Source organism: Enterococcus sp. AZ191 (genome assembly GCF_051713845.1).
GTDB classification, from domain to species: Bacteria; Bacillota; Bacilli; order Lactobacillales; family Enterococcaceae; genus Enterococcus_B; species Enterococcus_B durans.
The window spans coordinates 2,170,244-2,285,586 of record NZ_JBIOQS010000001.1; the positions used below are offsets into that span (position 1 = coordinate 2,170,244).

The 115,343-nt window shown below is 38.3% G+C and carries 109 protein-coding genes, 3 tRNA genes, 5 pseudogenes and 1 riboswitch (2 of these 118 running past the window's edge); of the genes and pseudogenes, 12 read left to right on the forward strand and 105 right to left on the reverse strand.

From position 1 onward, the window contains the following. On the reverse strand, positions 1 to 295 hold the start of the coding sequence (locus IGI47_RS10475) for a PhoH family protein (RefSeq protein WP_438784167.1). 677 nt of this gene lie to the left of the window's left edge; 295 of the gene's 972 nt are visible here — the first part of the coding sequence; its start codon is at positions 293 to 295; its stop codon lies off the left edge, out of view. A 713-nt stretch (positions 296 to 1,008) separates the two neighbouring features. Between IGI47_RS10475 and brnQ the strand changes: the two genes are divergently transcribed. Beyond that, complete coding sequence (brnQ, locus tag IGI47_RS10480) at positions 1,009 to 2,388, forward strand: branched-chain amino acid transport system II carrier protein (protein ID WP_438784168.1); 1,380 nt, start codon at positions 1,009 to 1,011, stop codon at positions 2,386 to 2,388. Between the two features lie 251 nt (positions 2,389 to 2,639). On the opposite strand, the gene IGI47_RS10485 is transcribed toward brnQ, so the two are convergent. From IGI47_RS10485 to IGI47_RS10495, 3 genes are all read right to left on the reverse strand, one after another. After that, a complete protein-coding gene (locus IGI47_RS10485; RefSeq protein ID WP_005880329.1) occupies positions 2,640 to 3,086 on the reverse strand; it encodes a GatB/YqeY domain-containing protein in 447 nt (148 codons plus the stop codon). A gap of 27 nt (positions 3,087 to 3,113) precedes the next feature. Then, entirely contained in the window at positions 3,114 to 3,290 is a 177-nt protein-coding gene (gene rpsU, locus IGI47_RS10490) for a 30S ribosomal protein S21 (protein ID WP_002356740.1), read from the reverse strand. 164 nt (positions 3,291 to 3,454) lie between these two features. After that, positions 3,455 to 3,883, reverse strand: coding sequence for a Fur family transcriptional regulator (locus IGI47_RS10495; RefSeq protein ID WP_311929395.1), 429 nt, complete (start codon positions 3,881 to 3,883; stop codon positions 3,455 to 3,457). Positions 3,884 to 3,975: 92 nt separating this feature from the next. Between IGI47_RS10495 and IGI47_RS10500 the strand changes: the two genes are divergently transcribed. Next, positions 3,976 to 4,833: a pyruvate, water dikinase regulatory protein gene (locus IGI47_RS10500; protein ID WP_311929396.1), complete on the forward strand. Its 858-nt coding sequence runs from the start codon at positions 3,976 to 3,978 to the stop codon at positions 4,831 to 4,833. A 72-nt stretch (positions 4,834 to 4,905) separates the two neighbouring features. On the opposite strand, the gene IGI47_RS10505 is transcribed toward IGI47_RS10500, so the two are convergent. The 16 genes and pseudogenes from IGI47_RS10505 to IGI47_RS10580 all read right to left on the reverse strand — a co-directional run bounded on the left by IGI47_RS10505 (position 4,906) and on the right by IGI47_RS10580 (position 19,234). After that, positions 4,906 to 5,574, reverse strand: a complete 669-nt coding sequence (locus IGI47_RS10505) for a hypothetical protein (RefSeq protein WP_311929398.1) — start codon at positions 5,572 to 5,574, stop codon at positions 4,906 to 4,908. 576 nt (positions 5,575 to 6,150) lie between these two features. Next, positions 6,151 to 7,089, reverse strand: a complete 939-nt coding sequence (locus IGI47_RS10510) for an NADP-dependent oxidoreductase (RefSeq protein WP_311929400.1) — start codon at positions 7,087 to 7,089, stop codon at positions 6,151 to 6,153. A 36-nt stretch (positions 7,090 to 7,125) separates the two neighbouring features. Next, positions 7,126 to 7,515: a YbgA family protein gene (locus IGI47_RS10515; protein WP_311929402.1), complete on the reverse strand. Its 390-nt coding sequence runs from the start codon at positions 7,513 to 7,515 to the stop codon at positions 7,126 to 7,128. A 618-nt stretch (positions 7,516 to 8,133) separates the two neighbouring features. Further along, entirely contained in the window at positions 8,134 to 8,808 is a 675-nt protein-coding gene (locus IGI47_RS10520) for a hypothetical protein (RefSeq protein WP_438784170.1), read from the reverse strand. A gap of 12 nt (positions 8,809 to 8,820) precedes the next feature. Beyond that, positions 8,821 to 9,180 carry a hypothetical protein gene (locus IGI47_RS10525; RefSeq protein WP_438784172.1) on the reverse strand — a complete coding sequence of 120 codons (360 nt, stop codon included), beginning with the start codon at positions 9,178 to 9,180 and terminating at the stop codon, positions 8,821 to 8,823. A gap of 33 nt (positions 9,181 to 9,213) precedes the next feature. After that, the gene (locus IGI47_RS10530; RefSeq protein WP_438784174.1) at positions 9,214 to 9,318 is read right to left on the reverse strand and encodes a helix-turn-helix transcriptional regulator; all 105 of its coding nucleotides are present in this window, start codon (positions 9,316 to 9,318) and stop codon (positions 9,214 to 9,216) included. Positions 9,319 to 9,500: 182 nt separating this feature from the next. After that, positions 9,501 to 9,776 carry a hypothetical protein gene (locus IGI47_RS10535; RefSeq protein ID WP_438784175.1) on the reverse strand — a complete coding sequence of 92 codons (276 nt, stop codon included), beginning with the start codon at positions 9,774 to 9,776 and terminating at the stop codon, positions 9,501 to 9,503. 18 nt (positions 9,777 to 9,794) lie between these two features. Next, positions 9,795 to 9,992: a hypothetical protein gene (locus tag IGI47_RS10540; protein WP_311929407.1), complete on the reverse strand. Its 198-nt coding sequence runs from the start codon at positions 9,990 to 9,992 to the stop codon at positions 9,795 to 9,797. Between the two features lie 225 nt (positions 9,993 to 10,217). Continuing rightward, a pseudogene (locus tag IGI47_RS10545) lies at positions 10,218 to 10,482 on the reverse strand (hypothetical protein). Positions 10,483 to 10,648: 166 nt separating this feature from the next. Continuing rightward, positions 10,649 to 11,499: pseudogene (locus IGI47_RS10550) on the reverse strand (NAD-dependent epimerase/dehydratase family protein). Positions 11,500 to 11,682: 183 nt separating this feature from the next. Then, a complete protein-coding gene (locus IGI47_RS10555) occupies positions 11,683 to 11,976 on the reverse strand; it encodes an ArsR/SmtB family transcription factor (RefSeq protein ID WP_005880349.1) in 294 nt (97 codons plus the stop codon). A 69-nt stretch (positions 11,977 to 12,045) separates the two neighbouring features. Beyond that, positions 12,046 to 13,773: a phospho-sugar mutase gene (locus tag IGI47_RS10560; RefSeq protein WP_438784176.1), complete on the reverse strand. Its 1,728-nt coding sequence runs from the start codon at positions 13,771 to 13,773 to the stop codon at positions 12,046 to 12,048. Positions 13,774 to 14,077: 304 nt separating this feature from the next. Next, the gene (gene nfsA, locus IGI47_RS10565; RefSeq protein WP_438784177.1) at positions 14,078 to 14,818 is read right to left on the reverse strand and encodes an oxygen-insensitive NADPH nitroreductase; all 741 of its coding nucleotides are present in this window, start codon (positions 14,816 to 14,818) and stop codon (positions 14,078 to 14,080) included. A gap of 519 nt (positions 14,819 to 15,337) precedes the next feature. Next, positions 15,338 to 16,291, reverse strand: coding sequence for a thioredoxin-disulfide reductase (gene trxB, locus IGI47_RS10570; RefSeq protein ID WP_311929661.1), 954 nt, complete (start codon positions 16,289 to 16,291; stop codon positions 15,338 to 15,340). A gap of 118 nt (positions 16,292 to 16,409) precedes the next feature. Next, positions 16,410 to 17,840, reverse strand: a complete 1,431-nt coding sequence (locus IGI47_RS10575) for a 6-phospho-beta-glucosidase (protein WP_005880359.1) — start codon at positions 17,838 to 17,840, stop codon at positions 16,410 to 16,412. After that, the gene (locus IGI47_RS10580) at positions 17,840 to 19,234 is read right to left on the reverse strand and encodes a 6-phospho-beta-glucosidase (protein ID WP_438784178.1); all 1,395 of its coding nucleotides are present in this window, start codon (positions 19,232 to 19,234) and stop codon (positions 17,840 to 17,842) included. Before IGI47_RS10580 ends, IGI47_RS10575 begins: the two co-directional genes overlap by 1 nt. Before the next feature lie 221 nt (positions 19,235 to 19,455). On the opposite strand from IGI47_RS10580, the gene IGI47_RS10585 reads away from it, so the two are divergent. After that, positions 19,456 to 20,352: a MurR/RpiR family transcriptional regulator gene (locus IGI47_RS10585; RefSeq protein WP_005880364.1), complete on the forward strand. Its 897-nt coding sequence runs from the start codon at positions 19,456 to 19,458 to the stop codon at positions 20,350 to 20,352. Between the two features lie 64 nt (positions 20,353 to 20,416). Here the strand turns inward: IGI47_RS10585 and IGI47_RS10590 are convergent, their stop codons facing one another. The 9 genes from IGI47_RS10590 to IGI47_RS10630 all read right to left on the reverse strand — a co-directional run bounded on the left by IGI47_RS10590 (position 20,417) and on the right by IGI47_RS10630 (position 31,066). Next, positions 20,417 to 22,309 carry a beta-glucoside-specific PTS transporter subunit IIABC gene (locus IGI47_RS10590; protein WP_438784179.1) on the reverse strand — a complete coding sequence of 631 codons (1,893 nt, stop codon included), beginning with the start codon at positions 22,307 to 22,309 and terminating at the stop codon, positions 20,417 to 20,419. Between the two features lie 79 nt (positions 22,310 to 22,388). Next, a complete protein-coding gene (gene licT, locus IGI47_RS10595) occupies positions 22,389 to 23,243 on the reverse strand; it encodes a BglG family transcription antiterminator LicT (RefSeq protein WP_438784181.1) in 855 nt (284 codons plus the stop codon). 318 nt (positions 23,244 to 23,561) lie between these two features. Next, entirely contained in the window at positions 23,562 to 23,978 is a 417-nt protein-coding gene (locus tag IGI47_RS10600; protein ID WP_311929420.1) for a hypothetical protein, read from the reverse strand. 26 nt (positions 23,979 to 24,004) lie between these two features. Continuing rightward, positions 24,005 to 24,643 carry an ATP-binding cassette domain-containing protein gene (locus tag IGI47_RS10605; RefSeq protein WP_142957807.1) on the reverse strand — a complete coding sequence of 213 codons (639 nt, stop codon included), beginning with the start codon at positions 24,641 to 24,643 and terminating at the stop codon, positions 24,005 to 24,007. A 4-nt stretch (positions 24,644 to 24,647) separates the two neighbouring features. Further along, positions 24,648 to 25,172 (reverse strand): DUF1430 domain-containing protein, encoded by a 525-nt coding sequence (locus tag IGI47_RS10610; protein ID WP_438784182.1) that lies wholly within the window; start codon positions 25,170 to 25,172, stop codon positions 24,648 to 24,650. A gap of 140 nt (positions 25,173 to 25,312) precedes the next feature. Then, positions 25,313 to 26,686 (reverse strand): hypothetical protein, encoded by a 1,374-nt coding sequence (locus IGI47_RS10615; RefSeq protein WP_438784184.1) that lies wholly within the window; start codon positions 26,684 to 26,686, stop codon positions 25,313 to 25,315. A gap of 450 nt (positions 26,687 to 27,136) precedes the next feature. Beyond that, positions 27,137 to 28,915, reverse strand: coding sequence for an ABC transporter ATP-binding protein (locus tag IGI47_RS10620; protein ID WP_438784185.1), 1,779 nt, complete (start codon positions 28,913 to 28,915; stop codon positions 27,137 to 27,139). Then, positions 28,905 to 30,665: an ABC transporter ATP-binding protein gene (locus IGI47_RS10625; RefSeq protein WP_438784186.1), complete on the reverse strand. Its 1,761-nt coding sequence runs from the start codon at positions 30,663 to 30,665 to the stop codon at positions 28,905 to 28,907. The genes IGI47_RS10620 and IGI47_RS10625 overlap by 11 nt, the downstream gene beginning before the upstream one ends. Positions 30,666 to 30,841: 176 nt before the next feature. Then, complete coding sequence (locus tag IGI47_RS10630; RefSeq protein WP_005880376.1) at positions 30,842 to 31,066, reverse strand: YneF family protein; 225 nt, start codon at positions 31,064 to 31,066, stop codon at positions 30,842 to 30,844. Positions 31,067 to 31,309: 243 nt separating this feature from the next. On the opposite strand from IGI47_RS10630, the gene IGI47_RS10635 reads away from it, so the two are divergent. Beyond that, on the forward strand, positions 31,310 to 32,884 hold the full coding sequence (locus IGI47_RS10635; RefSeq protein ID WP_438784187.1) for an Nramp family divalent metal transporter: 1,575 nt from the start codon (positions 31,310 to 31,312) through the stop codon (positions 32,882 to 32,884). A 225-nt stretch (positions 32,885 to 33,109) separates the two neighbouring features. Here IGI47_RS10635 and IGI47_RS10640 read toward each other — a convergent pair whose 3' ends face one another. Continuing rightward, complete coding sequence (locus IGI47_RS10640; protein WP_438784189.1) at positions 33,110 to 34,009, reverse strand: deoxyribonuclease IV; 900 nt, start codon at positions 34,007 to 34,009, stop codon at positions 33,110 to 33,112. A 306-nt stretch (positions 34,010 to 34,315) separates the two neighbouring features. On the opposite strand from IGI47_RS10640, the gene IGI47_RS10645 reads away from it, so the two are divergent. Beyond that, a complete protein-coding gene (locus IGI47_RS10645; protein ID WP_438784191.1) occupies positions 34,316 to 36,634 on the forward strand; it encodes a transglycosylase domain-containing protein in 2,319 nt (772 codons plus the stop codon). Positions 36,635 to 36,826: 192 nt separating this feature from the next. Here IGI47_RS10645 and IGI47_RS10650 read toward each other — a convergent pair whose 3' ends face one another. Then, positions 36,827 to 37,183 carry a hypothetical protein gene (locus IGI47_RS10650; RefSeq protein WP_438784192.1) on the reverse strand — a complete coding sequence of 119 codons (357 nt, stop codon included), beginning with the start codon at positions 37,181 to 37,183 and terminating at the stop codon, positions 36,827 to 36,829. A gap of 231 nt (positions 37,184 to 37,414) precedes the next feature. After that, positions 37,415 to 38,416, reverse strand: coding sequence for a catabolite control protein A (gene ccpA / locus IGI47_RS10655; protein WP_438784193.1), 1,002 nt, complete (start codon positions 38,414 to 38,416; stop codon positions 37,415 to 37,417). 209 nt (positions 38,417 to 38,625) lie between these two features. Between ccpA and IGI47_RS10660 the strand changes: the two genes are divergently transcribed. Further along, positions 38,626 to 39,729, forward strand: coding sequence for an aminopeptidase P family protein (locus IGI47_RS10660; protein ID WP_311929431.1), 1,104 nt, complete (start codon positions 38,626 to 38,628; stop codon positions 39,727 to 39,729). A gap of 105 nt (positions 39,730 to 39,834) precedes the next feature. Here the strand turns inward: IGI47_RS10660 and IGI47_RS10665 are convergent, their stop codons facing one another. The 26 genes from IGI47_RS10665 to IGI47_RS10790 all read right to left on the reverse strand — a co-directional run bounded on the left by IGI47_RS10665 (position 39,835) and on the right by IGI47_RS10790 (position 69,938). Then, entirely contained in the window at positions 39,835 to 45,066 is a 5,232-nt protein-coding gene (locus IGI47_RS10665) for a S8 family serine peptidase (protein WP_438784194.1), read from the reverse strand. Between the two features lie 417 nt (positions 45,067 to 45,483). Then, positions 45,484 to 46,077, reverse strand: coding sequence for a YtxH domain-containing protein (locus IGI47_RS10670; protein WP_142422795.1), 594 nt, complete (start codon positions 46,075 to 46,077; stop codon positions 45,484 to 45,486). Between the two features lie 2 nt (positions 46,078 to 46,079). Continuing rightward, a complete protein-coding gene (locus IGI47_RS10675) occupies positions 46,080 to 46,520 on the reverse strand; it encodes a DUF948 domain-containing protein (RefSeq protein ID WP_005880392.1) in 441 nt (146 codons plus the stop codon). Between the two features lie 381 nt (positions 46,521 to 46,901). Then, entirely contained in the window at positions 46,902 to 47,840 is a 939-nt protein-coding gene (galU, locus tag IGI47_RS10680; RefSeq protein ID WP_311929437.1) for a UTP--glucose-1-phosphate uridylyltransferase GalU, read from the reverse strand. Between the two features lie 14 nt (positions 47,841 to 47,854). Beyond that, positions 47,855 to 48,880 carry an NAD(P)H-dependent glycerol-3-phosphate dehydrogenase gene (locus IGI47_RS10685; protein ID WP_438784196.1) on the reverse strand — a complete coding sequence of 342 codons (1,026 nt, stop codon included), beginning with the start codon at positions 48,878 to 48,880 and terminating at the stop codon, positions 47,855 to 47,857. A gap of 42 nt (positions 48,881 to 48,922) precedes the next feature. Next, a complete protein-coding gene (gene lgt, locus IGI47_RS10690; protein ID WP_005880398.1) occupies positions 48,923 to 49,753 on the reverse strand; it encodes a prolipoprotein diacylglyceryl transferase in 831 nt (276 codons plus the stop codon). 14 nt (positions 49,754 to 49,767) lie between these two features. Next, positions 49,768 to 50,706, reverse strand: coding sequence for an HPr(Ser) kinase/phosphatase (gene hprK / locus IGI47_RS10695; RefSeq protein WP_311929439.1), 939 nt, complete (start codon positions 50,704 to 50,706; stop codon positions 49,768 to 49,770). A gap of 188 nt (positions 50,707 to 50,894) precedes the next feature. After that, positions 50,895 to 51,245: a phage holin family protein gene (locus IGI47_RS10700; RefSeq protein ID WP_438784199.1), complete on the reverse strand. Its 351-nt coding sequence runs from the start codon at positions 51,243 to 51,245 to the stop codon at positions 50,895 to 50,897. Further along, positions 51,245 to 51,550: a PspC domain-containing protein gene (locus tag IGI47_RS10705; protein WP_104661261.1), complete on the reverse strand. Its 306-nt coding sequence runs from the start codon at positions 51,548 to 51,550 to the stop codon at positions 51,245 to 51,247. The genes IGI47_RS10700 and IGI47_RS10705 overlap by 1 nt, the downstream gene beginning before the upstream one ends. A 127-nt stretch (positions 51,551 to 51,677) precedes the next feature. Continuing rightward, complete coding sequence (gene liaX / locus IGI47_RS10710) at positions 51,678 to 53,237, reverse strand: daptomycin-sensing surface protein LiaX (protein WP_438784200.1); 1,560 nt, start codon at positions 53,235 to 53,237, stop codon at positions 51,678 to 51,680. A 289-nt stretch (positions 53,238 to 53,526) separates the two neighbouring features. Further along, positions 53,527 to 54,204, reverse strand: a complete 678-nt coding sequence (gene phoU, locus IGI47_RS10715; RefSeq protein ID WP_005880407.1) for a phosphate signaling complex protein PhoU — start codon at positions 54,202 to 54,204, stop codon at positions 53,527 to 53,529. A gap of 12 nt (positions 54,205 to 54,216) precedes the next feature. Further along, positions 54,217 to 54,975 carry a phosphate ABC transporter ATP-binding protein PstB gene (gene pstB / locus IGI47_RS10720; RefSeq protein WP_016177417.1) on the reverse strand — a complete coding sequence of 253 codons (759 nt, stop codon included), beginning with the start codon at positions 54,973 to 54,975 and terminating at the stop codon, positions 54,217 to 54,219. Positions 54,976 to 54,990: 15 nt separating this feature from the next. Next, positions 54,991 to 55,797 (reverse strand): phosphate ABC transporter ATP-binding protein PstB, encoded by an 807-nt coding sequence (gene pstB / locus IGI47_RS10725; protein WP_016177416.1) that lies wholly within the window; start codon positions 55,795 to 55,797, stop codon positions 54,991 to 54,993. A gap of 14 nt (positions 55,798 to 55,811) precedes the next feature. Then, positions 55,812 to 56,696 (reverse strand): phosphate ABC transporter permease PstA, encoded by an 885-nt coding sequence (pstA, locus tag IGI47_RS10730; protein ID WP_438784202.1) that lies wholly within the window; start codon positions 56,694 to 56,696, stop codon positions 55,812 to 55,814. Continuing rightward, complete coding sequence (pstC, locus tag IGI47_RS10735) at positions 56,696 to 57,616, reverse strand: phosphate ABC transporter permease subunit PstC (protein WP_438784204.1); 921 nt, start codon at positions 57,614 to 57,616, stop codon at positions 56,696 to 56,698. The genes pstA and pstC overlap by 1 nt, the downstream gene beginning before the upstream one ends. Before the next feature lie 117 nt (positions 57,617 to 57,733). Beyond that, positions 57,734 to 58,588 (reverse strand): phosphate ABC transporter substrate-binding protein PstS, encoded by an 855-nt coding sequence (locus IGI47_RS10740; RefSeq protein ID WP_311929445.1) that lies wholly within the window; start codon positions 58,586 to 58,588, stop codon positions 57,734 to 57,736. Positions 58,589 to 58,931: 343 nt separating this feature from the next. After that, positions 58,932 to 60,380 carry a cardiolipin synthase gene (gene cls, locus IGI47_RS10745; protein ID WP_438784205.1) on the reverse strand — a complete coding sequence of 483 codons (1,449 nt, stop codon included), beginning with the start codon at positions 60,378 to 60,380 and terminating at the stop codon, positions 58,932 to 58,934. 345 nt (positions 60,381 to 60,725) lie between these two features. After that, complete coding sequence (gene ftsX / locus IGI47_RS10750) at positions 60,726 to 61,610, reverse strand: permease-like cell division protein FtsX (protein WP_311929663.1); 885 nt, start codon at positions 61,608 to 61,610, stop codon at positions 60,726 to 60,728. Further along, positions 61,603 to 62,289, reverse strand: coding sequence for a cell division ATP-binding protein FtsE (gene ftsE / locus IGI47_RS10755; protein WP_005880425.1), 687 nt, complete (start codon positions 62,287 to 62,289; stop codon positions 61,603 to 61,605). Before ftsE ends, ftsX begins: the two co-directional genes overlap by 8 nt. Before the next feature lie 110 nt (positions 62,290 to 62,399). Then, a protein-coding gene (gene prfB, locus IGI47_RS10760) for a peptide chain release factor 2 (RefSeq protein ID WP_311929449.1) occupies positions 62,400 to 63,498 on the reverse strand; the annotation gives its coding sequence in 2 pieces (ribosomal slippage) (positions 62,400 to 63,425 and positions 63,427 to 63,498; 1,098 coding nt in all). 132 nt (positions 63,499 to 63,630) lie between these two features. Continuing rightward, on the reverse strand, positions 63,631 to 66,165 hold the full coding sequence (gene secA, locus IGI47_RS10765; protein ID WP_005880429.1) for a preprotein translocase subunit SecA: 2,535 nt from the start codon (positions 66,163 to 66,165) through the stop codon (positions 63,631 to 63,633). A 220-nt stretch (positions 66,166 to 66,385) separates the two neighbouring features. Continuing rightward, positions 66,386 to 66,940, reverse strand: coding sequence for a ribosome hibernation-promoting factor, HPF/YfiA family (hpf, locus tag IGI47_RS10770; protein WP_005880431.1), 555 nt, complete (start codon positions 66,938 to 66,940; stop codon positions 66,386 to 66,388). A gap of 135 nt (positions 66,941 to 67,075) precedes the next feature. Continuing rightward, complete coding sequence (locus IGI47_RS10775) at positions 67,076 to 67,762, reverse strand: ComF family protein (protein WP_311929450.1); 687 nt, start codon at positions 67,760 to 67,762, stop codon at positions 67,076 to 67,078. Next, positions 67,759 to 69,033 carry a helicase-related protein gene (locus tag IGI47_RS10780; protein ID WP_438784207.1) on the reverse strand — a complete coding sequence of 425 codons (1,275 nt, stop codon included), beginning with the start codon at positions 69,031 to 69,033 and terminating at the stop codon, positions 67,759 to 67,761. Before IGI47_RS10780 ends, IGI47_RS10775 begins: the two co-directional genes overlap by 4 nt. 194 nt (positions 69,034 to 69,227) lie before the next feature. Continuing rightward, positions 69,228 to 69,551, reverse strand: a complete 324-nt coding sequence (locus IGI47_RS10785) for a PTS sugar transporter subunit IIB (protein WP_005880436.1) — start codon at positions 69,549 to 69,551, stop codon at positions 69,228 to 69,230. A gap of 99 nt (positions 69,552 to 69,650) precedes the next feature. Beyond that, positions 69,651 to 69,938 carry a DUF7662 domain-containing protein gene (locus IGI47_RS10790; protein WP_025479974.1) on the reverse strand — a complete coding sequence of 96 codons (288 nt, stop codon included), beginning with the start codon at positions 69,936 to 69,938 and terminating at the stop codon, positions 69,651 to 69,653. A gap of 128 nt (positions 69,939 to 70,066) precedes the next feature. Between IGI47_RS10790 and IGI47_RS10795 the strand changes: the two genes are divergently transcribed. Beyond that, the gene (locus IGI47_RS10795) at positions 70,067 to 70,705 is read left to right on the forward strand and encodes a YigZ family protein (RefSeq protein WP_311929665.1); all 639 of its coding nucleotides are present in this window, start codon (positions 70,067 to 70,069) and stop codon (positions 70,703 to 70,705) included. Between the two features lie 227 nt (positions 70,706 to 70,932). On the opposite strand, the gene IGI47_RS10800 is transcribed toward IGI47_RS10795, so the two are convergent. Then, positions 70,933 to 71,640, reverse strand: coding sequence for a GntR family transcriptional regulator (locus IGI47_RS10800; protein ID WP_005880442.1), 708 nt, complete (start codon positions 71,638 to 71,640; stop codon positions 70,933 to 70,935). Between the two features lie 502 nt (positions 71,641 to 72,142). Next, complete coding sequence (locus IGI47_RS10805; protein ID WP_438784208.1) at positions 72,143 to 76,381, reverse strand: acyl-CoA dehydratase activase-related protein; 4,239 nt, start codon at positions 76,379 to 76,381, stop codon at positions 72,143 to 72,145. Positions 76,382 to 76,557: 176 nt separating this feature from the next. On the opposite strand from IGI47_RS10805, the gene IGI47_RS10810 reads away from it, so the two are divergent. Further along, the gene (locus tag IGI47_RS10810) at positions 76,558 to 77,169 is read left to right on the forward strand and encodes a TetR/AcrR family transcriptional regulator (protein ID WP_438784210.1); all 612 of its coding nucleotides are present in this window, start codon (positions 76,558 to 76,560) and stop codon (positions 77,167 to 77,169) included. 53 nt (positions 77,170 to 77,222) lie between these two features. Here the strand turns inward: IGI47_RS10810 and IGI47_RS10815 are convergent, their stop codons facing one another. From IGI47_RS10815 to IGI47_RS10930, 24 genes are all read right to left on the reverse strand, one after another. After that, positions 77,223 to 77,393 (reverse strand): hypothetical protein, encoded by a 171-nt coding sequence (locus IGI47_RS10815; RefSeq protein WP_005880446.1) that lies wholly within the window; start codon positions 77,391 to 77,393, stop codon positions 77,223 to 77,225. 121 nt (positions 77,394 to 77,514) lie between these two features. After that, positions 77,515 to 77,586 (reverse strand) — tRNA-Gln (locus IGI47_RS10820). Between the two features lie 5 nt (positions 77,587 to 77,591). Beyond that, positions 77,592 to 77,672 (reverse strand) — tRNA-Tyr (locus IGI47_RS10825). 87 nt (positions 77,673 to 77,759) lie between these two features. Further along, the gene (locus IGI47_RS10830; RefSeq protein ID WP_104661008.1) at positions 77,760 to 77,993 is read right to left on the reverse strand and encodes a DUF2969 domain-containing protein; all 234 of its coding nucleotides are present in this window, start codon (positions 77,991 to 77,993) and stop codon (positions 77,760 to 77,762) included. An 87-nt stretch (positions 77,994 to 78,080) separates the two neighbouring features. Then, positions 78,081 to 78,965, reverse strand: coding sequence for an ROK family protein (locus IGI47_RS10835; RefSeq protein ID WP_438784212.1), 885 nt, complete (start codon positions 78,963 to 78,965; stop codon positions 78,081 to 78,083). A gap of 74 nt (positions 78,966 to 79,039) precedes the next feature. After that, positions 79,040 to 79,489, reverse strand: a complete 450-nt coding sequence (locus tag IGI47_RS10840; protein WP_438784214.1) for a GNAT family N-acetyltransferase — start codon at positions 79,487 to 79,489, stop codon at positions 79,040 to 79,042. Positions 79,490 to 79,503: 14 nt separating this feature from the next. Beyond that, complete coding sequence (gene yidD, locus IGI47_RS10845) at positions 79,504 to 79,770, reverse strand: membrane protein insertion efficiency factor YidD (RefSeq protein WP_005878480.1); 267 nt, start codon at positions 79,768 to 79,770, stop codon at positions 79,504 to 79,506. 314 nt (positions 79,771 to 80,084) lie between these two features. Then, the gene (locus IGI47_RS10850) at positions 80,085 to 80,261 is read right to left on the reverse strand and encodes a DNA-directed RNA polymerase subunit beta (protein WP_311929459.1); all 177 of its coding nucleotides are present in this window, start codon (positions 80,259 to 80,261) and stop codon (positions 80,085 to 80,087) included. A gap of 12 nt (positions 80,262 to 80,273) precedes the next feature. Then, positions 80,274 to 81,575: a UDP-N-acetylglucosamine 1-carboxyvinyltransferase gene (murA, locus tag IGI47_RS10855; RefSeq protein ID WP_311929460.1), complete on the reverse strand. Its 1,302-nt coding sequence runs from the start codon at positions 81,573 to 81,575 to the stop codon at positions 80,274 to 80,276. 88 nt (positions 81,576 to 81,663) lie between these two features. Beyond that, positions 81,664 to 81,900, reverse strand: a complete 237-nt coding sequence (locus IGI47_RS10860) for a DUF1146 family protein (protein WP_311929461.1) — start codon at positions 81,898 to 81,900, stop codon at positions 81,664 to 81,666. A gap of 469 nt (positions 81,901 to 82,369) precedes the next feature. After that, positions 82,370 to 82,792 (reverse strand): F0F1 ATP synthase subunit epsilon, encoded by a 423-nt coding sequence (locus IGI47_RS10865; RefSeq protein ID WP_005878470.1) that lies wholly within the window; start codon positions 82,790 to 82,792, stop codon positions 82,370 to 82,372. Positions 82,793 to 82,805: 13 nt separating this feature from the next. Further along, a complete protein-coding gene (gene atpD / locus IGI47_RS10870) occupies positions 82,806 to 84,212 on the reverse strand; it encodes a F0F1 ATP synthase subunit beta (RefSeq protein ID WP_005878468.1) in 1,407 nt (468 codons plus the stop codon). 22 nt (positions 84,213 to 84,234) lie between these two features. Beyond that, entirely contained in the window at positions 84,235 to 85,137 is a 903-nt protein-coding gene (locus IGI47_RS10875; protein ID WP_005878466.1) for a F0F1 ATP synthase subunit gamma, read from the reverse strand. Positions 85,138 to 85,150: 13 nt separating this feature from the next. Beyond that, positions 85,151 to 86,707, reverse strand: coding sequence for a F0F1 ATP synthase subunit alpha (atpA, locus tag IGI47_RS10880; RefSeq protein ID WP_005878464.1), 1,557 nt, complete (start codon positions 86,705 to 86,707; stop codon positions 85,151 to 85,153). A gap of 22 nt (positions 86,708 to 86,729) precedes the next feature. Next, complete coding sequence (atpH, locus tag IGI47_RS10885; RefSeq protein ID WP_311929464.1) at positions 86,730 to 87,272, reverse strand: ATP synthase F1 subunit delta; 543 nt, start codon at positions 87,270 to 87,272, stop codon at positions 86,730 to 86,732. Next, positions 87,259 to 87,783 (reverse strand): F0F1 ATP synthase subunit B, encoded by a 525-nt coding sequence (atpF, locus tag IGI47_RS10890; RefSeq protein WP_005878460.1) that lies wholly within the window; start codon positions 87,781 to 87,783, stop codon positions 87,259 to 87,261. Before atpF ends, atpH begins: the two co-directional genes overlap by 14 nt. 193 nt (positions 87,784 to 87,976) lie before the next feature. Next, complete coding sequence (gene atpE, locus IGI47_RS10895; RefSeq protein ID WP_005878459.1) at positions 87,977 to 88,189, reverse strand: ATP synthase F0 subunit C; 213 nt, start codon at positions 88,187 to 88,189, stop codon at positions 87,977 to 87,979. A 47-nt stretch (positions 88,190 to 88,236) separates the two neighbouring features. Then, positions 88,237 to 88,956, reverse strand: a complete 720-nt coding sequence (gene atpB / locus IGI47_RS10900) for a F0F1 ATP synthase subunit A (protein WP_005878457.1) — start codon at positions 88,954 to 88,956, stop codon at positions 88,237 to 88,239. Between the two features lie 301 nt (positions 88,957 to 89,257). Then, positions 89,258 to 89,722 carry an SsrA-binding protein SmpB gene (gene smpB / locus IGI47_RS10905; protein ID WP_311929467.1) on the reverse strand — a complete coding sequence of 155 codons (465 nt, stop codon included), beginning with the start codon at positions 89,720 to 89,722 and terminating at the stop codon, positions 89,258 to 89,260. A 27-nt stretch (positions 89,723 to 89,749) separates the two neighbouring features. Beyond that, on the reverse strand, positions 89,750 to 92,113 hold the full coding sequence (rnr, locus tag IGI47_RS10910; RefSeq protein WP_311929469.1) for a ribonuclease R: 2,364 nt from the start codon (positions 92,111 to 92,113) through the stop codon (positions 89,750 to 89,752). Next, complete coding sequence (locus IGI47_RS10915) at positions 92,110 to 92,862, reverse strand: alpha/beta hydrolase (protein ID WP_311929470.1); 753 nt, start codon at positions 92,860 to 92,862, stop codon at positions 92,110 to 92,112. The genes rnr and IGI47_RS10915 overlap by 4 nt, the downstream gene beginning before the upstream one ends. A 254-nt stretch (positions 92,863 to 93,116) precedes the next feature. After that, on the reverse strand, positions 93,117 to 93,353 hold the full coding sequence (gene secG / locus IGI47_RS10920) for a preprotein translocase subunit SecG (RefSeq protein WP_005878449.1): 237 nt from the start codon (positions 93,351 to 93,353) through the stop codon (positions 93,117 to 93,119). Between the two features lie 339 nt (positions 93,354 to 93,692). Next, a complete protein-coding gene (locus IGI47_RS10925) occupies positions 93,693 to 93,965 on the reverse strand; it encodes a GNAT family N-acetyltransferase (protein WP_005878447.1) in 273 nt (90 codons plus the stop codon). A gap of 98 nt (positions 93,966 to 94,063) precedes the next feature. Next, positions 94,064 to 95,032, reverse strand: a complete 969-nt coding sequence (locus IGI47_RS10930) for an alpha/beta hydrolase (RefSeq protein WP_311929472.1) — start codon at positions 95,030 to 95,032, stop codon at positions 94,064 to 94,066. A gap of 231 nt (positions 95,033 to 95,263) precedes the next feature. Then, positions 95,264 to 95,308: riboswitch (PreQ1 riboswitch) on the forward strand. Between the two features lie 23 nt (positions 95,309 to 95,331). Between IGI47_RS10930 and IGI47_RS10935 the strand changes: the two genes are divergently transcribed. The 3 genes and pseudogenes from IGI47_RS10935 to IGI47_RS10945 form a co-directional block, all read left to right on the forward strand. Continuing rightward, positions 95,332 to 96,306, forward strand: coding sequence for a nucleoside hydrolase (locus IGI47_RS10935; RefSeq protein ID WP_311929474.1), 975 nt, complete (start codon positions 95,332 to 95,334; stop codon positions 96,304 to 96,306). A gap of 5 nt (positions 96,307 to 96,311) precedes the next feature. Continuing rightward, a complete protein-coding gene (locus IGI47_RS10940) occupies positions 96,312 to 96,896 on the forward strand; it encodes an ECF transporter S component (RefSeq protein ID WP_311929476.1) in 585 nt (194 codons plus the stop codon). A gap of 179 nt (positions 96,897 to 97,075) precedes the next feature. Then, a pseudogene (locus tag IGI47_RS10945) lies at positions 97,076 to 97,204 on the forward strand (DUF3788 family protein); the annotation flags it as partial. A 274-nt stretch (positions 97,205 to 97,478) separates the two neighbouring features. On the opposite strand, the gene IGI47_RS10950 reads toward IGI47_RS10945, so the two are convergent. The 10 genes and pseudogenes from IGI47_RS10950 to rpoN all read right to left on the reverse strand — a co-directional run bounded on the left by IGI47_RS10950 (position 97,479) and on the right by rpoN (position 107,230). Next, the gene (locus tag IGI47_RS10950; RefSeq protein WP_311929477.1) at positions 97,479 to 97,622 is read right to left on the reverse strand and encodes a hypothetical protein; all 144 of its coding nucleotides are present in this window, start codon (positions 97,620 to 97,622) and stop codon (positions 97,479 to 97,481) included. A 415-nt stretch (positions 97,623 to 98,037) separates the two neighbouring features. Then, positions 98,038 to 99,044: pseudogene (locus IGI47_RS10955) on the reverse strand (alpha/beta hydrolase). Between the two features lie 84 nt (positions 99,045 to 99,128). Continuing rightward, positions 99,129 to 99,533 carry a GNAT family N-acetyltransferase gene (locus IGI47_RS10960; protein ID WP_438784464.1) on the reverse strand — a complete coding sequence of 135 codons (405 nt, stop codon included), beginning with the start codon at positions 99,531 to 99,533 and terminating at the stop codon, positions 99,129 to 99,131. After that, positions 99,512 to 99,706: a GNAT family N-acetyltransferase gene (locus IGI47_RS10965; RefSeq protein ID WP_438784216.1), complete on the reverse strand. Its 195-nt coding sequence runs from the start codon at positions 99,704 to 99,706 to the stop codon at positions 99,512 to 99,514. Before IGI47_RS10965 ends, IGI47_RS10960 begins: the two co-directional genes overlap by 22 nt. Positions 99,707 to 100,008: 302 nt before the next feature. Continuing rightward, positions 100,009 to 101,307, reverse strand: coding sequence for a phosphopyruvate hydratase (gene eno, locus IGI47_RS10970; RefSeq protein ID WP_005878433.1), 1,299 nt, complete (start codon positions 101,305 to 101,307; stop codon positions 100,009 to 100,011). Positions 101,308 to 101,422: 115 nt separating this feature from the next. Further along, the gene (gene tpiA / locus IGI47_RS10975; RefSeq protein ID WP_438784217.1) at positions 101,423 to 102,178 is read right to left on the reverse strand and encodes a triose-phosphate isomerase; all 756 of its coding nucleotides are present in this window, start codon (positions 102,176 to 102,178) and stop codon (positions 101,423 to 101,425) included. Between the two features lie 132 nt (positions 102,179 to 102,310). Next, complete coding sequence (locus IGI47_RS10980; RefSeq protein WP_104661216.1) at positions 102,311 to 103,501, reverse strand: phosphoglycerate kinase; 1,191 nt, start codon at positions 103,499 to 103,501, stop codon at positions 102,311 to 102,313. 108 nt (positions 103,502 to 103,609) lie between these two features. Next, on the reverse strand, positions 103,610 to 104,611 hold the full coding sequence (gene gap, locus IGI47_RS10985; protein WP_311929481.1) for a type I glyceraldehyde-3-phosphate dehydrogenase: 1,002 nt from the start codon (positions 104,609 to 104,611) through the stop codon (positions 103,610 to 103,612). 40 nt (positions 104,612 to 104,651) lie between these two features. Beyond that, positions 104,652 to 105,743 (reverse strand): sugar-binding transcriptional regulator, encoded by a 1,092-nt coding sequence (locus IGI47_RS10990; RefSeq protein ID WP_438784218.1) that lies wholly within the window; start codon positions 105,741 to 105,743, stop codon positions 104,652 to 104,654. A 152-nt stretch (positions 105,744 to 105,895) separates the two neighbouring features. Beyond that, positions 105,896 to 107,230 (reverse strand): RNA polymerase factor sigma-54, encoded by a 1,335-nt coding sequence (gene rpoN / locus IGI47_RS10995; RefSeq protein ID WP_311929484.1) that lies wholly within the window; start codon positions 107,228 to 107,230, stop codon positions 105,896 to 105,898. A gap of 59 nt (positions 107,231 to 107,289) precedes the next feature. Between rpoN and IGI47_RS11000 the strand changes: the two genes are divergently transcribed. Beyond that, positions 107,290 to 107,361, forward strand: a tRNA-Arg gene (locus tag IGI47_RS11000). 153 nt (positions 107,362 to 107,514) lie between these two features. Here the strand turns inward: IGI47_RS11000 and IGI47_RS11005 are convergent. The 11 genes and pseudogenes from IGI47_RS11005 to IGI47_RS11055 form a co-directional block, all read right to left on the reverse strand. Next, entirely contained in the window at positions 107,515 to 107,748 is a 234-nt protein-coding gene (locus IGI47_RS11005; protein WP_438784219.1) for a hypothetical protein, read from the reverse strand. Between the two features lie 22 nt (positions 107,749 to 107,770). After that, positions 107,771 to 108,007 (reverse strand): hypothetical protein, encoded by a 237-nt coding sequence (locus IGI47_RS11010; protein WP_311929487.1) that lies wholly within the window; start codon positions 108,005 to 108,007, stop codon positions 107,771 to 107,773. Between the two features lie 76 nt (positions 108,008 to 108,083). Then, positions 108,084 to 108,383, reverse strand: coding sequence for a hypothetical protein (locus tag IGI47_RS11015; protein ID WP_438784220.1), 300 nt, complete (start codon positions 108,381 to 108,383; stop codon positions 108,084 to 108,086). 255 nt (positions 108,384 to 108,638) lie between these two features. Then, the gene (locus IGI47_RS11020) at positions 108,639 to 109,157 is read right to left on the reverse strand and encodes a GrdB-related putative oxidoreductase (protein ID WP_311929491.1); all 519 of its coding nucleotides are present in this window, start codon (positions 109,155 to 109,157) and stop codon (positions 108,639 to 108,641) included. Between the two features lie 14 nt (positions 109,158 to 109,171). Then, complete coding sequence (gene celB, locus IGI47_RS11025) at positions 109,172 to 110,527, reverse strand: PTS cellobiose transporter subunit IIC (RefSeq protein WP_311929493.1); 1,356 nt, start codon at positions 110,525 to 110,527, stop codon at positions 109,172 to 109,174. Between the two features lie 54 nt (positions 110,528 to 110,581). After that, positions 110,582 to 110,911 carry a PTS sugar transporter subunit IIB gene (locus tag IGI47_RS11030; RefSeq protein ID WP_438784222.1) on the reverse strand — a complete coding sequence of 110 codons (330 nt, stop codon included), beginning with the start codon at positions 110,909 to 110,911 and terminating at the stop codon, positions 110,582 to 110,584. A 58-nt stretch (positions 110,912 to 110,969) separates the two neighbouring features. After that, the gene (locus tag IGI47_RS11035; protein ID WP_438784223.1) at positions 110,970 to 111,917 is read right to left on the reverse strand and encodes a N(4)-(beta-N-acetylglucosaminyl)-L-asparaginase; all 948 of its coding nucleotides are present in this window, start codon (positions 111,915 to 111,917) and stop codon (positions 110,970 to 110,972) included. A gap of 151 nt (positions 111,918 to 112,068) precedes the next feature. After that, positions 112,069 to 113,367, reverse strand: coding sequence for a Sapep family Mn(2+)-dependent dipeptidase (locus IGI47_RS11040; RefSeq protein ID WP_311929498.1), 1,299 nt, complete (start codon positions 113,365 to 113,367; stop codon positions 112,069 to 112,071). A gap of 4 nt (positions 113,368 to 113,371) precedes the next feature. Beyond that, positions 113,372 to 114,094, reverse strand: coding sequence for a GntR family transcriptional regulator, LSA1692 subfamily (locus tag IGI47_RS11045; RefSeq protein WP_438784225.1), 723 nt, complete (start codon positions 114,092 to 114,094; stop codon positions 113,372 to 113,374). 287 nt (positions 114,095 to 114,381) lie between these two features. Then, positions 114,382 to 114,792, reverse strand: a complete 411-nt coding sequence (locus tag IGI47_RS11050) for a hypothetical protein (RefSeq protein ID WP_104661686.1) — start codon at positions 114,790 to 114,792, stop codon at positions 114,382 to 114,384. A gap of 93 nt (positions 114,793 to 114,885) precedes the next feature. After that, positions 114,886 to 115,343 (reverse strand): annotated as a pseudogene (locus IGI47_RS11055) (RsiV family protein) (it continues 432 nt past the right edge of the window).

Here is a 115,343-nt window from a genome sequence, read left to right on the forward strand (position 1 = left end):
TTTCTACAAAATAACCTAAGGTCCCTTTTTGACCCATTTTTAAAGCAGTCACTACATCAGGTGTGCTGATATGGATCCCTCGTTTGATCAACTCTTGTAACGTACGGATCACTTCAGCGGCTAATGAGAGACCTGGCTCTTCTCCAATGATTTGGATCATTTCTCCTCTTGTATGGATAGTGCTCTCGGTCATTTCCTCGATCAATTTTATATGTTTATCATGTGCACCTAAAAGCATACTGACATCATCAGTAGCAGTTAATCTAATCTCTAAAGAACTGGACGCTTCTGTCAAAAATAGACATCTCCTTTATTTCAAATCATTCTTTCCTATTTTACCATATCCGAGAAAAACTATATAGCAAATAAAAAGGAAACTGCCCAAAGCCTTCTATTTCTTAACTTCTTGGGATATCTCAGGAAAAATAACAATCCCCTACTCAGATATTCAGCATAAAAATATTACGTTGTCCCTTTTCCCATTCGAGGCTGGGACAGAAGTGTTTCTTACTTTTGTCTCACGCTCCTCACACAAAAACATCTTATTTTGAAAATCAAAAAAATAGTTTATTCGTAAATTTAATCTTGCTTTTTAAAATAAGTGATAGTATCATAGCTTCAATAAATTAGATAACACATAAAACGTAGAGGAAAACAGTAGCAACTCAAGTATTTATTCCCAGTGAGTCATGTAAGTGAAAAATGACAATAAATCGAGTGAGCGAATATCATTTCCGAGTCGATGTCGAAAACGTAGAGCATCGTGGCTGCCACCATTATCAGGCTAGCGGATAACTTTTACAAAAAAGCGTCCGTGAAAATAGACAGCTTATTCAAGCTAAAAAAGGTGGTACCGTTCTAGTTATTTAGAGCCCTTTTCCCAAGTGGAAAAGGGCTCTTTTTTATTTTCTTTCAAGGTGGTGGTTCCCATGGAAACTGACATTAGTGAGATTCGAAGCACAAAACAAACATTCATTTATCTATTTTTTATTATCGGAGGAATTATTAATGAACAAAGCAAAAACTTATTCTTGGAAACAACTTCTAGTCGTCAGTTCTCTCATCTTCGGCATGTTTTTTGGATCAGGTAATCTGATTTTCCCAGTCCACCTTGGTCAACTTGCAGGTCAAAACTGGTTGAATGCCAGTGTCGGCTTTGCTATTTCTGGTGCATTATTCCCACTTCTAGCGATTCTGGCAGTCGTAGTGACGAACAGCGATGGCTTATATGATCTAGCCAAACCAGTCGGCAAATGGTACGCTGCTTTATTTCTTGTACTTGTCCATCTAACGATCGGTCCTTTTTTTGGTACACCTCGTACTGCCGCTACTGCTTTTGAAATGGCCGCAAAACCATTTCTTCCAGAAAAATTCACTACGATCGACATGCTCGTGTTCTCTGCGTTATTCTTCTTATGTGCCTATTTATTGACCGTTCATCCTACACGCCTCGTTAAATATGTAGGAAAATATTTAAACACAATCTTTCTCGTCTTATTAGCAGTCATTTTTTTCGTTGCCTTCATCCATCCTATGGGTGGCCTCCATCAAGCTGCCGATACTGCTTATCAATCGAACGCTTTAACAAATGGTGTCCTAGAAGGCTACAATACAGTCGATGCTGTTGCTTTACTCGCGCTAAGTGTTACCTTTGTACACGCTGTTCGTGATTTGGGATTAAAAAATAGACAGGTAACCTTGCTGACTGCCAAAGCAGGTACTCTTAGTGTTACATTTGAAGTAGTCATCTATTTTGGACTTGTCCTTTTAGGGGCGATGAGCTTAAACAAGTTAACATTATCCGAAAACAGAGGTACAGCTCTTTCACAAATCGTTCAATACTATTTAGGAAACTTTGGTGCTGTCTTTTTAGGAGTCATGGTCACTTTAGGCGTATTTACTACCGCGATGGGATTAGTCGTTTCTTTTACCCAAGATTTCCATAAACTATTTCCTAAGGTCAGCTACCTTACTTGGTTACGTCTCACTACATTTGTTTCCTTTGTTGTAGCTAATGCTGGATTAGACAATATCATCCAATGGTCTTTACCTGTATTGATGCTCCTTTATCCACTTTCTCTTGCATTGATCTTACTATCATTGACCGCCAGATTTTTCCAAAGAAATCCAGTCATCTATCAAGTGACGATGCTCTTTACAGCTGTACCAGCTATTCTAGATATGTTCGCCAATTCTCCTGCACTAGTCAGACAGCAATCTGTTGTTGCTGCTCTACTGGCTTTCTATCATCATCATGTACCACTAGCTTCACTTGGATTAGGTTGGGTCGTTCCTACCTTATTGGGTTATCTAATCAGTCAATTAGGTTATTACGGTTACCAAGCGCTAAAGATGAAGACTAAAGAGAATGAACAAGTAAATAATTGATTGGACTATCTACAAAGAGATCGAGACAAAAGTCGTTTAAGTTTGAGAAATTGGAGAGAAAAAAGGTCGGGACAGAAGTGTTTCTTACTTCTATCCCAGCCTCTTTTTTGATATTTCCAAAAAACCTGACTTTCGGACGCCGCTTATTCAAGAATCTGTAGCAAAACTCATTTTTTAGATTTGTCCTACATTCTTTTTCGGTCCAAGTAAAAAAACTGCGAACAAATTGCTCGCAGTTTTAAATTACAAGATTAGGATTGTAATAGTTCTTTCACGATTGCATTGACTTGATTTCCATCTGCTTTTCCTTTGACTTTAGGCATGATCACACCCATGACTTTACCAAATTCTTTTACAGAAGAAGCACCAGTTTGCGTAATCGCTTCTTGAACAAGTTGACGAATATCATCCTCAGATAATTGCTCTGGCATGTATTTCTCAACGATCACAATTTCACTTTTCACTTTTTCAGCCAAATCGTCACGCCCAGCTTCTTCAAACTCATGTAAAGAATCACGGCGTTGCTTCATTTCACGAGACAACACTGTTAGTTCTTCATCTTCCGTCAAGTCGTGACCTTCTTTGATCTGCTCATTTTGAATAGATGACTTGATCATACGAATCACCTGCAAAGATTCTTTATCTTTCGCTTTCATCGCTGTCTTCATGTCATCGTTCAATCTACTTAGTAGTGACACACTACCAACTCCCAATTCATCAAAGAACTAGAATTTTTTGCGTTTTCTAGCTGCTTCAGATTTTTTCTTACGTTTTACACTTGGTTTTTCGTAGAATTCACGTTTACGAGATTCTTGTAAAGTACCCGCTTTTGACACGGAACGTTTGAAGCGACGAAGAGCATCGTCAAGTGATTCGTTTTTGCGAACGACTGTTTTTGACATGTTAATTCCCTCCCTCCGAGCTTAAAAAGTAACCGTAATTGTTATTGAAATTTAAATCCCAAAAAACAAGAATGTCCTGTAAATATTATATCTAAAGCTCTTTTGACCGTCAAGGGAATCTTGTGTTTTTTTTAAATAATCAAATGTTATTTTATTTAAAACAATTATTGACAGTTTTCACACCGCCCGAAGATCTCGAAACGATGGCCTTCGATCGTACAACCATTTAATTGGTCCTGAAAATAATTCATTGGGCACATATGGATCTCCTTGGTTGTTCCACAAACCGTGCAGATAAAGTGATGATGGTGCCCGATCTCTCCCTGACAACAATGAAAGCGAAATTTCATTTCTCCATTCAAATCTGTTTCTTCCAATAAATCAAGTTCAGAAAAATCATGAAGATTTCGATAAACTGTATCATAACTGACCCCTTTGAACTCCTGATTCATGTAATCAAAAACTTCTTTAGCCGATACATATCGATTTCGTTTTACTAAGTAAGTCAACATCGCTTCGCGCTTCTTCGTATACTTAAATCCGTTATTTTTCAATGTTTCTAATGATTGTTCGACCAATGTTTGCTTTTTCAAGGCGTTTCCTCCAAATCAAAATGATTACGAAGTATATGTTCCACAGTATGGTATACTAAAGATAAAAAAAATGCAAGTGAGGTTTTATATCTATGACTTTTGAGACAACAGAGATCGTTACCTTTTTCGTCATTTCTGATTCTGCTGGCGAAACAGCAACCAAGTTAGCGCAAGCAACTATGGCTCAATATCCATCAGTCGAATTCAATTTATTCCGACGGACATTTGTAACAGACAAAGAAGCACTTCAGCAAGCCTTAGAAGATGCCCTTGAAGAAAAAGCACTTGTCCTCCATACTTTGATCAACCAAGAATTGATTGAAATGACACGAGATTTTTGCCAGAAAAATGACCTATTTAGTTTTGACGTCATAACGCCGCCAATCCAAGAAATCGAACGATTGACTGGAGTCAAACCGACACGTCAGCCTGGGGCACTCCATTTATTGAATGAAAATTATTTTAGACGGATCAAAGCGATGGAATTTGCTGTAAAATATGATGATGGAAAAGATCCCCGTGGTTTTTTAGAAGCAGATGTTGTCCTACTTGGGGTATCACGAACATCAAAAACACCATTAAGTTTGTTTTTAGCAAATAAGAACCTGAAAGTTGCGAACTTGCCACTGATTCCTCAAGCCCATATCCCTAAACAGCTCTGGGAAATCGATCCGAAAAAAATCGTTGGCTTGACCAACAATCCGGATATCCTTAATAACATTCGCAAAGAGCGGATGCGTTCCTATGGACTAAATCCGGACACAGCCTATTCTGATATTGAAAAAATCCGAGCTGAACTAGATTTCGCAAATGATCTTTATAAAAAACTAGGATGCGTGGTCATCAACGTCGCCTCCCTTTCAATCGAAGAAACTGCATCATTGATTTTAAATGCACTAGACTTAGAAGACCATAGTTACTATGGTACCGAAACCTCTGGTGAGAAATGAACAAAAAAACTGATTCAACTAATTTTAGTGAATCAGTTTTTTTATATGTATGCATTCAACCCTCGTTCCAAGCTATCGATATATACTGATTACCTCTTTTGCCTGACTTTTTGGCTTTTTGCTTGATGGATAACTTTTTCGAGTAAGTTCTTTGACTGTATGCTGTGAATTTTCCTGAGTTGAGGGTAGTGCAGTTGCGGCTTTTCTTTCATTTTTTTGAGAGAAACTAGCTATATTGTCTCCTTCTCTATTTTTTAATGGTTTCTTGAATAATTTGTTTCTTAGGCTTTTTAAGCTATTCGGTTGTATACTCTTATCGCTGTCAATCATCTGACTCTTTTTTAACGAAAAATATTTTTTTAATTCTGATTCAAGTGTTTCTTTCATTTTAGGTTCAGGCTCATTCATAGTTTCTTCATGGCGGTAACTGTGATGGTTACTATCCATTTCCCTTTTAGGCATTCGAAAATAAGGGTTGTAGGCTTCTTGTATCATATCTATTTCTTCTGGTGGAGCGGAAGGAGCATAGGGATTTTTTTCCCTTTGTAACAACATATCACGGCTATTATCCTTTTCTCCAGCGATTTCACCTGCGTAGTCTATGATCCCTAGTTTTTCTAATTTCTCTGATTTATCTATCCCGATGAAATCATGTGTTTCTACAGCAATGCTGAGTCTGTTTAAAGAATCCTTATCCTTTAGTGATACTGTCGCTGTTGACAAAGAATCATGGTCATTCATCTTATCTACCCCTTAATATGCAATATTTAACTACTATTTTTCTATTATAGAGTAGGTTGTTCAGCAAACCTGAACGATTTATTCTCCGATTAAAAAAAGAGTTTTCTGAAAAAAGGAGCACCTCCTTCAAAAATAGAACTTTCATTCTTCTAGACATGTCTGTTCCCCTTCTGCATTCATCCCTCAGAGACACCAAAATTTTATCTTATTCAAAGAACAAAGAAGGATTTCCCTAAAAAAGTGTAAAACAAAAGCAAAGAACACTTTTGCTTCATTCTTTAAAAACGAATAAACGGTGGGAGCAGAAGCAACTCCTTCTTAAATAAGCCGAAATTCACAAAAATTTGAAAAGCAATTTCCGTTAATTTCTTCTTATTCTCGGAGTTAAACACTTCTGTCCCATCCTCGCCAAACATGGATAAACAGTAAAGGCAACTCTTTTCAGAAAAATAAGTCGAAACTCGAATATGGGACAAACCTAAATGACTTTTGTCTCGACCTCTTTGAATCTATCTATCTTTTGCTCCATTGAATTCATTACTGATAGGAATAGTTATGGTGGCATAGATTGGTCGATTACTCATTTACTAAAACGATTTTCCCCTTAGCATGGTGAGTCGCACTTAATTCATGAGCAGCCTTCACACCTTCTGCTGTAAGTGGATACGTATGACCAACGATGCTTTTAACTTTTCCTGCTTCCATTAGATCAGCAATTTCTTGTAATTGTTTGCCGTCTGGTTGAAGCCAAATACTTTTTGCCACCGCAATGTTCTTGGCTAATTCTTCATCAGGTTGGTCAACGACTGAGATCAACCGTCCTTTTGGATTCAATACTTCGAAGCTGGCTTTTTGAATATCTCCACCCATCGTATCGAAGACTAAGTCCACGTCTTCTAATACTTCTGAAAAGTCAGTGGTATGGTAATCAATCACTTGATCCGCACCAAGTTCTTTTAGTAACTTATGGTTCTTTTCACTAGCAGTCGTAATGACAAAAGCGCCCGTATTTTTAGCTAATTGAATGGCATAAATACCGACTCCACCAGCACCCGCATGGATCAAGACTCTTTCACCAGCTTTTAATTTTCCATGCGTGAATAGTGCTTGATAAGCAGTCAACCCTGCTAATGGCACAGCCGCTGCATCTTCAAAAGAAACAGAATCAGGTTTTTTTGCTAATAAATGATCGTCTACGATCGTAAAATCAGCATAGGTGCCGAAACGAGTTGTCTCTGGTCGTGCAAATACTGCTTGGCCGACTTGCCAATCTTGCACTTCTGAACCAACTGCCGCAATCTCACCTGCAACATCCCAACCTAGAATAATCGGAAATTCCCAAGGCATCATTTGTGCTAGATACCCTTCACGAAGTTTCCAGTCAATCGGATTGACTGAGGTAGCTTTGACTTTGACTAACACTTGATGGGCCCCTAGTTCAGGTAAAGTTACTCTGCCTTCTTTCAATTGGTCTGCATGACCATATTCTTCTATAACGATTGCACGTGTTTCCATCTGTACATCCCTCCATATCGTCTTATTATAAAAGTCCTAGTGAATATCCGGAAATGATTTGCACTCATCAAACAGATGAGATTCTAAAAGATACATGATTTGGTATTTTTCTGCCAGCCATTTTAGATACGGAAGTACCTCGTCCTGACGTTCTGTTAATTGATCCAGCAGACCAAAAAAGTGCTGTTTTTCGTCTGCTGTTGCCGTCTTTTTAAAATATCCCCAAACATGTTCATATGTATTTCTCTTCGCTTTTAGATCAACCGGCATTCTTTTTACAATATCCAATTGCTGATAAAATTGCTTGTTTTTCGTCTCTGACCACTGATTACCAGAAAAAAGCTGGCGCAACGCTAAATAGTCTTTTTGTGATCGGGCCATGACAAAATATTTCCATCGGGCCCATTCTTCTTGGCTCGCGCGCATCTTTTACACCTCTTTCTTTCATCTTAACACCTGACCAGTTGACTATTGAAGAAAAAGGCTCACTAGTTCATGCAACATTTGATTGAACATAGCAGTCGTTAGCAACAAATAACGATGGAATTGAAAAATACCAATTAAAGATAGAAATAAATTCCATAATTGAACCTCTACTGAAGCCATGAGAGGTCAAAATGAGGTCGAGACAAAAGTATTTCTTACTTTTGTACCACGATCGTTTTTTTGAAATTTCCGAAAAACATGACTTTTGAACATCGTTTATTCGCGAGTCTATAGTAAACCTGATTTTTAGATTTATTCCAAGCTCGTCTTGTTACTTATCTATGGTTCAAGAACAATAATACTATTTCTCTATATGTATTTACACGCTCATTTATTTTCTTAAATCCTAAAAAGACCTTGGAATCCCCATTATTCCAAGGTCCAATTTCTAGAAGGGTTTAATAAATTTTTTAGAGGGTTTCTAGAAATCTCATCGCTACATACTTAATTTAGCATGTTTGAAAATATTATTTTAACCAACTATTGCCTTAACATAATCCACCAATTAACAAATTCCACTTGATATCAAACTAAAAAAGCAGTTTCATTTAATACAATTCAAAAGAAAACCCGTAAAGTCATCAAAACCATCGTTATCGCACCGGTTATGAGCATCGCAGCTTCATAGGCCACAGGTGTTTTTTCCAACTGCTTAGGTGTTAGCCTCACAATTGTGACATCAGGAGATCCCGTTTGTAAGTATTTTTCATAGGCGTAGGTTTTTGGGATGAGACCGACTGTCACGTTCTTGGTATTTTTTTGCAGACGTTCCTTCAGCTCATCAAAAGTCACGACTTCCCAATAGATCTTCGGATAATCCCGCATCACTTGCCGCAAATTTTCATAATTGAAGGTCATGAGATTTTTCGGTTGATTCTTTTGACTCATCTTTTGATTATCCACCAATACATAGCCAGTGGTTCGACCGACGACCGCTCCCTTTGGTGCCATTTGTCGCATGAAATCTTCCGCGCCAATTTTGATTGCTTTGATGGAGGGCTTGGCTTGCTTGATCAACGGGAAATAACGTTGGGACATGGAAGTGACTGCCACCGCCTCATATTCAGCGATCTTTTCAGGTGTCAAATCATAGCCCGGAACGGTTTCCCATTCATAGTCTGAATAGTCTATTTTGAGATAATTTAATAACCGAGGGACATAATTTTGGTCTTGACTGGACCAAAAGATCCCATCCGCAGTTTGAGTTGCTGTAACTGGTATCAAACCTTTCATTTTCTTCTCCTCCTAGAGTACATATTCACTTTGAATCAAAATAATGATCAGATCCATGACGATAAAAAAAATCCACAAATAAATTCCCAAGTCATACATATTTTCTCCTTGAGCATAAACATTTGCCAACCGTTTTGTCCGACGCAAATATTCTGAGACGATCAACGTACCTCCTAGGGAATAAATCAGCACATATTTCATAGAAAAAGGATGGAGCACTAATTGAACCGCTAACATGATTACTGACCAAAACAAGAAGATGATTAAAAAATCCCGACCAATTTTCCTTTTATCCACTGGCTTATTTTTTTTATTAGGCGCTTGGATCAATTCATCCAAGGAAACGTGAAAGAGTTCACTGAGGAGAATCAAATTTTCTAATTCCGGTTGTCCTTTATCATTCTCTCAATTCGAAATCGTCTGGCGGGTGACGAAAATCCGTTCCGCCAATTGCGCTTGGGTCAAATCTTGTGAGACCCGTAATTTTTTTAGACCTTCACCAAATGTCATTTTCCCACTTCCCTTCTTCTTCATTGTAGCAAAATAGCTTTTTTTGGGAAGAAAATCTTGTCAAAAACCATGTCAAAGTGAGCCGACATCCTATTAAATCAAGTTTTCCCAAAAAAATCACTGATCTTAGTCTTGCATCGATCAGTGAGTCCACCATTAATTATCCTATTTTTAACTGGTGCTTATTTGTTCTCATTCTTTGAAAGTTTGCTGGTTTTATTTATAAAATCAATATCTCGTCGAATACCTTCGCGAGGGAAGTTCCATACTCCTTTGATTAGCTGAATCTTGATTAAACAAGTATTTTCGTCATTAGCGTCGTTGGCTTGCTCATACCATTCGGAAAAAATATTGCGGACGGTTTTCATTATTTGGACATTTTTTTCGTCATTGACCCAACCGAGATTTTCGGCTATGCCCTCTGCAGTGAAACTTTCAACCACAATACCAATCAACACTGCTGGATTGACCGTCAGCTATCGCACTTTGTTAGTAGTAGCATAGGATATAACGTAGAAGGCTCCGTCAAGATAGACTGCATCGACTAATCGTACTACGGGTTTTGGTAAGCCATCATCCGTTGTCTCAAGCGCGATGGTTGAAAGAGCAATTAGATTATCTTTATCTCCAAGTTTCTCTGATAGATATTGCATTTCTTCATTATAGATTGTCATTGAATTCTTTCCATTTCTTAGTTACAAAAATAGTTTCATGGCAATCGTTTTTACTCATTTTTTTCTTTCAGAACATCAATCAAAATAGAAAAGCAACATTCTTTACGTTTATTGAAAACCTGCGCTGATTTATATTGCTATTGCTTTCACACTTAATTGCTACTCAACAAAAGCTCCACACATCACAATTTAATTTTTTTATCATCACATTGCAATTTTTCCTTTTTAACTTTTTTGCAATAAGGCGTACTTCATCATGATCAATTTTATTTTTACATAGTTTCCTTGTTCGTCACTACCTACACTCTTTCCACTAATATCATCTGGATAATACTTCCGAATCTCGTTCTTCTTTTTGAATACATACAGATTTATTTTTTAAATTCAAGATTTCTTCAGTCGTCAGTTGTTACTTATCCAAATTTTTATTGGTACGTTACTCGTTCTCCTCATCGATCACTTCTGTATGGACAGAAAGATAGGATTCCAAACATTTTAAACGTCCTCAATCATTTTTAAGTCCTCCCTTCCCTCCTACATGTCCACCAGTATCTAGTACTGCTAGTTAAATTTATAAAAGAGGTCGAGACAAAAGCCGTTTATTCAAGAGTCTGTACCAAAACTGATTTCTAGATTTGTCCCACATTCCTTTATAATCATTTTAAACTATTTTCAGCGAGTATTTGAGAGATTCCTGTTTCAAAAGAGGTAATTTTAAAATCAGGAAATGTCTTTTTAAATTTGTCGGATACAAAAACATTATCGACCTCATATCTAGGCAGTAACTCATCTAATTCACGTACCTTTTTACTGAAAAGCTTAGCTACTTTAAATTGCCATAAAGGAATGACTTTATACTTCAATGATTTATTGCCTATTTTTTCAGAAATATCGATCATATCCTGAAAGGTATGAGGCTCATCACAAGGCAAATGCCAAATCTGATCAGAGGCTGTTGGTGTATTTCCAATCAGTGCCATTGCTCGGCTAGCATCAGGGGTCCATATCAATGTACGCGACGTATCTTTATTGACAGGGAAAATTGCGGTAGCGTTACTTTTAACTTTGTTTAGTACCAGCGTATTTGTGATGCTCTGTGTTTTACCTGGTCCATAAAACTCTGGTGCGCGATAAATAACCGCTTTTAAACGACCCATTTCCATTTCACTTACTATTAATTCTGCCATCCTAGAACGTATGATAGATTTTCTTCCTACAGGTGAATAGTTAGTATTTTCATTCTGTGGTGTACTATCTTTGGAATACATATACGTGTTATCAAAAAAACAAGCTTACTGTTAGATTCTTTGCAAGCCTGAATGACATTCGTAGTAATTTTAAGAAAATTGTTTTCCCAAAGATCAGAGTCCATTGGTAAGCCCACGGTGAAATAAACAATATCACTATTTTCGATCGCTTTCTTGGTTTGATTAAAGTCCATTAAATCTACTGAACCCAGTTGATACGTAGGGGCGATTTTTTTAGGTTTTCGACTGACTAATCGAATGTCGGTTGGATAATTCTTTTGCTAGTTCATGGCTGATTTAGCAAAACCTTGGGAAAATTATTTGATCATACAAAAAAAGAGTGGAGGACAAAACTAAAAATCAGTTTTGTCCCACACTTCCAAGTGATTTGACTATCACACTATTTAGCTTAAAGCCAAAACAAATGTGAAGATCACCTATTTTTACTGATGTTCAACGTGTTTCAATGTTTGTTCCAAAATATCTAATACGTGGAAGTCATCTAAGCTATACAAGATTGCTTTTCCTTCACGATGTGATTTAACGACATGATTTTCTCTTAACAAACGTAACTGATGGGAAACAGCTGACTGCTCCATTTCAACTGCTTGGCTGATTGCTGTGACGTTTTGTTCACCATCTTTTAAATAGATCAAGATTTTTAATCTGGTTGGATCACTTAATACTTTAAACAACTGACTGACTTTTTCTACTTCGCTTTTCTGGTTGTCTGACAATCGGTTCACCTCCATTGAAAAAGACTGACTTCTAAAGTTTACCACTTTTTCTGTCAGTCTCAAGTCTTTTTATTCTTCTGTCATTTCTTTGATCGTTGCTTCATACCGGTTTATTTTATTTTCAGCATCCTTGGCAGATTCGCCTTTTACTCCGATATAAAACTTGATTTTCGGCTCTGTTCCTGAAGGACGAATAGCGATCCAACCATCTTCCTCCAATACGTATTTCAATACATCAGAAGGTGGTGTCGTCAATTTTTCACCATTACCTTCAGTGTCTGTTTTTGTCAATTCTTTGAAATCTTCTGTTTGAAGGACCTTAGCACCGGCAAATTCAGTTGGTGCATTATCACGAAACTGTTTCATTAGCGCAGCGATCTTAGCTGACCCTTCTTGACCACTCATGGTAACAGATATCGTTTTTTCCGCATAGTACCCATATTTTTCGAAAATCGTTTGTAATCCATCATACAATGTTTTTCCTTGTTTCTTATAGAAAGCAGCAACTTCTGCTAATAGTAGCAATGCTTGGATCGCATCTTTATCCCGTACAAATGGTTTCACTAAATAGCCATAGCTTTCCTCAAAACCGAACATGAAAGTTTGGGAATGATCTTCTTCAAATTGGTGGATTTTTTCTGCGATAAATTTGAAGCCTGTTAAAACATTCAACATCTTTGCACCATAGCTTTCTGCAATGGCTGCAGGTAATTCGCTAGAAACAATCGATTTAAGAACAGCAGCATTTTCAGGAAGTGTACCGCGAGATTGATGTGCTTCTAGAATGTATTGAACCAACAATGCACCGATCTGGTTTCCTGTCAGTACCTTGTAAGTACCGTCTGGCTGACGTACAGCCGCCCCTAAACGGTCGGCATCTGGATCGGTAGCAATCAATAAATCTGCGTCTTCTTTTTCACCAAGACGCATCGCATATTCAAAAGCAGAATGTTCTTCTGGATTTGGTGATTTGACTGTCGTAAAGTCTGGATCTGGGATTGCTTGCTCTGGTACTAATACAAATTGTTCAAAACCAGCTTGTTTCAATGCTCTTTCTCCAAGCATCTTACCTGTCCCATGTAATGGGGTGTACACTAATTTCAAATCTTTCCCCATTGTTTCGACTAACTCTTGATCGATCGTTACAGCTTTGATTTCTTCAAGATAAGCACGATCCACTTCTTCCCCGATAATCGTGATCAAATCACTTGTCTTTGCTTTTTCATCTTCCAGTACTTCTACTTTCAATGGATTGCTTACTTCACGAACATATTTTGTCAATGCGTCCGCGTCAGCTGGCGGCATTTGCCCACCATCTTCTCCATATACTTTATAACCATTATAAGCTGCAGGGTTATGTGAAGCTGTTACCATGATACCCGCAAACGTATTCAAATGACGGACCGCAAAAGACAACTCAGGTGTTGGTCGTAAACTTTCAAAAACAAAAGATGGGATATCATGTTGTGCCAACGTTTTTGCAGCTTCCATTGCAAATTCTGGTGATTGATGACGTGAATCATACGCAATTGCTACCCCACGTTTTTTTGTTTCTGTTCCTTGTGTATCCATGAAACGTGCAAGCCCTTCTGTAGCTTGTCTAACCGTATAGATGTTCATTCGATTGATTCCAGGACCTAAGATTCCTCGCATGCCAGCTGTCCCGAATTCTAATGGTGCATAAAAAGCATCTTCCAATTTTTCAGGATCTTGACGCAGATCATTTAATTGTTGTTTTAAATTTTCTTCTAAATTTTCTTCATTTGCCCATTGCTCGTATACTTGTTCCCAAGACATGAAGCTAACACCTCTTTCTAAAATATGTTCCTTCCTTAGTATAGCATTCTCTTTTTATATAGAAAAGCGCATGACACGAAAACAATACCCTATCCTCAGACAAAACCACCGTTTTTTGTTTTGATACGATTAAAAGAAAAACACTCAAAAAGAGGTATTCAAGCATTTTTTGTAGTAATTATTTTTGTACCTAGTTCACTTTATCCACCAGCACATGCCATGGTAGAATCAAACGATTGTTTCTATGAACGTTCATAGCCCATAGGAATTAGTTAAAACACTCCTATTTTTTAACAATCTGGTTCTATTTTTTTGCAAGACCTTGCTTGTTTAGATAGTCTTTCATTCCCATTCTAGACAATCGATGGAAACTATTTACTGTGCCATCTCCCCACGTTTTATTACTAGAATTACCGATACGGTTAGTATAATATCGTCTTGTTATTTCTTCATATTCATTGATGATTTCATCTGTATCCTTGTTGTATTTATCTATATGATAGATACCCGCCATTGGAATCCTAGGTTTCAATTCATTTTTAGCTTTTGGATAACCTACAACTAATCCAAAAACAGGAAAAACATATTCTGGTAATTCCAGCAGGTCAGATATTTCTACAATAGCATCGCGAATACCACCAATATAACAAACTCCCAAGCCCATCAATTCTGCTGCAACAGTCATATTTTGTGCCGCTAAACTAGCATCAATCGCCCCTGCTAGAATAGCGTCAACTCCTTCGAGCATTGGTTGGATATCAATATTCCTTTCTTGCGATAACCGATGTAATCTTTGCAGATCTGCACAAAAGACAAAGAAGTGACTACCTTCGGAAATAAAAGGCTGATTTCCAGCTAATTCAGCAATCTTCCCTTTTAATTTATCATCCTCTACACCAATAATCGTGTATGCTTGTAAAAAACTTGCAGAAGATGCGGACTGAGCAGCCAGTATCAATTCTTTTACTTGTTCTTCATTGATTTTTTTATCCAAAAATTGTCTAACTGAAACATGTTTTTTTAATAATTCAGTTGTTCCATTCATGTGAGATTTCCTCTTATCCTTTAAATTACGTCCTATATTACCATTTTTATACTGATCACTCAAAAAACATTTGAGCGAAAGATTCCACCTGTTTCTATAAATGTAGATATCAAAAGAGGTCGAGACAGAAATCGTTTCGGTTTGAGAAATTGGAGAAAAAAACGAACAATACGTTTTTTTGAAATTTCCGAAAAACCTGACTTTTGGACTTTCGTTTATTCGATATTCTGTAGCAAAACTGATTTTTAGAGTTGTCCCAAATTCTATACTTGATTATAAATAAAAAAACGATGCCGGAACATCGCTTCTTAAGATAGTCATTTATCGATAAACTTCCTGTGCAGACATATCTGTTTATCCCCAATAAAATGGACCACCCCCCGACAAATAGCCAGAGAGTGGTCCAAAATCTCGATTATATCCATTTTTCATTCTTTTTATCGATTGTTGGAACCAATAATAGAAGTAGGAAATGACGCCTAAGCACCCACCTTTAGCAATTAACGCTATACTTTTTGCCTAGGCTTCAGTTGGTTCGCCTAATGATTCAAGATATTTATACACTTGTTGGCCAGCAATCCCGCCATCTCCAACAGCTGTTGTGATTTGACGTAAGTCTTTTTCACGGACATCGCCGATCGCGAAGACACCTGGCATCGTTGTACGCATGTCTTGATCCGTTGGAATCCAACCTGCTGCATTCGTCAATCCTGCTTTTTTGAATGGTTCAGTTAATGGATCAAGTCCCACATAGATGAAAACACCATCAGCCGCTAATTCGACTGGTTCATTTGTTTTGACATTGTGAGCTTTGACTCCTGTGACGACCATATCATTCCCGATGATTTCATCAGTGACCGTATCCCAGACAAAAGAAATCTTTTCATTTGCAAAAGCTCGATCTTGAATGATTTTTTGTGCGCGCAACTCATCTCTACGGTGAACGATCACTACTTCGGAAGCAAATTGAGTAAGGTAGATTGCTTCTTCTACTGCTGAATCTCCTCCACCGATGACCACTAAACGTTTGTTGCGGAAAAATGCACCATCACAAACTGCACAATAAGAAACGCCACGTCCAGCATATTCTTCTTCGCCTGGAACGCCTAATTTACGGTGGATACATCCTGTGGCAATGATCACTGTTTTTGCTTCATAGCTTTTGTCTTCACAGATGACTTCTTTATAATCGCCATGGTCTTTGATATCTTGAACGATACCATACACGTTTTCAGTGCCAAATCTTGACACACCTTCATACATTTTATACGCTAAATCCGGTCCCATGATCGAATCGAAGCCTGGATAATTTTCTACTTCAGCTGTATTGTTCATTTGTCCCCCAGGAGCACCTTGTTCGATCATAGCCACTGATAGATTTGAACGTGAAGCATACAATGCCGCAGTCATACCAGCAGGTCCCGCACCAATTACGATAACATCATACATATGTACATTCCTCCATTTAGAAATCAAGTAAGCTTACTTTACAGCCTATACCAAAAAAAGTCTATTGTTCTGCTTACAATTTCGAATAGACTTATTATACTCGAAAATTCAGCTTAAAAACAATAGACTTTTAAGACTATCTTTAATTACTTAGATCTTCTCCATTTGTTGCAATCACTTTTTGATACCAGTCAAATGATTTTTTCTTTGAACGTTTCAGTGTTCCATTTCCGTAGTTATCACGATCCACGTAAATGAATCCATAACGTTTTTTCATTTCTCCTGTTCCTGCAGAAACTAGATCGATACATCCCCAAGTCGTATAGCCTAACAAATCAATTCCATCTAATTCCACTGCATCTTTCATCGCTTGGATATGCTGTGCCAAATAATCGATACGATAATCGTCTTCAACGTAGCCATTTTCATCTGGAGTATCGATTGCACCTAAGCCGTTTTCGACAATGAATAGTGGTTTTTGATAGCGATCATAGATATCGTTCATCGTTATGCGCAAGCCTAAAGGATCGATTTGCCATCCCCATTCACTTTCTTTTAAATAAGGATTTTTCGCCGACGCAAAGATGTTTCCAGCGGTTTGTTCCAATAATTCTGGATCAGTGGTAGCTACTCGTGAAGAGTAATAAGAAAATGAAATAAAATCGACAGTATGTTCTTTTAAAAGTGCCAAATCTTCGGATGTCATATCGATCACGATCCCATCACGTTCCATTTTCTTAAGAGCGTATGCCGGATATTCTCCTCTTGATTGAACGTCAATAAAGAAATAGTTCTCATGATCTGCCTGTCTTGAGGCCCAAACATCTTCTGGTTTACACGTGAACGGATAGTTGGTCCCCGCTGCCAGCATACAGCCAACTTTATTTTCTGGATCAACTTCATGAGCAATCTTCGTAGCGATCGCACTGGCTACTAATTCATGGTGGGCAGCTTGATATTTGATTTGTTCAATATTGTCGCCTTCTTCAAAGTAGAGTCCAGCACCCATAAATGGTGCGTGGAGGATCATATTGATTTCATTGAAGGTTAACCAATAATGGACCAAACCTTTATAACGATTGAAGATCACCTGACAAAGGTTTTCATAAAAACCGATCAGTTCCCGTGATCGCCAAGCACCATATTCTTCGACCAAGTGCATTGGGCAATCGAAATGTGTGATGGTCACCAAGGGTTCAATGCCATATTTTTGGCATTCCTTGAATACATCTTCGTAGAATTTTAATCCTTCTTCATTTGGTTCCTTTTCATCTCCTTTTGGAAAAATACGACTCCAAGCGATGGACATCCGATAGGTTTTGAAACCCATTTCTGCAAATAGTGCGATATCTTCTTTGTAGTTGTGGTACATATCGATTGCTTCTTTTGCAGGATAGAAATGTTCCTCATCAAAATCAAACATCTTTTTTTGACCAGTAATCACAGAAAATCGATCCTCACCGATAGGAACGACATCGACATTCGCTAAACCACGACCACCTTCATCATAGCCACCTTCACATTGATTGGCAGCTGTAGCTCCGCCCCATAAAAAATCTTTTCTAAATGCCATTATATCTCCTCCATCACTTTGATTAAATTTCGTGCAACTTCATCTTTCACTTCAATACCTTCTTCTTTCAAACGGTCGATCGTTTGCTTGAATTGTGGTAAATACGCTTCATGGGCAATAAACAATTCATCCATGATTCGCTTGGCAGTCTCGCCAGAACGGACCAACGGGTTGATCGTAAAGGCTTGGAGTACTGTACCATAATCGCCTGTTACAGCTGCTTCGATCGTCAATAACTCCATGTTCTTCATCAATTGGAGCCAGCCTCTTTCTGCAGGTGGTAAAGAACCGAAGGCAACATTTCTGGCCCCATTCGCACCCACGTAAGCTGTCACTTCAACTACACAATCCGCTGGCAGATCAGGGACCGCTCCATCATTTTTCGTAGAAACTACGATTTGTGTTTCTTTATTCCCATAGATAGAAGCAATCGTTTCGCAAGCCGCATCTGAATAATACGCACCTCCACGTTTTTGTAATTGTTCTGGCTTATGGTCTAACTTAGGGTCTTTGTATAATTCAAATAATTCTGCTTCTGTTTCTTTCACTTGTTGTGCTCTTGTTCCGATCGTTCGATACTCTTCTAACGCATGATGGAGCATCTCTTCTTCCCGATAGTAATAGCGATGGTAGCCACAAGGAATCATTTGCATTTGTTTTAATTGTTCTTTAAAGAAAGGAACATCAAAGATATTCTTCGGTAAGCCATTATCATCCGCATACAATCGATCAATCAACTCATTTGTACGATCATTTCCTTTCGCATCCGCTACTTTATGCCAATGGAAATGATTCAAACCAGCAAATTTATAGATAAGATCTTCTTTCTCCTCTCCTAACATTCCTGGTTCCGTCATCATAGCCATTACAGGAACATTGCACAGACCGATGACTTTTTCCCAGTGTCCGTAACGCACAACTGCTTCTGTGACCATCCCACTTGGATTAGCAAAGTTGATCAGCCAAGCATTCGGACAAAGCTCTTTCATTTCTTCTACGATAGCCAAGACGACTGGGATCGTGCGAAACGCTTTGAACATTCCTCCCGCACCATTCGTTTCTTGCCCCAACATACCGTAGTAAGCAGGGATACGTTCGTCTTTCACTCGTGCATCAAGCTGACCAACGCGAAATTGTGTGGTAACAAAATCGGCGCCTTTCAATGCTTCTTTTCTGTTCAATGTCGCATAGATCTGAACATCATATGGGGAAGCATCCCACATACGCTGTGACATTTCACGGACGATCCTTAGTTTTTCACTTCCTTCTTCCACATCGACTAACCATATTTCTCTAATAGGTAATTCTTCATATCGCTTAATAAAACCTTCCATCAATTCAGGGGTATAGCTACTTCCTCCGCCAATCGTTGCAATCTTGACTCCTTGCTTCATAGACTCACTCCTTCATTTTTTTTACAACTATATTATGTTTCTTGTAAAAAAATATCTCAATAATTTGTCGCTTTTTTGAATATTGATTTACAGATATTCGTTTATATACAGCTTTATTTGTAAAAATCCTGCGCATAAGGCTAGTAACAATTGACACTAACGTGTATAACGTTTACAATTCATTTACACAAAATTCTAAAATAATGCAAAGGAGATGCAACATGTTATTACAGGAGAAAATAAAACAAACCTCTTTTTCACCATCTGAAACTGTTGTTATCGAATTTATTCAAACGCATGAACATCAGCTAAATGAATTGACGATCCAACAAATTGCCAAAACATGTTACGTTCATCCTTCTACATTGATACGGATAGCAAAGAAACTCGGCTTTAGTGGGTGGGTGACTTTTAAAGAAGCTTTGGTTACAGAAACAGAATATCTTGAAGGCAATTTTCAAGAAGTCGATGCCAATCTTCCCTTTTTAGAAAACGAAGGGATCATGACCATTGCAAACAAAATTGCTTCTCTGGAACGGATGACGATTGAAGATACATTATCTCTCCTTCATCACGATGAACTACAAAAAGCAAAACAGCTTTTATTGAGAGCAAAAAAAATCGTCCTTTTTTCCAGCAACTCCAACACATTAATTTCTCAAGATTTTATGCTAAAAATGAAACGGATCAAACACGATGTCACAATCGTCACAACTTTCGGGGAAACATACTACGAAGCCTATAACTGTACCCCTGACACCTGTGCAATCTTGATCTCTTATACTGGAGAAAATAAAACGATCCTACGTACAGCAGCCATTTTACAGGAGATCCACGTTCCCATTTTGGCTCTAACCAGTATTGGAGATTCGACCCTTTCTTCTCTCAGTACAGCTGTATTACGCATGACTACAAGAGAACGCTTATATTCAAAAATCAGTAACTTTACCATCAACACATCGATCTGTTATTTGCTAGATGTGTTATACGGATGTGTGTTTGCAGAAGATTATCAAAGAAATTTAGATCATCTGATTAAAATCGGTCAAAAAGTGGATAATCGACCAATCAGTTCATCGATCATGGAAGAGCCCTCCACTTATTTACGCAACTCTTAATCGTGAGTGTGCTCCGTTTGTTCTTGTTTGCCAATGAATAAACAGAGCACACTCTTTCTTCCACTTATAGACTCGTCACAGCAGTAAGCAGCTCATCGCCATTATTGACGGTGATCCCTGTTTTTTCAGCTATTGATTCATAATCCGTTGCATTGGTTATGATCACTGGTGTCTCGATGCTATACCCTGCTTTTTCAATACCTTCCTTATCAAATTTGAGAAGTACTTGGCCTTTCGTCACTTTGTCACCTTGTGCAACAAATGATTGGAAATATTTTCCTTCCAATTGAACGGTATCTACACCCACGTGGATCAATAATTCGAGGCCTGTCTCTGACACTAATCCAATCGCATGTTTTGTTGGAAATAAAGTCAAGACTGTTCCATCAAACGGTGCTAAAACTTCCCCTTTATCTGGATAAATCAAACTACCTTTTCCTATTACTCCCTTAGCAAATGCTTGATCAATTGCTTGGTCTAACGGGGTGACGCGCCCTTCAATCGGTGTCAGCACAATTTCTTTTCTTTTATCCTCAATAGTACTCGTTGTTTCTAGTGTTTGATCTCTCCATAAAAAGAATGTGAGGAAAAAGCCAATGACAGAAGCGATCACTATACCGATAAATGCGTGATACATCCCACTTGCATCCGTTCCCGTTAGATAGTTTACTACGCCGAAGATACCTAATCCGCCCATCGTATACCCAGTTGCCCCTGAAACCATCAGATAAATCCCTGAGATACTGCCACCGATCATTGAAAAAATAAATGGCTTTTTATTCGGAAGTGTAATCCCATAGATTGCTGGTTCAGTTACACCAAAAATACCGGATATGACTGCTGGCATACACAGTGCCTTCATCTTTTTATCCTTAAACTTGAAATACATCGCAAGCACTACTGCTGTTTGTGCAAAACTAGCACCGAAAACTGCCGTCAATATTTGACTAGATCCATTTTGTGCCATCTGCATGATTGCAAGAGGGATGACACTCCAATGCAAGCCGAAAATAACCAAAACTTGCCAAAAGAAACCAAGAACCGCACCATACACAGCAGGAGAAAAAGCCATCAAAGACTGAAAGCTAGTACTTAGTAGTTCCGTCAATAAGCTAACGATCGGTCCAATGACTAAAAATCCGATCGGTAAAGCAATCAGCAGAACCGAAAAAGGAACAACAAAGGTTTGGACAACAACTGGGATCAATTTTTTAGCGATTTTTTGTATCTGTCCGGCAAATGCAATGATAAAAATTACTGGTACCACACTACTCGTGTAACTAGCTCCTACCCAGGGAATCCCCAAAAAAGTTTCATAAGCGGGCAATCCTAGTAAATGATACGGTGCTCCTACTCCATGTGTAGCTGCTTCAAATCCACTTTGCAAAGCGGGACCTTGAACAGTCGGGTAACAAAGCGCTGCACCAATCACGATCCCTACCATTGGGTTCAAGTGGAATTTCTTGGCAGCTGTATACCCCAAGATTACCGGCATAAAGTAGAAAATGGCATCACCGATTCCATTCAGCATCGTGTAAGTCCCAGAATTATCTGCATAAAACCCTAAAAATAGAAACAAGGCATTTAACCCTTTCACCATCCCTGCCGCAGCCATCGCTCCAAGAAACGGTTGAAAACAGCCACTTAAAATATCGATCAAGCGATTAAATAGATTTCCCTCTTGCGTTAGCTCACTGCCCTCTTCTCCTATACCTGCCACGGTCACTACTTCGCTGTACACATCTGGGACATGGTTCCCTATCACCACTTGGTACTGTCCCCCGCTTTTCATGACTGTCACTACACCAGACATCTTTTTCAGCTTTTCATCTAGTGCTTTATTTTCATCTTTCAATTTAAAGCGTAACCGCGTAATGCAATGCGTCAAACCATGGATATTTTCTTTTCCGCCAATTGCTTGAACGATTTCTTCTGCTAATATTTGATATTTTCCCATTTCTTTCCCTCCATTGATTTGAAGGTTTAGCCAACTAAATGTCACCATCCTTTTTATATTTGTCTTGCCTTCTCCTTTCTTAATTTTTCAAACGATACTCATGCCTCAATCGCGCGACATGAATCGTTAAATACACGATTTCATCTTGAGAAACTTGATAATCCAAACTCTCATCTAAAAAAAATGCAATTTTTTTCACGCATTGAAGCACAACTGGGTATTTTCGTTGGATCACTTTCTGTAACTCTTCTTCCACTTCGCTATCCACAGGCTTAGACGTGTTCATGATGCGTGTCAGAAAAAAGCGTAAATGTGTAACAAATCGAAAAAATGCAACTGATTCTTCATCGAACGTCATTTGATAATAGTAACGAACAATGTTCAAAATATCTTGAAGTGTTTTTGTAAAAAGATACATATTCTCCAATTGATTGCGATCTGTCTGAGCATTGACCAAATGCAAGGCAATAAAACCGGCTTCATTTTCAGATAACTCTATCCCATGATCATCCAACATTTTTTCGATCATCCGTTTGCCGATTTGAAACTCTTTTGGAAATAATTGCTTGATGTCATAAAGCAAAACATTCGGGAGTTCGATCCCTTTTCGTTTCCGTTTGATCGCTGTGTAAAGATGGTCCGTCAAAGAAATATAAATCGATTCATTTAATGGTACGCGCAACATTTTTTTCGTGTCTTCGATGATTTCATACGACCATTCGATATACTTCAACGGGATTTCTTGTACTAATTTTTGGAAATATCTCGCTACCCGATCGTCTGCCAGCTGAAATTTCTTATCAATACATTTTTCTGCAATTTTGTCCCCCGTCTTTTTCTTATACGCTAATCCCTTCCCCATCACGATCATTTCCTGATTCAACTCATTTCTTGTGATCACGACATTGTTATTCAATATTTTCTCGATCCGCATGGCTTCTCCTTTCTATGAGACGTACTCAATACTGGTTCAGAGCAAAAAGAAAAACCTAAAAAGTCTCCCCTCAAGATACAAGGTGACTCATTAGGTTTAGCTTGCGTGATGCAATCACTATCCAAGTTATTTTGTTTTCTCTATCTTAGCGAAAGCAGAAATAAATGTCAACGCTTTCTTTTGTACGTGCTATAAAATTTCACCGAAAACCAAATAACTACCTGAAACGATTTGACATCAATTCTAGGGCGAAAAATATTAGACAAAGAAGCGATATCTTTTTATGTAATAACGCATGCAACTAGTTAACTCAAATACTTAGTACCATCCAGTAGGATTATACCAGCAAGAAAAAGTATCGTTTTTTCCACCAGTCGCTTTCGCATAAGCCCACTTTTTATTCGTAGCATTTGCTGACTTCACTACACTTCCTACTTTTGCACCATGACGATTGTACATATGGCTGTAGTGATTCGAATTACCTATTTTTTTATTCCCTGATTTTTCCGAATAATAGACCCATCTTCCAGAACTATGATTAATTGTAGCGCGTGAGTGAACCGTTTTTGGTAGAGATGAATCAATGATATTACCTGCGGGATCAAAATGAATGTGGCCTGGTTCTGTGGAAGAATAATCCAATTCACCTACTTTATTTGCGGCACTATTTTCAGATACAGCCAAACATCCTATAGTTGCTGCAACGACGACAACGATCTGCATTACTATTTTCATTTTAATCTTCCCTTCTCTCTTTAAAATCAAAGCATCATACACTTTGTTCCCAAGGTTGCTAACTCGGTATCATGCGTTACTACTATAACTAAACGTTCCTCAGCAACTAACTCTTGCAGAATACTGAAAATGATTTTCTTGTTCGAATCATCTAACGAACCTGTGGGCTCATCTGCCAGAACGATCCTTCCGTTCTTCAAAAATGTCCTAGCCAAAGCAATTCGCTGTTTTTCTCCTCCAGATAGTAAATATACAGGTGTTTTCAACCTCTTCTCTAACCCAACTTTCTTCAAGATTTCTATCTTTGATATTTTTCTTTCTTTCATAGACATTTTTTTAAATCTCAATCCAATATCTAGGTTAAAGTCAATTGTTTCATACTCGATCAAACCAAAATCTTGAAACAAAAAAGAGATTTCCTTTCTTTTAATCTCCATCTTTTCTTTGTTCGTCAGCCTATTTACGGACTTTCCAAATATATGAAATTCTCCAGAAGTAAATTCCTGGTTTAAACCTAATATATTTAACAATGTACTTTTTCCGGCGCCACTCTTGCCCAAAATAGTAATCAATTCTCCTGTGTTTGCGGAAAAATCATCCAAATGGAAAAGTCGCTGTTTATTGACTATCTTTGTACAATTTTTTATAGAAAAAATTTCTGTCATCCCATCACCATCCTGAAAGTATAACTAAGTTACTTTTCTTTTCGATATAGAGCAAAAAGACAATAGTCGTACCTAAATCGATTATTAGAAGCATGAACATATTTATAACGATCCTTAAATCACTCTCCCAAAAGACAAACATCGCGATAGTTGTTAAAATCCATTTAAAGAAGGTTAGTATAAGCAATGTTCGATAGGTAGAAAACATGGAGTATCCACATAATCTTAGTAATGCAATTGTTCTTTTGTTATAAATGAATAAAATACTTAATACGAAGAAATTCAAAGAAAAAAACGAACTAGCGGTTACAAGGAAAATACCCACTACCTGCCCCAAGGACCTGCTTGTCATCTTCACTACGATTTCTTCTGCTCTAGTATATGGATGCAATAGCTGTAAATTGTCACTCAGCTGATTTGCTTCAACTAAGTTTAAAATTTTCTCTCTATTTTTTTGATTCGTTTTTACCTTCAAAGGTGGTGCACTGTCCCCATCAATGATGTTCCTTTCCCAAAAGGTACTATTCATGACTGTTAAAACTTCTATAAAGGGATAATCCTTAATCCACCGATCATGTAAAGTGAACGTATATATCGACTGATCCTCCTCAATAAAATAGACTTTTATGTCTCGATTATAAAGTTCCTCATAATAACTGAGCACTTTGTCTAAGACATTTCCTGCTTTCTTTTCTTTATAATATAATGTTTAGGAATCAAGAGAATCGTTCTCTGCTCTTGTTCATCAATATAAATTCGCTCTCTTCTTTCATCGAGAAGCTGAAATTTTTTGAGATAATTAGGATTAATCTTGATTCCCCTACCAAAAACTTCATTTTCCTTTATACGATAATCAGATAAATTTACAAGTATACTTCCTTGTTCATTTAAAGCTTCGTACAAAGAATCGTCTACATGCTTTTGAAGTTGATCTGAATAGATGAATTCTACATGATTTTTTCCAATTGTCATTGGGTAGAATACCTCATAATTTTCAGAAGCAATTTCGTTAGGTACTTCATACTTAGGTAACAAATTTGTTGCAGCTAAAATAATCTCTGCCAAATCCATAGTCGTTGTACTGAGAATAAAAGAAAAGACTAGACTGATACCGAATGTTACAAATTGAAGATAATTGAGTCTTTTTTTCATTGTAGGTAACTTGATAATCAGATAAACAAAAACAAGCGAAGCAAAGTATGAACTTACTATTAATACTGTAAGTAAAAAAGTGAACAGTATAAATTGTTCCCGTAATATAATCCACATCATAACCAACTCACATACTACTACACCTAACAAAAATAGGAGCATCTTGTTACCAAGCAGCATATGCACGATATGTTTGACAGAAAAACCATAATTAGATAATAGACCAATTTCTCTGATTGCTATCAAGTAATAGGAACCTAATACAGCGATAAAGAAGAGTAGGCCAACTTGAATATAAAAAGAAGACTGATACAGATCAGTATTTCCTATTGGAGAATAGTTCCGTTCATTGTTAAAATCATCAAAACGCTCTATTCCATGAATGGATTGAAAGATTTCGTTATACTTTTTGCTAAATTCTTTTATGTACCCTTCATACTCTTCTTTATCAGAGGTCAGTATAAAAAATTCTCCTTCGAAGTCCTTTTTCCGGATTGATTGCTGTATATTTTCGATACGAAAATTGGTATTTGAGAATGGCAACTTGAAGTTTGATGGTTCTTTTTGATTTTGATAATAGAAAATAATTTCAAGCTTGGGGCTGATTTTAAAGTTGAAACTTTCATTTATCTCATGCGATTCATTTGTCACTTTCTTCATATATGGGATATTCGTCTTTAAAGAAATATCCTCAAACAAAGAAAGGAGTTGACGGTATTCTGATTCCTGAACAAAAATTTTCGGTATACGTAATGGTGAATAACTACTCGTATGATTGAAAATATCTATTGTTTTATTCAGATTTTGGTTATTGATCGTTGAAAAAGCAATACCGATAGTTAACAAACTAAAAAGAAAACATAAAAATACCTTCACTATTTTTTTTGTCATTTTCCTTCAATCCTTTAAGAAACTCAAGACATAGCTACAACCTAAGACATTTTCTCCACTCGTATAGCTTTTCCTCCCGTCCTGCGCGATGATTGTTGCAGACTTAGATAGTCATAGAAAAGCAATGAGGTTGGGACAGAAGGAGTTGCTTCTGCTCCCACCGTTTATTCGTTTTTAAAGAATGAGACAAAAGTATTTCTTACTTTTGTCTCATTCTCTGTATTTATTTGATTATACATCAATAACAAAAGTAATAATTTTTTTTGCAAAAATTTTTTTCAAAAGAAAAATATAAACATACTTTTTTCGATTTTGGCACATTCGCTAGGTCGATGAAAAAACATGAGGCCATGAATATTCACAAGTATCAAAAAAGAAAGAAAAATGATTTTTGAAAAATCACTTCTTCTTTCTCAGAGTTAAAATACTTCTGTTGTAGTCTCTCGTGAGTTATTCGCTCTGCAATTTGTACATATCTGCATACAGACCTTCTTGTGCAAGTAATTCTGAGTGGGTCCCTCGTTCAACGATATTCCCCTTATCAAGCACAAGAATCAACTCAGCATCCCGAATCGTTGATAGACGGTGGGCAATAGCAATAGTGGTTCTTCCTTGGCGCATCTTTGCCAAGCCCTCTTGGATCAATCCTTCTGTTTCCGTATCAATATTCGCAGTTGCTTCATCTAACACTAAAATTTTAGGATCGGTAACGATGGTTCTAGCAAAAGTGATCAATTGCCGTTGTCCGCTGGAATAACTTGCGCCCCGTTCAATTACTTTTGCATGATAGCCTTTAGGTAGTTCATTGATGAATCGATCTGCTTGAACGAATTCAGCTGCTTCGCGTATTTGCTCATCCGTAATAGTTGGGTCCATCATTCGAATATTGCCAGCAATGTCCCCATAGAATAGAAAGGCATCCTGTAATACCAAGCCCATTTTTTTACGCAGTTCTTCGATCGGATATTCACGGATATCATGATCATCGATCAAGATCTGTCCTTCGTAAAATTCATAAAACCGCATCAATACATTGATGATCGAGCTCTTGCCACTTCCTGTATGACCAACTAAAGCAACCGTCTCTCCAGGATTTGCGACAAAAGAAATATTATTTAAGACATTATTTTTTCCATCATAAGAAAAACTAACATTTTTAAATTCAATTTTTCCATCGGTAATCGTTCTTGCTGCATCGGGCGCTTGTTGTGGCGTGTATTCTTCTGTATCCATGATTTTCAATATCCGACTTCCAGCAACCATCCCATCGGTAAATACACTTAAAAAGTCCATCATTTGCGACATAGGATTAAAGAATCCTTGGACATACGTTGTGAACGCATAAATCAAGCCGACTTCAACTGGTGATTTCAATGCATCAATCCCGAATAACGTTAATGCTAACGCAATCGCTAACGCATACAAGAAACTGATGACCGGGCTTAAAAGGATCGAATTTGTTTTGATCATTGCATAACGAGTAGCTAAATAGTCATTATTGACTTCCTCAAACTCTTTTGCTAACCGTTTTTCTTGGCGGAATTGTTGAATGATCCGCATCCCAGAAATCGATTCATTCAATTTGGTATTCAATTGACTCAATTTTTCACGCATATTGCGATAGATCCGTGAACTAAACTTTTGATAATACCAAATCACTACCCCTAAAATAGGTAAGAAAATCAACATCCATAAAGCAATCTTACTGTTGATCTGGAACATCGCAAGAAAAGAGGAAATGACTGCAAATATGCCTGTCAATACCATCAAAAAGACATACCAGAATTCAAAAAGCGTCTCTGTATCATTTGTTACCCTTGAAACAGTTGACCCTGCAGGTGTTTGGTCAAAGTACCTCATGCCCAATGTGTGGAGCTTTTCAAATAATTTTACCCGAATATACTGGTATGTTTTCAGCGAAGCCATTGAGTACAGATACCACTGAAAGAACCAAATGATACTCTTGATGATCACTCCGAATAAATACAACCCAGCAAAAAATAGGATCACTTGAGTTGTTGCAGATTGTTTCGCTAAATGTTCATCCATGAAAGTCTGGATGATACGAGGTAACAAAGTATTGACGACAGACAAAGCTAACGCAAATAAGATTGCCACGATAAATGACGACTTAAATGGTTTGGCAAAATGCATCAATCGCTTGATGATCGTCTTTTGTTCCTTCAGAGGAATCGACTTGGTCCACTCTGATTGATACTTATCTTCCATCCTCTTCACCCCCTTCGATTTTTGCTTCTAACTGCTGTTTCTCCCACATTTGCTCGTACCATCCGCCCAGGGCAAGTAATTCCTGATGCGTACCACGCTCAACGATTCTTCCCTTGTCGATGACGACGATCTCATTTGCATGCATAACACTGCTCAAACGATGGGCAGCAATGATCGTTGTTTTGTTTTTTCGTTCTTCTTTTAGATTATGCAAAATCGCTTCTTCTGTTTTCGCATCGACCGCCGATAATGCATCATCAAGAATCAATAATTCGGGACTTTGGATCAGTGCACGTGCAATCGATATACGTTGCTTTTGTCCACCAGATAGTGATACTCCACGTTCGCCGACCAAGGTATCATATCCTTTAGGCAGAGCTTTGATTTCTTGATTGATAAAAGCAGAGGAAGCTGCTTCTTCTACCTTTTCAGCTGACAATTGCGGATCAGAAAAACGAATATTGTCGCGGATCGTCATGGAGAACAAGAAATGATCTTGGGGAACATAACCGATCGATCGCAAAAGTGCATCTAAAGAATATTCTTTAATCGAACGGCCACCAAACTTGATTTGCCCTTTATAGCTATCATATTCACGCATCAATAATTTGATGATCGTCGTCTTGCCAGCACCTGTTTTGCCGACAATTCCTAGAGTATCACCTTCTTTGATTGCAAATTTGATTTGTTCAAGTGCAGGTACTTCTTCCTTAGGATAATGAAACTCTTTGATCTCTACATTGAGTTCACCCTTTGCTGGCGTTTGAATTGCACCTAATTGTTCAACGATATGTGTTTTTTCACGCAACAATTCGCTAACACGATCGTATGAGGCATTTCCTCTTTCAAGAACATTGAATAAACGGCCAATCGCAAACATCGGCCAAACCAACATACCGATATAACTGATAAATGAAACCATTTGTCCAATGGTAATCGTACCTTCTAATACATATTTTCCACCCAAAATAATGGTTGCCACATAAGATAAACCAATGATCAAAGTGATGAATGGATCAAATAGAGCATCTAAGAAGTTGACACGTTTATTTTTTGCAATGGCATTTTCGATTTTTTCTTCAAAATCCGCAAGATCTTCTTTATCTTGCCCAAATGTTTTGATTACTTTGATCCCAGTGATACTTTCCTGTGTTTTATCATTGATGCTCGAGAAAGCTTCTTGTGATTCACGAAAAGCATCATGTAATTTTGAACCTAAAATCCTTGAAGTCATAGCTAATAATGGCAACGGAATCAGCGCGATCAAAGTCAGACGCCAATCAATAAAAAATACCATCGCAATGATCGTTGTGCCTCCCGTAATCACAGAATCTGCAAACGTTAAAATACCAGCACCGGCAACATTCTGAATCGCATTTAAATCATTCGTCGCATGGGCCATCAGATCACCCGTACGGTATTTTTGATAAAATAAGCTATCCATTGCAGTGAAATGGACAAATAAGCGTTGGCGTAATTCTTTTTCTAATCTGGCAGCACTTCCCCAAATATTGGTACGCCAGATAAAACGAAAGAGATATTGCAGAAAAGCCGCTACAACCAATACGGCAATCCATGTGAAAATGATTTTCATCGAGATATTCTTATCCACAATCTCATCAATGATGATCCCAATCACTTTAGGAGGTACTAACTGAACTAGAGCGACGGCAAATAATGAAAAAATACCGATTAAATAGTGCTTCTTTTCTTGTTTAAAAAACCAACCTAATTTCCTAAAAATTGACATCCTTTTCCTCCTTCATACGGAACCATCTTATCTTTTTCTTCTACTTTTTGAAGAGCGAGTCTTTCATCAATTAGTCGTTTGCTTACTGCATCATCCCAAATAGAAAAAATTACTAGAAAAATAAAAAAAAAGCAGACTGAAATCAATCAGCCCGCTAAAATGCCAGTTGAAAAAACCTATTTTTTCCCTTGGTTTTTCATTTGTTGCATCATCTGACGAATTTTCTTTTCAGATGGTTTTTGCCCCATTGACATCATCATTGATCGTAACATTTCCTCATTGACGGGAGGATTTTTTTCTAAGTAATCTTTCATATATTTACGCGCAAAAAAGAATCCACCGATTGCGCCGATTAATAAAGCAATAATTGCAATAAGTACGACTATTCCTGTTGATACCATGTAAATCTCTCCTTTCTGTTTCCGAATTGCTCTCAGTGATTTATTTTACTAAAGATTGTCCAAAAAAGAAAGGCGTTTTCTTTAGAAACATTTAAAAAAATTCTTTTTAGCCGAATTTATGGTTTTCTAAGCCAAAATGGGGAACTATAAACTTTTTTTAGGTGTACCGAATTTTTTCCTTTCATTTTCTTGGGGACAGGTGTAGAATAAACTCGATAAGAAAAAAGGAAAGGTGGTTTTTTCTTGGATAAACAATCACAAAAGCATAAATTAATCGAACATACCAATGGACTTTCTTTATCTGAAATCAATGGTACTGTGAAAGTTCCTAAAAATAAGAGCTTTTTCAAAACTTTACTTGCTTATTCTGGTCCTGGCGCGTTAGTCGCTGTAGGATATATGGACCCAGGAAACTGGTCGACTTCCATCACAGGGGGGCAAAACTTTCAATATTTACTGATGTCAGTTATTTTGATGTCTAGTTTGATCGCCATGTTGCTCCAATACATGGCTGCTAAATTAGGGATTGTCAGTCAAATGGACCTTGCACAAGCTATCAGAGCACGAACAAGCAAATCGCTTGGTATCGTCTTATGGATCCTGACTGAATTAGCGATCATGGCAACAGATATTGCTGAAGTAATCGGTGCAGCAATTGCACTTTATCTCCTATTCAATATTCCCTTAGTGATTGCCGTTTTTATCACCGTCTTGGATGTCTTCATTTTGTTGATGTTAACTAAGATCGGTTTTCGTAAAATCGAAGCAATCGTCGTTTGTTTGATCTTTGTCATTTTATTTGTCTTTGTTTACCAAGTGGCACTATCTAATCCAGACTGGAAAAATTTATTTGCGGGTTTTGTTCCTAATGGAAAGACATTTGCAGATTCGCCAGTTATTGGTGGTGAAACACCATTGACCGGGGCGTTAGGAATCATCGGAGCTACAGTGATGCCTCACAATCTATACTTGCATTCTGCAGTTTCTCAAACACGAGAAATCGACCGAGAAGACTCTTCCGATATTGCTAGAGCAGTTCGTTTTTCGACTTGGGATTCAAATATCCAATTATCGATGGCCTTTTTAGTCAACGCACTATTGTTGATCATGGGTGTTGCCGTTTTTAAAAATGGTTCTGTTCAAGATCCATCATTCTTCGGACTATATGAAGCATTGTCTGATCCTTCAGCAATGAGTAATGGCGTATTGATTACTGTAGCAAAATCAGGAATATTATCCACACTCTTTGCAGTTGCTCTTCTTGCTTCTGGACAAAACTCAACGATCACAGGTACCTTGACTGGGCAAGTAATCATGGAAGGCTTCATCCACATGCGTATGCCAATCTGGTTGCGACGTCTAGTCACACGTTTGTTATCGGTCATTCCGGTCTTGATCTGTGTACTGTATACAAGTACGAAAGGCCCAATCGAAGAACACATTGCTTTAAATAATCTTATGAATGAGTCACAAGTATTCTTAGCCTTTGCCTTACCATTTTCAATGATTCCATTATTGATGATGACGAATAGCGAAGCAGAGATGGGCAAACAATTCAAAAACAACTTGCTTGTCAAGATACTCGGTTGGTTCTCCGTTCTCAGCCTGACGTATTTGAACCTCCGCGGCTTGCCTGGGCAAATTGAAAGTTTCTTTGGAGATCAAGCCTCTGCCAGTGAATTAGCCCTAGCAGATCAGATTGCCTACGTTCTCATTTTCGTTGTCTTAGCGTTATTATGTTGGACGGTCGTTGACTTATATAAAGGAAATAAAAAATATCAACAGCGATTACAGCAGATAACAGAAGAACTTGATTAAAAATCAATCACAAAGGAGTGGCATGAGCTAGTCATTTCAGGAACACACACCCAAGATATTGATTCACTTTACTATCCAAAAAAATACGCCCTCGATCACTAAAAATTTGAAGTTCAAATTTTAGGATTGACGGCGTATTTTTTTACAAATCAGGATGGTAGATTAGGACAATGAGCCAACGAGAGAAGTACTATACTATCTCACTAGTCATGCCGACCATTTCTTTTATTTGCTTTCTTCAAGCAACAATTCTGGAAATGCTTCTGGATCGAATACTTGCGTCTTGAACATCGTGATTTCTTTTCCATATGGCGCATATGCCGTTTTCTTTTCTTTTCCAACATATGGCGTTTCTAAAATCTTAGGAATAGCAGCAAATCTTGGTTCATGGACAATTTCATTCAATGTTTCAAAACCAATCGTACCAAAACCAATATTGGCATGTCGATCTTTATGAGCACCTTGCGGATTTTTTGAATCATTGATGTGTAAAACTTTCAATCGATCCAAGCCGATCACTTTATCAAACTCGGTCATCACACCAGAAAAGTCATTGCGGACATCATACCCAGCATCATTGGTATGACAAGTGTCAAACGTAACAGACAATTTTTCATTCAATACGACTCCATCAATGATCTGTGCTAATTCTTCAAATGTACGACCTACTTCTGTTCCTTTCCCCGCCATCGTTTCTAAAGCAATTTGCGCAGTCTGTTCTTTTGTTAATACTTCATTTAGACCTTCAATGATTTTCTTGATCCCTGCTTCTGCCCCTGCACCAACATGGGCACCAGAATGCAAAGTAATCTGTTTCGCACCTAGGGCTTCCGCTCGTACGATTTCTTCTCTTAAAAACTGCACGGCAAAAGGAAACATCTCTGGCTTGATCGTATTCCCTAAATTAATGATATATGGCGCATGAACGACAATATCAGATAATCCATGTTCCTCCATATATTGCTTTCCAGCTTCAATATTCATTTCTTCGATAGCTTTACGTCTTGTATTCTGGGGAGCGCCAGTGTAGATCATGAAAGTGGAAGCCCCATAACTAGCAGCCTCTTCTGCTGCACCTAAAAGCATTTTTTTCCCACTCATACTTACATGTGAACCTAATAACATAAAAAGATTTCCTCCTCGAACAGTCCTACCTCAACTTTCTAGCGGAAAACCGTTCTATCTATTTAAAATCAGCGATTCGCTTTTTTCATCCTCTCTATCTTAACTGAAACACGAAACAAAGAAAAGTTTGAAAACTCAACATAATAGGAAATATCCCTCTGGGTTCATGTATCACCTACCAGCTAAATCGGTGATGTTCTTTTGATCAGAAATAAATAAATCGTTACAAAAACTCCCCCATCTGTTTTTTTGATTCATTATTTGCTATAATTAGCGAAATAAAACCATTAGTTGAGGTGAACCCTTTTGCCACGTAAAGATACTCGGAAAAAGCGAAATCAAAAGAAAAAGCAAAAATGGTTTGTACCCAAAATTATTTTTGGTGTCTTCCAGTCATTAACAGCTTTTATCATCGTTCTTCTTTTGCTTCTCGCAGCACTAGGAGTCGGCATTGGTGCTGGCTACTTTGCATATCTAGTTGAAGATACAGAAATGCCAACCAAAGAAATACTACAAACAGAACTTGGCAATATTACAGAAACATCGAAACTTGTCTACGCGGATAATTCAGAGATCTCAAAGATCCAAACTGATTTAATGCGTACGACCGTTCCATCTGATCAAATTTCGCCGTTGTTGAAAACAGCGATCATCAGCACGGAGGATGAATATTTTGAAGAACACAAAGGATACGTTCCTAAAGCCGTACTACGTGCCCTATTCTCTGAAGCTACAGGAATCGGTTCTTCTGGTGGATCAACCTTGACGCAGCAATTAGTCAAACAACAAATACTAACAGATGAAACAACCTTCAAACGTAAAGCAAACGAAATTTTACTTGCGGCACAGGTTGAAAAGTATTTTTCAAAAAATGAGATTATATCGACCTACTTGAATGTTTCACCATTTGGTAGAAACAACAAAGGACAAAATATTGCGGGAGTCCAAGAAGCGGCAAAAGGTATTTTTGGTGTCAATGCCAAAGATGTGACCTTACCACAAGCTGCATTTATTGCTGGTTTACCACAAAGCCCAATCACCTATAGTCCTTATACAAATACAGGTGCCTTGAAAGAAGATCTTTCTGCCGGGCTGAATCGTAAAGATATTGTACTGTTCAGCATGTACCGTGAAAATAAAATCACCAAAGAACAATATGACGAGGCAAAAGCCTATGATCTTACTAAAGATTTCCTACCGCAACAAGTAGCAGAACAAAATGATCGTGAGTATTTGTATTATACGGTCATGAATGAAGCAACGAAGATCGTGACGAAACAACTGGCAGACAAAGATAAAGCTGATCTGACAGATGGTGACACCTATGATGCCTATTACCAAAAGGCACAACAAACGATCCAGAACAAAGGATATACGATCCATTCAACGATCGACAAAAATATTTACGCCGCAATGCAAGCAGGTGTTCAAAATTATGGCTATCTGTTAGATGACGGCACTGCAACTCAAGTCGAGACTGGGAACGTCTTGATGGATAATAAAACTGGACGAATCTATGGATTTGTAGGTGGACGTAATTATTCACAAAATCAAAATAATCATGCCTTTGATACAGAAAGACAAGCAGGTTCATCGATCAAGCCAGTCCTTGTTTATGGCCCAGCCATCGATATGGGGTTAGTTGGTTCCGAATCTCGTGTGTCTGACTATGCCACAACTTGGCAAGAAGGCGCAAATGCTGGTGAAAAAATCGTCAATGCAACCAATGAAGGATCAAACACATTCCAAACGATCCGTGAATCTTTGGAATGGTCAAACAACATTCCCGCTTATCATTTATACCAAGATGTCTTGAATAATGGCGGATCGAAACAGTATGCCTATGACAATTACCTAGCTAAGATGAACTATCCAGAAAATGCCAATTGGGGTGTTGAGTCTGCACCATTAGGAACGATCGATGTGACTACCCTCCAACAAACCAATGGCTTCCAAGCATTGGCGAATGGCGGTGTCTATCAAGAAGGTTATCTGATCGATTCTATTACTGATAATGCTGGCAATGTCATCTACAAGCATGAAGAAAAACCAGTCCGTATCTATTCTGAAGCAGCCGCTTCGATCATGAACGATATGATGCGTAGTGTTCTGACAACCAAAATCACCACTTCTTTCAAAGACGATATCGCTAGTTTGAATAGCGACTTGGGTCAAGCCGATTGGGTGGGGAAAACAGGTACTACCAATGAATATCGTGACTCTTGGTTGATTGTTTCAACTCCAGCAATCACTATCAGTAGTTGGACAGGTCATGATGACAATACAGCAATGAACTCCAGAGCACGAATACGTTCTTCTCAATATTTAGCAAATTTGATCAATCAAGTTTATCAAGCAGATCCAACGATTTTTGGTACACAAGATAAATTTGAACTATCATCCGATGTCATGAAGAAAAAAGTTGCTGCTTTTACCGGTCAAACTGCTGGTAAAGTAACTGTAGATAAGAAAACAATTGAAACACCAAATAAAACAGTTGAATCATTGTGGGCAAAAAATGGTCCTGAAAAATCAACCTTTAAGTTCGGTGTTGGCGGTACAGATAAAGACTACGAAGACTATTGGAAAAAAGTGAATGCTTATAACCAAAAAAGAAGAGAATAAAGAAGAGTAAGAAAGAGGTCGAGACAAAAGTCGCTTAGGTTTGAGAAATTGGAGAGAAAAGAGGTTGGGACAGAAGTAAGAAACACTTCTGTCCCAGCCTCTTTTTAATTTCCAAAAAACCTGACTTTGGGACGCCGTTTATTCGAAAGTCTGTAGCAAAACTGATTTTTAGATTTGTCCCACATTCTTTTATCATTCTTGACTCGCTTTCTTTTTATGACTGTTTGACCTTTTTACTTCCGGTTTTATTGCAGATTTTATCTTTTGATAATGTTCGCTTGTGTGCGCTTTGTTGTTTTTAAGCCTGCCTCGAAACTCTCGTTGATACGAAACTAGTTGTAACAGCGGAATTATCTCTGGTATTTTTTGTTTGTCACTTGCTCTTTGCACATCGTTTTCTTTCATTTCACTACTCCTTTTTTGCTTTTTGATCTGATCTCGGCTTTCCCTTTTTAGTGCACTTCCACTAGCTTCTTGTACCGTGTTTTTTCCCACATTCTCTTTTTGTGTACATCCATCTCTCATACTTTTCCCTAAAGAAATGACCATAGCCTTTGCCTCGACAAACGCACAATGTAAAAATTTGCTACCATCTTCAGGATTTACCGTTTCATTTTACAAAACTCATCAGTCCTTATTGACAAAGAACCAAAAATACCCACTAACTTGGATACCAGTCCAAATTAGTGGGTGAATTACATTATTAATCTACTATATTTAAAGGTACTACAACTCGACATATTTCTCAAAGATATACATGTTTCTGCTGTAGAGTCTTTTTTATTTTGTTGAACCTTTTTCTTCGATCCCGTATGGTAAAATGATCGTTTTTTCTTCTACTTCTTCTTTGTTCATCATTTTTGTAAGTAAGCGCATTGATACCGCACCAAGATCATACAAAGGTTGAGTGATACTTGTTAGACGTGGGCGAGCAACTTCTGTTAGTAATGAGTTATTACTTGTGATGATTTCGAATTCTTCAGGTACTTTTACGCCTCTATCTAAAAGTCCATCTAAAATACCGATTGCTAATTCATCATCTGAAACATAGACAGCTGTTGCACCACTGTTGTGGATACGTTCTACTAATGATAATCCATCTTTGAAGTTGTATTCTGCTTCAAAGATCAAGCCTTCACTGTAAGGCAAGTTGTTTTCTTTCAATGCTTCTTTATAGCCCTTCAAGCGGTTTTGACCATTGATTGGATCAATCAATGCACCACTGACAAATGCGACTTTCTTATTGCCGCTTTTAGCTAATTTGTTTACAGCATCTTTTGTAGCAGTTGTATAGTCAATATTGACACTACCAACTTGTTCATCTGGATCGATCGAACCTGCTAAAACAACAGGTGTTTTTGAGCGAGAGAATTCCCCGCGGATTTCATCAGTAATATGATGTCCCATAAAGATCACACCATCTACTTGTTTCGCTAATAGATTATTTAGCACATTTACTTCTTTTTGGTCATTTCCATCAGAGTTTGCTAAAATGATATTGTATTTGTACATTGTAGCAACATCATCGATTCCGCGTGCTAATGATGCAAAGAACATATTGCTTACATCAGGAATGATCACACCGACAGTAGTTGTTTTTTTACTTGCCAATCCACGCGCTACAGCATTTGGACGATAATCTAAACGATCAATGACTTCCAGTACTTTTTTTCTTGTGGCAGGTTTTACATTCGGATTGCCATTGACAACACGTGAAACAGTAGCCATCGAAACATTTGCCTCTCTCGCTACATCGTAAATAGTAATTGTTTGCTTTTCCATTGTTGTTCTCCTATTCATTTTTATATGTTTTCTGAAAATACGCTTTACATTTCTTAGATAGAATATCAAATTATACTCGAAATTGCAACCGTTTTACCACTGCTTTCATGAAAATTTTTACTTTTTTCACTTTTTTAGACATTGGTCTTTTAATCAATAAGTGGTACAATTATCTAATAATTCAATAAATTAGAAAGAAGGATGCCAAAATGAATAACGTAAAAATCAACGAATTACGTAAATGGATGGCTCAAAAACAAGTGGATCTGGCTTATATCAGTGATCCTGGACACATTGCTTATTTTTCAGGATATGAAAGTGAACCACATGAACGTGTCTTGGCGCTCTTTATTCCACTTGAACAAGATCCTTTTTTATTCACCCCTGCTTTAGAAGTTGAAGATGCACAAAATAGTAGCTGGACTTTTGATGTACGTGGATATTTGGACAGCGAAAACCCTTGGGAAATTATCGGGAAAGAATTACGTACCCGTTATGGACAACCCGGAAAAATCGGGATCGAAAAAAATGCTTTAACTGTTGATCGCTTTGATGCTATCTCTGATCAACTAGTTGGTACAGATGATTTCATTGACTTGACTTCTATCATCCAACGATTGCAATTGATCAAAACAGTTGAAGAAAAAGACAAATTGATTGCCGCAGGTAAATGGGCAGATGTTGCGTTTGAAGTTGGCTTCAAGGCAGTCAAAGAAGGCATCACTGAACAAGCGATCATCGCAGAAATCGAATATCAATTGAAGAAACAAGGTGTCTCACAAATGTCATTTGACACAATTGTTCTTGCTGGTATGAATGCTGCTAGTCCTCATGGCACACCTGGTAATACCAAAGTGACACAAAATGAACTTGTCTTATTCGATCTTGGTGTTGTTTGGGACGGTTATTGCAGTGATGCTACACGTACTGTCGCTTACAAGAAACCAACAGAATTCCAAGAAAAAATCTACAATATCACCCTTGAAGCACAATTAACTGCACAAGCAGCTGTGCGACCTGGTGTTACAGCCGCTGAACTAGATCAAATTGCCCGTAATGTTATCAATAGCTACGGCTATGGAGAATACTTCAATCACCGCTTAGGTCATGGAATTGGTACAACTGTTCATGAATTTCCTTCTCTAGTTGAAGGAAACGATTTGGTCATTGAAGAAGGCATGTGCTTCTCACTTGAACCAGGTATCTATATTCCTGGAAAAGTCGGTGTACGAATCGAAGACTGTGTCTATGTAACAGAAGATGGTTGTGTACCTTTCACTACCACATCAAAAGAGCTACGAATCTTAGATTGATTTGAGCCATTTCAATAATTAGAAGAATCCTCCAAAAGAAGCAGAAACCATTGCTTCTTTTGGAGGATTTATTGTTCATTGCAACATCTTCAGTATACTAAAGGATTACCTAGTTTTTCCTTTTTTAACTCTCATGAAAATAATCCCTACTCCACTAGCACAGATCAAGAGACCGATGATCAACAGTACTATTTCAGAACGCTCATTTGTGGTGGGAAATACCTTGTTCTCTTTTGACAATAGCTGATCTCCTACTTTATTTGCAAGTTGCAGTTGTTTTTTTGGAGAACCAGAGAGTTTTTCTGTTAGTAGATCTGTGGCTTCCACATCAGAAACACGCTCCTGATTCTTTTGCTCAATTGGGCTTACCTCTACCTTTAAAGGCTGATTCCCTGCCATAGTTTTATCAACCTCAATCTGAGGCTTACTTTCATTTTCCAGCGTATTTTTGATAGCTGTCTTAACGACGGTTTCCGCTACTTTATTTTCGGTTAAACTAAGCTGTTCTTTTACGATATCACTTGTATTTCCTGCTTGATCTTCCGTACGCACATAGAGTTCTGTGTCTTTAGTTACCTCAAATGGTTGAGTATATTTTTGCCATGTTTTCCCTTTATCCATACTATAGGATAGTTGGTGCACTGCAGCTTCTTCCTTAGAAAGCGTTTTTTTATAACCTAGTGTCACTTTGATTGCGTTTTGACCCCTTTCTAATTGTATAGAAGGTCCACTAGCAACCTCTTTTCGAATCGCTTTTACTTCGTATTTAGCTACAGCTGATTCATTCCCATATTTATCTTTATACTTATAATAAACAGTTTTATTTTCCGCAATTGCCACGTTATCTTTGACCTTGGACCATGTATTTCCATCAATAGAATAGTATAGTTCTGCATCCGTTCTCTCATCTACATGTAAAGTAACTACTTGATTGGCAACCGTTTGATTACTTTGGATAACAGGAGTTGCTAACATTACATGATGATAATCGACAGTCACAATCGTACTGACATGATTATTTAGGGTATCTACTAAATCAAACTCGACTTGGTTCAATCCATCTTCGATATCAATAGGATAATCGACGGTTGTCGCATGACGGCCGGCATAGTATTTTTCATTATACACACCATGATTTCCATCACTATAGGCATTATTCAAATTGATATATAACCTGTACCCAGCTAAATTATCGTTGACTTCAGCTCTAACCGCATAAGGATTTTGATTCGTATAGACAAAATAATTTCCCTGACTATCCACTGTTAGATTTGGTAAGATCAAACTAGGCAAAGTTGAATCGATCACGATAGGATAACTATAATTCATGACTGGTCGCCCATCGTTCAGACGATTGTCTTGCGCATAAATTTTCAATGCATGTTTCCCATTGTCCACATTTTTCATGACGTAGCTGAATGCAAGTGTATCAGGATCGTAATTGATTTTCTCGTCATTCAAGCGGAAATCTGTAACTGGATATTTTAGTTTCCCGCTGATCTGCAATTCTTTTGTTTGAACATTGTAATAATTACTCGTTTTGTTTGCTATAATCGCCCCGCCATCTAGTTGCTCAAATTCAACTAGATCCCCAGTATAACTGGTTGTATCTACAGTCGTTATAACAACGGTTGACTCCGTCACCTCATCATTTGAGTTATAAGAAGACACAAGCAATTTATTTTCTCCAAACACTAGTGGAATGTCCCCTTCAAATTCACCATTACTAGTTAAACTACTTGTCAAATCGACACCTTTTTTAGCGGACTGGTTTTCGACACTCACTTTCACTCCATTTGTTTTTCCTTTCAAATGATAATTTTCTGAATGGGCGATCGCTTTTCCAGATGCATCCACTCCTTCTATCTCAAGAGTTGGTGCTTGATCAACAAAAGTAAAGTGGTAAGTGCCCAGTATATTTTTTCCAGTTGTGTCCTTTGAAAAGACAACCGTATTTTGTGCTACTGCTGGAACAGCCACAGAAAAGGCTCCGGTAGTGCCAGTTACTGTCTTTATCCCATTCGCAAATAATTCTGTATTTGGTAAATACGTTCCTTTGATGTTATATGACTTATTCACTTTATCATAACTATAAGAATCCGAAGTAATAACAGAGTTATCTGTAAGATTGAGCAACTTCAAGACCCCAACTGCTCCATTGATTACTTGACCTGTTTGCCCATCATAATACTTTCCTGGATCTATCGTCGTATTCAACGCATTGTCAGCAACTTCTATACTCACAAAATTCTGGCCATTTATCAAAAATTGATCTACATTTGGCACTAAGTAAACATTTTTTTGTCCGCTTACTGGATAGATCGTCCTGTTGAGCACCTGGCCGTTGATTTCCAAAGAGACTTGGTCACTTACTCCCGAACCTTTGTCCGCGAATTCTAATGCAATGCCCTGTCCTCGAAAAATACGCATTCCTTGGATGACTGGTGGGAGTGTATCTACTTTCAGTGGATAATAAGTGACTTGTTCCCCTTGACCACTTGCAGTTTCAGTCGTTATTTTATATCTATACTGTCCATCGGGTACTCTATTCGTCTTGCCCGTCTTAGTATCGTATCTTTTTCCATCCCATTCTCCATTGGCTACTCCATGGGTACTCCATTCCCCTCTCTCTTGATCAAAAAAATCCTTACGCTGGTTTCTTTCCTCATAGACTTTTTGGATCACATGGCCATTTGCGTCAACGATTTCGTATTTTGCATAAGCATAGTTTCGATAAAAGTATAAGTATGGAAATGCAGAGTCGTAATGTCCATCCCCATTAGGAGAAATAGCTACACTATCAGGATCGACATCTGAATTTTTAACACCTAATATATTTCGACTATTAATATCCACTAAAAAACCAGCTAGTGTCGGGATGTTTTTTCCTCCCGGTTGATTATATGGAGGAGAAGTGATAAGTTCCGCATCATAATCACCATAATAGCCCATATATGGAAGCACTAAATCAGGCGTGTTCTCTCCGCTAAATCCAACATACCCTTCAACGAATTGCTGTCTGTCAAATGTAGCTGGCAACTGTAACGTGACAGTGACTTCGATGCTAGCTTTAGCAGGTACTTCAATTTTTTTATTGGCCGTTGTTAGACTTGCTCCATTGATCTTACTATCATAAAGTTCTAAAGATGTCTTTTCTATATCTTGTGTGTATACGCCACCGTAATCATTGAACACATACCTTTTTGTGTCATTTCCATAATTTGTTAAAGTCACTTTAAAGTTGGTTTGTTCTGTAATTTCTTTCAAAGCGAATGTGGCATCATGATCACTGGCGTCAGTTGCACTCACTGTGTTTTCCAGAGCAGCGCCGACATTAAGCAACCCTGCCCCCTGTTGACGAGGCGAATAAATCAAATTTACATGGTCGTGGTCAATTAAAGGGGTAGACGTATTCATAAGCGTATTTTTAGCAAATTGCGGCAAATCTTTTCTAGGGATATTCAACTGACTATTTTTAGCCGATTGATAGATCAATGCCTCTGCTCCTGCTACAAATGGTGACGCCATCGAAGTTCCATTCATTGATTGGTACGAATTGTCATTTGCCAATGAGTAAATATTTCCACCTGGTGCAGTGATTTCTGGTTTGAATTCTAAGGTTGGTGTGGGTCCCCAAGATGAAAAAGTAGACATTTTTCCCGCTTGATTGTTTGGTATGACCTCCTCTCGAAAATCAAAAGTAAATTGCTGCTGCTGTTTCATTGCAGAAAGTAATTGGGTCCCTTCTCTAGCAAAAACACAAATGGTTGGATAAGAAAGATCCGGCAAAGTTGGTGCATATTGAGCATCTTCATAGATCACAGCTGCTACTGCTCCAGCTTTTTTCACATTTGCTATTTTTTCGGAATGATTCATTGTATCTCCATGAATCAACGCAATCTTGTTTTTAGCATCAAGTCGGGAGAGTTCTTCCTTACTAGCGCTTCCCACGTCAATTAGCTCATGTTTATTTTTAAGGACCGAATAATCAGCAGTCGGTGCTATCATATACGGCTGCAAGTCTCCATTATAAGAAGCATAGCCATTGAACTGAATCCCCTCTACATGAAAAAGAGGAAGTGTAGCCGTTGTATTTTCCGCAGAAGCGACACTCAAGGCAGAAGAAACAACTGCGGGAGAAGAAATCATCGACTGATCATCTGTCCCTAGTATATCCGTTGCAGCTCCAGATATAGTACCACTAGTTGCTGCATTTCCTGCAGCAATCACACATAAGATTCCTGCATCCGAAGCTGCTTGGATCGCTAATTGTTCTGGGTCAGACGCATCACTATTTCCAGCATCACTTCCTAAACTCATATTGATGACATCGGCTCCTAGAACGACAGAGTCTTCGATAGCAGCGATGATATCATCAGACATACAGCTTTGGTTATCATTATTAGAAAAAACTTTCATCGCTAATAATTGTGCTTCTGGTGCCACACCCTTTACTACGCCGTTAGCTGCCGCAATTCCAGCCACATGCTGTCCATGCATCACTGAACTTTGATCAATGACATCTTCTGATTCATCCGCATAATTATGTCCAAAAGGAACTTTGGCTGAAAAGTACTTTCCATAACCTAAATCTTTTATTTTTTGATCCGCTTCTTGTTTTTCAAGTTGCACTCCTGCGTTCTTACTCAATTTGAGATCCTGATGGCTAGGGTCTATCCCTGAATCGATAATCGAAATAACCGTGTTTTCGCCTTTTAAATTATAGTCATTCCAAGCCTTTTCAATATCTGCCATCTTGTTTGCCGATGCGTCTTGGGGAGTATATGCTTTGATAACACTGACTGATTCGACGCCTTCGATTCCTTCTAGTTTCTCGAGATCTCCATAGTTAACATCCATGGAAAAACCGTTGATCAATAGGCCAAACTCCCTGATCACCTTCGTTTTAGCAATCTTTTCCACTTTTTCTTGGATTGTCTCTTGTTTTGCGATTACTTTTTCAGAAACTTCTTGCACTTTTTCGATTGATTCAGGTGTATCGATCGATTTCTTCGATTTTTCGACAGCCGCTTTCTCTTTTAGGCGAATCATCACGCGTACTTTATCAGTTGCTTTGACATCTTTCTCGTCATAATATCCCTGCGCTTTTAGCTGAGCTAGTGTAGCTTTTTTGATCAACTCGGAATCGATCGCTTTTTTCTTAGAAATATAATCCTTAAGATCCTGTTTATCTTCTACTAAATTTGTCGTTTCCGCGGGAATCTCAGTAGCATCCGCTACGCTAGAATAAACACTTAAAAACAAAGGCGACAATAAAATAGTTGTACCAATCGTTCCTATCCAGTAAGCTTTCCCCCTCCAATTTCTTTTTTTCATTTTTTTCCTCCCATCTTATGTGTACTTTCATTTATTTACAACCAATGTCCGAAGTACATCAATTGGTTCGTTGAAATTAAAATAACACATATATAAAGAACTAGCAATATATTTTTTAAATTTTCTAAAAATTCAGCAAATATTTTAAGAGGTAGACCATTTAACTATTAAAAAAATAAAACAACGTTATATATTTAAAGAATGCTGTTAAATAAGTAACATAAAATTATTATAATTACAAAAAACACTCATATATATAAATCCAATTTAACACATTAAATAAAATATGTGATTTTAAAAATCAAAAAGACATTTTATAACCTTAAAAAAATAACAATAGTAATAAATATCAAAAAAACAGTGAATACTGAACGAACCCTCAGTACTCACTGCTCTTTTATTTTCTATAATGAAGTCTTATTTCTGTTCTTTAAATGTATCTTTTAAATCTTCTTTTGCTGAATGAACGTCTTCTTTTGCCATATCTTTCATCGTTTTTGCATCTTCTGCCACAGGTTTTGCTTCTTCAATACCCTCTTGGATTGTTTCTCCAGCAGCAGATGCAGTATCTTTTGCTTGGATCAGGATATCTTCTGTTGTATCTTTTGCAACTTCACCCATTTTATTTACTGGTTTTTTCAAGTCATCTGCTGATTTTTTGAAACGATCAGATAGGTCTGCCGATTGTTCCTTTAGATTCAACAAAATATCTTCTGATTCATCTTCAACTACGTCAGCTGAATCATTGACTTTATTTTTCACATTTCCAGCAAGATCTCCTGCTTGTTGTGATAGATCTTGTGCTTTTTCTTTTGCGATGTCTGTCAATGTACTTGTTTTTTCTTTCGCCATATCTGTGTAATCTGAAGCCATGTCTAGAAAATCATCTGCTTGTGCTGCTAATTCATCTCTTAGTTCTTTTCCTGATTTAGGTGCTAACAATAATGCTGCTACCGCTGCGGCTGTTCCACCGATTACTGCACCTAATAAAAATCCACCTTTTTTTGCCATGATTATTTTCCTCCTGTCGTTTCAGTATGTTTTTTATTTTTGAAAAATTTTAAAGCAGTCCCGCCAACTTTTCCAGCCACCGTTGCCTTGGCTGTCGTTTTGCCGATACCACCAACTTTCGTCACAATATTTTTGCTTGATACATTCAATTCTGAGACGCTTTCACTTAAATCGGCTACTGCAGTGAACAATGGATCGATAGTTGCTACCTTACCATTGATATCTAAAAGAAGTTCATTGCTTTTCACTAATAAACCTTCTACTTGTCTTGATAAAACATCGACATCTTTCGTTACAACTTCAATCGTTGTATTTGCTTCCGCGACTGTTTGATCAACTTTTTCTAATGTTTTTGATAATTGTAGTAAAACTTTTACGATGAAAACAACTAGCACTGCAAATGCAATCGCTGCAATCAATCCTGCAATTTCTCCGCCTGTCATAGTTAAACTCCCTTCTGATACTCTTTCTATTAGAATAGCATTTTCACGTTTTTTAAACAAATAAAAAATAGTGAAAGAGTGTGGGACAAATCTAAAAATCAGTTTTGCTACAGACTTTCGAACAAACGGCGGGAGCAGAAGCAACTCCTTCGGAAATAAGCCGAAATTCACAAAAATTTGAAAAGCAATTTTCGTTCATTTCTTCTTATTTCTCGGAGTTAAACACTTCTGTCCCAGCCTCTCTCAAATAAACGGCGTCAAAAAGTCAAGTTCTTCGGAAATTTCAAAAAAACGAGCAATACAAAAAGCGTATTGTTCGTTTTTTTCTCCAATTTCTCACACCTAAACGACTTTTGTCTCGACCTCTTTCTTTAATAAAGATTATTTTTTATCTTCTTTTTTTGATTCAATCGGTTTTTTTATATTTGTAGATACAGAATGATCTTCCGCTTCTAATTCTTTCCCCAATGCTTTGATATATTCTCTCAAAGGTTCACCAACCTCTGGATGTGTCAAACCATATTCAATACTCGTTTTCATAAAACCAAATTTATCTCCGACATCATAACGTTTACCTGTAAATTTACGAGCAAAAACGCGTTGTGTTCGATTTAAAGTATCGATGGCATCAGTTAATTGGATCTCGTTACCTGCACCTGGTTGTTGTTCTGCTAATACATCAAAAATCTCTGGCGTCAACAAGTAACGCCCAATAATTGCTAAATCACTTGGTGCTTTACTTGGTTCAGGTTTTTCAACGAAATTCTTAACATTGTATAAGCCGTCTTCTAACTCTTCTCCAGGATTGATGATCCCATATTTCGATGTATCTTTTTGTGGTACTTGCATAACCGCGATGGTTGAAGCATGTGTACGTTCATAATCATCGATCAACTGTTGTGTCAACGGCACTTCATCTTCCATGATGTCGTCACCTAACATCACGACAAAAGGTTCATTTCCGATAAATGCACGAGCTTGTAAAACGGCATGACCTAACCCTTTTGGATGAGATTGACGGATAAAATGAAGATTGACATCAGTCGTTTCTTCTACTAATTTCAATAATTCAGTTTTTCCTTTTTCACTAAGGTTTGTTTCTAATTCGATATTTGAATCAAAATGGTCTTCGATCGGTCTTTTAGCTTTTCCTGTGACGATTAAAATATCTTCGATTCCTGATTTCAATGCTTCTTCAACAATAAACTGAATCGTTGGTTTGTCAACAATCGGAAGCATCTCCTTAGCCATTGCTTTTGTGGCAGGTAAAAATCTAGTTCCTAATCCTGCTGCTGGAATTACTGCTTTTTTTACTTTCATGTGTCAACTCTCCTCTAAAATATTTTTAATGAAAACTCATTTTCTTGTTTTCCATCTCGCAACATGATTTCTTTTGCTGCGGTTTTTACGTCTTTATGTTCATAAAGCACTTCGTAAATCGTTTGAGTGATGGGCATCTCTACGCCCATGATTTGAGCAAGCTCTTTTGCGGCTTGCGTGGTATTGACTCCTTCAACGACCATACCCATATCTTCGAGAACCGATGGCAAGTCTTTGCCTTGACCTAACAAATTCCCAGCACGCCAATTTCTCGAATGAACACTAGTGCAAGTAACAATCAAGTCACCTACACCACTTAGACCAATAAAAGTCAATGGATTAGCTCCCATCGCTACACCCAGTCGGCTGATCTCTGCCAAACCTCTTGTCATGATCGCAGCCTTAGCATCATCACCAAACCCTAGCCCATGGATCGCACCAGCACCAATCGCAATGATGTTCTTCAATGCCGCCCCCATCTCGACCCCGATGACATCAGGGTTTGTATAGATTCGGAAATAATGATTCATAAAGAGTTCTTGGACGAATTTTGCCGCCTTTTGATCCGTACTAGCAGCGGTGATCGTTGTGATATCATGGTTTGCCACTTCTTCTGCATGACTTGGCCCAGATAAGACTGTCACAGCCTGTCTTTTTTCAACTGGCAATTCTTCCAAAAGGATCTCAGAAATCCGTTTATGGGTGTGTTGTTCTAGTCCCTTACTTGCATGAATGATTATCGGTCTAGTCGTTAATTTATCTGCCAGTTCTTGGGCTACCGAGCGAATTGCTTTGGTTGGAATAACAAATAGGACAGCATCAACATCAGCAACTGCTTTTTCCATGTCTGTGAACGCATAGATCGTTTCAGCCATTTTAAGTTCTGGCAAATAACGGTGATTTGTATGTTGCTGGTTGATTTCTTTCGCCTGTTCTTCACGATGTCCCCAAAGACGAACATCGTGTCCATTTTCTGCAAGTACTTGTGCCAAGGCCGTTCCCCAAGAACCAGAACCTAAGACCGCCACTCTATATTTCATTTTACCACTCCTGCAAATTTTTTCATTTTATTCGCTCACAAATCAGATCAAAAACTGGTCTTTTCCTAATGAACGGTCATAATCAGGAAGATTTTCTTTCTTTCTCCGCCAAATAAATAGAATGATCGTACCGATGAATAACACGGCAGATAGTAATTGAGAAATACGGATCACTCCAAGGAAGTACAAGCTATCTGTTCGTAATCCTTCGATAAAAAATCGACCAAAGCTATACCACATCAAATAGACGAGCAACACTTCCCCTTTTTTCAGAAGATGTTTTTTGTTTCTTAAAATCAACAACAAAACAAAACCGATCAAGCTCCACATCGATTCATATAAAAAAGTCGGCTGACGGTAAATTCCTTCAATATACATGTTATCAATAATAAATTGTGGAATATGCAAGCTTTCTAAAAAAGCTCTTGTTGTGTTCGGTCCATAAGCCTCGTGGTTCATGAAGTTTCCCCATCGTCCAATTGCTTGAGCGAGTAAAACACTTGGTGCTGCAATATCTAAAAATGTCCACATAGAAATAAAATGATATTTTGTAAAAAAGTATAAAGTGATCGCCCCAGCAATCAAGCCACCATAAATCGCTAATCCGCCTGAACGGATATTGAATATTTGGATCGGATCAGCAAGGTATTGAGGAAGATCAAATAAGATATAGTACAAACGTGCACCAATAATCGATAAGGGTAATCCCCATAACATAAAATCAGTCACATCATCAGCTTTCAGCCCTACTCGAACTGCTTCACGGCTGCTAAGCCACATGGCAATAATGATCCCTGAAATAATGATCAGTGCATACCAATAGATAGGTATCCCTAGAAAATCAAAAGCCACTCTGTTTATTTGTGCCAACATGTTTCCACTCCTTGCTACTGTCTACCAGAATTTTCTTCGATCAAGCGGCTCAATCTTTCTTCAAACGTCTTCGTTGCGTCAAATCCCATTGTTTTTGCACGGAAATTCATAGCAGCTACTTCAATGATGATCGCTACATTTCGCCCAGTTTTCACAGGGATCTTGATTTGTGGAATCCCCACTTCAGCGATTTCTACTGAAGTATCTTCTGATCCTAAACGATCATATTTTTTATCTTTTGCCCATGCTTCTAAATAAACGGCTAATTGGACTTGCATCGATCCACGTACAGCACTGGCGCCAAATAGATTCATGACATCGATGATCCCGATTCCTCGGATCTCAATCAGATGTTCCAAAATTTTTGGTGGTTCCCCGATCACGGTCAATTCATCTTGCTGGTAGACATCCACTCGATCATCTGCGATCAAACGATGTCCCCGTTTGATCAATTCTAACGCTGTTTCACTTTTACCAATTCCGCTATCCCCTTGGATCAATACGCCTAAACCATAAACATCGACTAGGACACCATGGACACTCGTCCGAGGCGCTAACCTTCCGTCTAAGTAGCTGGATAATTCTCCAAGTAGACGGGATGTCGAGATTGGTGAACGTAATACTGCCATCCCATGTTCATTCGCTGCTTGGATCATTTCTTCGGATGCTGGTAAGCCTCTTGAAATAATAAATGCCGGCATATCCTCACTGCACAACCGTCGCATGATCATCAATCTTTCTTCAGGCATCATTCGTTCAGCAAACGTGATTTCTTTACTGCCGAACAACTGTAGGCGATCATGTGAATAATAATTAAAATAACCGGTTAATTCTAAGCCTGGTCTTGAAATATCGCCAGTTACGATAACACGCTCCAAACTCTTCTCGTCACCAGTCACGATTTCTAATGATAATTTTTCTACCAATTGGCTTACTTTTACAACTTCTGCCATTCGTGTTACCTCATTTCTATTAGAGTGTTCCCCTTCATTTTATCATTGTATAGCAAAAAGTACTACCAAATAAAAAAAACGTTTTATTTTACGATCGTTTCGTACTTTTTGAATGAGAAAAGCAAAAAAATCGACATGAACGGGGGGAATCAGTTCATGTCGACTCTTTAGCCTGGCACTTAACGGCCTTATTTTCTACTATTATGTTCACTAACGATCACATTGACGAGTGCCATCAAGATAGCGACAAACAGTGCCGCTCCAAATGAAGCGAACCCGAAATTGCTCGCTCCTATAAAGAAAGAGGTCAATTTCAAAATTGCTGCATTGATGACGAATGTAAACAAGCCAAGAGTTACCAGCGTAAACGGCAATGATAATATCATTAAGATCGGTTTAACGAACATGTTCAATAGTGATAACACAAAACTTGCCAAAACTGCAGTCCAAATACTATTTACATAGACTACATTTGGAAAAAGAACTGCTAATGAGATAAAAGTCAGCGAATTGACGATGATCCGTTGAAGGTACGACATTAAAAGTCACTCCATTCATCGTCATCGATTTTTTCCGCCTCTTTACGTTTTTTTGTTTGTTCACGATAGTTGTTGTTTTCATAATATTGATTGTCATGTCCATAACTTGTACGTTTTTTTCGTGCTGATGGGATGATCAGTGCCAATAGGATATATAAAATAATCGGACTGCCAAAAGCAACCAAACTCAAGATCACATAGATCACTCGAACAACTGTAGGGTCGATTCCGAGATATTCTGCAATCCCAGCTAATGTACCTGTTAAGACGATATTATTATTTGACTTTGTCAACTTTTTTTTCATTTTGATTCACCTCTGTCCTACCATTGTAATTGAATAAAAAGGTTGTGACAATAGTCCCTTTTTCACTATTTTTTTAACTACTGTTCACAGCATGACAATTATAAGAATCCTACTGTGAACAGCTTGCTTACATCTCTGCGTCTTTGAGATAGATGCTACCTGTTGTTGTTGTTAATTGAACTGTAGCTACATCATCATCTGATAAACGGCGGAATTGTAGCATTTGGTTTGTCCGTTCTTTTTTCTCACGGACTACTTCATAATCGGATAACCGACTATTGATACTTCCTAAACTAGTTTTCGCATTTCCTTCTAATCCGATCGTACTTGGTAATGCTACTTTGACATTTCCATTCACAGAGCTTGCCTCGATTTTTTTCAAACGATCCTCTTTGATCGTTAACCGCACATCTCCATTGACTAAAGAAACAGATAGATTTTCAGGTGTAGCTCCGACCGTAACAGTGCCGTTCACTGTTTCAATGATAGAATCTAAAATCGCACCATCACGTATATCGATATTTCCATTTACACCTTCTACTTCAAGCATGGTAGCTGTAAGATGGTTGACTATGATATTTCCATTTGTTGATTTCGTATAGATATCTTTGCCTTCTAACTCATCAATCATGATATTTCCATTCAACAATTTGATTGCTGTATGGTCATATACTCTTTTCGGAAGGTAAAAGACTAGATCTGCACGAACGCGCTTATTTGGAATCTGGAATGAAAGATGGTCATCATTCACTTCGATCTGGCTACGTTCTAAAAATGCTTCAAATGGTTCTGCATTCATTTTTCCATATAATTTGATTTTCGCCTCAACTTTAACATCTTCGCTATCCCATGTCTTCAATACCACATTCCCATTGGCTGCTTTGATATCGATGATGCTTGCTTCTGGAGCTTCATAATAAAATTCATGTTCAAATTTCGTCGTAGCAATGCCTGGTACACGAAGATTGACATCTTTCCATTCCATATTGTCATTGACAGTTTCAGAAACAGATTGGAACGTCTTACGCAAGAATTTACCTAGATGCGTTCCTGCTTCAGACATTTTTTCGCCTACTTGGTTCAGTGTATCATTGGCCTGTTCTTTCCAATCATCAGGAATCTCAAATTTTTCTGAGAATGTTTCTTTCTTTTCTGACCACTGGTTTTTACGGATGTCTTTTAGTTCTGCTTCTAATTTTATACGTTCTTCTGTTAAAATATCTCCTGCAGCTTCTAATTCTTTGATTTCATCTTCTAACGTTTTTCGTTGTGTTAATTCTTCCTCAGAAAGCTGATCTAATTCTTCTTTTGTATTCAGCTGCATCAATGTTTCCTGTTTTTCATTACGTACAGCTTTATTTTCAGCCAATTTTTCATTGACTTCATCCAAATGAGCAGACGTCTTATTCGCTTCCGTTGCTAGTTCATCTAAGATTTTTTCTAGATTTTCTTGGTCTTCTTTTTCTTTTTGTTTTGGATCGATTTCTGGCTGTTCTTCTGTTACACTATTTTCTAATTCATCGATCACTTGATTTTTTTCTTTATGACTGGCAGTTACTCTATCCGCTTCTTTTGCAATTTGTTTTTCGTCTTTTTCAGTTGCCATACTTTCTAATAGGTCCAGTCCTTCTTCAGTTGAAAGGACTCCTTTTTTAACTAGATCTAAAATACGTTCTCTTTCTTTCATGGAAATTGCCTCCTTAAGCAAAAATGGTTTGCAAGCTTTTCCTTACATACATATTATGCACCGAATGCGTTAAAAAGTCATAGGACTTAAGTTGTAACTTTTTCTCCATCTCTAGTTGCTATTGGTTTTATGAAGAAATCAGGTGGGAAGTTTATTGCGCATTTCCACTTGATTTGATTCAATCCCATCGGTCCATATTCTTATCCTATATACTGATTATCTAAAAAAGATGAAAGACCACAAAAATCCGGATTTGGATTTTATGGCTTTCATCTTTTTTGATTCATTTTTAAAAAATCTCATTGTGGTTCGTATTCAATTCCGTGATTTTTCCAGTAGCCAAGTAGACGATCCATTCACAGATATTCGTGACATAATCACCGATACGTTCTAAGTAGCTAGCAACATTTAAATAATCGGTTCCGCTTATGACTGTTTCAGGGTTTGCTTGCATATTTTTTATTGTAGCATTATAAATACGGTTGAAGTAATCATTGACGCGCTGATCCATATTTGCGATCGTACGTGCATCTTTTTCGTCTGTTTTCACGTAAGCGACTAACACATTGTCCACCATTTTTTTTACGTAATCTGACATATCTGAAATTTCTTTCTCAATGTCTGGAATCCTCGTTTGTCCCTTCACACGGATCGTAGACTTGGCAACAGATACAGCGTGATCAGCCATCCGCTCTAAATCAGAACTAGCCTTCATCACAGTAATGATCATCCGCAAGTCCGTAGTAACCGGTTGTTGTAAAGCAATCATCTCAAAACTTTTTTTCTCTAGACGTGTTTCCATATCATTGATTTTGATATCATTTTCAATGACTTCTTGCGCAAGTGCTTTATCGTGTTTGATATAAGAACGAACGGATTTATGCACTGCACTACTTACCATCATCCCCATCTCATAAAATTGATTATGAAGATTCAGTAATTCTTCTTCAAATTGTGTCCGTAACATTTCATTTCCTCCCTATCCAAATCTTCCTGAGATATAGTCTTCTGTTTCTTTTTTTTCTGGATTCATGAAAATCTTTTTCGTGTCATTGAATTCGATCAAATGTCCATCTAAGAAAAAGGCTGTTTTATCCGAAATACGTGAAGCTTGAGACAGATTATGCGTAACTATAATCATAGTATATCTTTCTTTTAATTCCAAGAGCATACTTTCGATTTTCCCAGTCGATACTGGATCTAGGGCACTTGTTGGTTCATCAAGCAAGATGATTTCTGGATTGACTGCTAATACTCGGGCGATACAAACCCGTTGTTGTTGCCCACCTGATAAAGATAACGCACTTTTATGCAATTTGTCTTTGACATCTTCCCACACTGATGCAGCTTTTAAACTTTCTTCGACTACTTGGTCGAGAACTTTTTTGTCTTTTTCACCTTTTAACTTTAATCCATAGATCACATTTTCATAGATTGAGAATGGAAACGGATTTGGTTGTTGGAATACCATGCCGATTTCTTTTCGCAATTCAACGATATCTGTCTTTGGTCCATAGATATCTTTTCCTTTATAAAGAACACTACCGGTGATCGTAACACCTGGAATCAGGTCATTCATTCGGTTCAATGAACGCAGATAAGTTGATTTCCCACAACCGGAAGGACCGATCATTGCTGTGATCTCGCCTTGATTGAAACTTAAATCGATCCCCTTCAATGCTTCTTTTTTTCCATAATATAAGTGAAGATCTTTTGATGAAATTATTTCTTTTGCCATAACAAGTCCTCCGTCTTAACCAAAGTGACCGGACACATAATCTTCGGTTGCCTGAATTTTTGGTCTGGTAAATATCTTGTTCGTCTTATCGTATTCGATTGCCTTTCCTAGATAGAAGAAAGCAGTATAATCACTGATACGTGCAGCTTGTTGCATATTATGCGTCACGATGATGATCGTGTAGTCTTCTTTTAAGTTAACTAATGTTTCTTCTACTGTTCCTGTAGAAATCGGATCTAATGCACTTGCTGGCTCATCTAACAACAGAATATCTGGTTTCATTGCGATCGCACGGGCGATACATAATCGTTGTTGTTGTCCTCCAGATAGAGCAAGAGCACTTTTATCCAAGCTATCTTTCACTTGATCCCATAGAGCAGCCTGTTTCAAGCTAGTTTCTACGATCTCATCTAATTTCTTTTTGTTTTTTTCACCATGTTGTTTCAGTGCAAACGTGATATTTTCATAAATGGATTTACTAAACGGATTCGGTCGCTGAAAAACCATCCCGATACGTTTACGCATTTCATATACATCGATTTGCGGTGCATTGATATCTACATCTTTATACATGATCTTTCCAGTGACTTTCGTATTCGCGATTCCGTCGTTCATCCGATTCAATGAACGTAAGTAAGTTGATTTTCCGCATCCAGATGGCCCAATCAATGCAGTGATCTTATTTTTCTCAAAAGCTAAGTCTACCCCTTTGATTGCTTCGTTATCGCCATACCAAACATGAAGATCATCTGTATACAAAGCGACTTCTTTTTCTTGTCCCATTGTGATGATATTTGTTTCATTCCAATTATATTCTTTCATCTTACTTCTTCTCCTTAAGCTGAAGTCATTTTACGGTATAAACGTTTGCCGATCGCACGTGCAGCAAAGTTGAACAATAATACAGCGATGATCAAAACTGCTGATGCCCCTGCTGACACAGCAACGCCATCTGGCATCGTTCCTTCTGTATTGATTTTCCAAATGTGAACAGCTAATGTTTCAGCTTGACGGAAAATGCTGATCGGACTGGAAACACTTAATAGATTCCAGTTTGAAAAATCAAGTGCAGGTGCACTTTGTCCAGCTGTATAGATCAATGCAGCTGCTTCTCCAAAGATTCTTCCTGAACTTAAGATGACACCTGTCAATATCCCAGGTGTTGCTTCCGGTACCACGACCCGGATAACTGTTTCCCAACGAGATAAGCCTAATGCTAATCCTGCTTCTCTTTGTGTGTAATGAACAGCTTGTAATGATTCCTCGACTGTTCTTGTCAGCAAAGGTAGATTGAATACTGTTAATGCCAGTGCCCCAGAGATGATCGAAAAGCCATATTGGAATTGAATAACAAATACTAAAAATCCAAATAGACCGACAACTACTGATGGTAAAGAACTTAGAATTTCGATAGAAGTGCGGATGATATCTGTCACCCAATTTTTTCCAGCGTATTCAGAAAGATAAATACCTGCTCCTAATGAGAGCGGGAAACTGATGATCATTGTGATGATAAGTAAGTAAATCGAGTTGAATAACTGGATGCCGATCCCACCGCCTGCTTGGTAAGCTTTAGATGGTTCAGTCAGAAAGGCCCAAGAAATATGAGGAACCCCTCGAACGAGAATATATAAGAGTAAAGCCGCTAAGATCAACACGATGATCCCTGAAATCACGTAGAGGATGCCTGTGGCGATTTTGTCAGAGCGTTTTGCGTTCATTATTTCAGTGCCCCTTTCTTACCGATCATTCGAATCACGATATTAAAGAATAATGACATCAATAGCAAGATCAATGCCAATGACCATAAAACATTGTTCTCGGTCGTTCCCATGAGCGTATTACCGATTCCCATTGTTAAAATAGAAGTCAATGTTGAAGCTGGTGTAGTCAATCCTGTCGGCATCAACGCAGCATTACCGATGACCATTTGAATTGCTAATGCTTCACCAAATGCACGAGCCATGCCAAAAACGATGGCAGTCAATATTCCAGGTATAGCGGCACGTAAAACTACTTTATAGATTGTTTGCCATCTTGTCGCTCCCAACGCTAAAGATGCTTCACGATAATGTCTTGGTACTGCCTTTAGCGCATCGACCGTCATTGTCGTTACTGTTGGTAAGATCATGACAAAAAGGACAAATGTCCCTGCTAGGATACCAAATCCTGTTCCGCCAAAAATACTACGGATGAACGGAACAACGACAGATAAACCGATGAACCCATAAACAACAGATGGAATACCGACCAATAGTTCAATGACCGGTTGCAGAATTTTCGTTCCATTCTTTGGAGAGATCTCCGTCATGAATACTGCTGCACCGATGGCAAAAGGAGTAGCGATGATCGCTGATAGGAATGTGACGATGAACGAACCTGCGATCATCGGCAATGCACCTACCATCGGTTTGCCATTTGCCCCTACTTGTCCTGGATTCCAGTTTGTGCCAAACAAGAAATCAAACACATTGATTTTATCGACAAAAAAGGTTGCTAAACCTTTACTGGCAACAAAATAAAAAATTGCTAACACTACGACAACGATCAGCGCGATACAGAGAAAACTGATAAATTTGCCGCGTTGTTCCATTTTTGAACGTTTGGATTTTGTTAATAATGCTTTTTTCACATCTTCCACAGATGATTCCTCCCTAATCAGGTCTAACATACGTATTCAGTTTACAAAGTGAACATCAATTTGAGTTTAATAACATGTAAAATTTATGCTAAGTTTGTAAATTTTGTGTAAAGGCAGTTATTTTACAATGTTTCCTTCCCAATCACGCACAACTTCCATCTTCGAAACAGGGATATAACCTAATTCTCCGACAATATTATTTTGTACTTCGTCAGAAAGAATATAGTCTAAAAATTCTTTTGTCAGTTCTTTAGGTTTATTTCTGGTGTACATATGTTCATATGCCCAAATCGTCCATTTATTCGTTGTCACATTTTCATCAGTCGGTGCGACACCATCAATGCTTAGGGTGTCCACATCATCTGTCACATAAGAAAAAGCCACATAGCTGATTGCTCCCGGCGTATCTGCCACGATCTGCCGTACCATCCCGCTTGAGTCTTGTTCCTGTGCACGGATAGCTGTTTCACCATCCAATACCCATTTCTCAAAGGTACTGCGTGTACCGCTTCCAGAAGCGCGATTTAAAATAACCACTGGTTGATCTTTTCCACCAACTTCTTTCCAATTCGTGATCTCGCCGGTAAATATTTTTCTTAAATTCTCCATAGAAATGTTTTTGACACCGATACCTTTGTTCACAATCGGCGTTATTCCTACGACAGCTACACGATGATCCACTAAAGCAGATGCATCGATCCCTGATTTTTCTTCTGCAAACAAATCTGAATTCCCTATATCAACTGCGCCTGATTGGACTTGTGACAAGCCTGTACCGCTTCCTCCCCCTTGTACATTGATGAATTTTCCGGGGTTTTCTGTTTGATAACTTTCTGCTACCGTTTCAACTAAAGGTTGTAGTGCAGATGAGCCGACAGCGGTGATCGACTCGCCACGATCAATCCATTTGGAACAACCAGATAAAAGAATCGTTAATCCTATTATGGGTAAGAGTAATTTTGATTTTTTCATTAGAAATCTCCTTCAATCCTAAATTAAGTTCATTTTAACATTTTAGCGAATACTTGAAAACGAATCGAATTCATTAAATAACAAAAAATAATTATATAAATAAAAAAAATACTATCTCATTGAGTGTTTCTATGCTATACTGGCTTTGAAATGTGTCTCTTTAAAAAGCATATATTGATTTATTTCTTGCTTTCCCCAAAAAACAAGAGATACCCCAAAGTCAATCCGCTCATGCGAGACGCTTTCTCCATTTCTGACAGACTACAGAAATGGCCCCGACAAAAAAGGACATAAGACGACGTCCCTGACGTGTGTTTTATGTCCTTTTTGAATTGATCCTTAATTATAGTAATGGCGAGATCAAGCGTGCTAATCCTTCTTTGAATTTAATGATCGTTCCACGTTGTTCATATTTTTCTTTCGTTAATGGTTGTGAGACTTTTGAATCATCAAAAAAGGCTTTTCGCACTTGTGAAGCCATCCGTTCATCATAGATCAAAGCATTTACTTCGAAGTCGAGTCTAAACGATCGAACATCGATATTCGCTGATCCAACTGAAACGACCCCATTATCAATGATCATTGTTTTCGCATGGATAAATCCATTTTCATATGTTTCGATCACCGCACCGTATTCAAGAAGTTCCGCCGCAAAAGAGTATGTCGCCCAATAAACAAGAAGATGATCTGGTTTATTAGGAATTTGCATATGGACCTTCACACCTGAAAGCAAAGCCAATTTTAAGGCTTCATGAATTGATTCATCCGGTATGTAGTACGGTGTCTGTATCAATATCTCTTTTTTGGCTAAAGAAATCATCTTTAGATAGGTCATCTTGATTTGTTCATGCTCCGTATCTGGGCCGCTCGTTACAATTTGCAGTGCCATATCTCCACTCGGTTTTATTTGTGGAAAGAACTTTGGATCATAACTGACTTCTTTCGTATGTTGTGAATTCCAGTCCATCAAAAAGCGGTTTTGTAACGCATATACGGCTTCACCATGAATCCGTAAGTGGTTGTCGCGCCAGTAACCAAATTTTTGCACTTGTCCCAAGTATTCATTTCCCACATTGAATCCGCCAGTGTATCCAATATTCCCATCGATCACAACAATTTTACGATGATTTCGATAGTTGATCCGTGGATTGATATAAGGTACAAATAATGGAAAAAAGAAAGCGACTTCACCGCCAGCTGCTTTCAAGCCATCAAAAAAACTTGCCGTTACTTGCGTTGATCCCCATGCATCTAAAAGGACCCTTACTTTAACGCCTCGCTTTGCCGCATCAATCAATGCATCTCGAACCTCAACTCCCAGTGTGTCGCTTCGATAGATATAGTATTGTAAATGGATATGATCTGTTGCCTGTTTGATATCTTCCAGCAACGCATCAAACTTCTCTCGTCCATCCGTAAACAAAGTAACTTTATTTCTTGTCGTATACAATGTACTTTCAAAAACAGTCAACATGTAGATCAACTGCTTTACATCTACCAGTCCTGTTGGCGGGTGAGGATACAATCCCCGCATCAATGCTTGTTTATCTTCCTCGATCTCAAGATTTTTCCCGATCTTACCTTGGAGTTTCAAATCGAAAATCTTGTCTTTAGAAATCCCTCTTCCTAAGAAAATATACAGAATGAAACCAACGATCGGAATAAACATCAACACTAATAACCATTCCCATGTTTGAGCTGTTTCTTTTCTCTCACGAAATACGATAACAAAGGATAATAAAATGTTTAGAATCAAGATAAAGGTAAAAAAATTATCAACAATCAATCCCATAGTTTCACCTCTTTACTTTTTCACCTACTTAAGAATAACTAAGTTGTTTTTTAAAGTAAAGCGAAAGTATGAAAATGATAGGAAATAAAGAAGCAAAACAGGAAGAACTCCCCCACCTAGTGGGATGAACAATTTTCTCTTATTTTATCTGTACACTCTTTTTGACCTGAATCGACTAAACTGATCCCCATTGAAAAAGCATCTCTTATTGAATTCATTATAACGTGAATTTAACAAGAGATGCTTTTTTGTTTTAAATTATTGGTCACTTTCTAGATTCTATTTTGTGTATATTGGATTGACTTTGATCGCTCCTTGCTAAATGAGGGGGCAAACAAAAGTCTTTTAGAATTTCAAGAAACGTCTCATTGAAATAATTGAACCTAATGAACCGATGATCACACCGATACCAACCATCAATAGATTGATCTTCCACACAATGTCTTGAGGATGGATCATCGAATAATGTGAACGTAAAAGTGTTGGGTTCAGTGCTTGGAATGCTTGATCATAACCAAATGTGATGATCAATACAGGAATGACTGCACCAATCAAACCGATCCAGCCACCTTCTAAAAAGAATGGCCAACGAATATAGCCGTTTTTAGCACCAACCAGTCGCATGATTTGGATTTCCCTTTGACGTGAAAGGATGGTGATTCGGATCGTATTGGATATCAAGAACATAGCAATGAATAATAACAACGCAGCAGCAGCTAATCCCCAAGTACGAACGGCGCTAGCAATCTTAAGTATCCGATCGGAAGAGGTTCCACCATAATCTGCTCGCGAAACATTTGCTAGCTTAGCAGCAGCTTCTGATACCTCTTTGGTATGGGATGGATCAGTAGTACTAACAACATATACGTCATATAAAGGATTATTGTCTCCTTCAAAAAGACTCCATGAGTCACCCATCGCATTTTGGATTTTTTTCAGTTCTTGTGCTTTACTTGAAAATGTCACATTTTTTACGTGATCGATTTCTTTTAACTCACTTTCGAGTTTTTTCATATCTTTCTCATTTGTACCAATATCGATGAAAACTGAAACTTCTACATTTCCTTCGATGTCTTCAGCAATTTTGGTTGCATTCATGATGACTGCCATAAATAAACCAACTAAAGTTAACGTGATCGTTACAGCACTGACTGAAGCAACTGTCATCCAGCCATTACGCTTCAAACTTTTGATACTTTCTAATATATGACGGAAAAAGGTTCTAATCATCGTATCCATATTCCCCTTCCGCTTGGTCACGAATGATCCGACCATTTTCGATGGCGATTACCCGGTGACGAATTGTATTAACGATCGTACTGTTATGGGTTGCCATAACGACCGTCGTTCCTTGAGCATTGATCCGATCCAGTAATTTCATGATTTCCCATGAGTTTTCGGGATCCAGATTTCCAGTAGGTTCATCTGCAATCAGTACTTTAGGCGTATTGACGATTGCTCGAGCAATCGAAACCCGTTGCTGTTCCCCACCAGATAGTTCACTTGGAAATACACGGACCTTGTGTTTCAATCCCACTAAATCTAATACTTCCATGACACGTTTTTTGATATCTCGAGGCTTACGTCCGATAACTTGCATCGCATAAGCAACATTTTCATATACTGTTTTTCTTGGGAGTAACTTATAATCTTGGAATACTACGCCGATCTCTCTGCGCAGATAAGGAACCTCACGATTTTTGATTTCTAACAAATCATGTCCAGCAACATTCAGTGTTCCTTTTGTAGCTTTTTCTTCTCGATACATCAATTTGATGAATGTAGATTTACCAGCCCCAGATGGACCAACTACATAGACGAATTCTCCCTGATCGATAACAACCGAAAGATTTCGGATTGCAGTCGTACCATTTGAGTACTTCTTCATTACATCCTTCATTTCAATCATGGCGTTCTCTCCATATCTTTTTCAGTCTTTTACCATTATAGCATGGTAATGTTTCATCTTGCTTTCAAAATCTTACAATTTTATGTCATTTATCATTTATCTTCAACTAATCAAAGATGCATCTTTAAATAACCATCGATAAAGAGATCCAGGTCACCATCCATTACCGCTTGGACATTCCCAGTTTCAACATTCGTACGATGATCCTTGACCATTGAATATGGATGGAAAACATAAGAACGTATCTGTGATCCCCAGCCGATTTCTTTTTGTTCTCCTCGCAAAGCGGCAGCTTCTTGTTCTTTCTTTTCCACTTCAAGTTGGTAAAGTTTCGCTTTCAGCATGCCCATTGCTTGTTCTCTGTTCTTCAATTGTGACCGTTGCGCTTGACTGGCAACTACTGTACCTGTAGGAAGATGGGTGATCCGTACAGCTGATTCTGTTTTATTGATATGCTGTCCGCCCGCACCACTTGCTCGATACGTGTCGATTTTCAAATCATCGGGATTGATTGCAACATCGATCGTTTCGTCTAGTTCTGGCATGACATCTACTGAACAAAAGGACGTGTGACGACGCTTCGCCGAATCAAATGGCGAGATCCGTACAAGTCGGTGCACACCCTTTTCTGATTTTAGATATCCGTAAGCATTATGGCCTTTGATCAGCAAGGTGACACTTTTGATCCCTGCTTCATCTCCTGCTTGATAATCAAGAGTTTCCACCTGATAGCCATGTTGTTCCGACCATCTAGTATACATACGTAAGAGCATGCTTCCCCAGTCTTGCGATTCTGTACCACCTGCCCCTGGATGCAACTCGATAATTGCGTTATTCCGATCATACGGTCCATCTAACAGCATCGCTAATTCATAGGTTTTCATTTTTTCGTCTAATGTTTGCAGTCTTTCTTCTGTTTCTTGCTGCATTTGTGCATCTGGTTCTTCTTGCAGCATCTCCACCATCAACTCTAATTCTTCCAATTCTTCTGCTAATGCGTTGAATTGGTCATAGGTTTCTTTGTTCGCGTTATTTTCGTTGATTACTTTCTGAGCGGCTTCACTATCATCCCAGAATCCAGGTTCCGCCATTTTAGCTTCTGCTTCAGCGATATCTTCTTCTAATTGGTCTAAGTCAAAGAGACCTCCTGAAACTTGTGACCTTTTCTCGCATTTCAGATAATAGGTTGCGAATCTCTGAAATTTCCATATTTATCCCTCTTTCTTTTGACTACGATTTATTTTAAGTATCTTTAGTTTACCAGAATCGTTTCTTAACAGAAAGAAGGTGAGTCAATTCTTAATCAAAAAGAACCGATCTCACCAACTTTACTGTCAAAAATTAGTTTTCATCTTTTCCATGACAGTTTTTATATTTTTTTCCGCTTCCACAAGGACATGGATCGTTTCTGCCTACTTTGTTCACATGCACTGGTTGTTTTTTCGCATTTGTATTGCTATTTTCTTTTGCGTCACCAGTTGTCGGTTGAACTGCTTCGCCTTGTGATACTTGTTCACGTTGAACATTTTGACGAATTTCTGCCTTCATAAAGATACGTGTAACTTCATATTCGATGGCTCCGACCATGTCTTCAAACATTTTGTAGCCTTCTGTTTGATATTCAACTAATGGATTATTTTGTCCATAGGCGCGCAGACCGATTGATTGACGTAACTGGTCCATCGCATCGATGTGATCTGTCCATTTTGAATCGACCACTCGCAGAATCACTACTTTTTCAAATTCAAGCAATTGTTCAGGACCGTTCAGTTGAGCGGCTTTCGTATTGAAGATCTCCTGTGCTAATTCATTCAAGTATTCTTTGATTTGTTGTGGTTCTTTTCCTTTTAGATCGTCAACAGAGATACTATCTTCATGGACAAGTGTACTACCAGCGAAATCAGCGATCCCTTCCAGATTCCAATTCTCTTTTTCTAATTGTGTATGCGCATCGACGACACGACTGATCGTGCGTTTGACCATGTTCATCAATGGTTTAGAAAGACTCTTTTCTTCCATGATGACTTCTTGACGTTGTTTATAGATCACTTCACGTTGTTCACGCATAACATCATCGTATTGCAAGACGTTTTTACGTGTATCGTAGTTATTTCCTTCTACGCGTTTTTGAGCAGATTCAACTTGCTTAGATAGCATTTTGCTTTGGATCACAGCATCTTCTTCACCAATCTTCATACGGTCCAAGAATGCTTTGATACGTTCAGAACCAAATCGTTTCATCAAATCATCTTCCAATGAAAGATAAAATTGAGACATCCCTGGATCCCCTTGACGACCAGCACGTCCACGCAACTGATTATCGATACGTCGAGATTCATGACGTTCTGTCCCGATAACGGCTAAACCACCTAATTCGCGAACACCAAGACCAAGCTTGATATCTGTTCCTCGTCCAGCCATATTGGTTGCAATCGTAACTGCGCCTTTTTGACCGGCGTTCATGATGATTTCTGCTTCTTTAAAGTGATTTTTCGCATTCAAGACTTCATGAGGAATCCGTTCACGATTCAATAGATCAGAAAGCAGTTCAGAGGTTTCGACTGCGACAGTACCTACTAGTACAGGCTGCCCTTTACGGTAACGATCTTTGATATCTTGGACGACTGCATGAAACTTACTTGTCAATGTAGGATACAGTAGATCTGCTCGATCATCACGAATAACTGGGCGGTTGGTTGGTATTTGGAAAACCTGGATGTTATAGATTTCTCTAAATTCTTCTTCTTCCGTTTTTGCTGTACCTGTCATCCCTGAAAGTTTTTTATACATACGGAAGTAATTTTGGAAGGTGATCGTAGCCATTGTTTTGGTTTCGTCTTCGATCTCTACGCCTTCTTTTGCTTCGATCGCTTGATGCAATCCATCTGAATAACGGCGTCCATCCATGATACGTCCTGTAAATTGGTCAACGATCAATACTTTTCCTTCTTGAACAACATAATCGATATCCAAGAGCATGATATAGTTTGCACGTAACGCTTGGTCAAGATGGTGCGTCAATGCTGTATTTTCAATGTCATATAGATTTTTTAAGCCGAAAGTTTCTTCTGCTTTTTCGATTCCTGCTTCTGTTAAACTGATTGTCTTCGACTGAACATCGATTTTATAATCTTCTTCTTCCTTCAATCGTTTGACGAAATTGTCAGCTCTTGTATACAAAGCAGTTGATTTTTCTGCTTGTCCTGAAATGATCAACGGTGTTCTTGCTTCATCGATCAAAATGGAGTCTACTTCGTCGACGATCGCATAGTTCAATGGACGTTGAACCATTTGATGACGATAAACGACCATATTGTCCCGCAAATAATCGAACCCTAATTCGTTATTCGTACTGTACGTGATGTCACAAAGATAAGCTTCACGTTTTTCATCTGCTGATTTTGAATTGATGTTCAATCCTACCGTCAAGCCTAAGAAATTGTATAGTTCTCCCATTTCTGTGGAGTCACGAGTTGCCAAATATTCATTGACTGTAACAACGTGTACCCCTTCTCCAGTCAATGCATTCAAATAAACTGGCATAGTGGCAGTCAGCGTCTTCCCTTCACCAGTACGCATTTCAGGAATGTTCCCATCATGAAGGACGATCCCACCCATTAATTGGACATGGTATGGGTACAAACCTAAAACACGTTTTGCCGCTTCACGAACAACCGCAAATGCTTCAGGTAATAGTTGATCTAATGTTTCACCTTTTTGATAACGAGCTTTGAATTCAGCTGTTTTCGCTTGTAATTGTTCATCTGTTAATGCTGCCATTTCGTCAGCGTGGGCTTCGACTTTTTTGGCAATGCTATCTAAACGTTTTAGTTCTTTTTTATCATTTTCGATAATCGAACGAATAAAATTGGCCATACGTTGTGTAATCTCCTTTTTTACATATATTATCCAGACTATGTAGACTATACCTTCCATTTTAGCATTAGTCACTAATAATTGAAATATCTTAAGACGATTAAAGTGAGAACTTCATAATTAATTCATATTTACTCATCTTAGAAAAAGTGAAAAAAGACTCGCAACACCCCTTTTAAGAGTGCTGCAAGTCAATTTTTACTGATTTAGTTGTTATTTATCAATCTGTTTCGATTAAACCGTATTTTCCATCTTTACGACGGTAAACGATACTTGTACCGTTTGTGTCCGCATCTTCAAAAATGAAGAAATTATGACCCAACATGTTCATTTGTAAAACAGCTTCTTCACTATCCATTGGTTTCAATGACAAGCGTTTCGTACGAACGATATCTAATTCAGAATCACTTTCATTTCCATCAGCTTCATTATTGAATAAAACCGCCGCATCTGCTGCATTGATTCCTTTTTCGCGAGATTTACGGTTGATTTTTGTCTTGAATTTGCGGATTTGACGTTCCAATTTATCAACGACCAAATCGATACTTGCATATAGATCTGGTGAAGTTTCTTCGGCGCGTAATACAAGATAAGGTAATGGAATGGTTACTTCCACTTTCGCTGTTTTTTCAGTATAAACTTTTAAATTTACATGGGCTGTAGCATCTGGTGCGTCACTGAAGTAACGTTCTAATTTTCCTACTTTTTTCTCAACGTAGTCCCGAATCGCTTCAGTCACTTCGATATTTTCACCGCGTACATTATATCTAAACATAAAAATTACCCCTTTCGTCTACCACAATCAAGAAGGAGAAGGACCACTCTTTCCCTCTTCTTAATACTATTATATCGAACTCTAATGTATTTGCAAACTAAATCGCTATCAATTCCATCAGTTTCTAATATTTATTTATCGCGCTAAAGAATACGTCCGGATTTTCTTTGGTTGATGAGGCAAAAGGCAACTGGCTACATGAAATAACGTCTGCCCAGTCGTATAAACATCATCGATCACAAAAATAGTTTTCCCCTTTATTCCAGACGAATCGACCGTAATACCAAATGGTTGGATGCTGGCTAATCGCTCATTTCTTGTTTTTTTTGCTTGTGGGTTTGAGTGATGGATACGAGTCACTAACATCTGATAATCAACTTCCGCTGCTACTAGCATTTCACTCACTTGATTGAAGCCTCTCTCAGCTAATCGTTCGTTTGACAAAGGAACTGGACAAAAAATGGCTTCTGGGTGTTGCTTTTGTAAATTTTTCCAGTAAGCAGCGAATGTTCCTGAAAGGCGGATATCTCCCATAAACTTATACTGATTCAACCATTCTTGAAAGGCAGGATCGTACACAAAAAAAGCGTGATGGACAAAATCATAATCAGGAAACTTGTTTTGCCATGTGAAACAATCCTGACAGATCTTGCTCTTCTCCGTGAACTGCTTTGCGCAACGCGGACATCTTCCTTGTTTAGGAATTTGCTGAAACAACGCAGTACAATCACTGCATAACTGTGGAACTTTTTTTACTCGCCAAAAAAGTTCCTTGATGTTTAAGTCGTGTATCAAGCGACAATGACAATAGCAACATTTCATTTTTGACCTCGCAATTTTTTGCCTTGCTTATTCATCTCTTTGATTTCGTGACAAGCTTGTATAATAGCTATTGTTTTTTCTTCATAGAAAAAGTACACTTCACTATTCGAAAAAGCACCTTTTCTGTCTGCTCTCCCAGCGATCTGTACCAATGAAGATTTTGTAAATACACGATGATCCGCACCTAAAACGACCACTGAGACTTTTTCAAAAGTCACTCCTCGCTCAAGAATCATCGTTGTCAGTAGGATATCATACTTTTTTTCTCGCATTTTTGCCACTTTCGCTATGCGATCTGGATCGCGAGCAGAAGCATTTGCTATTCTGTAATCTGGCATTTTTTCCATCAAAAGTCGTGTCAAGCGTTCCATGATCTTGATGCTTGGACAAAAAAGCAATACATGATTTTGTGCCAATAACTGTTCAAGTTTACGTATCAAAGGGCGGACCTTCTTCTCTGACAGACATTTTTCCTGCCAATCATTCCAAAAAAACAGCTTTGGTTCAGGAAGTAATCGCTGGTGGAAACGCAAAGGCAAACAGTGTATTCGAAACGCCATACGAATTTCTTTTAATAAACGTTCAGCTGGCGTAGCACTTAAATAGATAAATCTACCTGTTGGCTTGATCGCAGTCTGCACAGCAAAGGAAAGTCCTTGATCGTCTGCGTAAGGAAATGCATCCACTTCATCGATCACAACCAAATCAAAGGCTTGATAAAAACGGTAAAGTTGATGTGTCGTGCAGATAACAAATGGGCTAAATCGGTAAGGTAGCTTTGTTTTTCCATGAAGTAGCAAAATATTTTCTTCTGGAAATACTTTATCAAAGCGGAGAAATAATTCATTGCAGACATCCACTCTCGGAGAAGACAAGACGACTCTGCCACCCATCTCTAAGGTTTTCTTGATTATTCCATAGAGCATTTCTGTTTTTCCTGCCCCAGTGACTGCCCAGATGAAATGATGCTGTTTCGCTGGGCTGTTGACGATAGCATCTGAAATCGTTTTTTGCAAAAAGGTTAGTTGGCCAGTCCAAACAAATGCAATGGGACGTTTTGGTAATGACGGCTGACAAAACAAAAATAACTGCTGGCTACTGTCACATCGTCCCAAAAATAGACAATGGGTACAATAATACAAGTTCTCAGTTAATCGACAGTTCTTTTTTCGGTTTCTTGTCCCACAGCGACCGCAGATGAGCCAATTTTTTTCCAAAACAACTGCTGGGACTTTTTTATAGAGAATCGTTTGAAAAGACGGTTCTTCCATTTCGTTCAGTTCTCTTGTGAGTAATCGCCTCCCATAAAGCTTAGTATTTACTCGGATCACCTCCCATAACTAAATATGCCAAAACGAGAGGATCATAAAAAAAGTCTAAGACAAAAGTAAGAAATACTTTTGCCCTAGACTTTCGTATAAACAGCGGGAACAGAAGTAAACACTCCTTCAGCCCTGCTGATTTATTATTTAGATTCAATCAAACGAAGCGCTTGTTGCAATACTTTTTCGCCATTCATCAGACCGTAATCAGCCATATTGATGATATCTAGCGGAATCCCCTTTGGTTCTAACCGTTTTTCAAAGTCAGCTTTCATAAAACGAACTTGTGGCCCTAATAATAGAACATCTACCTCTTTTGAGGCTAAATGATTATCTGCATCAGAAGCAGAAACTGCAAAAATATCTGTGTCGATTCCTTCTTCTTCGGCAGCCTTTTGCATTTTTGTTACAAGTAAGCTGGTACTCATCCCAGCTGAACATACGAGCATGATTGTTTTCTTTGTCATTTTACTCTCTCCTTTTTACAAAACAAGCGCTTTCTTTTTCGTCTGTGTGCCTATTATACAAAATAGAAAGAGAATGTTAACGGTTTCTTAAAATGTCATTCAATCAAATAACCAACTTGATTTAACTAGCTGATTAAAAACAACATATTCCTTTTTCAGATTGATTACCACTACTTCATAACCAGCATTTATCCAACCATATGCACCTTTTTCAGGATGCTTATAATCATTCGCCCACCAATCAGTACTTTGTCTGGCAGATTTAGGGAGGCCATAACTGGGAAAAAGCAGTTCATCGATTTGAGTAAATGTCAGAGTGATTTGCGAGCCACCATTGTTTTTTAAATATTGCGTAATGGCATCATATTTTTTTGTACGTTCTTTCATCCCCATCTCACCTCTCTCCTTTTATTATCGCACACTCTTCTGATTTCGCAAGCGTTATAAATGTTGAAACAATGGACTGAATTCATTATACTTTTACTATTGACTGTAATGTGAAAGAGGTGAGTACCATACTTCATAGTTATCAAACGATCAAAGAAGACGGACAGAGTGAAATCGAAATCAAAAAATCACGTTTCATCTGCTCTCTCAAGCGAGTCACAAGTGAAGAGGAAGCAAAAGATTTTATTCAAGCAATAAAAAAAGAATATTGGAAAGCAAATCATCATTGTAGCGCATTCGTGATCGGAGAAAAAAATGAGATCCAAAGAAGCAGTGACGATGGCGAGCCAAGTGGAACGGCTGGTATACCGATGTTGGAAGTGCTGAAAAAAAATGAACTGATCAATGTTATAGCGGTCGTTACCCGCTATTTCGGTGGTACAAAACTTGGTACTGGAGGGCTGATCAGAGCGTATACGCATGCTGTTTCACATGCTTTAGAAGAGATCGGGATCGTAAAAGGGACCTTGCAACAAGAGATTTCCGTTCATATCACCTATCCTCAATTAGGCAAATTAGAAAACTATCTTACACTCAATCAGCTAACGATCAAAGAAACGAATTATACAGATAAAGTGACTGTAGTTTGTTTGATCACAGAAGATAGCGTGGCTTCTTTTAAAGAATCCATCATTGAGTTAATGAACGGCCAAGTCTCATTTACCGATGGTGCTGTTTCTTATCATGAACAACTGATCAACAAATAAGTCAAGTGACCCTTTTGTTGCTTGTCGACACTCAAAAAATGAAGCGCGTGGGCCAAATCTAAAAATCAGTTTTGCTATAGACTCTAATTCCCAATAAACAACGTCCAAAAGTCCGGTTTTTCGGAATTTTCAAAAAAGAGGCTAGAACAGAAGTATTTAACTCCTTCAACTTGATCATTGAAGTTAAATACTTCTGTTCTAGCCTCTATCCAATAGATGTCCTGCTACTATTTTTCTAAATAAAATTCAAAACGATTGCCTACATACTGCGTACGTACATACTCGAATGGCGTGCCGTCTTCAAAATAAGAGATTTGTCTCAAACGCAACACCGCATCCCCTCTTTTGATCTCCAAATACTCAGCGATCTTTTCAGATGCTAACACAGCCGTGATGGTTTGATTTGCTGCCCCGATCTTATTTCCGCTTTTTTCTTCAAGCGTTCGATAAAGCGATTCGGTTATTTCAGCTTTGCTGTATGCATCGATGATTTTTTGAGGAACACTTGCTACTTCAAAACAGATTGGAATATCATCTGCGTAACGAATACGTTCCATACGTAAGATCGTGTCTTCTTTTTGCAGATTCAATTTTTCCATCTCACTAGAACTAGGAGACGTCAAAAAATAAGAAATCGTTCGACTGGAAGGTACTCGGTTCTGTGATTCCATGATTTCAGTGAAACTTGTTGCACCTGTCATCTTTTCTTGTACTTTTTTACGCGCGACATATGTACCTGAACCGATTTTTCTTTCTAGGATCCCTTCATCAGCTAGATTCTGAATCGCTTGTCTCAAAGTCATTCGACTGACATTGAATTTTACAGCTAATTCTCTTTCAGAAGGAAGACGATCACCGATTTTCCAGATGCCCTGTTCGATTTCACTTTTGATCTGATCATGAATTTGTATATATACTGGTAATTGATTCGACATATCGTATACCCGTCCTTTCGTTTCTTCTATTATAACTGGTATATACCTGATTCACAACCGAAAAGAGTACCACTTCTAGCTAAATCCCCTCTTTTTTACAATCTTTCGATGATCTTGGCTTTTTCAAAAAAAGGAACAAATATGGGACAAATCTAAAAATCAGTTTTGCTACAGACTCTAATTCCCAATAAACGGCATCCAAAATCAGATTTTCCGGAAATATCGAAAAAAAACGTGGGACAAAAGTAAGAAACACTTCTGTCCCAGCCTCTTTTCTCTCCAATTTCTCAAACCTAAACGACTTTTGTCTCGACCTCTTCTCGAAACGGTGGGAACAGAAGCAACTCCTTTGGAAATAAGTCGAACCCCATCTAAAGCTAAAAAGAAATTTTGATGATTCCCTACTTATTTCTCCGGGTTGAACACTTCTGTTTTAGCCTCACCCTCACAATAGAACTGTTTCAAAAAATATTTTTTACTATTCAGAAGTGGAAATGTACGCTCATGCTTTCTGTTTCTCCAACGTTTTATTTGCTGTTGCCATCATCAAGCGGATACGATTCAACTGGTTGACGATGGATACACCTGGATCATAATCGATGGCTGCGATATTCGCATTAGGGTAGCGGTGACGTAATTCTTTGATTACTCCTTTGCCCACGACATGATTTGGTAAACAGCCAAAAGGTTGCATGCAGACAATATTATGCACATCATTTTTTAACAATTCGATCATTTCACCAGTCAAGAACCACCCTTCACCTGTATGGTTCCCGATTGAAAGGATCTGGCTAGCATCTTTTGCCAAGTCATCGATCGATTGGATTCCGTCAAAACGTTCAGATTTGCGTAATGCTTTATCCATTGGTTTTTCGATCCATTCGATCATTTTGATTGCAAATTGAGCAAGCATTTTGCTTTGTTTCGACATTCCAAGTTGTTCATACTTCCAAATTTGGTTATACAACGAATAGTTCATAAAGCCGATGATGTCTGGAACGACTGCTTCAGCACCTTCTGCTTCTAATAGTCGAACGATATCATTGTTAGCTGTTGGTGAGTATTTCACTAAAATTTCGCCAACTACACCAACTTTGGGTTTCTTTTCAGAAGAAATCGGAACGATATCGAACGCTTGGATGATTTTTTTCATGTTGCTGTTGAATAAAGTGATTGAACCGTTACGCACATTCTTTTCTACTTTTTTCAGCCACTCTTGATGCAATCGATCGATACTGCCTTCTTCCAATTCATAAGGGCGCGTGCGATAAACAACTCTTTCGAAGAGATCCCCATATAAAAAGGCAATGGCCACACGTTTAAGCATAGGCAAAGTAAACTTAAACCCTGGATTAGACTCTACCCCTTGATTTCCCATTGAGATAGAAACAACGGGAATTTGTCCAAAGCCAGCATCATTCAATGCTTTACGTAAAAGTGGGATATAGTTCGTTGCTCGGCAGCCTCCACCAGTTTGTGTCATCATGACGCTTGTATTTTCCAAATCATACTTGCCGCTTTCAAGAGCTTCAACTATCTGTCCAATCGAAATGATTGCAGGGTAACAAGCATCATTGTTGACGTACTTCAAGCCTACATTGATTGCTTCATTGTCTTCTGCTGGTAGACAAACCACATGATATCCAGAAGCATTTAGTGCGACATCCACTAAACCTGATTGATGGATCGGACTAAGCATCGGTAATAGCAGTGTATGTTTTTCCTTCATTTCTTTCGTAAAAGTGATTTTTTCAGGTTCTTCAAACCGTTTAACAGGTTCAAATTGTCGTTTTTCCCGTTCATTTACTGCGGCTTTTAGTGAACGTAACCGGATCCTGATGGCACCCAAATTCGATCCTTCATCAATTTTAAGCACCGTGTAGATCTTGCCATATTGATCCATGATTTCTTCTACTTGGTCTGTTGTGACCGCATCGATCCCACAACCAAATGAGTTTAGTTGAACCAATTCAAGATTTTTCGATTTTGCGACTACCCTTGCAGCTGCATATAAACGTGAATGATAGACCCATTGATTGACCACACGAAGATTTCCTACATCTCCTAGATGAGAAATACTATCCTCCGTCAAGACATGGAATCCTTCTTGTGTGATGACTTCAGCGATTCCGTGATTGATTTCTGGATCTAGATGGTACGGTCTGCCAGAAAGAACGATTCCTCGTTGATTTTTCTGATTTAACATGACTAACGTTTCTTCCCCTTTTTGTTGGATATCTCGTTTAAAGGAATCGAGTTCTTCATAGCCATGATGCAAAGCTGTAGCTATTTCTTCTTCTGTGAAACCAAAATCAGAAAATGTCTGATGTAGGACTTTTGCAACAGAAGCTTCGTTTGCTAAGTTCAGAAAAGGATTGCGATAATCTACTTTGCCTGCGCGGATATCATCAACATTATTGCGGATGACATCTGGATAGCTTTGTACGATCGGACAATTGAAATGATTGTCTGCACCCGCAAATTCAGGACGTTCAAAGATGACCCCTGGATAAAAAATCCTTGAGACACCCGAGTCAATTAGTGCTTGGATATGACCATGTGTCAATTTAGCTGGGTAGCAAGCCGTATCACTAGGGATTGTTTCCATTCCTTGTTCATACAGTTCTTTGTTTGAACGAGGAGATAAAGTTACTCTAAATCCTAGATCAGAAAAGAATGTATGCCATAGTGGATAATTTTCATACATATTCAGTACCCGAGGTATCCCGATCGTTCCATTGACAGCTTCTTTTTTTCGAAGTGGACGGTACTTGAACAAACGACGGTACTTATAATCGACTAAGTTGACTTTTTTATCTTCTTTTTTGATTTTGATACGTGCGCCGCGTTCACAACGATTTCCTGTAATAAAACGTCGTCCATCAGAAAAAAGAGTGACAGTTAACATACAATTGTTTTCACAAAGACCACAATGAGTGAATTCTTTTTCAGAAGTAAATTGAGCCAATTCTTCTAAAGAAAGAATAGTACTTTCATCACCAATCTCATAACCTTCCAGTGCAATCAAAGCAGCTCCATAAGCCCCCATCAGACCTGCAATGGATGGACGAACGACTTCTCTGCCACTAATCAGTTCAAATGCACGTAACACAGCTTCATTATAAAAAGTGCCACCTTGGCAAACGATTTTTTCTCCAAGTTCTTCTGGTCTTCTTACTTTGATTACTTTATATAATGCATTTTTGATAACTGAATAAGAAAGTCCTGCAGAGATATCGCCTACAGATGCCCCTTCTTTTTGTACTTGTTTTACTTTTGAGTTCATAAAAACAGTACAACGTGAACCTAGATCAACTGGTGCTTGCGACTCGACTGCTGCTTGCGCAAAACTTCTTACGTCATACTTCAAAGATTTGGCAAATGTTTCAATAAAGGAACCACAACCTGAAGAACAAGCTTCATTTAGCTGAATCGAAGATAACACACCTTCTTTGATAGTCATAGCTTTCATGTCTTGTCCGCCGATATCTAAAATAAAGTCAACACCTGGTTGAAAGAAATTTGCAGCTTTATAATGTGCCATTGTTTCAACTTCACCAATATCGACTTTGAGTGCATTCTTGATCAATGCTTCACCGTACCCAGTGGCCGCTGCTTTTCCGATATAGACATCTTCTGGTAACTGTTCATAGAGGTCTTTTAAAACTGCCATAGTTGTTTCTAAAGGCTGTCCTTCATTATTGCCATAAAAAGAAAATAAGATATCGCCATCTTCATTTATCAAGACTACTTTTGTTGTAGTTGATCCTGCATCAATACCTAAAAATGCGACACCGTGATGTTCAGAAAGATTTTTTTCTGAAGCCTGTGCTTTTGCATGTCTTTGACGAAATTGAGCAAGTTCATTTTCATCTTTAAATAAAGGAGGCAATGTCTTGGAAGGATTTAATTGGGCTTGGTTCCCGTTTTCTAACGTGTCAATGAGTTTCGCCATTGTGGTTGGCTCAGCTTCCTCCGCATAAAATGCTGCGCCCATCGCTACAAACAATTGCGGATCTTCTGGAAAAATGACATCTTCTGGGGCTAGATTCAACGTATCGATGAATCGTTGACGAAGTTCAGACATGAAGTAAAGCGGTCCACCTAAAAATGCGACTTTTCCTTTGATTTTACGACCAGCTGCAAGTCCAGCAATGGTTTGATTCACGACAGCTTGAAAGATACTCGCTGCTACATCTGAACGATCAACACCTTCATTGATCAGTGGTTGAACATCCGTTTTTGCAAAAACGCCACATCTCGAAGCGATCGGATAAATTTGTTGGTAATTTTTAGCTAATTCATTGACTCCATTTGCGTCTGTTTTAAGTAAAGAAGCCATTTGATCAATAAATGCTCCCGTGCCTCCTGCACAACTACCATTCATCCGCTGTTCCAAAGAGCCTTCAAAAAATGTGATTTTCGCATCTTCACCACCTAATTCGATTGCTACATCTGTCTCCGGTATGATTTCCTCTACCGTTCGTGTACAGGCAATGACTTCTTGAACAAAGGGGATATCTAACATCTCTGCTAATCCCATTCCACCTGATCCTGTGATTGCAATCGAAAGAGGCTGCTCAGCAACCAACTTTTGCGCTTCTCTCAATGTTTGTAACGCTGCTTTTTTGACATCTGAGTAATGTCGTTCATACTTAGAATAAATCGTCTTTCCTTGTTCATCTATTACAATTAATTTGACGGTCGTCGAACCGACATCGATCCCCGCTTTTAAACTCATATTTTCTCCCACTCTCTTTTAACGGACACCTTGTTGAATATATAACAAATTGTCTGTTATACTACTTATGTATATTTTAGGTACCTTTTTAAGCTTTTGCAATAAGCAAACTATCGCAGTTTGTGAGATAAGCAACAAAAGAATGAGAAATGTCGAAAAATAAGCGAGGAAATTTTATGGGGAATAAAACAGATCTTCGAGTAAAGCGCACCCACAAAATGATTGTGGAAGCTTTTGTCCGCTTACTAGAAAAAGAAAAAAATTATGAATCAATCACGATCCAAGCAATCGCAGATGAAGCGATGATCAATCGAGCAACTTTTTATGCCCATTTTAAAAATAAAGAAGATCTTTATGAACAGATCTTTGATATTGCCATTGAAGTTTTTATGTCTGTCTTGGATTTAGAACCATTAGTTGATGGCAATCGAATCAAGTTGAACCATATCATTCGTGCATTAACAACGATCTATGTGAATATCCAGAAAAATAAAGTGCTTTTCTTAACTACGATGGATGGAGCATCGATTGAATTATTTCGAAAAAAATTGGAAATATTTCTGTATGATAAATACGCGAGTATTTTTGACAACTTACAAATCAAAGAGAGCCAATTAGAAGTTCCAATCGATTTCATCACGGAATATATGACTTCTATTTTTGTCGGTACTCTTCATTGGTGGATCACAAGTGACACAGATATGACACCTGAAGAACTTGCCGCATTAGTCGTTAAATTAGTCGGTAACGGACACTTGACCGTCCTAGGAATCGAAGTCGTTAAATAACAAAATCTCTAGAAATCAGTAAAAAAGAAGATTTCTAGAGATTTTTGTTATTATTAGCGGTTTTTTGATAGCCATTTTTTCGTATGGTTCGTGGGGCGTTTAGATGTTATCTGTACAGCTTTATCAGATTTTTTTGGAAAATGGACTTCCACATTGTATTTTTCTGATTTCATTAAATCATAGATCTTTTCTGCAGTTTCATCAACTTTTTCTTTCCATCTCATTTTTCCTGCCTCCATTTCTATCTTCTATACTTACTCTAGCTTAAATTGGCAGAATCTTCAAGAAACAAGATGTTTTTTGCAAAAAAAAAAAAGAGCGATTCTCAATGATCACTCGTAAAAACTGGGGTAGCTGGATTCGAACCAACGCATGAGGGAGTCAAAGTCCCTTGCCTTACCGCTTGGCTATACCCCAATGAATGGAGGAGAGTGGATTCGAACCACTGAACCCTAAGGAACGGATTTACAGTCCGTCGCGTTTAGCCACTTCGCTACTCCTCCAAAAGGTCTGTATCAACCTGACTTAGTTATAATACCTAATTTTCCAGATTTTTGCAACCCTTTATTGAAAATTTTTTTGATATTTTTTTAGTCATGCAGATTCCAGTGACGAATCACTGTTTCTATCGCATTTTCAAGGGTTTTTTCTTTGCCAAAATCTTCTTCCCCAAAGAAAATTTCAAATTCTTTTGGTCCATAAGCTAAAATTTCACCGATCAATTTTTTGCCTATAAATAACTGTGTGACCTCATATGTTTTTCCATTGATATTCTTTTTTACTTCTTCAATACGAACTTCTATATCTTTATTCTTTTTTGACATCTTTTTCCCACCTCCATGATAGTTTATCATATTTGAAGGGGGAATACATCGTCTACGCCCAAAAGACTTTTTCCCCCAGCAAATTTGTTACGAATCTCCTCTTGCTGTTGCAAAAAAATTAGCCGCTGCACCGATTAGATTCGCCTCATTTCGGTAGTCGCATAGCAAGAGTTGAGGATCAAAATCATTCAATTCATAGCGAGTGGTCAACTGTTTCATCCGTTGATTCACTTCTTTAAGCAAGTCTTTTTTTGCTGAGATACCGCCACCTATGACAATTGCTTCTGGATCAAAAGTAAATTGGATACTGAATAGCCCTTTCGTCAAATAATCGTAAAAACGGTCGACTTCTTCTTTAGCGATCTGATCGCCTTGTTCAGCTAATGCAAATACTTCTTTTCCGCTATAGGCCGTTTTTGCTAGGCCTTTTCGTTCACAGTATCGCCAAGCCATGCTTACCGCAGTTCCTAGCTGACTAAATGTTTGATTGTTGTCTAATAACATCAGCCCGAATTCCCCACCGTATAGATGGGCTCCTTTATGGATCTTCCCATCCATGAACACTGATCCACCGACACCTGTGCCAATCACCACAAATGCTACATTTTGATATGCTTTCGCTGCGCCTTCGTAAAATTCTGCCATTCCTGCACAATTTGCATCATTTTCGATCGTCACAGGTAGACAAAACAATTGCTCTAACTCTTCAAAAATATTGAATCCATGGATATAGGGAATGGCACTGATTCCTTCAATCCTTTGTTTTTCATTGTTCACTACACCTGGTGAACTGATGGCTATCCCTTCGATGCTCAAAGTAGCTGATAATGAGTCATAAATCTGGTATAAATCTGTTTTCATTTTTTCCCAAGTATCGGGAGTTGGAAATTGTCCAGTTCCCTCAAGTAATACGCCATTCCAATATCCATATTTCACTGCAGAACCGCCAAAATCAAAAGCTAAAATTCCCATGCTCGTCTGTTCTCCTTTTTTGCTTACTACGTCTATTGTAAAATATCCTACGCCTTTTTGAAAGCACTTTATTTTTAGATCATCAGTTCCAAAGTCACTTGATCATGTAGCAACTCCCCATTTTCATAAATGGGTTCAGGATAATTTTTGACAAAATAGTCGATATCCCTGGAAACTTCCACAAATCCAACTTTTTTATAAAGATGGAGGGCAGCAGATGACACACTACCTGTCCGAATGATTATTTTGTTTTGGGCGTTTTTACCCTCTCTAAGGTGTTTGATCGTGTGAAGCAATAATTGACGGCCAATTCCTCTTCCTTGCTCGCTAGGGTCAACAGCAACGTTCATGATCTCATATTCTGTCTCTCTATTATCGTACACGATGACCCCTTTTATTTCATCAGCTACTTGCCAAACAAAGCCGGAACCCGTATCTACATACATTTGGATTTTTTCTTTATCAGGATCTGCATCTAATAATAGCTTCCATGGAAGATGCTGCTTATCTAATATGGTGAACATAATGTCTCCCCTTACTATTTTTTATAGTGTGGCATTTCCTTATCCTTTTTATTCCTTGTCAATTGGAATTTTAAAGGCACGTAATCGATACCACCTTTGACGAACGGATGACAGCGTAAAATACGTGCTGTCCCCATCAGTGTCCCTTTCATCGCTCCATGCGACTGGATCGCTCGGATCATATAATTTGAACAGGTAGGGTAATAACGGCAACTAGGAGGAAATGCAGGGGAGATAAAGCGCTGATAAAAGCGAACGAGCCCAATCAACATTTTTTTCATATTCTTTCCTCCATTTCTTTTCTACTTCAATAAAAAGCGGAGACAAAAGTAGTGAACCTCAAAGAACAAGAAGGAACGCTCACTAACTGAGTTTATGATCTTTGCGATCTTCGTTTATTTCCGAAGAAATTACTTCTGCCCTCGCTCCTTATTCTGATTTAATAAGGGGAATACAGGTGGACTTTACTCAACCCTTTTTTGGCCTAACTTTATTTAGGACGAACGAAACAAAGGGTTGCTTAAAATAGCTATATCAGCGATTTTAAGAACCCTCATTTTTATTTACTTTAAAACGAACGATGGACGATCAGTCTTCAACTAAAAAAATCTCGAATATGAAGCCATAAACTTGGTTGAAATATTTTAAGCGGGTTGCCCTCACCGATTACTCCGTAACCGATCATCGTACCGGCAATAAAAAGGAGAATCAATAATAATACAACGAGCAGTATCTTGACCAAGCTGACTAAGATATAGCGTTGTGTACTCATCTAACCACGTCCTTAAGCAATCGTTTGTGCTGTCTTATCAGCAGTTACTTGGTTACCCTCAACACGTTCAACATCCGCACCTAATTGTTGCAATTTGATATGGAAGTTATAATAGCCACGATCTAAGTATTTTAGATTACGAACACGAGTGATCCCGTTTGCTTTCAAGCCAGCTAACACTAAAGCTGCTGCTGCACGCAAGTCAGTTGCATACACTTCTGCACCTTGCAACTCATGGGTTCCATCCATGATAGCTACATTGCCGTCGATTTTTACATGCGCATTCATTCGACGCATTTCTTCTAAATGTTGGAAACGATTTTCAAAAACTGTTTCCGTCACCATGCTTGTACCTTCAGCAACTAATTGGATTGCTGTCATTTGTGCTTGCATATCTGTAGGAAATCCAGGATGAGGCATTGTTTTTACATCTGTAGGCAAGATATGTTTTGGTCCAACAACACGGATCCCACCTTCTTCTTCAGTGATCTTAGCGCCCATTTCGATCAGTTTAGAGATCAATGGTCGGTTGTGTTCTGAGATAGCGTCAGCGATCAAAACATTTCCTTCAGTCATTGCAGCGGCTACCATGAATGTACCTGCTTCAATACGGTCTTGTACGATTGAATGTTTCACAGCATGAAGATGTTCAACACCTTCGATACGCATCGTTTCTGTTCCAGCACCGTAAACATTGGCGCCCATTTTATTTAAAATATTGGCAAGGTCAACGATTTCTGGTTCACGTGCTACGTTTTCAATGATTGTTGTTCCTTTTGCTTTTACAGCTGCCATCATGATATTTTGAGTTGCTCCAACACTAGGAAAGTCCAAATAGATCGTGTTACCGATCAATTGATCTGCAATAGCTTCGATATAGCCGTTCTTTTGGATGATTTTAGCTCCTAATGCTTGGAATCCTTTTAGGTGCAGATCAATTGGACGTTTACCAATTGCACATCCTCCTGGCATAGCTACTTTCGCATGACCATTTCTTGCAAGTAATGGTCCCATTACAACGATCGAAGCACGCATTTGGCTAACATATTCATAAGGTGCTTCAATTTCTAACTGTCTTGAGGCATCAAGTGTTACTTGATTCATTTCTTCATCAAACGCTACATCGACATTTAAATGACGAATCACTTGATTCATCGTGAAAACGTCAGAAAGAATAGGAACATTATTTAATACGGTTGTTCCCTCTTCTGCCAATAAACTAGCAGCTAAAATAGGTAAAACCGCATTTTTAGCTCCTTCGATTTTTACTGTTCCATTTAATTGATTGCCACCTTTTACGATGATCTCTTCCATGTTGTTCCCCCCAAAAAATTCCAATGAGCTACAGTTGCTCAAAATCTTTTCTATTATATCATTTCTTCTTTTAAAATAGTACCTTTTTTTAAAATAATAGGCTAACGAAAAGGTTGCGACACAAAGAGATGATCTCTAAGAAAAAATTACTCGCCGTATACCCTAAAAAAATAGAAAAAAGTACGATCGTCATGCGAATCTGTGTATTATGCATCGCTCTAAAAAAGGTTTCGATGCGCAAAGAACGTAAAGACCAAAAAGCTAAATAAATGAATGCTAAGTGGCTAACAATTCGGATAATCGCATCAATTCCGTATACTTGCATAGCTACGTCCTTTCTAACAATTGTTTTTTTACGATAACTAACAAAACGATGATACCATAAATTGGAAGAATAGAGAAATTATTGATTGCAAAAAGTATAATTTTTTTGTTTTTTTCTTGACAAATTTCAAGAAATGAATGTGGGACAAATCTAAAAAACAAGTTTGCCACAGACTCTAATTCCCAATAAACGGTGTCTAAAAGTCAGGTTTTTCGGAAATTTTAAAAAAGAGTGTGGCGAACATATAAAAAGACGTTTATCCAATACTTTACATCTCATGTTACTTTTCTTTTAAATAAAAAAAGAACGTGGACAAAAGTAACAAATACTTTTGTTCACGTTCTAATACGAATAAACAATCAGAGCAGAAAACACTTGGAAAAGCAATCTGAAATTCACAAAATCTAAAAAATCGAGTTTCGCAATTTTCTTCTTGATCCCTTAGCACTCCTGTCTCGATTATTTATGACTATGAATGTTTTGAAACCTTGATTCGGTTGATCGCACGATGCAAAGCAACTGTTGCACGTTTCAATTCATTTGTATCTTCTTTTTCTTTTGCTTCTTCGATTTGTCGTTCCGCACGTTGTTTTGCTCTTTCCGCACGAGAAACATCGATATCACGTTCACGTTCCGCACTATCGGCTACGATAGAAACAACGTTATCACGTACTTCCATGATCCCGCCATTTACTGCGATCCAGTCAACATGCGTATCAGAGTCAGTTCTTTTTATACGAACTTCATCGATCGTCAAAGGAACGATGATGGGCGCATGTTTAGGTAGAATACCGAGTTCGCCGGCCGTTGTGCGTGCAACTACGATCGCTGCATGGTGATCATAGACCAAACCGTCAGGAGTAACCACGTTAACTGTTAAATATTGATCCATGGGGCACCCCTTTCTAGTAGCCTAGTTTTTTCGCTTTTTCTACGACGTCTTCGATTCTACCAACACTACGGAATGCTTCTTCAGGAAGGTCATCGTATTTACCTTCTAAGATCTCGCGGAATCCTTTGACAGTTTCTTCAACTGGTACATATGACCCTGGAAGACCTGTAAATTGTTCTGCTACGTTAAAGTTTTGTGACAAGAAGAATTGAACTCTACGTGCACGAGAAACTAAAACTTTTTCTTGGTCAGATAATTCATCCATCCCTAAGATAGCAATGATATCTTGTAATTCACGGTAACGTTGTAAGACATGCTGTACTTCCGTCGCTACTTTATAGTGTTCTTCTCCGACGATTTCTGGAGCAAGCGCACTTGATGAAGAAGCTAGTGGATCTACGGCTGGGTAAATCCCTTGTTCTGTCAATTTACGTTCCAAGTTCGTTGTTGCATCTAAATGGGCAAATGCTGTTGCTGGGGCTGGGTCAGTATAGTCATCGGCTGGTACATAGATTGCTTGGATCGAAGTGATCGAACCTTTTTTCGTTGAAGTGATCCGCTCTTGTAATTGACCCATTTCTGTTGCTAGCGTTGGTTGATACCCAACGGCAGAAGGCATACGACCTAATAGGGCAGAAACTTCTGAACCGGCTTGAGTGAAACGGAAAATATTATCAATAAACAATAGCACGTCTTGCCCTTCAACATCACGGAAGTATTCAGCAATCGTCAAACCAGTCAAGGCAACACGCATACGTGCACCTGGTGGTTCGTTCATTTGACCAAACACCATGGCTGTTTTTTCAATAACTCCTGAATCTTTCATTTCATAATAAAGGTCATTACCTTCACGTGTACGTTCACCAACACCAGTAAATACAGAAATACCACCGTGTTCTTGAGCGATATTATGGATCAATTCTTGGATCAATACAGTTTTACCTACACCGGCACCACCGAATAATCCAACTTTCCCACCTTTTAAGTAAGGAGCAAGCAAGTCAATAACTTTGATCCCAGTTTCAAGGATCTCAGTACTTGTACTTAACTCATCAAAGTTTGGTGCTTTTTTATGGATTTCGCTACGTTTTGCATCCTCTGGGAAAGGTGCGGATAAATCGATCGTATCTCCTAATACATTGAATACACGACCTAACGTTTCTTTACCCACTGGTACAGAAATTGCTTTTTCTGTATCAATGACTTCCATTCCGCGTTGTAAACCATCTGTTGATTCCATCGCGATTGTACGGATGACACCGTCACCTAACTCTAGCGCTGTTTCAAGAACAACTTTCGATTTCTTCTCATCATTTTTATAAACAACTAAAGCGTTGTTGATATCTGGTAAGGATTGGTCTAAAGAAAATTCCACGTCGACAACGGGACCGATTACTTGAACAATCTTGCCTGAACTCATCTTTTTTCCTCCAATCTCAATACTATTCTAGTGCCGAAGCTCCGGCAACAATTTCGGTAATTTCTTGGGTAATAGCCCCTTGTCTTGCACGGTTATAAGAAACCGTTAGATCATCGATGATCGTTGCGGCATTATCCGTTGCTGTCTTCATAGCTGTCATACCGGCAGCATGTTCTGCTGTCTTGGCATCAACGATTGCACCATAAATCAAGCTATCTGCATATTGAGGTAACAATTGAGCCAAGATTTCTTCTTTTGATGGTTCAAAAATATATTCTTGTTCAAATGTTGTTGCTTCCTCAGGGTCTAAATCAGAAATCGGCAGCATTTTTTCTACCCGAAATTGACTAGTTAGTGAATTGATATGATGGTTGTAACATACATACAATTCATCAAATACTTCATTTTGATACATAGTTGTTGCCATTCCTACGATCTTACGAACTTCATCAAAACTTGGTTGGTCAGATAAGTTACGCAATTCGTAAGCTAAATTGATTCCTCTTGCTTTGAAGAAGTCTGCACCTGTTCCGCCGATTGCGATCATTACGTAATCGTCAGGTGATTGGTGATCTTCTTCTAAAATGGACATCGTTTGCTTCAAGATCGAGCTATTGTAGCCACCAACTAAACCACCATCCGCAGTGATCACGATGTACCCCGTCTTTTTCACTGGTCGACTGATCAACATACTGTTGTAGTTGATGTCTCCACGAGGATTGTCTGAGGCGATATCGTTTAATTGCGTTGCGGTCAAATGGGTCACGATCTCTCTAACTTTGTTTGCATAGATCTGAAACTTCTGAGAAGAAGCTTCAGATTTTGTTAGTTTAGAGGCGGACACCATTTGCATTGCGCGCGTGATTTGACTGGTTTTCTTAGTTGAAGCGATCCGAGTCTTGATTTCATTTAATGAAGCGCCCATTCATCTCACCTCACTATGCATTTTGAATGGATTTCAATTTGTCTTCTGTTGAAGAAGAATTACCTTTTGACGCCAAAAAGATATCTTTATATTCTTGGATCGCAGTATTCAAAGCTTCTTCTTCTGGAAGATCCTTCGTTGTACGAATCGTTTCAAAAATATCTGAATGGTTATTATCTAGATATTCAAATAATTCATGTTCAAAATCTAAAATACTATCAACAGGGATACTATCTAAGAATCCGTGTGTCAAAGCATATAAGATGACTACTTGTTTTTCAACAGCAAGTGGTGCATGAAGTTTTTGTTTCAAGATTTCAACTGTGCGGCGGCCACGATTTAATTTTGCTTGTGTCGCAGCGTCTAAGTCAGAACCAAACTGTGTAAATGCTTCTAATTCACGATAACTTGCTAAATCAAGACGTAAAGTTCCGGCAACTTTTTTCATTGCTTTGATCTGTGCAGAACCACCTACCCGAGAAACGGATAACCCAGCGTCAACAGCTGGTCGAGTTCCGGCATAGAACAAGTCGCTTTCCAAGAAGATTTGTCCGTCAGTGATCGAGATAACGTTTGTTGGAATGTATGCAGAGATATCTCCAGCTTGTGTTTCAACAAATGGTAAAGCAGTCATTGAACCGCCACCCAATTCATCACTCAATTTAGCTGCACGTTCTAACAGACGTGAATGTAGGTAGAAAACATCCCCTGGATATGCTTCACGACCTGGTGGACGACGTAATAGTAATGAAAGTTCACGATAAGCAACGGCTTGTTTTGATAAATCATCAAAGATGATCAAAACATGTTTTCCATTGTACATGAATTCTTCACCCATAGCAGTCCCTGCATAAGGAGCAATATAAAGTAATGGAGCTGGTTGTGATGCTCCAGCATTCACAACGATCGTATAATCCATCGCACCATATTTTTTCAATGTTTCTACTTGTGTACGAACTGTAGAATCTTTTTGACCGATTGCAACATAGATACAGATCATATCTTGACCTTTTTGGTTAAGGATCGTATCAATCGCAATAGATGTTTTCCCTGTCTTACGGTCACCAATGACTAACTCGCGTTGACCACGCCCAATTGGAACTAAAGCATCGATTGCTTTTAATCCCGTTTGCATTGGTTCATTAACAGATTTACGTTGCATAACGCCTGGTGCCATTGCTTCAACTGGACGAGCCTTGTCTGTTGCAATTTCACCTAATCCATCGATTGGTTGACCAAGCGGATTAACGACACGTCCGATCAATGCGTCCCCAACTGGAACTTCCATGATCTTTCCTGTACGTTTTACTTTGTCTCCTTCACGAATGGATTCGAAATCCCCAAGGATGATGATACCTACATCATTAGATTCTAAGTTTTGTGCCATTCCGTATGAGCCGTTTGAAAATTCAAGCAACTCACCACTCATCGCATTTTCTAAACCATGTGCACGAGCGATTCCGTCACCAACATAAGTAACGGTACCGATTTCTTCGACTGAAAGCACGTTTTGATAATTTTCAATTTGTTCTTTAATCAAGGCACTAATTTCTTCTGCTTTGATAGCCATTCGATTCACCTACCTCTTTGTACTATCTATTTAATTGACTACGCATTTTTTCTAATTGCGTGCGAATGCTTCCGTCGATCACTCGATGGTTGGCTTCAACAATTGCCCCACCAATAATAGATGAATCAACGATTTCTTTTAATTCAACTGTTTGATAGTCCATTGTTTTTGCAACATTCTTTTCTAAATTTTGTAACTGTTCCTCAGAAAGCGGTACTGCTGTTTTTACACTACCTAAAAGTAGTCCTTTATGTTCGTTATAACGATGTTCGTATTCGTTGATCATAAAGGTTAGATCAGACATTCGATTGTAATTGTAAACAACTTCTAAAAAGTTTTTCACAGTGCCCTCGAAGCCTGCAACAAGTTTATCCATAATTAGACGTTTTTCATGAGGTTCTAAGCGGACATCACTAAGCAGGTTTCCTAATTCCGGAACCTCTGCATAGATTTGTCGCAAACTTAATAACTCTTGGTAAATTTCTTCCGCACGATTTGAATCGATCGCCAGTTCAAACAATGCTTTACCATAGCGTCTGCCTACAGTATATTTATCTAGTTTCATTTGAAGAACCTAGACCTTCGATATATTGATTGATTAAAGATTCGTGCATTTCTGGAGAAAGTTCTTTGTTCAAGATTTTTGCCGCAATTTGAAGAGACAGATCAGCTACATCGTCTTTCACAGAATTTAAAGCTGAGTCACGTTCTAATGTGATATCGGCTTGCGCTTTGCTTTTTAGACGAGCTACTTCTTCTTGCGTATCCTTCAAAATATTTTGACGGCTTAATTCTCCACTTTCTTTCGCATTTTTAATGATATCAGCTGCATCTGAACGAGACGCTAACAATTGTTGTTCACGTTCTTGTTCCATTTTTGCTGATTTGATGCGAGATTGTTCGGCAGAATCTAAATCATTGGCGATCTTATCTTCACGTTTTTTCAAAATATCGCTGATTGGGCCCCAAGCAAAATGCTTTAGTAGGGCCAGTAGTATCAAAAATGAGCCGCTGACAACGATGATATTACCTAACATCGGATTACCAACTTCTGCAATTGCCAATTGATTCAGCATAGGCTAGCCTTCCTTTCTTTCAGGTGTTTCTAACTGGTGTAAAGGATGCGTTTCTCATTTAAGAAATTCGTCTTCCTAAACGCCTTTTTCTAATTTTATGAAGAAACTTTTTTAGTTTTTCTACATCTTTTTCAATTCACTGCAATGAAAAGAGGATTAGTGACATGCGTCCCATCCTCATTGAGTAAATTTACTACATAAATACTAGAATTAAAGCGATAACCACACCTAGAATTGGAACAGCTTCAACAAGGGCTACCCCGATGAACATTGTTGTACGGAATTGACCAGACATTTCAGGTTGGCGTGCCATTGATTCGATGGTTTTAGAGATAACTTGTCCATTACCATAACCAGCTCCGATTGCTGCCCCCATAATTGCGATTGCTGCTGCGATATAATTCATAATTTATTTCCTCCTAAAATAGATAAGTAGTTTGTTCAAAAACGATGTTATTCTTCTACTTCAATCTTATGGCTCATATACACCATCGATAAAGTAACAAAGACAAATGCTTGGATGCTTCCGATAAACAATGAAAATGCAATCCAAATCATCTCTAAAGGAATTGCTAATGGTAAGGAGTACCAACCTATGTTATTCATCATGCTGGCGATTAAGGTTAGCAAAACTTCCCCCGCGTAAATATTCCCATAAAGACGTAAAGCAAGTGTTAGTAGGTTCGTAAACTCTTCGATCAGTTTCATTGGAAACATGAAACTATATGGTTTTAGGAACGAATTTACGAAATACCCTTTGAAGCCGAGTTTCTTCACCCCAAATAGATGAGTAAGAGTGATCATTATAAATGCCAATGTTAAAGTAATAAATGGGTCTGCCGTCGGACTTTTCCAAAGTGTCGTATCATTCGGTAAGACGATTTTCGTTACTAAACCAATATTGTTCGCAACAAAGATAAATAAAAACAACGTGAATGCCAACAAATGGAAATTGTTCAATTCTTTTCTAGGCAAGTTATCTGTTACGATTCCTCGGGCAAAGTCAATGACCCATTCTATCGCATTTTGTTTTCCAGTTGGTTTCATCTTAAGGTTCCTAGTAAAGAAGTAAACCAAAAAGAAGACGATCAAACAGGTCAATAACACCATCATACAAACTGTACCATCAAACCAAACAGGTCCAATATGGAAGGTTAGCGAGCGTTCATCCAATCCATTTCACCTCTTTTCCCTGAAATTCACATAAAATCAAGTTCATGTGTACATCTGGTTTTTCTAAATCGTTTTCTAACCAAACGGTATCATACCACCATGAAACAGAAAATTCAAAACATTTTCATGAAAACTAGACACTTTTTTATTTCAGTCAAAAAATGTCTAAATCCCAAAGAAATCCATCGTGGTATTATACAGAAAAAACCTGTGATAATCATGCTTTATCAGATTAAATGCTAACAAATTTTATCATTAAGTAAAACTAAAAGCACCGAATATGCGAAAAAGGATAATGAAATTATCTAGAGAAATTTTTTAATGTTCGATCAATTTGACGATCCACATCTTTTCTCTTCAAATCTTCTCGCTTGTCATACGATTTTTTCCCTTTCGCAAGCCCAATGAGGACTTTTGCGTATCCATTGCGTAAGTATACTTTCAACGGTACGATCGTGATCCCAGTATTTTTCGTTTCATTTTCAAGACGTGCAATCTGTTTCTTGTGGAGTAACAGTTTTCTTGTCCGTAATGGATCATGATTGAAAATATTTCCTTGTTCATAAGGGCTGATATGCACATTGTGCATATACGCTTCCCCATTACGTACTCGGACAAACCCATCTTTAAGATTGATCCGACTGTTCCGAATAGATTTTATCTCTGTTCCTTGCAATACCATTCCAGCTTCCATTGTGTCGATGATCGAATAATCGTGGCGAGCTTTTTTATTTTGCGCGATCAGTTTCCCCTCGCCTTTTGGCATAGTTCATTCCTCCAAACGAATAACTTGTTATTTTTTCTTCTTTTTCTTTTTAATTCCTTTATAAAAAGGTTTTTTTCCTTTTTTACCTGTGGTTGATTTCGCATTTTTACGATCGTTCGTACGCGGATTTTTTTTCCCTTTTTTATCCGAACGTTCGCTATTTCTATTTTGTCGACTCACGGGTCTACCTTTTCGCTGAGTTTTAGGTCGTTCAAGAGATACTACTTCTTCCGCAGATACGAGTTCAAAATCAACTGCTCGTTCATCTGGATCAGCTTTCGTGACTTTGACACGAACTTTCTGACCAATTTTGAAAGTCAACCCAGTTCGTTCTCCAACTAAAGCTAAGTGATTTTCGATGAAGTGGAAATAATCCTGTTTCAATTCATTGATATGGATCAATCCTTCTACCGTATTCGGCAATTCGATAAATAAGCCAAACTTGACAACCGAACTGATAATGCCGTCGAATTCTTCTCCGACTTTATCCATCATGAATTCAGCTTTCTTCATTGAATCGACTTCACGTTCCGCTTCTACCGCGCGACGTTCCACTTTCGAACTGTGGTCTGCGATCTCAGGTAACTCGCCTTCCCAATATGTTTTGTTTGTATCACTAGCATCTTGTCCGTACGAACGAATCAACCGATGGACGATCAGATCTGGATATCGTCTGATTGGCGAAGTAAAGTGTGTATAGTATTCTGCTGCTAACCCATAGTGTCCAAAATTGTCTTCTGAGTAACGTGCTTGTTGCATGCTTCTCAATAGCATTGTATTGATCACTGCAGATTCTGGTCTATCTTCTACATGCTCGATGACTTTTTGTAAATCTTTCGGTGTAATCGAACCTTTTGTTCCTTGAACGACGATCCCTAAAGCCGAAGCAAAATCAAAGAACCGTTGCATTTTTTCTTCTTTCGGTTGTTCATGGATCCGATAGATGAATGGAAAATGCTGCTTATAGAAGTGTTCTGCGACAGTTTCATTTGCTGCCAACATAAAGGACTCGATCAATCGTTCCCCTACTCCTCGGCTGCGCAATTGGATATCCATTGGATGGCCATCTGGGTCTACTAGTATTTTTGCTTCACGGTCTTCAAAGGAGATCGCACCACGACGAATCCGCATCTCTTCAAGAATATCGTGCAGCTCTTTCATTTCTTGGAACATCGGTACGAGTTGTTCATAGCGTTCCATGACCGCTTCATCTTGTTCTTCTAAGATTTGGTTGACAGCTGTGTAAGTCATACGTTCGGTAGTTTGGATCACACTAGGAAAAATCTCATGAGAAATTACCTTTCCAGTCGGATCGATCTCCATCTCACAACTCATCGTCAATCTTGGAACATGGGGGTTCAAGGAACAGATACCATTTGAGAGTCGCTGAGGGATCATTGGGATCACTCGATCGGTCAAGTAGACACTTGTTCCTCGTTCGTAGGCCTCACGATCCAATTGGCTGCCTTGTGTCACATAATACGACACATCTGCAATATGGACACCAAGAAAATAATTGCCATTTGCTCGTTTTTTTACAGTAACTGCATCATCCAGGTCTTTGGCATCTTCTCCATCGATCGTCACGATCAACTGATCTCTCAAGTCTTTACGACCGATGAGATCCTTCTCGCTGATCTCATCTGGTACATGGTCAGCTTCTGTTAAGACATCATCAGGAAATTGCGTAGGAATACCATTAGAGACCACAATGGATAAGATATCCATACCTGGATCATTTTTATGCCCGATGACTTGTTTGATGATTCCTTCTAAACTTGTGGCATAGTTTTTTTCTGGATAATGGGTCAATTCGACCATTACGATACTACCATCAACAGGACGGATTCCTTCTGCGGCAGCGTAGATTTTGAATTGATTCATTTTTTTATCTTTAGGAATAACTACACCATATAGATCTGTTTCTTTGATTTCTTCTTCGGGATAAGCAACGAATTCTCCCGCAAGTTGTGTAGTTGCTCTTTTGCGGATCTCGACTACTTTTCCTTCAGCTCCACGATCCATCGCTGTATCTGCGGTTTTGATGATATCGATTGCTACTGTATCCCCATCCATCGCATAACCTGTTGCCTCTTTAGGGATATAAATGTCGTCTTCTTCGGAATCGATCGTCACAAAACCGAACCCCCGTTCATTTGCCCGAAAGGTACCTTCTACTAAAATAGGCTGCAATGGTAATTTCACTTTTCCTTTTTTGGTAAAGACAACCGTTTGTTCTCTTTCCATCTGCGCGATCGTTTGTACAAGTAATTTGAAATCTTCACTTTTTTCCAGCCCTAGTCCTTGGGCAATTTCTTCCATTGAAAAGCTTTTTTTGCGACTGCTTTCAATAAAGAAAATAATTTTTTCTTTCAACGTTTCTTTGGTCATATTGATTCCTCATTCCAAGGTAGATTTTCTAAGAAATCCAACACATCTTTTTCGAGTATCCTTCTTGAATCACCTACAGTAATCACATGTTTACTGTTGGGATACCATTGAAGTGTCACTCTTTTTTCAGCCATCTTTTTAGCGGTCTCAAACACACCATAGGGATCGATCATTTCATCTTGCCCCGCTTGTGCCATAAAAATAGGTGTTTGGATCTCTGAAAGTTTTCCTTCTGTAATTGTTGCCTGATTTTGGATTTCTTCTAATTGTCTGCGTATCATTGGTCTAAAACCTGCTGTTGCAGCTTCGATTGCTTCATCTGACTGTCCAGCAAATTTCAATACTTGCCGAACGTATTTCTCAAAATTTTCTGGTACGTGATTTTCCACAGGAGAAATCGGCGAACAGAAAAATCCTCCTCCGATCAAAGACTCATCTGCCAATGCACGAACAGCAAAAATCCCTCCCATTGATAAGCCAAATGCGGCGATTTGAGAAAAGCCTTCTGATTTTAAAAACTGAATCGCTTTTTGTGTGTCCTTCCACCAGTTCTCCGCTTTTTGAGATAAAATATCTTCAGGGTCCAATGTTCCATGTCCTTCAAATAAAGGAGCATAGACTGTATACTCAGATTTTTCCAAAAAACGGCAAAGCATTCGTACATCATTTGGACTTCCAGAATACGCATGTAATAAAAGCACGGCACGTTTTCCATGCTTCCCATATAAGGGTTTTGGTAGACTTTTCATTTGGTTCACCTCGTTCTCTTCATTTTACCATAGTTTCCATGAACCCTTCTCGTAAAACAGCTTTTCTAAAAAAGAAAAAAAGAGCCGTGACATCCGCCGCTGCTCTTTTCTGGTTCATTCATCATTGCCTTTTCAAAAAATGAAACGGCTTGTTAAACTTCTACCTATACTTAAGCAATAAACAGACTACTGATCCATCCTGTGTGCATATAAAAACTATGATTCAGGTTGAAACAAGTAGCTGCCCTCTTCGCTTATTTCGAAGATAAAAAGACAAGTACAAATAATAAGATCATCCAAATCGCACCCATTACCGCTGTCGAGCGTTGCATCACAGCTTCAAAGCCACGTGCTTTTTGTTTTCCGAACAATTGATCAGCGCCACCTGTAAATGCGCTCGCTGCACTATTTTGTTTGCTCGGCTGCATCATAATAGCGATCACCATTACAATAGATAAAACGATCACGATTCCTAAAATTAGATTATACATATGGCAGCCTCCTTTCTAAAAGATATCATCTCTCTCATTCTATCACATTAGAAAAATACCTACAACTCCCTACTTTATCTAAAAACCATTCAAGAGAGACGAATCTGGGACAGAAGTGTTTAACTCCGAGAAATAAGAAAAAATGAACGAAAGTTGCTTTTCAAATTTTTGTGAATTTCGGCTTATTTAAGAAGGAGTTGCTTCTGCTCCCACCGTTTATTCATTTTTAAAGAATGAGACAAAAGTGTTTCTTACTTTTGTCCCATACTCATCAACAAAAAAAGAGAGTTGCCGAAACCATCTAGTGATCCTGGCAACTCTTCGTTAAGAAAGCAAAGGTTATTTTCGTAAAACGTCCTGATATTCTGGTTTTCTTTCAAATTCTTTTTTTGCGTAAGGGCATAACGGAATCACTTTTTTTCCATCTCTTCTGGCGATTTCTACGCCTGTAGATACTAACTTTTCCGCTAGTTTTTGTCCGCGATAAGCTGGGTCAACAAATGTATGATCAATGATCATAATGTCTGGTCCAGCATCTGACCATGTCATTTCGCCTATTTCTTCTTCAGCATTCAGCAATACTAAACGGCTTTTTTCTTCTTTGATTTCCATTTCACAACACTCCTTGTCTCGACCACTTATTTTGTTCATCTTGATTTTAACAGTCTACTTTCCTACAGACAATTATTTATACTCGAACTGCTTTTCCATTATAGACGAATCCGTTGTTCGATAAACGAGAAGACCACCGTCCAATATGTCTCAGGGTCTTTTACCGCTGCTTCTAGATGTTGCGCTTCTGGCACTAAAAACAGTGCTTTATCACCAGCCGTAGCATTCTGGATAGTATAAGCCGCTTCTGTTGGAACGAAATGGTCATTTTCTCCATGAACGATCAGTACTGGAAGATGGTTACTGCCTAACTGACGGGTAGCTGAAGCTTGTTTTAATGAATAGCCCGCATACTTTTTTGCACAGCGATCTGCATGACGCATGATGGATTTTTTTGGAAAAGCAGTCAATTTGCTCAACATATAGCGAAATTCTGCGTAAACAGAAACAAAACCGCTATCCAAGATAAATCCTAGGACTGCAGAAGGGAGTTTTTCTCCACTTGCCATCATGATAGCAGAAGCGCCCATTGATCCACCATGTAAAATAATTTTTGCAGACGGATCTTGATTCAACACATAATTGATCCACACGATTAAGTCGAGCCGGTCGAGCCAACCCATCCCGATGATTTCTCCCTCGCTTTTTCCATGCGCTCTTAGATCTGGTATCAGCACATTGAACCCATTTTCGGCATATTTTTTCCCGATATAAGACATATCTTTCTTTCCATCACTACGGTAATCATGTACACAAATCACCCACTTATGACTATTCGGTTGGCAGTGAAAGCTTCGGCCAATCAATTTGAGACCATCTTGACTTTTGACTTCTATCTCTTTTCCGCTTTTCCAAAAGTCCTCTGCTTGCGATTCAGCTAGTTGTCGCTGCCTTTCAACCGTCGTCAATGCGGAAGGATCCATTAATTGATGTCCGGTACTCTCATACCATTCATAGCCTCGTTGTAAACCAGACTTGATGAGTTTGTTTGCATAATAATAAGAAAGAACTTGATAAATGACTGTGCCTAAAACTAGGATGCCCACTATCAAATAAAATACAATCACTTATCTTCCCCACTTTCTATCGTTTTTAATCGTACTTTCTACCTTAAACATCGATGATTCTATTCTTCTTTATTGTAACATTTTCTAAAAAAACTGCTCAAGGTTTCCCCTTCGATCTGCAGAAAAATAATTTTATCTCAGTGCTCATACGTGTTTCTTAATATTAAATAACGTTTACAATTTATTTAAAAGCCAGTATACTAGGTTCGTGCATTGGAATCAAGGATTTTCCTTGGACTGGTTCGGAAACTTCCCAGAATAAAAAACTAAGGATCTCTAAAGAAAGGAGATTGGAAATAATGCGTAAAGTAATCATTGATTGCGACCCTGGAATAGATGATCTTTTGGCTCTGCTATATGCGGTCAAATCATCTGAAATCGAGGTAGTCGCCATTACTACTGTCTGTGGAAATGTTCCTGTCGAGTTAGGTACGCAAAATGTTTTTACGTGCTTAAAACGATGTGGACGATTAGATATCCCTGTTTATCAAGGAATGGCTAAACCGATGAAACAACCATTTATCAGCGCTCAAGATACTCACGGGATGGACGGCTTAGGTGAAACAAATTTCCCACCGGTCCATGAAAAACAAGCAGAACAGATAAATGCCGTTGACTTTCTTGTTCACTACTTTTCTGAAGAAAGGGACACATCGATCATCGCGCTTGGACCATTGACGAACATTGCCAGTGCCCTTATCAAAAATCCTCGCATCGGCAATCACTTAGAACGTTTCGTTTCAATGGGTGGCACATACAAAAGTCATGGAAACTGTTCTCCTGTTGCAGAGTATAATTACTGGTGCGATCCTGAAGCGGCTGCACTTGTTTTTGATAAGCTTGGAAAAACCATTGAAATGGTGGGGTTAGATGTCACTAGGGAAATCGTCTTTACCCCTATGATACTTGAATACTGCTGTCAAATGAATCCAACTGAAGGCAAGTTTTTAAAAGACATCACTCGCTTTTACTTTGATTTTCATTGGCAGCAAGAAAGAATTCTTGGTTGTGTGATCAACGATCCTTTAGCTATTGCTTATTTTATCGATGAACAGCTGTGTCAAGGTTTTGCCAGTTACACAGCCGTTGAAACACAAGGTATCAGTCGAGGACAAACTTTAGTTGATCGATTTGATTTTTGGCAAAAACCTGCCAATACTATCATCATGACTAAAGTAGATTCTCATCTATTTTTTCGGAAGTTTTTGACCGTTCTTTTAAATGCACAAGAAGAAACGATTAAAAAAGATCTGGAAAGATTAAAGATGGGATGAAAAAAATGTTGAATAAAAGAATAACAACAAGAATAATCACGATTATCGCTTTATGTATTGGACTAAATTATATTGGTGGAACAATTGCTTTATGGCTGCGATTGCCGATTTATTTAGATTCTATCGGTACGATCTTCGCTGGTGCTTTGCTTGGACCTGTGTTTGGTGTACTGACAGGTATAACTAGCGGTGTATTGAGCGGTTTTACTACTGATATCTTTTCATTGTATTATTCGCCTGTCCAAATGATCACTGGGCTGCTAGCAGGAATCATTTTTTATCAGCGATTATACCAAAAGAAAAATCGTTTCACTCTGATTTTTTGGGCATTTGTGTTGTCTTTACCAGGAACGATCCTTTCGTCCCTCATCACAGTAAAGCTATTCGGTGGCATCACATCCTCTGGTTCCAGTATGATCGTCCAATTGCTACATGGTCTAGGAACGGATCTAACGATGAGCACGATCGTTGTTCAAGCTGGAACAGATTATCTTGATCGACTACTCTCTTTAGTCCTCGTGGCATTCGTAGTCGTTGCTTTAGGGAAACGAGGAAGAATCGGCAGTCAGCTAAAAGAAAATCAGCAGTGATCTGTTCATTTCACTATGCTACTGAACGATTCGTTGGGTATGCCAACTCTTGAACATCTGACTTAAAACCAAAGTGTAATAAATTTATGCATTTCATGTTTGATCATTACAAAAGAAGCTGTGACCTCTCAATAGAAAAATGAGGTCAAGATAAAAGTCGTTTAGGTTTGGAAAATTGAAAAAAGAGGCTAGGACAGAAGTGTTTAACTCCAAGAAATAAGAAGAAATTAACGAAAATTGCTTTTCAAATTTTTGTGAATTTCGGCTTATTTAAGAAGGAGTTGCTTCTGCGCCCGCCGTTTATTCGAGAATCTGTGGCAAAACTGATTTTTACTTTTGTCCCACACTCATTTTTTGTTCAATAATCGAAGCTGGTCAACCATACATAACACAAGAAACGCTTATTTCAGTAAGCTGAATTTTTTGTTACAGCTCTAACATCTTCATCTGGACCAGAAACGACAATTCCAACTGGCTTCAAATTTTCTAAATCACTTTTTTGGATCTGTTCTTGGTAGACCTCAAATTGATTATTTAAGGACTGACATGTTGCGGTAACACACAACTAGATATCGTTTCACTTTATTTCAATGATTTTGCTAAATTAGCGATTTGCCCTGATCCAGCTTTTAATACGACTGTACTATAACAGATCGCGGCATGAAGAACACCATCTGCATCCGTTATTTCTGAATCTAAATAGACCTCTGGATTGATTTGCGCCATTTTTTCCCATCAAAATACCAGCTACATTGCCAACTTCTCCGGCTGTTAAGTATTTTCTAATATGATTGCATTTTTTTGCATAGTTATCTCCACAAATTTTTAAACATCCTTGTCATTGTTTCCCCAAGTAAGAATGCCCCAATATGTGCAATCAGTATAACTTAGTTTCCGACCGGCTGAAAGGCTTATTTGCGATTCAACCGCTTACTATACGTAAAAACATATAGACAAAAATAGAGGGTGTCTTTCTTTCGATAATTGTTAGGAAATCAGTATTCTACCTATGGTGTGCCTCTTTCCATGCAAAAGGATCATCGCCAAAAATCATGTTCATTTCTTGTGATGATCCTTCTTATCAAAAGAGCATATTGCCAAGTGTGTTGCTTCTCAAGCTAAAGAAAAAAGTAACCTAACATCAAAACAAGCTGTCAATAAATGTCACAGTCTGTTCATAACATTCTTTTGATTCTGGTAGAGAATAATCAAATTGGTATTCATGACTGATTTCTTTTTTCTTATCTTTATAAAACAAACCTTCCACTGGTACCTGTAGTTCTTTCAATTTGTTTTCCAATGCCATCCCTTGTTCTTGGAAAGAATACGCATTTCCATCGGTAATAAAAGTTGGTGGGAAGTTTTTTGTGACGTGATCGACTAAACTAGCTTGGAATAAACGATCATCCGTTTTCCAATCTTTTTGTCCTAATAAAGACCATGCAACAGTTTTAACGAAAAAGCGCATAAATCGATTATCAGATTGTTGTTTAGCCGTTTGTTGTAGATCCACAGGCCCACAATAAGAAATGGTCCCTTTGATTGTTTCTGGTGCCATACTTTGTTTCATATTCATTTCTTTAGCATACTCTTCATTTGTTTGGATCGTTACGTATTGTAACGCAATCTGAGCGCCTGCACTGTCCCCGCCAAAGAGAACATTAGAAAGATCCAACCGTTTATCTTTGTCTTTCTTCAATTGTTGGACTAACTCATCGACCTGCGTCACTTGATTCGGATATTGAGAAGCCGGTGCTGGTTCATAATTCATACTCACTACTGCTACATGAGTATCTGCTGCTACTTTTGTCGCAAACTCTTTTACACCCGCTTTATCTCCACTTACATATCCGCCACCATGTACCCAAATCAACACTGGAACAGCTTCATCACTATTTTTAGGATAGTAGATATCATAATTATTCTGTTTATGTTTAGATTGATAGACTTTGTCTGTACTCAATTCAGTCGATGCTTTTGCGTGATCATACTCTTTTTTATTCGTGATCGCTGTTGCATCGTTGAACAAATGAGCAATCACAAAGGCTCCGGGTCTTGCGAAACTTGGAAGGCTATTACGATCACTAACACAATGCTGATCAGCGCAATCCCCAACCATTTTAATCCTTTAAAAATCTTAGCTCTCATTCATTTTCCCCATTACATTTTTACTTTTTTGCCTTTAATATCTTAGCAAGAAACAGTCAATTTGTAAATCTGCCTGCTACTTTATCAATAGCCACTTGCTGATTTGTCTAGCCTTTTTTCAAGTAATTCATCCTCCTCAAGTTCTACGAGTGAATATTCAGAAGCCAAAATAGCATACTCAAATGTATCTACCCAAATCGGCTTTCCTTGCCCATCTTTCTTGAACCAAATATTTTGACGTAGATGGCCTTCTCTTCGTAAGCCTAGACGCTCAAGTAATTGCCACGAAGAAACATTTAAATGATTACACCTTGCAAAGATCCGATGGGCGTGGTTTTCTTTGAATGCATGCTCTATCAAAGCCAGTGCTGCTTCTGTTGCGTAACCTTTCCCCTGAAATCCTGGATTGAAGACATACCCTAATTTCCAAGTGTCAAACTCCTGACTTGCTAAATAGATGTTCCCAATCAATTTGTTTCTGCTATACATACTGCCCAAAAGGAATCATCTTGAGAACGTCGAATAGCTTCTTTTTTACACTCCTCAACACTAAGTACATCATAAGGTTCAAATTCAACAAACTCTTCTTTGGATAAATAGTCAAATAGATCCTGCCAATCCTCCTCAGTACATTTTCTTATTAAAAGTCTTTTCGTTTTCATTGATTTCCCCAAAAAATTTGATTAACGATTTCTTGATCTTAGGCTCGTTTCTTTAATCATACATTGGTAAAGTTTAAGAAACAAATCATTCCTATATTATGGATAGACTTTCCTTTTTAAATCGTTCGCCAAGTTGATTTTCAGTGTTCTTTTACTGATCAATGGGATAAAAAAATACCTTTCTCCTATCTTTAACGATAGGAGAAAGGTATTTTAGAATAATCTCATAAGGGAGAAGTAAGTCACTGAACCAGTCGATGGTATCGATTGAAAATCAGTTGTACTTATTTTCCGATTTAAAACTATTTATTTTTTAAGTTGTAGAAAGATTTCAAACCTTTGTATTCTGCAACTTCACCAAGTTGGTCTTCGATACGTAGTAATTGGTTGTATTTTGCAATACGGTCAGTACGTGATAGAGAACCAGTTTTGATTTGGCCAGCGTTTGTTGCAACAGCGATATCAGAGATTGTTGAATCTTCTGTTTCACCAGAACGGTGAGATACAACTGCAGTGTAGCCAGCTTCTTTAGCCATTTCGATAGCTTCGAAAGTTTCTGTCAAAGTACCGATTTGGTTAACTTTGATAAGGATTGAGTTAGCAATTCCTTTTTCGATACCTTCAGCTAATTTTTGAGTGTTTGTTACGAACAAGTCGTCACCAACTAATTGAACTTTGTCGCCTAATACGTCAGTTAATTTCTTGAATCCGTCCCAGTCGTTTTCGTCTAAGCCGTCTTCGATTGAGATGATTGGATATTTAGCAACTAATTCTTCGTAGAATTTGATCATTTCGTCAGTTGTTTTTTCGCCTTCGCCTGAATCAGCTAATACGTAAACACCTTTTTCTTTGTCGTAGAATTCTGAAGAAGCAGCATCCATAGCAAGAACAACGTCTTTACCAGGTACATAGCCAGCTTTTTCGATTGCTTCGATGATTACTTCGAAACCTTCTTCGTTTGAACCAAGGTTAGGAGCAAATCCACCTTCGTCACCAACAGAAGTAGCTAAACCGCGTGCTTTTAGGATTGATGCTAATGCGTGGAATACTTCAGCACCCATACGTAAAGCTTCTTTGAATGTTGGAGCGCCAACAGGCATGATCATGAATTCTTGGAAGTCGATTGAGTTGTCTGCGTGTGATCCGCCGTTGATGATGTTCATCATTGGAGTTGGTAATACTTTTGTGTTGAATCCGCCTAGGTAGTGGTATAAAGGTACTTCTAGGTAGTCAGCAGCTGCACGAGCAACAGCGATAGATACGCCTAAAATAGCGTTCGCACCTAATTTACCTTTGTTAGGAGTGCCATCTAAAGCGATCATAGCTTTATCGATTGCCATTTGGTCACGTACATCGTAGCCAATGATTGCTTCAGCAATGATGTTGTTTACGTTGTCAACAGCTTTAGTTACACCTTTACCGCCATAACGAGCTTTGTCTCCATCACGTAATTCAACTGCTTCGTATTCACCAGTTGAAGCACCTGAAGGAACCATTCCGCGGCCAAAAGCTCCGCTTTCTGTGTATACTTCTACTTCGATTGTTGGGTTTCCGCGTGAGTCTAAGATCTCGCGAGCGTAAACATCAGTAATAATTGACATGTTTTGTCTCTCCTTTGAGTTTGTTTTTTCCTAAGGGATTACCCTCATATACGATTTTAGTTAATTTCTTGCATTAGTGCAAACATTTCTTGCATTTTTTGCAAATTTTCACAAATTATTTTACAGCGTCTAATAATGCTAAGAATGAATCAGCTTGTAAGCTTGCGCCACCAACTAATGCACCATCAACATTTTCTTTTGCCATATATTCAGCAATGTTTTCTGGTTTAACAGAACCACCGTATTGGATACGTACTGCATCAGAAACTTCTTTGCCGTATAATTTTTCAACTGTTTGGCGAACAACACCACAGATTTCATCAGCGATTTGTGCATCAGCTGATTTACCTGTACCGATAGCCCAGATTGGTTCGTAAGCGATAACCATGTTGCTTACTTGGTCGTCTGTTAATCCTTCAAGTCCAGCAGTGATTTGTCCTTCGATCCATTCAGCTGTTTTTCCAGCTTCATAAGTTTCTAAAGATTCACCACAGCAAAGGATTGGGATCATGCCGTTTGCAAAAATAGCTTTTGCTTTTTTGTTGATGTCTGCATCTGTTTCGTGGAAATATTCACGACGTTCTGAATGGCCGATGATCACATAGTCCACTCCTAGGTCTGCTAAAGCAGCTGGTGAAGTTTCACCTGTGAACGCACCTGAGTTTTCCCAGTAGCAGTTTTGTGCAGAGATTTTTAATTCTGTTCCTTCAGCTGAAGCCATTAATTCTTGTAAGAATAATGCTGGAGATCCGATAACTGAATCCACTTTATCATTTGAAGGGATATTGTTTTTTACTGCTTCTGCAAATTCTTTTGCTTCAGAAGCTGTTTTGTTCATTTTCCAGTTACCAGCGATAATTGGTTTACGCATGACAGTATACACTCCTTTAAATTATGAGTCGCAGATGTTCTTCTACGTATTGAAAAAGAAAAACTACAATCCGAACGAATGCTCTCGCTACAAAAAGTAGCTTTTCTTTTCCGACTTAACTTTTACGATTGATTATTTGTCGTTGATTGCTGCTAGACCTGGTAATTCTTTACCTTCTAACAATTCTAAGCTTGCGCCGCCACCTGTTGAGATGTGTGTGAATTTATCAGCGAAACCTAATTGTTCTGCAGCTGCAGCTGAGTCACCGCCACCGATGATAGTTGTAGCACCTTCAAGGTTAGCAATTGCTTCACATACGCCGATCGTACCTTTTGCAAAGTTACTCATTTCGAATACACCCATAGGTCCGTTCCAAACAACTGTTTTAGCACCTTGTAATGTATCAGCAAATAATTTAACTGAAGCAGGGCCGATGTCTAGAGCCATCAAACCATCAGGGATATCTCCTTCGATGACTTGTGTTTCAACGTCATTTGAAAATTCTGGAGCACATACATTGTCGATTGGTAATACAAGTTTGTCGCCAGCTTTTTCGATCAATTCTTTCGCTAATGCTACTTTATCAGCTTCAACTAAAGAGTTACCGATCTTGATGCCTTTTGCTTCGTAGAATGTGTAAGTCATTCCGCCACCGATCAAGATTTTGTCAGCTTTAGGAATCAAGTTTTCGATTACGCCGATTTTATCAGAAACTTTTGCGCCACCTAAGATTGCGATCATAGGGCGTTTTGGATCTTCAACTGCTTCACCGATAAATTTAATTTCTTTTTCCATTAAGAATCCAGCAACTGTTGGAATACCAGTTGAAGCAATTCCTACGTTAGAAGCATGCGCACGGTGAGCTGTACCGAATGCATCGTTTACAAATACATCACCTAATGAAGCCCAGTATTTACCTAGGTCAGCATCATTTTTGCTTTCTTTTTTACCATCAACATCTTCAAAACGAGTGTTTTCGAAAACAACTACGTCTCCGTCTTTCATGTTGTTGATTGCAGCTTCTAATTCAGCACCACGAGTTTCAGGAACGAAAGTTACTTCTTTTCCTAATAATTCGCCTAAACGTTTTGCAACAGGTGCTAAAGATTTACCTGCTTTATCTTCTTCAGTTTTTACACGTCCTAGATGAGAGAAAAGGATTGCTTTTCCGCCTTGTTCTAATACGTAGTTGATTGTTGGTAAAGCAGCTTTGATACGTGTATCATCAGTGATCACGCCATCTTTCAAAGGAACGTTAAAGTCAACACGGACAAGAACTTTTTTGTCTTTTAAATCGATATCTTTAACTGTTTTCTTAGCCATTTTATATCCTCCTAAATAAACTTATTATCAAAAAAAGCGGAGAAGCGCGATTGCTTCCCCGCTTTTAAGTGTACATGTTTATTGTTTACACTTGTACGTTTGTCTATCTTATAAGTTAGCGAAGTATTCTAAAGTACGTACTAATTGTGCAGTGTATGACATTTCATTGTCGTACCAAGCAACAGTTTTAACTAATTGTTTGTCGCCAACAGTCATTACTTTAGTTTGTGTAGCATCAAATAATGAACCGTAAGTCATACCAACGATATCAGAAGAAACGATTTCGTCTGTGTTGTATCCGTAAGATTCGTTTGAAGCATCTTTCATTGCTGCATTGATTTCGTCAACAGTTACTTCTTTGTTAAGAACTGTAACTAATTCAGTTAATGAACCTGTTGGTACAGGAACACGTTGAGCAGCTCCATCTAATTTACCGTTCAATTCAGGGATTACTAAGCCGATAGCTTTAGCAGCACCTGTTGAGTTAGGAACGATGTTTGCAGCAGCAGCGCGTGCACGGCGGAAGTCACCTTTAGGATGAGGTCCGTCAAGAGTCATTTGGTCACCTGTGTAAGCGTGGATAGTTGTCATTAATCCTTCAACGATACCAAATTTGTCATTTAATGTTTTAGCCATAGGAGCTAAACAGTTAGTAGTACATGAAGCACCTGAGATAACTGTTTCTTTACCAGTTAATGTTTCGTGGTTTGTGTTATAAACGATTGTTGGAACGTCATTTCCACCAGGAGCAGAGATAACAACACGTTTAGCACCAGCTGTTAAATGTTTTTCAGCAGCTACTTTTGAAGTGAAGAAACCAGTACATTCTAGAACGATGTCAACACCTAGTTCGCCCCAAGGTAATTCTTCAGGGTTACGGTTAGCTAAAACTTTAACTTCTTTTCCGTTAACATTGAATGAACCTTCGTGAACTTCAACTGTACCGTTGAAACGTCCTTGAGTTGTGTCATATTTTAACAAGTGTGCTAACATTTTAGCATCTGTTAAGTCATTGATTGCTACTACTTCGATTCCATCTACATCTTGGATACGACGGAATGCTAGACGTCCGATACGTCCAAAACCATTAATACCTACTTTAACTGTCATTTAAGATTTCCTCCTTATGAAAATCAAAAAAATATTTATTTTAAAGGGATATCCCTTTTAAAATCTCATTTGCAGCAGCTTCATCTGTGATGAGCCACGTTTGTTTTGGTGCATTTTTCATATAGGCTCGAATTGCTTTAGCTTTTGACTTTCCACCTGCAATAGCTAGGATGATCGGTACATTTGCTAAGTCTTTCAATTCTATGCCGATTCTTGGAACCTTATAAACAACTTCTCCATTCTCATTAAAGAAATAGCCGAAGGATTCCGCAACAGCATTGGCCTGTTTTAGCATGACTAATTCTTGCTCAGTCATTTTTCTTCGTGCAGCCATGTGTAATGCACGTCCAATACTATGAATAACACAATTCGCCTGACTAATCAAGTTTAAGACTTCTTGGATAGACGGTTCATTGAGTAAAGAATTGTACGTAGCTAGACTTAATTGTTCTGGTACATACAACGCACGATGATTGCCACTTGCCTTTGTAGCCATTCTAGCACTGACCGAATTTGCTTGTACAGTTACAGCTTCTCCGATGCCGCCACGAGCTGGCACAAATAAGTTATGTCGTTTACTGTTTTCCAGATTTGTCAATTGTTCAGCGACGATTGCCATCGTTGTTCCTCCCATTACGGCGATAATATTATCACCTTCTGGAAGTAAAAGATCCAACGCTTCGTCTAGTGCTTCACCGAAGCCGTCAGCAACTTTAGGCTGTTTCTCACTGTTTCCTGACACGACAATACAACGTTGATTCCCGAAATACTCAGCCAGTTTTTTTTCTGTCTGATGCATACCTAAAAGTTGATCCATGAAGCTTTCAAGACTCTGATAAACTTCCTCACCTTTTTTTGTCAACGTCATTCCGCTTTTAGAGGTGTTGATTAAATTCAACTGTTTCAATAAATCTGTTTCTGTTCGTAATACTCGTTCTGTGACTCCCATACTTTCTGATAAACTGCGGCGACCAATCGGCTGCATCCAATAAATATTTCGCAAAATTTTATAGCGTTCTTGCAGAACCGCAATAATATCTGGTGCAACAGATTCAATCATTTTCAATTCATCTAGCATAGCGATCTCCTTAGTTGGACGATAAATGTCCAATGTAGACTCAAAACGACCCATGTACGATAAAAAAAGAAAGTGACTTTCCAATTTTTAAAAATATTAAAAAGGAAAATCTCAACCTCACAAGTGTTAGTCTAACAGTTTTATTCTACTTTTTCAATAAAAAACAACTAGAAAAAATTTTTCATTTTTTCTAGTCAAAATTCACATTAATTATCATAACGTTTTCTTTTCGATGAACTTGGGATTCCTAACAGGTCTCGATACTTCGCAACGGTTCTTCTTGAAATCAATATTTCATCTTTTTTTAATAGTTCTACTATTTTTTGATCGGATAGCGGCTTCCCTTTATCTTCTTCCTCTACTAACTCTTGGATTCTTTTTTGGGCCGTATCTGCAGAAAAGTCTTCTTCTGACATGTTTCCACTTTTTTGGATGCGATTCGTAAAGAATTTTTTTAGTTCGAATACACCGAATTCTGTCTCTAAATATTTTCCATTGACAGCTCGACTGACTGTTGATTCATGCACATCTATTTCTTGAGCAACTTCTCTTAACGTCAACGGCTTGATTGGTCGGTTCTTATTCGTAAAGAATTCTTGCTGATGCGCCACGATGCTTTGCGCCACACGCAAGATCGTATCCCCTCGCTGTAAGATCGTTTTTTTCAACCAATCAAATTCCTGTTTTCGTTCTTTCAAATAGACTTGTGTTTCTTTGTCCGCTTTTTTTTGCATCTGATTAAAGTAATGTGCTTGAAAACGGACATCTGGTTGGTTTCCCCGATTTGATCGAACATGGACCTGGTTGTTCTCATCCACCATTACTCTTACATCTGGAATGATGTAAAGTTCGCTGCTTCGATCAAAAATCCTACCGGGACTCGGACTAAGAGTTTGAATATAATCAAAGATCTGCTGTACTTCGCTTAATTCAATCGAGAAGCGTTGCGCAATTTCTTTCCACTTCCGTTCCACTAACGGTTCAAAACACTCTTCTAAGATGATGTAAGCTAATTCTGGTGCGAAATCATCTCTTTCTGTCTGAAGCATCAGACACTCTTGTAAACTTCTTGCGCCGACTCCCGCCGGTTCGAGTTGCTGGATCAGTGTAAGGGCATCGAGTATTTCAATCGATGACGCATTCGTGTTGGTTTCTGCTTCTTTCAAATCAATCGTCAAAAAGCCATTCAAGTCGATATACTCAACTAGATAAAGTACGAGTTTACGCAAAAACGTATCACGATAATTCAAATGGACCTGATCGATCAATGATTCAAATAAGGAAGTGCTGGTATCTGGAATTTGATTCAAGTAGTTTGTTTCCTCGCCTTCATAGTTCGACGATTTTATTTTTTGAAAGTCGGGTTGCCAATCTGGCTCTACGACTTCTAATAAAGGATTTTCCAGTGCTTGATTTTCAACAAACGCGAGCAGTTCCTCACTGTTATACTGCAATACTTGAATGGACTGTTGCAGTTGCTGTGTCATGGCTAATTTTTGTGTTTGTTGTTGTTTTTGTGAAAAGTTTTGTTGAAATTTCATTTTTTTGTCCATTCCCCTTGTTTTTTTTTTGGGGTTTCGTTACAATTATCCCAGTGCTTGCGTCCTTAGTGTAGTGGATATCACGTAAGATTCCGGTTCTTGAGACGGGGGTTCGATTCCCTCAGGACGCGTCTATTGTTATCTTAGCATATTTGAGAGCGTTTTGCTTTCTAAAATTTTCAATCAAAAAGCTGGTCCTCAATTGAGAACCAGCTTTTTATTTATTTTCTCTCTTTTATTTCCCTGAAAGTTAAACATTTCTCCCTCTATCAGCAAGCTTCCACTTAATTTTTACTCGCAGAAGATATCACGTGGATTGTGTCAATAAAGCGATTAAGCGAAAACGCTAAAAATAAAATCGCCAAACTATGCACCAAGAGTGTTCCAGCATATTCAATGAGGTATTGTTCACCAAAGACTCCCTTGGCAGAGATCGATTGAGAGATCATGACTGGAGCAATAAATAAACTGATGCCTGCTAGTACGTTCACACCTAATTTCACTATTGGTTTGATCATTTTTACACCTTTTTCGCCTTACCTAAAAGGTTACACGACTTTCTACATATCTGTATTGATAATGATTACTCGCGTTGCTCACACCGAATTTAACATTGGTGGCTTTGCCCACACCAATACTTACTCCAGCATTCCAAGTTGTTGTTCCGTAGTTGAAGAAATCACCGTTCACAATATAAAAAATACGATTGGGATCTTCTAAATTCACATAAACATTGCCAGAGAATTGTTTTGATAAGCCATTATAGCCACGTATCATATTGACTTCAATTATTCTTCTTATTGCTCTAAAACTACCGCTTTCACTCGTTTCACAATAAAAGCGCATCGTTGGTTTATACAAAGAGTTTACAGTGAACATTTGAGACAGATCTATAAGTGGCTTTGCTTTGAATAGCTTTCTTTATCATTATATCGGAATAACTAATTTTTTCTTTTGCATCATTGACTGAGATACCATAGTCTCTTGCAATTTGCTCAATCATTTGTTCAAAAGTCATGCTTTCGGAAATCAACTCTTTTGTTTCAATTTTTTCAGTCGTACTCTCAACTATTTGTTGTGAAGCATGTGTTTCAGTAGAAATAAGACCTGTAGCAACAGCCATAAACAATAACGCAATAAAAATTTTCCTCATGATTTTCTCCTTTTTGTTTAATTTTAATTAGTGTCTGTTACAATTAAATCATAACTTAATAACTAACGTCATAAAACTGTTATGTTCTAAGTTTTTTTTTAAATTCAAACGTTCTTTTTGCTTATTCTTGTTCTTTTGAAAATGGAGATACCTCACAAAAAAATAGAGTGGATTTCTCCACTCCATAAAAATCTGATTTTTAAGGTGACTATTCTTACTTGGTCCTTTTTACTAAACGTTACAAGAAATCATTTTTTAAAATAAGAGTTCTTGTTCTTCGGCTGTCATTTCTCCTCTTTGTGCTAGGACTGTGACGCATTCTGCCATATTTTTGTAGGATTGATTTAAGCCGATTCCGCCCTTTTTCGGCATTTTGATAATTGGGACTGTTTCACGAAATTCTTCAACAGCTGGGTTTTCTGCTGACATTGCTGCCGCTGCGGGGATTCCATTGTTAGCTAATGCTTTTGCTAAGCTACCTGCCATCATACCAAAATTGGGATAATGCATTGCTGGGCCGCATAATACTGCATCAGCGCCGAATTTCTTGGCAAAACCGATGAATTTTTGGTTTACCTCTTCAGGATGACTTGCGTAGTACTGATCACCACAGTATAAAGTTGCAATAATCTCAGCATCTTTTTCTTTGAATAGTGGAACAAGCGTTTCTGCTGGACCCATTGCTGCTTTTTTTCCTCCTGGAGGCAGTTGCGCTTGCTCATCACTTCCCATACCAGCCGTGACATGGTTCAAAATCACGAGTATCTTTTTCATGAAATACCTCCTTTTTACAATGTATCAAAATCGAAATCATCAAAATTGATTTCTTCTGTTTCTTTTTCTTCCGCTTCATGTTCTTCTTTTAGGTACTGATTATCTAATACCTTGATAAATGGATAGTAGATTCCCATTCCAAGTAAAATCAAAACGCCTTGTAGGATCGAAGCCTGCCAGCCACTTACTAAAAATCCAGAAATGATCGGTGGTGTCGTCCAAGGAAGTTGGATACCGTTGGTGTAGGCAACCAATCCTAAATCCATACAGAAATAGGCAATGATGATATTGATCGTTGGAACAAGAACAAATGGGATCAAAATGATTGGATTCAGTACGATCGGCAAACCGAAAATGATCGGTTCATTGATGCCAAAAATTCCTGGTACAAGGGATAATTGAGATAATTTTTTGATACGTTGACTCTTACAAATGATGACCATCACTAAGATCAATGATAATGTTGATCCGCCACCACCAAAAGTTGCGAACATGTCTTGGAATTGACCAGTAATGATGTTAGGAACTTCCAGACCATTTTTATAAGCGTCTAAATTTTCAATAGATAACGCACGTAGAACCGGATTGAATACTGCTCCGACTACACTTGATCCGTTGATTCCAAAGAACCAGAAAAAGTGTAAGAATAAGTACGCAATGATCATGGCTCCCAGCGTATTTCCCAAACTTAACAACGGCATTTGCAAAAACTTGAATAAAATTTCTTGCAGGTTTCCATATGAAGTTAAATCTGCTAACCAATTGGCTACCATGAAAAATGTAAGGATAACAAAACTAGGGATAAGTGCCTCAAATGATTTCACAACAGTTGGAGGGACGCCTTCTGGCATTTTGATCGTCCAGCCTTTGCGAATCAGCGCGACGAACATCCTCGTTGAGAGCAATGCAACGACCATTCCCAAGAATAGACCGCTTGAACCCATCCAGCGTAATGGAAGGCTTCCTACTTCATACACTTCGGTAGAGCCTTCTGGAGTGAAGGTCGTTGAAAAAGGTGTCACGATAAAAAACGAAACTAATGAAATGATTGCTGCCTGCATCGCATCGACTTTGAACTGTTTCGCTAAACTATAGCCGATCCCACCAACAGCTAGGATCGTCATGATATCAAAACTGGCTGTTGCCGGTTTATTCAGCATCGTTGCCCAGTCGTCACCTAAAAATCCGCTCATGATTTCATTCCAGTTAGGAATCGGGAAATTGGTCAATACTAAGAATAACGATCCTACGATCAATAATGGGGTAGAAAGTAAAAAACCATCCCGAATAGCGATTAGATATTTGTTTTCGCCAATGGTTTTCGCCATTGGTGTAAGGACTCTTTCCAGCCAATTTAAAAATTTCTGCATCTTTTTTCCTCCGATCTTATGTTTGATTTTGACTGTTACCGGTTACATTGCTGTTTACTTTTTACTATCTTTGATCAATTTTAGAACATCTTTCATTGCACGTTCGCCGTCCATCATGCCGTATGCTTCCGCCGCAATCGTGCTGACTGGTATTCCTTGTGGTTCAAATGTTTGCTTCATCTTGTCACTCAAATGACGAACTTGCGGTCCAAGTAAGATTGCTACTGGTTTTTCTTGTTCGACTTTCTCTTCCGCATGAATTGCTGGAAAAGCGCTGATTTCCAGAGGCATTTTGTGTTTTTTCACGACCTCCATCATTTTGTTGACCATGATACTTGTAGACATTCCTGCTTCGCAAAATAAATAGATTTTTTTTGTAGCCATTCTTCTTCCTCCTTAATTTATAAATAATAGCTGAGAGCCAGCTGTATAAATAGATTTGTTAAACTGGTGCTTTGATTCTCTTTTCATATGCTTCCAACCATTCTTTAGTGATCGGCTCAATGATCGTGTTTTGTTCTGGTCCTGGATTTGCTAAGTAAATAGCTGGTTGCTCTTTCTCAGTTGCAAGACTGAATGTAAATTCGACATTTGTCGCAACACCCCACTCACCTTCATTATTCATTGCGATCAGTGAAGAAGCACCCGCTTTTCCATAACGTTCTTTCAGCGTGTCGCTGAAACGGTATACTGCTTGGTCACACGCCGCTTGTGGGGAAAGTCCTTCGCCCATCAATCGGACAATTTCATATGACAAACAGCCTTTCATCAAATCTTCCCCAAGACCTGTAGCAGCTGCACCACCGATTTTACTATCGACATAAAAACCTGAACCTGACAACGGAGAATCGCCTACGCGTCCTTGTTTTTTCATGAATAGTCCTGAACTAGAGGTTCCTGCAGCCATGCTTTGAGATTTATCTAAAGCAACAACGCCAACTGTGTCATGGCCATCATATGGACTTAGGTTTGTTTTTTCCATTTCGTCTAATCGTTTTTGCCAGATTTTTTTTGCTCGCTCTGTCAGCATATTTTTACGTTCGAAACCTGCCAACATGGCATATTCGGTTGCTCCTTGCCCGACTCGGAAACTATTGAATTTTTCCTCACTTAACCGACGTGCGACTGCAATTGGATTGGCTATATCAACGATCCCTGCGACAGCCCCTATCTTGAAGGTATCACCATCCATGAATGCTGCATCCATCTCTACGATCCCACGTTCATTTGGCAGTCCGCCATACCCGACTGATTTATAAAATGGATAATCTTCCACACACTTGATGGCCGTTTCAACAGCATCACCACAAGTGCTTTGCTCTTCGAGTAATTTTTTTGCTGCGAGAATGCCGTCATGCGCCATGCGCCAAGTTGCTATAATTCCCCACATACCTACTCCTCCTGACTATAGTAACGCTTACAATTATTTTTATTTAGTATATACTAATATGTCTATACTAAAAAGAGGCTTATCCAAAAATCTAATCGATTTATAAGATAAGCCTTCTTTATTTCATTATAAAAATCTTCTACTATAGAAACTATTCTAACAGTGCCTGGATACTTTTTAGATAGATCTCTAAATTCATACGTAGATCTGCTACATCCATATATTCGTTTTTATTATGCGCAATCCCTTTTTGCCCTGGAAATGAAGGACCAAATGCTAACGTATTCGGTATCTTTCTAGCATACGTTGCCCCTGTGGTTGTTACTGGTGTTGGGTCATTGCCGGTGACTTCACCATAGATCATCGATAGTTTTTGGATCTCTAGTGAATCTTTTTCACGACAGAATCCCGGAATACTGCGTGTCACCTCATAAGAAGCACCTTTAGGCAACTGTTGCGCCAATCGACGAAGTATCTCGTCTTCACTAGCAGAAACTGGGTAACGGAATGCGACTTCCAGATCCAAACCCGTCTCGCTTTTTTGTAAAACCACTGGTGTAAGGATGAGTTTACCAGAATCCTTATCTACCAAGGCAAGATCGATTCCTTCGCCATAGTGTTTGTCGTGAAAGCTTTCAGCGATCCATCTAAAATAACTTTGTAGTTGTTCAGGTATTTCAGTCTCTTTTACTGTACGGGCGAGTAAAGTAATCGCATTCTCACCCATTTCTGGCGCATTGCTTGGTGAACGTTTGCCTGTCACCTGATGAGGGGTGCCATTGATTGTTACACCTAATTGATCTGGAACATGATCTCTGTATTGATCTCCTGAGAATTGACTGATCTGACCAAGCACTTCTGGATTAAGGGGGAGCTGGATCGTTACATTGACGACTCCACGTTCACCATAGACTACAGGATATTTGCAGTCAGGGGTAAATCCAAAAATCGGCGGTTTTTCTGACTTTAAATAGTGTGGGATATCAGACATCCCGCTTTCTTCATCTGTACCAAATATAAGTCTGATCGTCTTTTTGGGAACGAAACCACTTTTTTTCAATAAAAACAGCGCATAAAGACAACTAATGATTGGGCCTTTATTGTCTAAGATACCTCGACCATAAAAACGTCCCGCTTTTTCAGTTAAATCAAATGGTGGAAAATCCCAACCTGTTCCTGCAGGCACAACATCAAGGTGGCCAATGACTCCGATATATTCTTCACTGTTTTCACCCCATTGAACATAACCGATGGCATCGTCGATTACGTTCGTCTTGAAACCCTTCGCTGCAGCCTCGGCCAAAACAAGATCCAATACTCTTCTTGGTTCTGTCCCATACGGTGCGTGATGTGCTGGTTTGCCTTTCACACTTGGGACTTGCATTACCTTTTGAAGCAAAACTAAAAACTCTTGCCAATGTGAATCAATACTTGCGGTTATTTTTTTCATTGTGTCACCCCTTATTCTGTCGTATCAATGTATTTTTGAATGTATATTTATCCGCACGATAAAACGAGCGGTCATATAAAATAGGTCGGGCAGCTGGTGAATACGTCATGGAGTGAACTAGCAGCATGGGTTCCCCAACCTGGACTTTAAGTAGTTTTGATACATCTTTAGTGACTTTTACTGCTTCGACCTCTTGATGTGCATAACCGATCTCGATATGTTTTTCGATTACTTGATACAATGAAGCACTTAACTCTTTTTTTGTTGCCTCCCCTATATAGCGTTTCAGTACGTAGAGATTTTCGACTGTCATTGGTTCATCTTCAAAAGACCGTAGTCGAATCAAGTGAACGATTGGCTCAGAAGCATATTCGCCAAATGCCTGTTTTACTTTAAGGGGCAGTTTCTTGGCAATCTCATATCCCAGCACTTCTGTTTTTGTTTGTTTTCCTTGGATACGAGCCGTTTCAGTAAAACTTTGCAGACCACCAGAACCGCTTTGGATCTTTGGTTGCTTCATGACATATGTGCCTTTTCCTTTTTCTTTTACTAAGATATTCTGACTGATCAATAAGTCAATCGCTTTTCGTATAGTAAGCCGACTACATTGAAATTCATCCGCTGGATCATATTCAGAGGGTAGTTTTTGACTAGATACATAAACACCATCTTCCACGCGTTCTTCAATTTTGCGTGCAATCTCCTGAAATATCGGCTGGTTTTTCACAGCGTTCCCCCCTATTTCTGTTTCTAATACAATATGGTATCCCTTTCATTTCAAAACAATTCAACTTTAGAATTACTTTTAAAAGGATATCAACAAAAATAAGTATATACCAATAAGTATATACTTTCACTTAAAATTTCAATTTTAAGAATAATTTATCCAATTGAATGAACGAAAAGAGTCGTTCATTGGCAGTTGCAGAAATAACTATCCTACTCGGAAATAATTATTTCGGTCAAGAACACTCCCACGAACCGACACTTTTCGTTTACTTCAATTACTGTAGCTTAGTCTTCATGATAAGGAACATAATCTTCATAACTTTCGCTACTATTTAATTCTTCATTTTCTAAAAGCATGTTTGCTCCGCCCATCAACTCAGAACTCATTGGACCATTGAGTAGGCGATCATTCTCTTCGATCAATCGTTGGTAATCTTCTGAACTGATGATAGCGCCTGTTTTGATATTTTTGTATTGTTCAGGTAACGGTTCTTGTCCTAAATCAAAATTTTTATTCTCAAACTCTTCTTCTTTGTAAGTGACGAAATAGCCATGGGACAATTTCTTTTTGACCGTGTAGTCACATTGTGGACAACGGATTGGCATTTCTTTTTTTCGATGATGGACAACATTTGTCACTTCATTATAATAAAATTTCGTTTGGCATTGTGGACATTTCAATTTGTCATCAAGCATTTTGATCGTCTCCTTCATCATTTCTTTGTCTACCACTATAGTAGCGCAAAAGGAGAATTTTAGACAAATGAAAACTGTTTTGATGATACAAAGCTAACGGTCTAAGTAATCACTTGTTGCCAATAATTTGCTGGTTATCGCTTTTGAAATCACAAATTCTGGATTCCCCATGTAGCCTGGAGCAATAGCAAACTGGTCGTAAACCAAAACAAGCTCGTGATTTTTATTGATGTAAAAAGGCGTATCCTTCGTTACTAACGGGATTTCTTCTACTCCTTCTTGAAAATCTTTATTTGTCCAGTAGTATTTCTCTGGAGTTTCGTTTACTTGTTCGCTCATTTGTCGTTTGACCTCTTTAGTCAGTGTAGAAATATACTGGTCATTCTTGAACAACAATGACAAAGATAAAACTACACTGTTTTGTTTATCGATCGTGTCATATCTTTTTTCTGTATAACTATCTGCAGCCGTTTTTATTAGGTTTCTTTCAACAACTAAAAAGCGCGTATCATCTAGGACCTTCCGATAATCTCCCGTAACTTGAAAATGCC

Bases quoted from the DNA above. Each gene is read 5' to 3' on its own strand.
- brnQ (WP_438784168.1), top strand. From the start codon at position 1,009: ATGAACAAAGCAAAAACTTATTCTTGGAAACAACTTCTAGTCGTCAGT.
- rpsU (WP_002356740.1), bottom strand. From the start codon at position 3,290: ATGTCAAAAACAGTCGTTCGCAAAAACGAATCACTTGACGATGCTCTT.
- IGI47_RS10500 (WP_311929396.1), top strand. From the start codon at position 3,976: ATGACTTTTGAGACAACAGAGATCGTTACCTTTTTCGTCATTTCTGAT.
- IGI47_RS10505 (WP_311929398.1), bottom strand. From the start codon at position 5,574: ATGAATGACCATGATTCTTTGTCAACAGCGACAGTATCACTAAAGGAT.
- IGI47_RS10510 (WP_311929400.1), bottom strand. From the start codon at position 7,089: ATGGAAACACGTGCAATCGTTATAGAAGAATATGGTCATGCAGACCAA.
- IGI47_RS10515 (WP_311929402.1), bottom strand. From the start codon at position 7,515: ATGCGCGCGAGCCAAGAAGAATGGGCCCGATGGAAATATTTTGTCATG.
- IGI47_RS10520 (WP_438784170.1), bottom strand. From the start codon at position 8,808: ATGAAAGGTTTGATACCAGTTACAGCAACTCAAACTGCGGATGGGATC.
- IGI47_RS10530 (WP_438784174.1), bottom strand. From the start codon at position 9,318: ATGACATTTGGTGAAGGTCTAAAAAAATTACGGGTCTCACAAGATTTG.
- IGI47_RS10540 (WP_311929407.1), bottom strand. From the start codon at position 9,992: ATGACAATCTATAATGAAGAAATGCAATATCTATCAGAGAAACTTGGA.
- IGI47_RS10560 (WP_438784176.1), bottom strand. From the start codon at position 13,773: ATGTCTTGGGAACAAGTATACGAGCAATGGGCAAATGAAGAAAATTTA.
- nfsA (WP_438784177.1), bottom strand. From the start codon at position 14,818: ATGAATGGAACAACTGAATTATTAAAAAAACATGTTTCAGTTAGACAA.
- IGI47_RS10575 (WP_005880359.1), bottom strand. From the start codon at position 17,840: ATGGCATTTAGAAAAGATTTTTTATGGGGCGGAGCTACAGCTGCCAAT.
- IGI47_RS10580 (WP_438784178.1), bottom strand. From the start codon at position 19,234: ATGAAGCAAGGAGTCAAGATTGCAACGATTGGCGGAGGAAGTAGCTAT.
- IGI47_RS10585 (WP_005880364.1), top strand. From the start codon at position 19,456: ATGTTATTACAGGAGAAAATAAAACAAACCTCTTTTTCACCATCTGAA.
- IGI47_RS10590 (WP_438784179.1), bottom strand. From the start codon at position 22,309: ATGGGAAAATATCAAATATTAGCAGAAGAAATCGTTCAAGCAATTGGC.
- licT (WP_438784181.1), bottom strand. From the start codon at position 23,243: ATGCGGATCGAGAAAATATTGAATAACAATGTCGTGATCACAAGAAAT.
- IGI47_RS10600 (WP_311929420.1), bottom strand. From the start codon at position 23,978: ATGAAAATAGTAATGCAGATCGTTGTCGTCGTTGCAGCAACTATAGGA.
- IGI47_RS10605 (WP_142957807.1), bottom strand. From the start codon at position 24,643: ATGACAGAAATTTTTTCTATAAAAAATTGTACAAAGATAGTCAATAAA.
- IGI47_RS10610 (WP_438784182.1), bottom strand. From the start codon at position 25,172: ATGAATAGTACCTTTTGGGAAAGGAACATCATTGATGGGGACAGTGCA.
- IGI47_RS10615 (WP_438784184.1), bottom strand. From the start codon at position 26,686: ATGACAAAAAAAATAGTGAAGGTATTTTTATGTTTTCTTTTTAGTTTG.
- IGI47_RS10620 (WP_438784185.1), bottom strand. From the start codon at position 28,915: ATGGAAGATAAGTATCAATCAGAGTGGACCAAGTCGATTCCTCTGAAG.
- IGI47_RS10625 (WP_438784186.1), bottom strand. From the start codon at position 30,665: ATGTCAATTTTTAGGAAATTAGGTTGGTTTTTTAAACAAGAAAAGAAG.
- IGI47_RS10630 (WP_005880376.1), bottom strand. From the start codon at position 31,066: ATGGTATCAACAGGAATAGTCGTACTTATTGCAATTATTGCTTTATTA.
- IGI47_RS10640 (WP_438784189.1), bottom strand. From the start codon at position 34,009: ATGTTATTAGGTTCACATGTAAGTATGAGTGGGAAAAAAATGCTTTTA.
- IGI47_RS10650 (WP_438784192.1), bottom strand. From the start codon at position 37,183: ATGGTCATTTCTTTAGGGAAAAGTATGAGAGATGGATGTACACAAAAA.
- ccpA (WP_438784193.1), bottom strand. From the start codon at position 38,416: ATGGAAAAGCAAACAATTACTATTTACGATGTAGCGAGAGAGGCAAAT.
- IGI47_RS10660 (WP_311929431.1), top strand. From the start codon at position 38,626: ATGAATAACGTAAAAATCAACGAATTACGTAAATGGATGGCTCAAAAA.
- IGI47_RS10665 (WP_438784194.1), bottom strand. From the start codon at position 45,066: ATGAAAAAAAGAAATTGGAGGGGGAAAGCTTACTGGATAGGAACGATT.
- IGI47_RS10670 (WP_142422795.1), bottom strand. From the start codon at position 46,077: ATGGCAAAAAAAGGTGGATTTTTATTAGGTGCAGTAATCGGTGGAACA.
- IGI47_RS10675 (WP_005880392.1), bottom strand. From the start codon at position 46,520: ATGACAGGCGGAGAAATTGCAGGATTGATTGCAGCGATTGCATTTGCA.
- galU (WP_311929437.1), bottom strand. From the start codon at position 47,840: ATGAAAGTAAAAAAAGCAGTAATTCCAGCAGCAGGATTAGGAACTAGA.
- IGI47_RS10685 (WP_438784196.1), bottom strand. From the start codon at position 48,880: ATGAAATATAGAGTGGCGGTCTTAGGTTCTGGTTCTTGGGGAACGGCC.
- lgt (WP_005880398.1), bottom strand. From the start codon at position 49,753: ATGTTGGCACAAATAAACAGAGTGGCTTTTGATTTTCTAGGGATACCT.
- hprK (WP_311929439.1), bottom strand. From the start codon at position 50,706: ATGGCAGAAGTTGTAAAAGTAAGCCAATTGGTAGAAAAATTATCATTA.
- IGI47_RS10700 (WP_438784199.1), bottom strand. From the start codon at position 51,245: ATGTCGTACCTTCAACGGATCATCGTCAATTCGCTGACTTTTATCTCA.
- IGI47_RS10705 (WP_104661261.1), bottom strand. From the start codon at position 51,550: ATGAAAAAAAAGTTGACAAAGTCAAATAATAATATCGTCTTAACAGGT.
- liaX (WP_438784200.1), bottom strand. From the start codon at position 53,237: ATGAAAGAAAGAGAACGTATTTTAGATCTAGTTAAAAAAGGAGTCCTT.
- phoU (WP_005880407.1), bottom strand. From the start codon at position 54,204: ATGTTACGGACACAATTTGAAGAAGAATTACTGAATCTTCATAATCAA.
- pstB (WP_016177417.1), bottom strand. From the start codon at position 54,975: ATGGCAAAAGAAATAATTTCATCAAAAGATCTTCACTTATATTATGGA.
- pstB (WP_016177416.1), bottom strand. From the start codon at position 55,797: ATGAAAGAATATAATTGGAATGAAACAAATATCATCACAATGGGACAA.
- pstA (WP_438784202.1), bottom strand. From the start codon at position 56,696: ATGAACGCAAAACGCTCTGACAAAATCGCCACAGGCATCCTCTACGTG.
- IGI47_RS10740 (WP_311929445.1), bottom strand. From the start codon at position 58,588: ATGAAAAAATCAAAATTACTCTTACCCATAATAGGATTAACGATTCTT.
- cls (WP_438784205.1), bottom strand. From the start codon at position 60,380: ATGGGATTGATTGTTGATAATTTTTTTACCTTTATCTTGATTCTAAAC.
- ftsX (WP_311929663.1), bottom strand. From the start codon at position 61,610: ATGATTAGAACCTTTTTCCGTCATATATTAGAAAGTATCAAAAGTTTG.
- ftsE (WP_005880425.1), bottom strand. From the start codon at position 62,289: ATGATTGAAATGAAGGATGTAATGAAGAAGTACTCAAATGGTACGACT.
- secA (WP_005880429.1), bottom strand. From the start codon at position 66,165: ATGGCCAATTTTATTCGTTCGATTATCGAAAATGATAAAAAAGAACTA.
- hpf (WP_005880431.1), bottom strand. From the start codon at position 66,940: ATGTTTAGATATAATGTACGCGGTGAAAATATCGAAGTGACTGAAGCG.
- IGI47_RS10775 (WP_311929450.1), bottom strand. From the start codon at position 67,762: ATGAAATGTTGCTATTGTCATTGTCGCTTGATACACGACTTAAACATC.
- IGI47_RS10780 (WP_438784207.1), bottom strand. From the start codon at position 69,033: ATGGAAGAACCGTCTTTTCAAACGATTCTCTATAAAAAAGTCCCAGCA.
- IGI47_RS10785 (WP_005880436.1), bottom strand. From the start codon at position 69,551: ATGACAAAGAAAACAATCATGCTCGTATGTTCAGCTGGGATGAGTACC.
- IGI47_RS10790 (WP_025479974.1), bottom strand. From the start codon at position 69,938: ATGAAAGAACGTACAAAAAAATATGATGCCATTACGCAATATTTAAAA.
- IGI47_RS10800 (WP_005880442.1), bottom strand. From the start codon at position 71,640: ATGTCGAATCAATTACCAGTATATATACAAATTCATGATCAGATCAAA.
- IGI47_RS10805 (WP_438784208.1), bottom strand. From the start codon at position 76,381: ATGAGTTTAAAAGCGGGGATCGATGTCGGTTCGACGACCGTCAAATTA.
- IGI47_RS10810 (WP_438784210.1), top strand. From the start codon at position 76,558: ATGGGGAATAAAACAGATCTTCGAGTAAAGCGCACCCACAAAATGATT.
- IGI47_RS10815 (WP_005880446.1), bottom strand. From the start codon at position 77,393: ATGAGATGGAAAGAAAAAGTTGATGAAACTGCAGAAAAGATCTATGAT.
- IGI47_RS10830 (WP_104661008.1), bottom strand. From the start codon at position 77,993: ATGTCAAAAAAGAATAAAGATATAGAAGTTCGTATTGAAGAAGTAAAA.
- IGI47_RS10835 (WP_438784212.1), bottom strand. From the start codon at position 78,965: ATGGGAATTTTAGCTTTTGATTTTGGCGGTTCTGCAGTGAAATATGGA.
- IGI47_RS10840 (WP_438784214.1), bottom strand. From the start codon at position 79,489: ATGTTCACCATATTAGATAAGCAGCATCTTCCATGGAAGCTATTATTA.
- yidD (WP_005878480.1), bottom strand. From the start codon at position 79,770: ATGAAAAAAATGTTGATTGGGCTCGTTCGCTTTTATCAGCGCTTTATC.
- IGI47_RS10850 (WP_311929459.1), bottom strand. From the start codon at position 80,261: ATGAGTACACAACGCTATATCTTAGTCAGCTTGGTCAAGATACTGCTC.
- murA (WP_311929460.1), bottom strand. From the start codon at position 81,575: ATGGAAGAGATCATCGTAAAAGGTGGCAATCAATTAAATGGAACAGTA.
- IGI47_RS10860 (WP_311929461.1), bottom strand. From the start codon at position 81,900: ATGCAAGTATACGGAATTGATGCGATTATCCGAATTGTTAGCCACTTA.
- IGI47_RS10865 (WP_005878470.1), bottom strand. From the start codon at position 82,792: ATGGATCAATATTTAACAGTTAACGTGGTTACTCCTGACGGTTTGGTC.
- atpD (WP_005878468.1), bottom strand. From the start codon at position 84,212: ATGAGTTCAGGCAAGATTGTTCAAGTAATCGGTCCCGTTGTCGACGTG.
- IGI47_RS10875 (WP_005878466.1), bottom strand. From the start codon at position 85,137: ATGGGCGCTTCATTAAATGAAATCAAGACTCGGATCGCTTCAACTAAG.
- atpA (WP_005878464.1), bottom strand. From the start codon at position 86,707: ATGGCTATCAAAGCAGAAGAAATTAGTGCCTTGATTAAAGAACAAATT.
- atpH (WP_311929464.1), bottom strand. From the start codon at position 87,272: ATGAAACTAGATAAATATACTGTAGGCAGACGCTATGGTAAAGCATTG.
- atpF (WP_005878460.1), bottom strand. From the start codon at position 87,783: ATGCTGAATCAATTGGCAATTGCAGAAGTTGGTAATCCGATGTTAGGT.
- atpE (WP_005878459.1), bottom strand. From the start codon at position 88,189: ATGAATTATATCGCAGCAGCAATCGCAATTATGGGGGCAGCAATCGGA.
- smpB (WP_311929467.1), bottom strand. From the start codon at position 89,722: ATGCCAAAAGGCGAGGGGAAACTGATCGCGCAAAATAAAAAAGCTCGC.
- rnr (WP_311929469.1), bottom strand. From the start codon at position 92,113: ATGACCAAAGAAACGTTGAAAGAAAAAATTATTTTCTTTATTGAAAGC.
- IGI47_RS10915 (WP_311929470.1), bottom strand. From the start codon at position 92,862: ATGAAAAGTCTACCAAAACCCTTATATGGGAAGCATGGAAAACGTGCC.
- secG (WP_005878449.1), bottom strand. From the start codon at position 93,353: ATGTATAATCTAATTTTAGGAATCGTGATCGTTTTATCTATTGTAATG.
- IGI47_RS10925 (WP_005878447.1), bottom strand. From the start codon at position 93,965: ATGGAAATCAAAGAAGAAAAAAGCCGTTTAGTATTGCTGAATGCTGAA.
- IGI47_RS10935 (WP_311929474.1), top strand. From the start codon at position 95,332: ATGCGTAAAGTAATCATTGATTGCGACCCTGGAATAGATGATCTTTTG.
- IGI47_RS10940 (WP_311929476.1), top strand. From the start codon at position 96,312: ATGTTGAATAAAAGAATAACAACAAGAATAATCACGATTATCGCTTTA.
- IGI47_RS10950 (WP_311929477.1), bottom strand. From the start codon at position 97,622: ATGGCGCAAATCAATCCAGAGGTCTATTTAGATTCAGAAATAACGGAT.
- IGI47_RS10960 (WP_438784464.1), bottom strand. From the start codon at position 99,533: ATGTATAGCAGAAACAAATTGATTGGGAACATCTATTTAGCAAGTCAG.
- IGI47_RS10965 (WP_438784216.1), bottom strand. From the start codon at position 99,706: ATGAAAACGAAAAGACTTTTAATAAGAAAATGTACTGAGGAGGATTGG.
- eno (WP_005878433.1), bottom strand. From the start codon at position 101,307: ATGTCAATTATTACTGATGTTTACGCTCGCGAGATCTTAGACTCACGC.
- tpiA (WP_438784217.1), bottom strand. From the start codon at position 102,178: ATGCGTAAACCAATTATCGCTGGTAACTGGAAAATGAACAAAACAGCT.
- IGI47_RS10980 (WP_104661216.1), bottom strand. From the start codon at position 103,501: ATGGCTAAGAAAACAGTTAAAGATATCGATTTAAAAGACAAAAAAGTT.
- gap (WP_311929481.1), bottom strand. From the start codon at position 104,611: ATGACAGTTAAAGTAGGTATTAATGGTTTTGGACGTATCGGACGTCTA.
- IGI47_RS10990 (WP_438784218.1), bottom strand. From the start codon at position 105,743: ATGGGTCGTTTTGAGTCTACATTGGACATTTATCGTCCAACTAAGGAG.
- rpoN (WP_311929484.1), bottom strand. From the start codon at position 107,230: ATGAAATTTCAACAAAACTTTTCACAAAAACAACAACAAACACAAAAA.
- IGI47_RS11005 (WP_438784219.1), bottom strand. From the start codon at position 107,748: ATGATCAAACCAATAGTGAAATTAGGTGTGAACGTACTAGCAGGCATC.
- IGI47_RS11010 (WP_311929487.1), bottom strand. From the start codon at position 108,007: ATGATACGTGGCTATAATGGCTTATCAAAACAATTCTCTGGCAATGTT.
- IGI47_RS11015 (WP_438784220.1), bottom strand. From the start codon at position 108,383: ATGAGGAAAATTTTTATTGCGTTATTGTTTATGGCTGTTGCTACAGGT.
- IGI47_RS11020 (WP_311929491.1), bottom strand. From the start codon at position 109,157: ATGAAAAAGATACTCGTGATTTTGAACCATGTCACGGCTGGTATGGGA.
- celB (WP_311929493.1), bottom strand. From the start codon at position 110,527: ATGCAGAAATTTTTAAATTGGCTGGAAAGAGTCCTTACACCAATGGCG.
- IGI47_RS11030 (WP_438784222.1), bottom strand. From the start codon at position 110,911: ATGGCTACAAAAAAAATCTATTTATTTTGCGAAGCAGGAATGTCTACA.
- IGI47_RS11035 (WP_438784223.1), bottom strand. From the start codon at position 111,917: ATGTGGGGAATTATAGCAACTTGGCGCATGGCGCATGACGGCATTCTC.
- IGI47_RS11040 (WP_311929498.1), bottom strand. From the start codon at position 113,367: ATGAAAAAAATAACCGCAAGTATTGATTCACATTGGCAAGAGTTTTTA.
- IGI47_RS11050 (WP_104661686.1), bottom strand. From the start codon at position 114,792: ATGCTTGATGACAAATTGAAATGTCCACAATGCCAAACGAAATTTTAT.